We start from the raw sequence: 115,343 nt of genomic DNA on the forward strand, positions 1-115,343 counted from the left end.
CGGCGAAATCAAACGCCGCACCGAGGTCGTCGGCATCTTTCCGAACGACGAAGCCATCGTCCGCCTCGTCGGTGCACTGTTGCTCGAACAGAATGACGAATGGGCCGTCCAACGCGCCCGGTACATGACCCTTGAGACCATGGCCCAAATGAGCGATGATCCGCAAATCAGTCTGCCCGCTGTGGCACGCTGATGTCCCCTCCGACCCGACGTCGGAAAGCACGGCAACCAGCCGTCAGCTACACCACTCCAATGGACACGATCGACGGCACCTTCTTGAACCTTGCGACGTGGCCAAATTTTTACGAATGCTGTCCACAGTAGCAGGCTCGGCATAGCCTGGGGTCTCCATCGCAATTTACGCGAAACGGGAAGTTCGATCATACGGTCTGGTCGCAAACACCTTTTAGAGCGCGGCCGCGGATGCAGCCTCGGATCATCGGCAAGAAATGAGACAAAACCGATCAATGGCAGTCGCTGGCCAACTTTTGCGCGAGGCGCGCCGAAAGTGCGGCGATCGTTAGAGTCGGGTTACTTTGGCCGGATGTTGGGAAAACTGCTGAGCTCGCGATATAGAGGTTGGAACAGTCGAAACTTGAGAGGTCCTTGTCCACCACACCATTGTGACGGTTTGTCCCCATTCGAGCGGTGCCTATCTGATGTGTTCCATGCGATGCATTAGCTAAAATAGCCTCACTCGACTCTGCAAAGGGCTGCCTGTATTCAATTCGGCCAATATCGGTATCTAACAGCCATTGGTGTAATCTTTCGTGGGCTCGCAGCAGCGCATCAGCGTCATTGCGAGAGAACTTAATGTCGATAACAAGTTTGGGCATAGCGTACCGGTCAGTCTTGTCCGAAAGCCAAACGCGACTCTCGGGGTGTGGACTGTGTTCGCTGTGATAGGACAGACCATAGCGTTTACCAGAATTCTGGATAAAAAATCCGGGAAGACGCATCTTCGAAAAGTAACGATGATAGAAAAACCACGGAATATACGAGGCAGTTTGCGGAAATCCCCGCAAAACATTACCGATGTGGCCTCGCCAATCAATTGATTCGGGAATGTGCCGTTTACGAATGGCCTCGGCTACCAACAGGCGACCGAGCGGCGGAAACCCAAGCGCTAAGCATACTGCCGACAAGGTCGCACTGCCGTGCCGTGGATCCGCGACAGGCGGAACGACGGGCCAGAATGACACGTTCAATAGGCGGTGGGCAACCTGCGTTTCCTCAGCAGGGATCAAGCGTCGCCTTGCATAGGATCCATTACCGTCGAGGAAGAAGTCGAATTTCTTGGGCATTTCCGCGTTGTTGAACACAACGTCCGAGATTTCGCCAATTATATGACCCATGTAATATTTTCCGAGCGGCCCACTTGGGCCACCGAAAAGGTCTGGACGATTTCTTTGTAAGATAAGTAGCTGTCGCGTGCTCTCCAGCCCACCGCTAGCTATAACAAGGCGTCTCACCGGCACCGTTGTGTCGCTTCCGCTTGGATCTCTAACAGTAACATCTGCAATGAGACCTTGGCGCAAATTCATCGATGTAACGGTCGAGTTTAACCGTATGTCAACAAGCTGTGACGATATCAGTTGCTTCCAGAAGGCCTTTTGAATTGCCGGCGCATTTGAGAACCGCTCGAGACGTACGTTGAAGGGCGAGGGCTGCGGCGAGGTCTCTGCATGTTCCTCGAAAACAGGACGGCCCGCAGACAAATAGCGACAGGCAATCGGATAAAACGGTTCCAATTCAGTGAGCGAAAACGGCCATTGCGCATCCACGCCGGATCTGATGCGAAAATCAATCGGGTCATAGGGCTGGCACCGTCCACCCCAGAGATTTGACGTGCCGCCGAGTTGCCGTGAAACCGCGATCGCCATATCATCGTGTTTGGATGGATCAATTATCTCCGCATCCGAAGCCGAAGCTTGTCGTCGGTCCGGTTTAAGATCGCCGGATTCCAGGACCAGGGTTCTTTTCCCTAGTCGGGCCATTTCTAGGGCAAATATGATCCCAGCGGGCCCCGACCCAACTACGCAAGCGTCATATTCATTCAAAGGTGCAGAAGCAATTGTTGAGTATATCAAGTGCAGTGGACCCCAGACCTGTGGAGATGGACTAAAATGCGATGTCAAAGCTCTGCCAAGGCATTTTAAGCCTCGGGAGAATCTCGAAGCGATGAATAGTCATGACGACGCCTCGCGATGATTTGCTCGCGGGACCATCGCTGACCCTTACGCGCATAGGTCGGAGCATCGCGTGTGGCGACACCATCGGCGGTAACCTCCAGTATCCAGGCGCCGCTTCCTAGCAAGAAGACGAACCAGACATAAATCGCAGCCCAGAAATGGACCGTGCAACCGACAAGCATGAATACGATCAGAGAGATAAGATACCCGGTTCGATAGTCTTGAATTTCGTCCGGGAGCTTGCCTGCGAGGGTTGTCTGGCCAATCACCGCAATACAGGTGCTAAAGATCAGAAGGACCGCTGGGATGCCGTAACGCATGGCGATCAATAGCCAAAAATTGTCGACGCTACTTCCCATTCCGGGCAATCGTACCCAGTCCCCCATCCCAATGCCAAACAGAGGATGTTTGGCGACAGAGTCTGAGCCGCACTGCCAAATGAGAAGGCGATACCAGCCGGTCTGTGCGTCAAAAGTGAAATGGGAAATGTAGAACTGAACGGGGGTCTGGTTGGAGCCAACCGCTACAAAAATGTAGCCAAGGAAGGCAATTGCCCAGAGTATTTTCCATCGCCAATTAAAACTTCGGAAAAGTGAATGCCAGAGCATTAGACCAATTAGCAGAGCAATACCTGCAATCGGAGCCGATGACATTGAGACAAAGGCGGTAAAGGCAACAACAGCTGGCTGTACGAATCGAGCGATGCCGGCTTTCCCATACCCCAGAACGAGATATGCCAAAGCAACGAGACTGCCGCAAAAGAGGCCATAAACGATCGAATGCTCGAATGGCCCTTGCACCCGCCAAAACCCCCACCGGGGGTCCATCATTGTGACATCTACCGTTGGAAAAACGTATCCGAAAAGCACGAGAAGCGGCTTCTGCCCGCTGACCCATTCATACAACGCGAATGGAAGAAGCATCATGATTAGCCCGCAGACAAGTTGGACCATGCTCCGGAAATTTTCTGCAGTTCTGATGTAGCAACGCGCTAAGAAGTAGGCGCCTAACGTCTCGATGTTACCTATCCCGATCGCTTCGATGGAATGTTGAACTCCGTGAACTACAGCGAGGCTGACGGAAGTCCACAGGCTGAATAGCAAAATCGTGATGTCTGCGATGCGGATTCGTCCCGCTCTTCCGCGAACCCACATGACGAGACACGGCACCAACGTCATCAGCAAAACAATTCGATATACGGACAGATTTAGAGGGCCAAGTGGTATTATCCATGGCAAGAACAAACCAACCAGAAAGGCTGTAACCGACCAATGCAAACCAGGCCTCTTGCTTTGACCTGTCAGCGGTTGCTGCCTAGTGGAACGTCTTCCCCTCTCTGTTGCCGCGTCGTTCTTGTCCGTGCGACTGATGCGCCCCAGCTTGGCGGCAGGGCGAGACCCACGCGATTGAGGAACACGGCTAGTCACCACTGTCATGGCTACTATCCGTATGCTTGATGCTCAGGGCACCAATTGGCGTCATGGCCACGGTTACTAACGATAACCGTGATCGAACAAGATGAGACCGTGTCGAAAAAAGACGGTTGTAGTACCGGCTGAAGATGCGGGGAGAAAAGAGGGTTTCTAAAGCACATGCTCAATCCAAACGATAGTGCAAGATAATACAGCATCTTTGAATTTACTTGCCGCGCCCCGGATATTCAGCCTGTTCAATGGTCGATGTAGCTCAGCCATTCGGCTGTTGCCGCACTGATTTTCCCGGGAGGATCCGCGACCTGGTGTTCGCTATAGGAGCCCGGCCAGGCGATCATATTCTCTTCCAGTTTTTCATGTGCCTGCCATTGCAGCGAGGAGACGGACGATAGGGCCTGTGCTTCGAACCCGACGAGGCAATGCGGGCGCTGGCCCTCTCCCCTGTGACGCGAGTTAATCAAAAGGATGAACATGACGACTTGGATGAATGCGAGGATATACTATTGAAGAACTATCTTGCACTTGGCTATCCAGCGATGATTGGAGTGCAGTAGTATTGCATCAGTTGAGCGTTGGGTGCGAGTTTATGACCGGTACAGACATTCAATTCTACCTGGCGATCATCCTTCGCCGGATGCCTTATGTCGTGGGCATACTGCTAACGACTATCGCTTTGTCGATCGTCGTCGCTCTAATCATGCCGCGCGTTTATCGATCAACCGCTAAGATCCTGGTCGAGGCTCCACGGATTCCCGTGGACATGGTGAAGCCGACCGTTCCCGCTAGCTCGCTCGACCAGCTCCTGATAGCGCAGCAGCAGATTACAACCCGCACCAATTTGATTGAGGTTGCCAAGGTGCTCGAACTGTACCGAGGCGAAAAGGTCTTGCCCCCGAGCGACGACATTGTGAAGGACATGCGCTCGCGCCTAGTATTTGATCAGCAACCACTTGGGCTTGGGGCTGCCGCGATCTTTAGTGTGGCATTCGACGCAGAGACGCCGGAATTGGCCGCAAGGGGCGCAAACAAGCTTGCCTCGCTTATTCTACTCACAAACCAGCGCCAGCGTACGGGGCGTGCCAGCGACACTTTAGAGTTCTTCGATGCGGACGTGACCAGGCTTAACAGCGAACTCAACACCGCAGAAGCCGAACTGCTGAAGTTCAAAACGGAGATGAGGAGTTCGTTGCCAGAGAGCCTTGATTTCCGCCGTCAACAGCAAACCAGCCTGCAGCTTCGGCTAACATCGCTAGAACGGGAAGCGGCTGATTTACTTACAAGGCGAAGCGTATTGGTCGACACATTCACGGCGACCGGCCAAACCACTGTTGGTGCGATTGCACCCAAGCAACAGGTGCTCGCCGACTTGAATAAAGCACTCGCAGACCAGCTGGCGATTTTTTCCGAGACAAGTCCAAACATCGTTGCACTACGTACTCGCATCACATCTCTCCAAGGCGAGGCTTCGCCAAGCACCGATCCCAAATCGAACCGCATGGCAAACATAGGTCCGCGGTCCGGCATCGAATTGCAGTTGGCCGACATTGATAAGCGTCTTCAAAGTATTGAGACTGAACGGACTAAAATCACAAACGAAATTGAACTCATCACGCGATCGATCGATGCGACGCCCGCTACAGAAACCAGCCTCAATTCACTTGAGCGAAACAAGGCAAACATTCAAACACAATACAACGCGGCCATGGCGCGACGGGCCGAAGCCTCCCTCGGTGAGCAAGTCGAAACGCATTCCGACGGGGGGCGCTTCACCCTTCTTGAGGAAGCGACACCACCGGAGAGCCCTTTGAAACCAAAACGTCGGTTAATCGTGGCATTTGGCGCGGCCGCAGGTTTCGGCCTAAGCGTAGCCCTTGTGGCGCTGCTGGAATTCTTCAACCGTACAATTCGCCGCCCGAAAGAACTTGCATACTTGCTTCAGAGCCAGCCACTGGCCGTGATCCCTTATATCTCAGGGCCACAAGACCTACGAGGCGGGCGCTTTAGGAGAGGCGTCGAATCAGTGGTCTCGGCATTGCCGTTCCGCTGATACGCCCGGGTGCCTCGGTTTTGACGGCCATATATAGTTCCTATGGAAGAAGGGTCTGACGTACACCATGGATGTCATTGCTCAGGAAAGCACAGAGCACTTCGCGAGTGGCCGCCTGCCTAAAGTTGGCGGGCTAGAAATGAGGGGACCGGTGCAAATTGATTGGCACAGCCTGTCCGAGCTACCTATCGAACGTGGATTGTTCGCTCGCAATCGAATCGTGGCTGCTGATCGAAAAGTGCCTGCACATTCCGCTTTTGACATGCTGCGGACAAAATTGATGCAACGGTTGCGTCAGAACAACTGGAAATCCGTCGCAATCACGTCCCCTACGCCGGGCTGCGGCAAGACTTTCGTCTCGCTAAATCTTGCTTTCAGTTTTGCCCACCAAAACGATTGCCGGACGCTTCTGATCGACCTCGATCTTCGTCGCCCCCAGGTCGGGAAAGCCTTAGGCATGAAGGATGCGGCGTCTATGGAGGCGTTTCTAAAGGGAAAGAGCAGCGTAACCGACGCGTTCGTACGGCACGGCTATAACTTGGCAATTGCTGCGAATAAGCAGCCGGTTGAATTCGCCGCCGAGCTTCTGCAAAGCAGTGAGGCAAAGGACCAACTGCAACGAATTCAGCAAGTCATGGCACCGGACGTTATCCTCTTTGATCTGCCGCCGATGCTTTCGAATGATGATGTCCTGGCGTTTTTGCCAAATGTGGATTGCGTCATTCTGGTCGCAGCAGCCGAACATACCACACTCTCAGAGGTGGACTTGTGCGAACAGGAACTCGCGGCGAATACGAACGTTGTCGGAGTTGTGCTGAACAAATGCCGGTACACTATTGATAAATACGGGTACTAGGGCGCGGAAGTTCGCACTCAATGAATGTTCGATAACGTTTATCGTATGAATAGGCGTGGGCATGCTGCGAATAACTTCTAGGTATATTTATCAAATATAGGTATTGCAGCCGCGAAAGTTTCCCATTCCATATTCAATAGCAAAAGTATACTTATTATCGTGTAAATTCCACGTTATGGCGAGTTTTGCCGAGCGCAGCAATGTTCCGCGTATGGAGGGTGTGTCATTGGGTATCAAGACATCGGTGACTTCTTTTCCGTCGCCCTGCAACATTCTAGGGGTAATGTTGATTTGCTCGCCACTAGCCCTTTTCCAGGCGGGGGCCGCGAAGGCGGAGCAGCTCCTTCCACAGACAAGGCTCAAGGTGTCGATAGTGCAGTGGGTCCCCACAAAAGGCATCTATGAGTCTTGGGCCGCGATCAGTGGTGAATACACGATCTCCGATATGGGAACAGTTTCCCTTCCGGTGTTGGGAACGGTTGCGGTCGGCAATCAGGATAATGCGGGATTGGCCGCCGATCTTGCGGAGCGCCTGCGCACGAAGCTTGGTCTGGTCTCGGCACCTGAAGCAACGGTGGAGATCATTAGCTATCCTCCGATTTATGTCGTAGGTGACGTCACCAAACCAGGAGAGTACCCATACCGCACAGGTCTAACTGTCATTCAAGCCTTTGCAACCAGTGGAGGAGAGGTTAGGTCCGACACTTCGAGGAGTTCGCTTGAAGTCACGCGACTTCTGGGAGAAATCAAGGCAAGCGATGACGCTATCCTTCGTAGTACTGCTAGAAGCGCCAGGCTTCAGGCGGAGATGTCGGATGAGGTCGAGCTTCACTTCTCCCAGACCGTCGATGAGAATAACCAATTTGCTGCAGCAATCTTCGACCAAGAGAAGATGATCTTCGTTGCGCGAAGAAGGGCGATGGAACAACAGGCGAAATCCCTTACCGAGCTTCGTGATTTTCTTGAAAAGGAGATCAGCTCGCTGGAAGAAAAACTCACAAACGTTGAGGCCAATATCAAGTCGAGCGAGGCTGAACTAGCCTCTGTGGCACAACTTGTGGCGCGCGGAATCGCAACTGCAACGCGGCAGATGGACACCGAACGCGATTTGCGAACTGACCAAGGTCAGCGACTCGACCTTGAGACCGCTATTATGCGGGCGCGACAGGAGTTCAGTCGAGCGAGCAGGGATCTTCAAGCTTTATATGACGACCGTCGGTCGGAGGCGGCCGTTGAACTACAAAAGGAGCGCGCTTCGATGGCCCAGGAGCGGTTAAAGCGCGAGACGAATCAAAAACTCTTAGTGGAGACACTGTCGGCCAATCCATCCGTCGGCCGCGCTGATAATGCACCAGCTGTCTCGTTTCGAATCATGCGACGCGACCACGGGAAGCTCAATGATTTTCCCGCCTCCGATACAACTATCTTGATGCCGGGCGATGTCGTGAAGGTGGCACAGAGCCTTCCGCAAGGTGAGCTTGTCGTAACTAGCGGGGATGCTGTCAAGGGCGAGGTCGCGTCCCCAGCGCCGTCCCCAACCCAAGCGAGCCAATGAAGCTGCCAGAATGCTCGTTGGTTGCATACTGGCGATGTTGGCTGCACACGCCCAGAGGGCCGTCCAATCGCCGAGGAGGCAGTTTGCATAATGAGTGCACCGAAAAACACTAACGACAGTCAAAGCTATCGCCAGATCCTCAAGTCGACGACGCTTGTCGGCGGTTCCTCGATGATCAATGTAGGGTTTTCGATCGTCCGCAACAAAGCGATGGCCCTGCTCCTCGGTCCAGAGGGCATCGGGATAATGGCGCTTTACAGCTCGATTGTCGACATCTCTCAGACCGTCGCCGGGCTCGGAATCAGCGCGAGCGGTGTCCGGCAGATTGCCGCCGCTGGAGGAGGAAATGAACACGAAATCTTGCGGGTCGTGACGGCACTACGTTGGGCCTCGCTATTTCTCGGCATAGCCGGTGGGCTTCTGTTCCTTGCATTTTCTGTGCAGATCGCCGGGTTCACCTTTGGCAACGATGAACATGCATCGGGGGTAATGATCCTTTCACTGGCAGTCTTCTTGCAGGTGGTTGCCGGAGGACGCGCTGCCGTAATACAGGGCACGCGCGATATCTCAAGTCTTGCCCGAATGAGCGTGCTCGCAGGTTTCTTTAGCTTGGTGATTGGCCTCCCGCTGATCTACTTCTTTGGAGCGCGGGGCATTGCTCCCGCCTTGGTTGCTGCGGCGTTTTCCAGCTTTGCGACATCGTGGTGGTTCAGTCGCCAGATCAAGGTTTCGCTCGGTTCGATGTCAGCAGCTAAAGTGGTTCAGGAAATCGGTGCCCTCTTCAAACTTGGCGTTGTGTTCATGATGAGCGGCTTTCTGACCATGGGAAGTGCCTATGCCATTCGCCTCATCATTTCTTCCGAAAGCGGAATACACGCTGCGGGTCTCTATCAAGCCGCTTGGGCACTTGGGGGCTTGTATGCGAGCTTCATTTTGCAGGCAATGGGCACCGATTTTTATCCTCGGCTTACTGCTGTTGCGTTTGATAGTGTCGAATGCAATCGCCTGGTCAACGAGCAGGCCGAAATCAGCATGCTATTGGCCGGCCCCGGATTGATTGGAACGCTCACCCTAGCACCTCTGGTCATCACACTCTTTTATTCAGCTGATTTTCGAGCGGCCGTCGACGTTTTAAGATGGATCTGCCTGGGTATGATGCTTCGTATCGTGGCCTGGCCGATAGGGTTCATCGTACTGGCCAGAGGCGCCAAAGCAATCTTCTTTTGGACGGAAATTGCCGCCACCGCAATCCATGTTGGACTTGCGTGGCTGTTGGTCCAGATGTTCGGTGTCGCCGGAGCGGGCTTCGCGTTCTTCGGCCTCTATGTCTGGCACAGCATACTCGTCTACTGGATAGCTCGTCGCCTTACGGATTTCCGCTGGTCGGCTCAGAACCTCAGGCTGATCTTGGTTTATCTCCCGGTCTCTGCTCTCGTGTTCGGCGCTTTCGAGATTTTGCCACTATGGCAAGCGACAATTTTTGGTCTGGCCATGGCGACATTGGCAGGACTTTATTCTCTCCGAGTCCTCGCTGGCCTTCTTCCTCAAGACATGTTTCCAGCTGCAATTCGGCCGCTGATCCAAAGCATTCGGAGCGCCTAGCATTGACAGCCGTCTGGCTACCGTTCGGCGCTTTATCCCTCAGCGAATGGAGATCCGCTCCCTTCCCTTCTAGGCATAGACTAAACGACCTAATCCGGATCCTTGTCGCGGCTAGCTTGATGGCAGCGGGAAGGTTACGTGGGTCGTTGTCATACCTGGTTTTGAGGCCGCGGAACTGTTTGAGTTTGTTGAAGAATCTCTCGATTAGATTGCGTTGGCGATAGACCTATGCGCTGAAGGGGAAGCTGGCCTTGCGGTTCGGTTTTGATGGAATATTTGCCCAGGCCCGCTTTTCGTCGGCCAAGTCTCGCAAGGCATTGGTATCGTAGGCGCGGTCTGCAAGAAGGAACGCACCTTCGCGCATGTCCTGCAGCATCGGTTCTGCCATCCGATTGGTGAGCTTGCCCGGCGGCCAGATCAAGGCTGATCGGTCTGCCGTCGGCGTCCGATCCACCACTGTCCGGGTTTTAGGGAATCCAGTGCCCGGCATTTACCGGAATCGATGTCCCGTTACTACGAAATCTGCAAGTGACAGAAAGCGCGCACAGGTGCTCTTTTTCATCGCTTCGATTCGGGTCGAAAGGATCCGGACTGCGTCTCGGCGAGGCATGGACACAGGTTTTCAGCCAACCCGTTCGATACGCGGTCGAGAAACCGGGACCGTTGCTTTCACGGCGTCGGCGACCCAAGTCAACTCGCTGTCTCTCATCTGAACGAACAGGGGCAATATGATAGCGTGCTGTTGGGCTGCGAGGCTTCGTTCAAGGCTGCCTGGAATGCGATGTGATGCGCCGTCCGCATATGCTTTTTCGACATGGATGTTCATGATCCCGCGTCTCGTAGATATGCCTCGATCCAGCAATTCCTGCATGACCTTACGCTGGTCGAGATGGGGGAGCAGCCCAACGCAAAAGCTTTGCCAGTTGCTGCGCGCCCATTTGGGTTCGAACGGCAGCGCAATATCTGCTGCCGCATCAAGTTGCTCTGCGTATTGTCCGGCAAGTTCGCGTCGACGTGCGACAATCGCTGGAAGGCGCTTGAGTTGTTCGCGGCCGACGGCCGCCTGCATATCGGTCATTCGATAGTTGTACCCAAGCTCGGGGTAGGATTCAAAGATGACCTGGCTGGAACCGTGGCGCACGGCATCCGTAACGCTCATGCCGTGTTGCCGCCACAAGCGGAACTTTCGATCGTATTCCGGATCGGCCGTCGTCAGCATACCGCCGTCGCCTGTCGTAACAACCTTGCGCGGATGAAAGGAGAAGCAGGCGATATCGCCGTGAGGCTTGCCGATCTTTTCCCATCGACCCTTCCAGAGAATTTCGCTGCCCGTTGCGCAGGCGGCATCTTCGATCACCGGGATGGAATGGCGGGCGGCGACCGTAACGACGCGGCGCAGGTCGCAGGGCATTCCAAGCTGATGGACGCAAATGATGGCCTTCGTTCGGGGCGTGATGGCCGCCTCGATCAAGTCGGGATCGATATTGTAGCCATCTTTCTCGATATCGACGAAAACAGGCACAGCACCACAGTAGCGGATCGCATTTGCGGTTGCGATGAACGTGTGGCTAACCGTGATGACTTCATCGCCAGCTTCTACGCCGACCGCCTTCAGGGCGAGGTGGAGCGCAGTCGTGCAATTGGATACGGCACATGCGTGCCGGGCTCCGACAAAATCGGCGAACTCTTCCTCGAACGCAGCCACCTCGGGCCCTTGCGTAACCCAGCCGGACAGAATGACGCGTCGGACCGCCTCGACCTCCTGCTCGTCGAGAACAGGCTTGGCAACCGGGATCTGGCTCATGCTGCCTCTCCTGCGTTCAGGCTCTTTTCCTGGCGCCACCACTCTACGAGATCGCGCAGGCCTTCTTCCATTGTCACCTTTGCGCTGAAGCCTAGAAGCTTCTCTGCCTTGGCTGTTGAGGCGAGACGCCGCGGCACGGCGTTGACCTTGCGCGCCGGCCCGAATTGCGGTTCCAGCGACGAGCCCATGACCTTGGTCAGGAGGGCCGCAAGTTCGCGGAGGCTCGTCTCGCTACCGCTTGCGACGTTGAAAACCTCATCGGTGACATCGGATTTTGCGGCTAGCAGGTTGGCCCGCGCGATGTCGTGCACATGCACGAAATCCATCGTTTGCATGCCATCGCCGAGGATAATCGGCGGCAGGCCGCTGGCAATTCGCTCCATCCAGCGGATCAGAACTTCCGTATAGGCGCCGTAGACATCCATGCGCGGACCGTAGACGTTGAAGTAGCGAAGCGCGACGTAGCGAAGGCCGTACATCTCCGCAAAGCTGCGCAGCAGGCCTTCGTTGAAGGCTTTGGCAGCACCGTAAATGGTCCGATTGTTATAAGAGTGATGTTCCTCGGTGGTCGGGAAGGTGTCCGCCAGCCCCAGGACCGAGGCGGAGGACGCAGCCACAACTTTGGAGACCCCAGCCTGCACGGCCGCTTCGAGAACGTCGAACGTTCCACCGGCCAGAACATCAAAAGCAAGCCGCGGCTCCTCGGCGCATTGCGTGATGCGAATGGCCGCCTGGTGGTAGACAACATCAATGCCCTGGCTGACGTCCTTGAGAAGCGCACGGTCCCTGATATCGCCCTCGACAATCGTGACCGGAGCCCGATCGATGGCGTCAACAAGGTTCTCACGCCTGCCTCGGACGAAATTGTCCAGGACCACGATTTCCTTGGGTTCCTCGCGGGCGACGAGATCCGCAATATGCGAACCGATGAGACCGGCGCCGCCGGTGATCAAAATCCGCTTGTTCTTCATACTCTATCACTCCGAAATTGGTCCGCTTGGATCCTGATCTGTTCGCCAACGAAGGAATTTTGCAGGAACGCCGGCAACGACAGCAAAAGGCGCAACATCGTCAACGACAACGGCACCCGCGCCGACAATTGCGCCTTTGCCGACAGTCACGCCGGGGAGAATGGTGGCATTGGTGCCTATGTCTGCCCATGCGCCGATGCGGACCGGTTTGATTTCCAGGTCGGTGCGGATGATCGGCATGTCGACCGGCATTGCAGTATGGCTTGAACCGAGGACCTTTGCGCCCGGACCCCATCCGACATGATCCTCAAGGACGAGATCACGTGCATCAAAATAGGCCTGCGGGCCGATCCAGACGTTGTTTCCGATCCGACAAGTGCCGTCGAATCTGCCCTGAATGTAGGCTTGGGCGCCGATAAACACCCCGTTGCCGAGTTCGAAGGTTTCCGGGTGCTTGAAACCGGCTCCGCTACCGACTTGCAAGCCGTCGCCACAAGCGCGCGCCAGGCTTTTCCAGATTGTCTTGCGCATGAAACTGTCGATGAAACCGTCGCCCGTTGCAAAGCGCGCGTAAAGCTCGACGAGGCCCGCTGTACCGTAGGAGCGTGTCAGTTCCTCGGCGAGATGAACGACATAATCAGGATCCATGGAGGTTTGCTGACGTCCATGCACGGCCAGGACAAGACGCACACCGGTGACGGGGTCAGCTGGCATAGGCTTCCTGCTCCACAGCAGCTGCAATCTGATCGACTTGCGTCAATGTCAGCTCCGGATAGATCGGAAGCGAGAGCACCTCACGCGCTGCGGCCTCCGACATCGGGAAATCTCCGGGACGATAGCCAAGATCAGCATGCGCCTTTTGAAGGTGGATCGGAATCGGATAATGGAGGCCGGTATGGATGCCTGCCGACCGCAACGAGTGCTGGAGATGCTCACGGTCGCGCGAGCGCACGGCGTAGACATGGTACACATGGCGCCGATCCATCATCGCAACGGGGGCGCTGACCGAGCGCGAGCTGGCCAGAAGGCCGGAGTAGCGGTTGGCACGAACCCGGCGTGCTTCGGTCCAGGCCTCGAGGTGCCGGAGCTTGATGCGCAAGATCGCGCCCTGGATCTCATCCATGCGATAGTTGTAGCCCTTCAGCGCATGGTGATAGCGCTGCTCCTGGCCCCAGTCCCGCAGCATTCTGATCGTCTTGGCGTGCTCGTCATCGTTGGTGACGACGACGCCTCCCTCGCCACAGGCACCGAGGTTCTTGCCGGGGTAGAAGCTGAAGCAGCCCGACACGCCGATGCTTCCCGCACGGCGTTGCCTGTATTCTGCGCCGTGGGCCTGGCAGGCGTCTTCGATGACAGGAATTCCGTGCTTGTCAGCAATGGCCTTGATGGCGTCCATGTCGGCCATCTGCCCATAGAGATGGACAGGCATTATGGCCTTGGTCCGAGGCGTGATTGCTGCCTCAAGCAAGGCCGGATCCATTGTGAGCGTTACCGGTTCGACATCAACAAAGACCGGGCGGGCGCCAGTATAGCAGACGGCGGATGCGGTTGCGACGAAGCTGAAGGAAACGGTAATGACCTCGTCGCCCGGGCCGACGCCGGCAGCAAGCAACGCAAGATGCAAAGCGCTTGTGCCGGTGTTGACGGCGATCGCATGCTTGGCATCGCAATAGACCGCGAACTCCTCTTCGAAGCGAGCGACTTCTTCACCAAGCACATAGTGACCCGACGCGAGCACGCGAAGCACTGCGGGCTCAACCTCGCTCCTGATAGAGGCGTACTGAGCCTTTAGATCGAGAAGAGGGATCATGCAATCAGCCTCGCGGGTTCGAGCTCGACGACACGTCCGCGCTGGGCAAGCGACTGGGTGGCCGCCTCGAGAATGCGAACGACGCGAAGCCCCGCATGGCCATCGGCGATCGGCTGGCCATTTGTCATGACACAATCGACAAACTGCTTGAGCTCACGGCCAAGCGCTTCCGTCATATCGAGTTGTGGCGCGTACATATCGCCGGTGCGGTAGCCGACGCGCATGTCGTAAACTTTCTCGCCGTCCATCTGCGGATTGCCGTTGAGCGTGATGCCCTTGTCATAGACTTTGATCTTCTCGCTCGGCTCCAGATCGTCATAGACGATCATCTTGCTGCTGCCGCCGATCAGAGTACGGCGCACCTTGACCGGTGCTAGCCAGTTGACGTGGATGTGGGCGATCAACTTGCTCTCGAAGAAGAGCGTCAGATAGGCGATATTCTCGGGCTCGCCGGCAACATGGCCCATTCCCGTTGCCGAGACTGCCACTGGTCTTTCCGGCAGAACGAAATCCATGATCGACAGATCGTGGACGGCGAGATCCCAGATGACGCTGACATCATGCTGGAAGAGGCCGAGATTCACCCGCACGGAATCGTAGTAATAGATGTCTCCAAGACCATTCTCGATAATTTCCCGCATTTTGCGGACCGCACCTGTATGAATGAAGGTGTGGTCAACCGCGAGAATGAGCCGGCGACGCGCGGCCTCTTCAACCATCCGGCGAGCTTCTTCGGAAGTCGAGGCCATCGGCTTTTCAACAAACACGTGCTTGCCGGCCATAAGCGCTTTCATCGCCAGCATGTAATGCGCGGACACCGGGGTTGCGATGGCGACGGCGTCAACACGGGGATCGCGCAGCACCTCGTCGAAGTCGTCCGTAATCTGGACCGTGGGGTAGCGCAGCTGGACACCGGCCAGTCGATCCTTCTTGAGATCGCATACCCAAACAAGCTTTGCACCCGGCGTTTCTGCAAGGTTCCGGACCAGGTTCGGCCCCCAATACCCGTAACCGACAACGGCAACCCCGATCATCTTGCTCTCCCGGATGAAATGACTTCAACTGGCGCATCCTTTGCGCGGCCGATGATTCTTGCCGGCACGCCGGCAACAATTGCGTAGGCAGGCACGTCCTTGGTGACGACCGCGCCCGCACCAATCTGAGCGCCTTCACCAATCGTTATGCCGGCGACGATCGTCGCGTTGCTGCCGATCGAGGCGTAGCGCTTGACGAGTGTCGGCACGACCGACCAGTCCGCGTCGGACTGCAGGGAACCATCAAGGTTGACGGCGCGTGGGTGCAGATCGTTGGTGAACATCACTCCGTGACCCACGAAAACACCATCTTCGATGGTCACACCCTCGCATATGAAACTGTGACTGGAGATTTTGCAGTTTTCAGCGATCGAAGCGTTCTTCTGGATCTCGACGAAAGTTCCAACGCGCGTGCCTGCGCCGATCGAGCAACCGTATAAATTTACAAGATCTGGATGGTGAATAACGACGCCGTCACCCAACGTAACGCTTGGTGCAATCATGTCGTAACGTTCCCTTTCCTCTAACTCAGTACACAGGGAGAACCAGCCACTTCGAACGGTAGTCGGTAACATCGGCCCCTCTTGAGGCAGAAAACAACTTTATAGATCCTCAGTAAACGAGACAAAAATCGGTAACAGAGCTACCAAAAAGTCGTAGTGATGTTCTAGATTATAGTAAGTATATTTTGCATGTGGAATGATAATACGCCAACGAGATATACGTTAATCTCAAGTTGTTGTTTTCGATGTGGTGGCGTTGATCAGTATGACGGCTTTGTTACATGCCATAAGCAAGCACTCGTCTGATTTTTCGGGTGATATGAGGACCGCTCTGCGAAACGTCGTGAGGCTTGCGCGAACTCATCGAAGAGTCCCGCGGGTCAAGACTTCCGACGAGCAGTCTACATGCGCCTCGATCTATTTTTTAACCCCGGACTATCCGAAGCCAGCCGGCGGAGTTCGTGTGATCTATCGACATGTCGATATTCTGAATGAGGCCGGTCTCAACGCATTGGTGCTGCACCAAAAACCAAAGTTTCGATGCGATTGGTTCGAGAATGAAACGCGAATTGCGGCGGTTTCCAACGTAACGGTGCGGCGGGGCGATCTGTTGGTCGTCCCCGAATTGGACGTTGCGGTGCTTTCTCGTCTGCCCAAGGGGGTTCGGTACGCAATATTCAATCAAAATGCACATTTGACGTGGCAACGGCCTTCCAATTCCGACAGCTATGCAGCGACGAATCCCGATTTTGCGGGTGTGATAACAGTTTCGGAGCACAACTTCGAAATGCTTGGCTACGCCTATCCTGGATGTCGGATTGAGAGGGTTCACCTCAGTATTGACTCTGACATATTTTACCCAGGAGACGCGAGCCGTCCTCGGCAGATTGCTTACATGCCACGCCGTGGCCGCGACGATGCCACTCAAGTTTTGGAGATGCTTCGCGCACGTGGGATCTTGGAAGGCTGGCATATTGCCGCTTTGGATAACTTGTCGCACCGGCAGGTTGCCGACGAACTTCGCCGATCCCGGATTTTCTTAGCCTTCACTCATCAGGAGGGGTTTGGACTACCCGCTGCGGAAGCAATGGCTTGTGGGTGCTACGTTATTGGCAACCATGGCTTCGGCGGAGGCGAATTCTTTCGACCCGAGTTCAGTACACCCGTGAACGTGGGTGATGTGCTGCATTTCGCTCAAGCTGTCGAGAAGATCATTGCCGTTGAGAACAGGACAGAAGGATGGTGCACTGAAAAGGGAGATCTAGCGTCTAAGTCAATTACGCAGACCTATTCGCAGACAAGGGAGCGAGACGATGTTTTACGGTTGTTTTGCGACTTCATGCAGGCGAATGGTGGAGTTTCCACGTGAACATACTTGTCTATCCCCACGAACTTGCCATGGGCGGGAGCCAGATCAATGCAATCGAACTGGCAGCTGCGATGCGCAGAAGGGGACACAATGTTACCATCGCGGCGCCCGACGGCGTGCTTTCGTCCATGATTCGGCAACTGGGGCTCGACTATGTGCCAATTCCCAGGTCGCCCTACTTTCCGTCCGTCGCCACCGCATTCGAGCTATTGGCGCTCGCTCGCCGCATTGATGCAGATTTGGTACATACGTACGAGTGGCGGCCCGCGATCGAGTGTGTTTTGGGGCCACATCTTTTTGCCGGGACACGTATGCTCGCGACCGTTTTATCAATGGATATTTCGCATCTGTTCCCGCGACACGTGCCACTCATCGTAGGAACCCAACAACTCGCGGAAAGCCGGCCGACCCAGAAGATTTGGGTGCTTGAACCGCCGATTGATCCCGTACAAAACAAGGTTCGGGACGTGGCTGCTGCACGTTCGCGTTGGGGATTTGATGATGACGAAATAGTCATATCGTTCGTTTGTCGTCTAACAACAGATCTTGGGAAAGTGCAGGGCGTGCTGGAAGCAATTGAGGTCGTTGGTCAGATGGCGAGCAGTCTCAAGTTGCGCTTGATCATCGCAGGGGACGGTGTGTGCAAAGCTGAGGTCGATGCGGCGGCAGCTTTCACTAACCGGCGCTGTGGGCGCGAAATCGTTACGCTGACAGGTGAGCTCCTTGAACCCGATACAGTCTACGAGGCATCTGACATTGTCCTAGGAATGGGAAGCTCAGCGTTGAAAGGGATGGCCTTTTCGAAGCCTCTGGTCGTGCAGGGAACTGATGGTTTTTGGAAACTGTTTGATGAAACGTCTGCCGGCTTGTTCTTGTACCAGGGTTTTTTTGGCCAAGGCGGCGGAGGCGGTCCCGAGCTAAGGTTGATACTCGAGAAGCTGGTTGCAGATAAGGAAAAAAGGACAGCGCTTGGTATTTTCGGACGGTCGGTGATAGTCGACCGCTTCAGCCTTGAATCGATGGCCGATCGGCTGGTTGAAATTTACCAGCAAACAGTTTCTCAGGACCAGCCACTGGGCAAAAGGTTGCGTTCGATGGGGCGTACCCTGTTTGAAGTGGCAAAGTTTCGGGCAAAGATGGAATGGCTCGCGTTGGGATTTGCCGGCACGGACAAATCAGCATGAATAGCTTTTTACGCTTGCCTATGGATAACACGCTGTCGATGCGGCCGGGTTCAGAACAGGACGCGACCGTGCTGCGGGTGAAGGCCTCGAGTGCAGATCATCCGCGGCCGACTGTTACCGTGGTTATTCCATGCTTTAATTATGCGCGGTATTTACCAGCGGCCGTCGAAAGTGTCTTGTCCCAAGAAGGCGTCGATGTCGATGTTGTTGTGGTGGATGATGGGTCAACTGATGAAAGTATGCAGGTTGCGCTGCGGTTTGCTTTCAACGACCCCCGTGTGCGAGTTATCGCTCATGACAAAAATGCCGGACCGGTCCAAACTTTCAACGACGGGCTGGCGGTTGCTGAAGGAGAATTTTTGGTTCGACTTGACGCGGACGATATTCTAACGCCCGGCGCTCTGCAGCGCGCAACCGATGTTATGCACAGCTTTCCCTCGGTTGGCCTGGTCTACGGCCATCCAATTCATTTTAGCGGTGACAACTTGCCCTCGCCGCGAACCACGGCCACACGCTGGACAATATGGCCCGGTCGGAAATGGCTCGCTGCTCGTTGCCAGAATGGATGTAACGTTATTACTTCCCCCGAGGTGGTGATGCGCCGCAGCGTTGTCGATCAGGTCGGAGGGCAACGAGAATTGGCCCACACTCACGACATGGAGATGTGGTTGAGACTGTCTGCTTTCGCAGATGTTGCCTATATCCACGGAGCGGATCAGGCATGGCATCGCGAACATAGTAAGAGTCTTTCCGCCAGCGTAGACGATCTGAGAGATTTCCACGAGCGCCGCGCTGCATTTGATGTCCTTTTTGGAGGTGTTGTCGGCGCAATTCCGGAAGCCGAAACGCTGCGCAAATGCGCGAACTTTGCTCTGGCACGACATTGCTTGGAGGTGGCAATTCGATTGTATGATCATCGGCATGTCGACATGCAACGAGTTAAGCTCATGGCCTGCCTCGCGCGTGAAGTCATGCCGAATGTTGAGGAGGTTCCAGGCTGGCGGGCGCTGGAGCGGCGCATGGCGGTTGGTCCCGGGAAAGCAGCTCGCCACCCGATATTTGTGCTTGAGCGGATTTATCGAGGCTTGCGCGGCCGGTGGCACAAACTGCGCTGGCATCGCGCTGGCTACTAACCGAGGATTCGCAGCAACGAAACGCGTTGAGCAGTCACCTGTCGAGGCTCTGTTAGCGTTGGGACGAAGCACTGGCCTGCTAGGAGTGGGCGTTGCTGTTGCCCAATCCAAGCAAGCCGGTATAGTTCTATCGACGATCGATCGAGCGTCGCTCGTTCAACTTGCTTCGGTTTACTGGAACATATCGTTGAGCTTGTAAGCAACTTCCGTTCGGTTCGTTGCCTTCAGCTTCTTCATGATGTTCCGGATGTGAACTTTGACCGTGCTCTCGCGCAGATTGAGTTCATAGGCGATGATCTTGTTCGCCTTTCCCTTTCGAAGCGCTTGTACGACCTCGGCTTGCCTCAGCGTAAAGATGCGCGTCAGCTCGTTTGGCCGCTGCGGCTTCTGGCTCATGTCGATCGAGGCAGTTTCTGCTGCAGACGGAGAAAAGCTGTTACCCGCGAGGATGAAGGTGCCGCCTGCAACCGCAAGAGCAAGCGCCTCGACGCATACCTCAATTCCGACGGACGTCGGTATGAAACCGCGCGCGCCGCATTGGAGCATCTTCAAGGTCTGGTTGAGGTCATCGCCATCGGCCAGGATAACGACCGGAGCCGGCGCAAGCTCTGAGGTGATCGTCGCGATTTCTTCGGACAGGGCCGCATCGTCGGCCTTCCGGCCGGCAATGTTGAGAAGGACCGCGCCGACGGGTCGGTTCGTATCCTTCTTGCGCTGCCACTCTGCAATCGAGCCGACGGCAATAGCACCCATGCTGAGGCCGTTCGCTTTCAAGGTCGTCGCAAGGCATTCGCGCTCGAGCGTTCTGGCGTCGATAATCAGCAGGCACTGATCATCGCCTTGCTCCCTTTCACTATGCTCGAGTTCCGTGCTTGCCTTGGAGAGTGTCGGTACAGGCCGGAGCCTGTTCAATGCGATTCTGCCACTTTCAAATTCCGAAGGTACGTAATTCATACTAGCCCTCATACCCTTTAGTGCTGGGGGACGGTACGCATCAAGTATACGCAATACTTTGCGACGGTCCCCTGAACGCTGTGATGATCCCCTTTAGTATGCATAAAGTAGAGATCCAACTTGCGCCCAACAACTATTTTGTGGATGTCGAATTTCTACTTTATCAAGAAGCTACATACATACATACTAATAAGCAATACAAAAATATTTCCAAAGGTTAACGCACGAAAGGCGCATATACAAATTTATACCTGTCTTTGTTAAATCTTGAAATTCAGTTTCACCAAAGGAAAAACGCAGTATTAAAAGCCCATCTCCTCTGAATGGCGTTAGAATAAAAATCCTGAATTATGTGACAGGCTGGATCGTTATTAACCAAAAATACGCCCGAAAATCGCATTTTATATATTCTTAAAGTCATTGGTTGTGCCTAAGTAACGGTTTAGTTTTCCAGTAATCGACGAATATACAGAGGGTGCTCTACTATTCTTATATGACGTTCGGTGCGCGCTCCCGACCGATATTGTTCCTGTGCTGCCGTGGTTGCCTCGCCATGAGGGGCATCTCTCATGGCTGGTCTATTTTCTGTCACGAATGAAAGGGCCTCGGGGCTCGCAGTGGATGGATCAGGGAGCCGATTGGGATAGAGAGTTGCCTAACACCTGGGTTTAGGAGGAGACCAAGTATGCCGCTCATTCGTTTTGCCCTCAACCATATGACGGCGCCATCATTGGCGATTGAAGATCTCTTTGCGTTGGCGACGTCGCTTGGCATTGATGCGGTTGAGATCCGCAACGATCTTGCGGGCAATGCGATCATCGATGGGACGTTGCCGGAGACTGTTGCCCAGGCCGCAGAGCACCACGGTCTGACCATCCTCTCGATCAATGCGCTGCAGCGCTTCAACGAGTGGAACGCCACCCGTGCGGGCGAAGCCCGAGAACTGATCGACTATGCCAAGGCTTGCGGCGCGCGTGCACTTGTCCTTGTCCCGAAAAACGATGGCACTGGTCGTGCCGATGGCGAGCGGCAGGAAAATCTCCGCCAGTCGCTGGCTGCATTGAAGCCGATGCTCGATGCAGCCGGGATCATGGGACTTGTCGAACCACTCGGCTTTGCGATCTGTTCGCTCCGGTCAAAGGCGGAGGCTGTTGAGGCAATCGACGCGGTGGCTGGACGATCGACATTCAAGCTCGTGCATGACACCTTCCATCACCACCTTGCCGGCGAAGAACAACTCTTCGCTGACTTGACCGGGCTGGTTCATATTTCCGGTGTCAGCGATCCTGCCGTCTCGATCGCGGAGATGCGCGATCCCCACCGTGTTCTGGTGGCGGCAGATGATCGCCTGAACAATGCCGGGCAAATGCGTGCCCTTATAGGGGCGGGCTACGCCGGACCGTTTTCCTTCGAACCGTTCGCGGCTACGGTACATGACCTCAAAGATCCGGCAAAGGCGCTGCGGGCGAGCATGGATTACCTTTCGGCTGAGGTCTGAGGCGCGCAGTCCCCTCCCCTATTTCCGGCCGCGAAAGCGTCGCTGGTAGGACGCATCATAGAGCGAGCTCTCGCGAAAGCCGCTGGCAGCAAGCGTCTGGCCGACGAAGATGATCGCCGTTCGCTCGATGGGCGCGGCGGCCAGCTTTTCCTCGATGTCACCAAGCGTCCCCCGGACGATCCTCTCATCCGGGCAGGACGCCTTGGCGACGATCGCAACCGGGCAGTCAGCGCCGTAGAGCGGTGTCAGTTCGGCAACAACCTGCTCCAGGGCATGAATGGCAAGGTGGATGGCGAGCGTGGAGCCGGTCGCTCCGAATCTCGCCAGAGTTTCCTCGTTCGGCATTGGGGATGCACGGCCGGAGACACGCGTGAGCACAAGGCTTTGCGCTACGGCTGGAATGGTCAGTTCCCTGCCAAGGCTTGCCGCTGCCGCTGCAAAGGCAGGCACGCCAGGCGTCATAGTATAGCCAATGTCGTGCTTTTCGAGCCGGCGGATCTGTTCGGCAACGGCACTCCAGACGGAAAGGTCGCCCGAATGCAATCGTGCAACGTCCTCCCCGGCTGCGGCGGCCCGCAGGTACTCGGCCTCGATTTCATCAAGCGACATCGGTGCCGTATCGATGATGCGTGCGCCGGGCGGGCAATATTGCAATAATTCCGGCGAGACGATCGAACCCGCGTAGAGACAAACGGGGCATTTGGCGATGAGGTCACGGCCGCGCACCGTAATCAGGTCCGCTGCCCCCGGCCCCGCGCCGATGAAATGCACTGTCGTCATTTGCTTTCTCTCACTTCTTTATAGAGCGCCATTGCGTGATGGGCATCGCCGGACGCCAACCGGTCATATCGCCAAGGGGCGCCGCGCGCGCTATTTCGATACGTGTCAATGTGCCGCCATGCTGCCGCTGCAACGAAAACAGCAGGGATTCCATTTCAAGGGTAACGGCATTGGCAACGAGACGCCCTCCCCTCTTCAACGCGTGAAGTGCTGCCTCGAGTACACCTTCCTCGCTGCCGCCGCCGCCAACGAAGACCGCGTCGGGCTCGGGCAGGTTCGCAAGCGCCTCCGGGGCGGTTGCCTCCACGATCGCAAGCCCGGGAACGCCAAAGGCAACCGCATTTCTTGCGATGCGCGCGGCTCGCTCACTCGATTGCTCGATGGCGACTGTGCGCAGTGACGGGTCGGCGAGCATCCATTCGATGCCGATCGAGCCGGATCCGGCGCCAATGTCCCAAAGCAGTTCACCATGGCGCGGACCCAAGGCTGCAAGCGTGATTGCACGGATCTCCTGTTTGGTGATCTGGCCGTCATGTTCAAAAAGCGCGTCGTCCAGCCCCGGTGTGAAGGCGATCGCTCGCGCCCCCTCCCCTGCCACGATTTCGATTGCGCAAACGTTCAGCGGGTCAATCTCTCCGAGGTCGAAGCGATCGGCACGCGCTGAGCGCTGCCGTTCGCGATCCCCGCCAAGCGCCTCAAGGACGTGCAGGCGGGATTCGCCGAAGCCCGTGACTCGAAGCAGCTCCGCAAGTTGCGCCGGCGTCTCGCCGTCTGACGTCAGTGCGATGATCCGCCTGCCGTGGTGCAGGTGTGGCCGGATCAAATCCAGCGGTCGGCCATGCAGCGAAACGGTCGCCGTCTCTTGCAGTGGCCAGCCAAGGCGCGAGGCAGCCAGGCTAAAGGAGGAAGGCGCCGGGATGACACGCATTTCCTCGGCACCTATGCGGCGCGACAGCGTCGCGCCAATACCATATAGAAATGGATCGCCGGAGCCGAGGACGACGACCGGTGAGCCCCGGAGTGCCACGACCGCGTCAATGGACGTCTCGAAAGGGCTTTCCCAGGCGAGCCTCTTGCCGGTGATGAGCCCGGCCGCTAGCGCATGATGCCGCTTGCCTCCGAAGACGACGGGCGCGGCAGCGATCAGCCGCTTCGCCTCGTCACCCAGTCCGGCTGGACCATCTTCGCCGATGCCGATAATAGTCAGCCAGCGTTGGCCGGGAGCGGAAGGCATTTCAGACATGGGCAAAATCCGCATCCTGATGCTCGGAGGCACTGGCGAAGCGCGCGCTCTCGCTGAAGCGCTTGAGGGCAGTGGCCGGTACGAGACCTTGCTCTCGCTTGCTGGTCGAACGGAGAAACCCTCCGATCAGCCAGTTCCGCTGCGCATAGGTGGTTTTGGTGGTGCCGAAGGTCTGGCCGCCTTTCTGCGGGATGGTGGTTTCGACCTTCTGATCGATGCAACGCATCCGTTCGCGGCTCGCATCTCCAGAAGTGCCAGTGAGGCCGCCGCTGCCACAGGCATACCCGCATTCGCCTTGCGCAGGCCAGAATGGATGGCTGAGCCGGGTGATCGGTGGACGCCGGTTGCGACCATCGCGGAAGCGATAGAGCGGCTTGGCCCCTCCCCTCGCCGGGTCTTCCTGGCAATCGGGCGCCAGGAAGCCCATCGCGCCGAAGCCGCCCCCCAACACTCTTACCTCGTTCGAAGTGTCGATCCTGTCGAGCCGCCGCTCGTTCTTCCCGACATCCAGCTCGTTCTCGATCGCGGCCCCTACTGTGTTGAAAGCGAAGTTTCGCTGCTCCGTACCCATCGCATCGATGCCCTTGTCACCAAGAACAGCGGCGGTTCGGCGACTTATGCGAAGATCCAGGCTGCACGCCAGCTCGGCATCGAAGTGTTCATGGTCGCGCGGGCGCCTGCCGCCACTATGGAGACGGTTGCCACTGTTGAAGCGATGCTGGCGGCGATCGATCACCTGTTTTCCCCTGCGATGAACCGCGGAGTGTAGACGAGGTCCGGCTTTCCGTCTCGAGTGATCACCTTTGTCTCGGGCGAACCGATGATGACACAGGTTGCCATATCAGCCGTCGTCGCGTCGGCTTCGGCAAGCGGCTGGACGGTGATGCGTTCGTCGGGGCGTCCTGCAGCTCTACCGAAAATCACTGGTGTCGTTGCCGGCAGGTCCGAGCGCAGCAAGTCAAACGCCTTGCCCAATTGCCAGGGCCGTGCCTTGCTGATCGGATTGTAGAGCGCAATGACGAAGCCCGCCTTTGCCGCCATCGCAAGACGGTTTTCTATTATATTCCAAGGCTTTAGGTTGTCAGACAGCGAAATGGCGCAGAAGTCGTGGCCAAGTGGCGCACCAATTCGAGCGGCGACCGCAAGCATGGCGGTAATCCCCGGCAGCACCGCGAGGTCGATCGTGCGCCATTCTTTCGGACCGTTGTCTATGGCCTCGCATACTGCGGCCGCCATCGCAAAGACTCCCGGATCTCCGCCGGACACGACACAAACGGTAGCGCCGGTTGCTGCCGCTCGCAGCGCGGCCGATGCCCGATCCAGCTCTTCCCGGTTATCGGAGGCCTGTCGCCGCTGATCGGATCTGAGGTTCAGCCGGTCGAGATAGGGTCCGTATCCATAGAACTCGGTTGCCTTAGAAACCGCCGCAGCCGCCTCCGGTGTCATTTGATCCGGATTGCCGGGACCGGTCCCGATCACGAAGAGCCTGCCGGTCATCGGCGAGACTCCCAGCCGGGCACGAGCACCAATGAAAAGTAGGGTGCGTCGCCGTCGGGCCGGTCTGCGAGTTTCGTCATCGCCGCATTGACCATGGTGCCTCGCTCGACATAGACGGCCTCGGCAAGGCGGCCGGATGCCTCCAGCGCGCGGCGGATCTTGGGAAGGTTGCGTCCGACCTTCATGATCACCGCGGCCTGTGTGTCTGACAGTCGGCGCTGTAGCTCGGCCTCCGCCATCGTACCAGGCAGTACGGAAAGCACGTCGTCTCCCTGAACGATCGGGAGGCCGGCGAGCGACCAGCATCCTGACATCGCACTGATCCCCGGGATCACCTCGGTTGGATAACGGTTCGCCAGGCGTACATGCAGATGCATGTAGGAACCATAGAACAGCGGGTCACCCTCGCTCAAGACGGCAACGGTGCGGCCCTCCTCCAGGTGAGCCGACACGGCGGCGGCCGCTTGATCGTAGAAGGCGGTAATCTGGTTTCGATAGGCCTCGTCCGTCTTTTCGACCTCGGTCGTCACCGGATAGTAGAGCGGCAGCAGCGTCTTTTCCGCGGTCAGGAGATGCTCGACGATCGCCTTGCCGTTGCCGCCCCTGCCCCGCTTGGCAAAATAGCCAACCACGTCCGCTGCCTCGATCGCCTTGACGGCCTTGACCGTCAGGAGTTCCGGGTCGCCGGGACCGGTGCCGACGCCAATGAGACGGCCAGGATTCGTCATAGCCCGGCCCTCGAAAGGGCATTTAGGGCGGCGGCCGTCATGGCGCTGCCGCCGAGACGGCCACGCACGATCGCGAACGGTACGCCATAGGAGTTTTCAGCCAGCGCATCCTTCGATTCGGCCGCACCAACGAAGCCGACCGGCATGCCGATGATCGCAGCCGGTTTCGGTGCGCCATCTCGAAGCAATTCAAGCAGATGGAAGAGGGCTGTCGGAGCATTCCCGATCGCAACGACGCTGCCTTTCAGCCGGTCCAGCCAAAGATGGAGCGCCGCTGCCGAGCGGGTATTGCCGTTCTGTTTCGCAAGCTCCGCGGTGCGCGGATCGTGCAGGGTGCAGAGCACGTCGTTTTGGGCGGGCAAGCGTGTCCGGGTGACACCGTGCGCCACCATTTCCGCATCGCAGAAGATCGGTGCGCCATCATGCAAGGCGGCGCGTGCGGCGCTGACGAAGCCTGGCGAGAACACGAAATGCTCTGCCGCCTCAACGAGCCCGCATGCGTGAATCATGCGCACGGCAATATCGGCTTCCTCGACAGAAAACCGTGAAAGGTCGGCTTCGCTGCGGATGATCGCAAAGGATCGCTCGTAGATGGCGTCCCCGCTGTGAATGTAGTCGTAGTCAGGCATTCCTATTCCTGTCGCAGCGCCTTTATGGCGTCGTGTTTGCCGATCCGTCTAAGGCAGGCGGCAGCCGATTCGCCAGCTTGTCTCTCGTTTTTGATGAGGCGAGCGAGTTTCTCTATAGCGGAATCGATATCGCCGCCAGCAATCTGTGCATCGGGAATGTCCCATGCCACGCCGTCCAACATGAGATGATAACCATCATCCGCGCCGACAACGCAAAGAGCGGGTCGCGGATGGGCGCAGCCCTTGGCGCAGCCGGAGAGGTGAACAGTCATCGAGCCGTCCAGCAGTTCCGGTGCTTTGGCGACCAATCTCTCGGCGCAGGCCTTGGTGTGAAAGCGGCCGGAAGCACAGGCGCCGGCGCCGGCACAAGTGGCGATATGCATCGACGGATCGTCGCCGTCGACTGACAGTCCGTATCCGGGCGCCATCTCCGCAACGGTTGCGGCCGACCGGCCGTCGAGCCCCACCAGGAAGAAAATGCGCCCAGGGCCAGGCCGGACTTGTGTTGCGCCCAGCGCTTCGGCTTGTTCAAGGAATGAAACAAGCTCGCTGGCATGCATCTGGCCGAAGCGCGGCCTGAGACCCAGGATTGCCGAACCGTCAGGCAAGGCGAGGGTGCCGAGCAGAGGATCTTTGCGCTTGGGCGCTCTTGCGGGCGTCATCGCTTCCATCGAAGGAAAGGCTACCAGTAGAGATTCACGCTCGATATCCCGGCACCGTTTGTGCCGGCCGAGCAAAACAAGCTGGCGAAGAAGCTCACCGACCGCCCGAACCGCTTCAGCCGCATTCCCCGCCAGCAACGGCAGCGCGGTTCGTTCGTCGCCGTTGATCGCAACCTGCCAGACACCAACAGAAACCGCGCTCACGCGAATGTCGCCGGTAACAGCAGCAAGGCCACCGCTGCCGCCGCCATCGAGCACGATCGACAGCTTCGGGGCCAGTAGCGGCGAAAGGAGCTCGGCAGCAAGTCCTTCGCGAAGCCTGGCTTCGATCTCGGCCGGATTCCCGATCTCGTCGGGTGCGATACCATGCAGCGGCGAGAGCTCGATGGCTGGGCCGGCGGGAACCGAGATAGCTGATGCCGCGAGATCGGCTGCGAGCGGCTGGACCGAGCCTGATCGAAGGCCGCGGATCTGCAGGCTGCCGCGTGCCGTGATCTCGACGATCCCGTTTCCGTGTTTTTCCGCGGCCTCGGCCAACCCAATGAATTGCCGGACAGTCAGAATGCCGCCGCTGGGGCGCAGCCGCGCCAGGAGGCCGTCGCCGGTTTGCATCGGTTCCAGCAGCGTCGGGCAGGCGCCACGGCGCTGCCAGGTCGAGGGGACCTCTTCCCGGCCGCTATGCGCCGTCTGTTTGCCCAATGTCATCACTGCCAGTCCCTTCGATTACGTCCCTATATAGCCGGCGTGATCATCGCAAAACCTGATCCGTGTCAAAGATCGTCGAAATCATGTCCCTTGCGAAGCAGATAGATATCCATGATCCAGCCGTGACGCGCCCGTGCTTCAGCCCGGAGCCTGACGATCTCCTCTGCAACGTCAACCAATCGGCCGGCCCTGGTAATCTCGTCCGGAGTTCCGAGATAAGCGCCCCAGAAGATTTCCGCGTCGGGGTCTTCGATTTTCGAGAAGGCGGTTTCGCCATCGAGCATCACGACTGTGCTCTCGGCCCGACTGCCTTGTTCGAGGAGACGTCGGCCCGTGGTGATTTCAAGCGGTTTTCCAACAATGTTGATCGGTATGCGGTGGCTTGCGGCGAGTGCCTGGACGCTCGTAATGCCCGGAATGACACTGAACTCGAAGGCGAGGGTGCCGGCTTGTCGGGCGCGCTCGAGGATGCGGATAGTGCTGTCATAGAGACTGGGGTCGCCCCAGACGAGGAACGCACCCTCGCCGGCTTCCGGCAGCTCTCCGATGAGGCGCACATAGGTCTCGGCAATGGCGGCATGCCATTCATCCACGCTCTCAAGATAAGTCCGGTCGGTGGTGGCGCGTTTCGGTACGGCAAATTCAATGATGGCGGTGCGGCTGTTTGTAACATATCGGCTGCAGATCTCCCGGCGCACGGCCGCAAGTCCTTCCTTTTCAGCGCCTTTCGTCGGAATGAAGATCGCATCGACGGCATTCATCGCGTTGATCGCCTGGACGGTCAGATGCTCGGGATTTCCTGTCCCGATGCCGATGATGTGGATATGACGCACGCCTTTTCCTCTTTGGTTCTATCCGTTTCTGGCGCAGCCAGCCTGTCTCCGCAAGGGGCAAGGCGAGAAGTTGGCCGCGGCCAACTTGGCAAAGGCCAGGATGGCGGTTGTTGTCGCGATTCGCGAATCATGGCATCTTCGATACGCTTTTTAGCGCGATGTTGATAGAAAAGCGCATTGATAGGGATCGGGTGTTTTGGACAACATTAGCGTATCGACGACGGACGTCCGCATCGAGCGGCACGCCAATCAACTTTCTCGCCAGCTGAAGCTCCTCCGCGAAAAGCTCTTCCCGCCATTGTCGCAAAAGACGTTGCGGACATTCACTTCAGGGGAAGCAGCGCAGATGATCGGCGTATCGGACGGATACCTGCGGCAGCTCTCACTCGACGGCAAGGGGCCGCAGCCGGAGCTCTCCGGAAACGGTCGGCGTTCCTATACGCTCGGCCAGATCAGCGAGTTGCGACAGCATATGGCCAGGATCAAGCCGAAGGACGCGTTGTCCTATCTGCCGTGGCGTCGGCCGGGTGAAAAGCTTCAGACGGTCGCGGTGACGAATTTCAAGGGCGGTTCAGCGAAAACCACGACAACGCTTTACCTCGCCCAGTATCTGGCGCTGAACGGCTATCGCGTGCTGGCAATCGACCTCGATCCACAGGCATCGCTATCGTCGATGCTTGGCGTCCAGCCGGAATTCGATCTCGCTGAGGGCGATACGCTATATGGTGCGATCCGTTATGACGGGAGCCGCCGCTCGCTGAAGGACGTGGTGCGCAAGACCTATTTCGACGGTCTGGATCTGGTGCCCGGAAATCTCGAATTGATGGAGTTCGAGCACGAGACGCCGCGCGCGCTCGGTGATCGCCAGCGGACCGGCGAGGTGTTCTTCCGGCGCGTCGGCGTTGCCATTTCTGAGGTTGAGGCCAACTACGATGTCGTCGTCATCGATTGCCCGCCACAGCTCGGCTATCTGACACTCGGTGCCGTCTGTGCGGCAACGTCGCTTCTCATCACCATCCACCCGCAGATGGTCGATGTGGCTTCGATGTCGCAATTCCTGCTCATGACCTCCGATTTGCTGTCGGTCGTACGCAAGGCAGGCGGCGATTTGCAGCATGACTTCATCAAGTACGTGGTCACGCGCCATGAGCCCTTCGATGCGCCGCAATCGCAGATCGTTGCGCTACTCCGCAACCTGTTTGGCGACGATGTCCTGACGGCGACCATCCTCAAGTCCACGGCGATCGCCGATGCCGGGCTGACGAAGCAGTCGCTCTATGAGATCGAGAGGGGCCAGGTCCGGCGTTCTACCTACGACAGAGCGCTGGAGTCGGTGAACGCCGCCAATGGTGAGGTGCTTGCCGGAATTCACAAGGCATGGGGCCGGACATGAGCAGACGAGATCGACTGAAGGGGCTGTTCGACGATACCGCACAGGAGTTGGCCGCGGCCAACCCGGAAGATGAAGCGCCCATGCGCGGTCCGGCCGGTCCGGTTCGCTCGATGGCGCTGACGCTCGGACGCATGGAAGAAGAGAGCAGGGCGATGCAGGAGGCGCTGCTGTCAGGCGAGCGCGTCGTCGAGCTCGATCCTGAACTCGTGGACATGTCCTTCGTCAGGGATCGTCTTGCCGACCTGCCGCAGGATCTCGCCGATGAGCTGGTGCGCTCGATCGAGGAAAATGGGCAGGAGGTCCCTATTCTCGTTCGCCAACATCCTGACGACGATGCGCGTTACCAGGTGGTCTACGGCCATCGGCGTCTCCAGGCGCTGCGACTGCTTGGGCGCAAGGTACAGGCGATCATCAGGACGCTCGACGATGTTGATGTCGTCATTGCACAAGGTATCGAGAACTCTGCGAGGCGCAACCTGTCCTATGTCGAGCGGGCCGTCTTTGCCTTCAATCTCGAGAGCAAGGGCTTCGAGCGATCCGTCATCATGAAGGCGCTTTCAACCGACAAGACGGAATTGTCGAAATTGATCTCGGTCGCCAGGACGATCCCGATGGAGGTGATCAGAGCGATCGGTGCGGCGCCGGCTGCCGGACGGCGCAAATGGATTGCCCTTGCGCAAGGTTGGACGAATGCGACGACCTCGCGCCTGCGCAAGCTCCTTGGCTCCACTGAGTTCGCCGATCAGGACAGCGATCGACGCTTCGAGCTCGTTGTCGCCGAACTGGCAAGGAAGCCGGAGCGGCAAGCGGTGAGCGAGTATGAATGGGCTCCGAAGCAGCCGGGCAAGATCAAGGGCCGTATCAAGAGCGCCGGTGATTCGTTCACCATCACGCTGAAGACGGGCGATGCAGCAGACTTTGGCGACTATATTTCGCGCCACCTCGACGATCTCTACGACGCGTTCAGGGGCGGAAAATAACCTTCCGAGGCCGACGACAGCACTGAACCTGCCAATAAGCTCTGGATCCTCAGTATCAGGCGAGAATTTAGTCGTCCGGCGATTTGAATGTGCTCTCCACTCATGTCATACATGACGGAAGTTAACGGTCATTTGGGTTCCGTTGCGGGGAAATCGAAATAGCTAACAATGCGCTATGAAATCGACAGTCCTTTGCTGGTCAGTCTGTTGCCGACGATTGTAGAGGCCGAAGATGGCCTGGCGAGGCTCGATGAGCGTGCGGCACGCGCAGCGATCGCTGAAGGCTTTGCCGAGCGCCGGAATTTTTTTGATGCGGTCGGTGCTCTGTGGGTCGCAGGCGAGCTGGTTCACGTCGAGGACCTTGTCCTGCATGACGCACATATGGACACACGAACGCCAAGCCACGAGTTGACGATTGCCCATTCGATCCTGCGCGCACGACGGCGCATCTGGACGGCAGCGCCGGATTGGGCCTTGAGCGGTTCAGGATTGTCGATCCTCGGCGGCGACACTCAAGGGGAGGGGGCTGCTCCAGAAACCAGGAGCGCAAAGGCGTTGGTCGAAGACGACGATGCCGAACATGAAGCAGATGCGCTTCTCTCTGCTGAACTGGCCGAGATTGATGCGATCCTGGAGAGATCGCAGCGGCTATTGGACAGCCATGGCAGTCCTGGTGCGCCGGAGGCGCCTGACCGCGTTCGCGAGAAGCGGAGCGACGACCCTCTCGGTCTCTTCGACGATGAAGAATGGGATGAGGCGGCGCGCCTTCGCGCGTGGCGCAAGACCATTTCGATCGCCGACAGCCTGCCCCCAGCGCTTGGTGCGGCCTTACTGTTTGATGCGTGGGAACGGATGGAGCCACTTCGTCGTCAGCATTGGCTTGGTGGGCTTCTTGTTGCGAGCTATCTGCGCGCCCGCGGCAAAGTCACATCGCACCTTTTCGCCTTCTATGCCGGCCTCAAGACGGTACGCTATGAGCGACGACGTTCGCGCGATCGCTTGACGCGACTTCAGGCCTTCCTTGAAGCGATGGCGGAAAGCGCGGCTGCGGGCTTGAAGGAAATGGACCGGCTTTCGCTGGCGCGCACACAGATGGAAATCCGCTTCAGGGATCGTCGCTCGAACAGCAGCCTGCCGCAGCTTGCGGATTTTGTCCTGTCGCGGCCGATGGTTTCCTCGGCAATGGTGGCCCGCGAGTTGCGAATAACGAGCCGTGGCGCGCTCAATCTGCTGAATGATATCGGCATCCGGGAAATCACCGGGCGAGGGCGCTACCGCGCCTGGGGCATCATCTGATCTTCGAAGAAACGAAAGCGGCCGGGCGTGGAGACCCGGCCGCTGTCGTTAGTGAGCACCCGATCCGCGCATCCTGTCACAGAGTGCGAACCGGGTGCCTAGCGCTTCCATTGCCCCCAGAAGCGCTTAGCCCTATTCCCGCTCGCCCGTGAAATTGAGCAGCAGCTGGAAGATGTTGACGAAGTTCAGGTAAAGCGACAGCGCGCCGAAGACGGCAAGCTTCTGGTTCGATTCCTGATCATAATTCTCGGAATACTGTTCCTTGATGTTCTGCGTGTCGTAGGCGGTCAGGCCGACGAAGACGAGGATACCGATCACCGAGATGGCGAACTGCAGGGCGCTCGAGCCAAGGAAGATGTTGACGATGCTCGCGATGACGACGCCGATCAGGCCCATCATCAGGAACGAGCCGAAGCGTGAGAGATCCTGCTTGGTCACATAGCCGTAAAGGCTGGTCGCGCCGAACATGGTCGCGGCGATGAAGAAGGTGCGTGCGATGCTCGTGCCTGTAAACACAAGGAAGACAGATGCGAGCGACAGGCCCATGACTGCGCAGAAGGCCCAGAAGGTCATCTGGGCCGCACTGGCCGACATCGTCTGAAGCTTGAACGAGAAGAAGAAGACGAAGGCAAGCGGCGCAAACATCACGACCCACTTCAGCGGGGACTGGAAGATCGGCACGTAGAGCGCCGGTGTGCTGCCGACGATGAATGCGACGATGCCCGTGATGACGAGGCCGAGGCCCATGTAGTTGTAGACGCGCAGCATATGCCGGCGCAGGCCCTCGTCGAACAGCGCCTGAGAGCCGGCGGCCGAGCCGTAGCCAAAACGCGGATTGGTGGGGTTCATGCTGATCTCCTCGGTTGAACGAACTAGTAGAGGGTGCGGGCAAGCCGATCGGCTTCCGCATCGAGATTTATGTCGCGATCGCCGGTCACCAGCGCATAAGCCACTTCGCCGATCTGCCAGTAGGCTGCTTCGGCCTTGTCGAGGGCGACATGCTTTACGGACTGCACGGCAAATGCACCCGGCCGGACGGCAAAAAGCGAGATCTGCTTGTCCTCAGGCGTCTTGATCGCCATTTCGACGCTCGGACCGAATTCGGACGGGAAGATCTGTACGTCGGAGATCTTCCAGTTCTCGGGCAACTGCGGCATGACGATCGCAGTTGCTGCGCGAATGTCCTCGGCCTTGTAGCTCGCGACGGGCTGAGACGGCACGGACTGGCGAAGCAGCGCCGTCTGATAGGCGCGCACCGCATCTTCGACATAGGCAGGCGCTGGCACAGAGGCGGCTACTTCGGTCGCAGTAAACGCGCCGAAGGAAGTGTGCGCGACCCAGCCCGCGGCGATGAGAACGGCGACAGCCGCAATCCGCTGCATCGAATGGAAGATCCGACCATAGGTGAGGCCGCGCTCCAGGCGTCGAGCAGCATCGCGCGTTTCCGGGCGGCCGAAGGCGTTTTCGCTGGCAAGCGCAAGGCGCAATTCGCCCCTCATGCTGAGGTCAGCCATGACCTTGGCGGCAATCGCCGGGTTCTCTGACAGGAAGGATTCCACCTGAATGCGGCGCGCCACATCGAGTTCGCCGTCGACATAAGCATCGAGATCAGCGTCGACGATAGGATCAATTGCCTTCATTGCCGTTCCCTCCGATTAGTCTCAGGTGTACTGCGCGCGGTGTCTTCTCCTCGAATTCGCGAAGCTTGGCGCGCGCGCGCGATATGCGCGACATCAATGTGCCGATCGGTATGCCGAGGGCCGCTGCCGCCTCCTGGTAAGAAAGGTCCTCGATCGCAACGAGGTGCAGTGCCTCTCGCTGCTCTTCCGGGAGATGGAAGAACGCGTCCCGCACCTGCTGGAGGCGAACGGCGTGTTCCTGGCCGGCCTGCAAAGACTGTTCGGTCTCCAGCGCTGCCTCGTCGTGCCGGCGTGCCAGGGAGCGGTCCTGGCGGATGCGGTCGATATGAGCATTGTGCATGATCGACAGCAGCCACGTACGCAGGTTGCCGCCACGACGGAAACTCTGCTTTTTCTCATAGGCGCGCATCAGCGCGTCGTGAACGAGGTCTTCCGCATCATCCGAATTGCGCACGAGCGAGCGCGCGTAGCGCCGAAGCGCGGCAAGCTGGCTTATGACATCGAATGGGCGTTCTTTCCGTTCCATGACTGAGTATACGGATGCGAGTGAAGAGTTATTCCAGCCGCCGCCAAAAAATTCTGGTTTTCCGCGGATCGGTAGGAAGCCGGAGGGCTGACGTCGCGATGACGCTGAGGCAAAGACATGAAGGAGCTGCGGGACCTTATTCAGGCCGAGCGTCCGACAGCTCCTCAAGGATGGGGCAATCAGGCCGGTCATTGCCGTGGCATGCGTGGACCAGATGCTCCAATGTCCGGCGCAGTTCGGTAAGTTCCCTGATCTTCCGATCGATCTCCGTCAGCTTCGCCTGCGTCAGTTCCTTTACATCCGAACTCGCCCGGCTCTTGTCTTCGTAGAGTGCCAGCAACTGGCGACATTCCTCGACGGAAAAGCCGAGGCCGCGCGACCTTTGAAGGAAGCGCAGCTTGTGAACATCGGCCTCGACATAGTCGCGATAGCCATTTCCGCCCCGGTCGGGGCGGATCAGGCCAATGTCCTCGTAATAGCGGATCGTCTTCGGAGCCAGTCCGGAGTGTTCCGATGCTTGCCCAATGTTCATGGCAATCTCCTATAGTTTGGCGAGCCGCAGTCTAAGCGCGTTGGTGATGACCGAAACGGACGACAGGCTCATGGCGGCCGCGGCAATCATCGGCGACAGCAGCAATCCAAACACCGGATAGAGCACGCCAGCGGCGAGCGGCACGCCGAGTGCGTTATAACCGAAGGCAAAGCCGAGGTTCTGGCGGATGTTGCGCATGGTGGCCATGGCAAGGCGTCTGGCGCGCACGATCCCCGTCAGATCGCCCTTGACCAGGGTCAGGCCGGCGCTCTCCATGGCAACATCGGCACCGGTGCCCATCGCGATACCCACATCGGCTGCCGCGAGCGCAGGTGCATCGTTGACGCCATCGCCTGCCATTGCGACCACGGCACCCTTGCCGCGCAATTCGTCGACCAGAGCCTTCTTGCCTTCGGGCAGGATATCGGCACGAACCTCGTCGATGCCGAGGCTCTTTCCAACGGCGCGCGCAGTACGCTCGTTGTCGCCGGTGGCCATGATGATTTTCAGGCCGTGCTCGTGCAACGCCTTTATCGCAGCCGCCGTGGTTGGCTTGATCCTGTCGGCAACGGCCACGAAACCGGCGAGACCTTGATCGATGGCGACGAACATTACCGTCTTACCCTCGTCGCGCAGTAACCGAACCTGCTCGGCGAACGGCGTGATGTCCATATCGAGATCATCCATCATTGCGGCGTTGCCGAGCGCAACGACTATCCCGCCGGTCCTGCCCACGACACCCTTGCCCGTTCGTGCTTCAAAGTCGGTGACATCGCTGAGCTCAATGCCACGCTCCTCGGCACCCGATACGATCGCCTCGGCCAGCGGATGTTCGGATCCACGCTCCAGGCTGGCGGCCAGCTGCAGCAGGCGAACCTCTCCTATGCCGCCAAGCGCGACGACATCCGTAAGCCTCGGCTTTCCTTCTGTCAGCGTGCCCGTCTTGTCGACGATCAGAGTGTCGACGCGCGCGAAGCGCTCAAGCGCTTCTGCATCCTTGATGAGAACGCCTTCCTGAGCGCCGCGCCCGGTCGCGATCATGATCGACATGGGGGTCGCAAGACCGAGTGCACATGGGCAAGCGATAATGAGCACGGCAACGGCGGCGAGCAGCGCATGCGCCATGCGCGGTTCGGGGCCAACAAGGCTCCAGACAACGAAGGCAGCGACAGCCGCGGCAACGACGGCGGGCACGAAGACTGCAGAAACGCGGTCAACCGCGCCCTGGATCGGGGCGCGCGAACGCTGTGCCTTTGCGACCAGGTCGACGATGCGCGACAGGGTCGTGTCGGCGCCAACTTTTTCTGCGAACATCACCAGGGTGCCATTCTTGTTGATGGTACCGCCGGTAACCGCGTCGCCTTTCTGTTTTTCGACCGGGATGGGTTCTCCGGTTATCATCGACTCGTCGACCGTCGACTGCCCTTCACTGACGGATCCGTCGATCGGGATGCGCTCGCCCGGGCGCACTCGAAGATGATCGCCAACCCTGATATCATCGACCGGTACGTCGGTTTCAGAACCGTCTTCGTTGATGCGGCGCGCGGTCTTCGGCGCAAGATCAAGCAATGCACGGATGGCCGAACCGGTTTTCTCGCGGGCCTTCAGTTCCAGAACCTGGCCCACAAACACCAGAGCGACAATAACGGCGGCGGCCTCGAAATAGACAGGAACCGTCTCGCCATGGCCGCGGAAAGTGTGGGGGAAAATGCCGGGCAGGATCGCCGCCACGACACTATAAAGATACGCCGTCCCGACACCGAGGCCGATCAGGGTCCACATGTTCGGGCTGCGGTTGACAAGCGAAGCCCAGGCGCGGCGGAAGAAGGGCAGGGCGGCCCAAAGGACGACAGGTGTCGCAAGAACGAGTTCGATCCACGTCGCCTGCGGCTCTCCAATCCAGTCACGCAGCGGCAGGCCGATCATCGGCCCCATGCTGATTGCAAGCAGCGGGATCGAGAGCAGACCGCTCACCCAGAGCCGGCGGGTGAAATCCACGAGTTCCGGGTTGGGACCTTCATCGACGGGTGGAATTCCCATCGGTTCCAGGGCCATGCCGCATTTCGGGCAGTCGCCCGGATGATCGCTGACGACCTCTGGGTGCATTGGGCAGGTATAGAGCGTTCCTTTCGGCATCGGCTTTGCGGCGGGGCGGTTTCCGTCGCGGTAGGCGGCTGGATCGGCTTCGAACTTCGTTTTGCAGCCGGCCGAGCAGAAATAGAACCTTTCGCCCTCGTGCTTCAGGAAATGCCGGGCGTTCGCCCGATTGACGGTCATGCCGCAGACCGGATCCTTGGCTGTCAGGTAGTCTTGCGGCGCAGCCTCGAATTTTCGCCGGCAGCCCTCCGAGCAGAAATGATAGTCGTGCCCGTCATATCGGAGCGAGGGCTTGCCTGCCGCGGGATCGACCGTCATGCCGCACACAGGATCGCGTACAACGTCGTCGGTAGTGGCCGCGACGTGCTCATGCTCATGACCATGATGCGCGTGATTGTGATTGTCGTGCGTTCGATCCATACCATTCTCCCTTGCCCTGATGCGGCATTGGACAACCTTATGAACCTTCCAGCAACTGGAAGGTCAAGGGAAAAGTTGGCCAGAGACGAATGAGGATAGAAATAGCGCATTCGGACCTGCGGCCGCACGTCGACGTGCTTCTGACACGCCTGTCGTCAGGTTGCCCGGGCGAGACGGAAAACATGGTGCGGGTAACAGGCGTCTCAAGGCAAAGACAGCGGTTGCGAAAATTGAGGCTGCGGCCGGGGCCCCCCTGATCATCGACTCAAGAAACGGCGTCGTGAAACAAAAAGGCCTGCCGCGAGGCAGGCCTTCCATGAGATAATGGCCGATATTGAAATATGACTCGTAACAAATTCCGCATCCTGCGAGATATAACACCACACCCGGCTAAGGGTCGCACCTCAGGAAAAAGCAGTATCGAGGCCCGTCATTTGGTCAGGAGGTCAGTTCTTGCGAGGCTGCTCCTGATCGTCCGCTGGGCCCTCATCAGCCTGAAGAATTAGCAGGGTTCCGAGCGCTCTGGCTGACTCTCGTGGCAGGGCGTAGTGCAGCCATCCATAGCGAGGATCGCGAATGTGCAGAAGCGGTTCTCCAAGCAATGCGTCGGGCTCTGTGTACCAGCGTGGATCAAGCACGGCGTCGACCATTTGCCCACCTTCCCAGGTCTCGTCGTGAGGCGGCGGCATCTCCGCCCTGATCTGGCCGGCGCCTTCAATGAGCTTTGATACGGCCTCGGTGTCAAGCACGAAAGCGACGGGTGGATCTGTCGGAAACGTAATCATTAACGTCTTGAACTCGTCGTCGAGCTCCCACTGAGGTTCTTTGCTGTTGTTCATGTTCACGTCCCTGTTGATCGCACTGCGGGATGCAGACTTGGCTTGCCGACGACGCAAACAAGGAAAAGCCGACGAAGAGTGATGGGGTATCCAAGACAACCGATCGTTCTGGTATGATCCAATAGTGTCGCAACTTCCCTTTGATGGCACGTACTCCGTTGGATGTAGCCATAGGCAAGTACATTCCGTGGCCCTGCGCGCTCGTATCGCCACGCTCTGCGCCAACCAGCATCGGCCGGTCAAAGCTGATGGGTCGCATCTCTAGGCTGGCGCACTGATACCAAAGGGTCCGAGTGGGAAGAGACTTCGTAGGTCGTATGTTTCGGGCTTTATTTTACGACTGTTTCATTACTTACGAAAACGGCAGCTTCCTTCGCGCGATCTGACGATCCATCGACGTTTCTGTCGATTGGTTCACCGACTTCATCTCGTGCTCGTCTGCATTTCTGCTTGCAACTGCCGCAGCGCGCTCAGTCGCCTCTGAAGGGTCTCAACATGCCAAAATCTGCGTTGATTTGAGGACTTGCCGCGGTTTGGCCCGCATTGGCGCGTTTCTTGTTCGCGAATGATGCCGCTCTTTTTGATGCTGTCCGCACGCGATCAATGCCCCTGAGAATGGCCAACATATGCTTTGCTTCCTCGGCCTCCATCGCGGACAGTGGGATGCCGTCCAGGCGCGCTGGCTCGTGCGTCGCCCGATCGATGATAGACCAGCCTGCGTCTTCAGTGCGGAGACTATATTCCTCGGCCATCGACAATCCCCATTTGTAGACACCTGCAATTCTGAACGTGTTGGGTTGAGTGCGCTACTTCCCAAATTGGCCGATTTTATCGCTCAAAAGTTGTACATTCAGATGTAGTAATATTGCAACAAAGAGCACGTCTCCCTGTGGTCCAGCCATGCTCGAAGTCGGAATACCCAATCCAGTTGTCAAAAACACCTGGTGCAATGAAATGCGTGATTTAGCCGACCATCCCGACTGGATACAGCCGGAGCACTTCGCTATCCTGAGTACATGCTTTTCGACCGACTCCTGAAGATCGCCGCTTGGTTGTCGCTTGCCGCCATCCTGTTCGTGACTGTTTCGCCGATAGGTCTGCGACCGCACGATGTCATGTCCGTGCGCGATGACCGAGCGCTTGCCTTCACGACAATGGCTTTCCTGTTCGTCGTAGCCTATCCCCGCCGTTTTTGGGTTTGCGCTGTCCTGGTCATATTCGGAGCGGCCGCAATAGAGTTCCTTCAGTATCTTTCACCAACCCGGCATGCGCGTCTTGAGGACGCTGCTGTAAAGGCTGTCGGTGCAGCGATTGGTGTGGGCCTGGGGTTTGCGGCAAACTGGGTCCTCCGGCCGCGCGCGGACTAGTCTCACGAATCGCGATGGTCACCAGATTGTCGGCGAACCACGCTGGAGCCGGTCAATGCGCTCTGGATCCGGCATCCCTAGAGAAAATATGACTGATCGCTGCAGACGATCAATCGATGAAGACGCCGACGCTTGCGGCCCGGCCCATGGCGTCAATCACCGTGAGCTTTGAGTAGCCGCCGCCGTCCGGCATCCACTGATTGGTGCGGCGCCGGGAAATATCGGGCAATGGCTTGCCGTTGGCCAGCCAGCGATAAGGAGGCCTCCCACCTTGTAGCTTCAGCATCAACGGTGAGAGATCGCCGCTCTTCGCCCCAAGGTCGACATGTGCGCCCTCCGGCGGATAGACGATCTGTGGCGCCGGTTCACGGCCCGTGGTCGCCAAAAGGCCGCTTGGATTGATTGCAAAGCGACGCTGGCTGATCGGCAGTTCGGCCTGGGCGATCCGTATTGCTCCCAAGGGCGGGCGCGGGAGGGGCGTCGTCGCGATCCCTGACTTTGCGAAACCTTCAAAGAGGATCGGCGCGGCAGTGCCGTAACCGGTCAATCCCGGGACAGCGCTGTTGTCGGGGCGCCCGACCCAGACGCCGAGCACGTAGCGCCCGTCGTAACCGACGGACCAGGCATCGCGATAGCCGTAGCTGGTGCCGGTCTTGTAGGCGATCCCGCGTTTCGGAGCGCCGGCTGGTGGAATGACGCCCGATAGGATGTCGGCGATATTCCAGACGGCCACCGGATCAAGCATTCCCTCGCCATCGATCTTGCCGGGGCGGTCGTTGACGCCATCGCCGATGCGGACAGGCTGGCCGCGATTGGCAAGCGCCGTGTAAAGCTGGACCAGATCCTTCAACGTGATGCCAAGGCCGCCGAGCCCGATTGCCAGCCCGGGCGTTTCGTTCGGCGGCAGGAGGGGACGCACCTCAGCACGGCGAAAGCGGATCAGCAGCTTGACCGGGTTGACGGCATCGAGCAGCTTCACCGCCGGGACGTTCAGCGACAACTGCAGCGCCTCGCGCACCGTGACGTCGCCCTGATAGCTCATATCGAAATTCCGCGGCCGGTAGCCGAAGAAATCGGCGGGGCGGTCCTCGATGATCGTCTCCTGGCTGACAAGGCCTTCTTCGAATGCGAGGCCATAGATGAATGGCTTCAGCGTCGAGCCTGGCGAACGGTTGGCGCGCGCCATGTCGATCCAGCCCGAACGGCTGGCATCGAAATAGTCGGCCGAGCCGACCTCGCCGACAATGTCGCCCGTTTGTGCATCGGCCATGACCATGGCAATTGAGAGCTTCGGACCCAGTTTCAAGGCGGAGGCACGGGCAACGGCCTCCAATCCTGCCTGCACCTGCTTCTTCAGGGTCGTCTCGTATTGCCTTGCTTTCGGATCCTTGCGTCGTGCTGCTTCGGCAACATGGGCTGCAAGGGCCGGAAGCTGCATGCGTTGAGACGGCACCGGGACGATTTCGGCACGCGCCGCTTCACCCTCGCCGACAGCCTCGGCGACAGCGACACGCTCGAGCACCCGTTTGCGCGCCACCTCGGCTGTTGCGAGGTTGCGGTCCGGCCGACGCTTTTCAGGCAGCTGTGGCAGCGCGACGAGGAGAGCGGCTTCCGCGACCGTCAGCCGCCGCGGCTCCTTGCCGAAATAGGCGAGGCTCGCGGCCCGCACACCCTCGAGATTGCCGCCATAGGGTGCATGCGTCAGATAGAGATCGAGGATCTGCGCCTTGGATAGCCGCCGCTCGATCTGGATGGCGCGTGCCATCTGCAGGAGCTTCGCCGACAGCGAGCGGCCTTGGCGTGGCTCGATCAGCCGGGCGACCTGCATCGACAGCGTCGATGCACCGGAGACGATGCGACCATTGGTAAGGAGCTGCAGGGCGGCACGTGCTATTGCCTGAAGATCGACACCGGCATGGCTGTAAAAACGCCGGTCCTCGTAGGCGACCAGCATTTTGAGGAATTGTGGATCGACATCGGCGGCTGTGGTTTTCAGACGCCAGAGGCCTTCAGGCGTTGCAAAGGCACGCAGCAACTGACCATCCGCATCGACCACTTCCGCAGAGACCGTTTCCGCCTTGTCGAGCGGCGGCGGATAGGCCCGGTCGGCGATGTCAAGCAAGACCAACCCGGTGCCGGCAAGGATGATCCCGGCAGCGCTTCCGATCGCGAGCTTCCTTGCAAGTCTCATTTCGACGCTGCGGTAACCTCCATCTTGCCAGTCGCGGTGCGTGCGGAGAGCTGCGGCCGATACATGTCCTCGACGACGGCGGCCGGATGATCGTAGATGCCGGGTGTCACGGCGCGCACGACATAGGCGACATTGATTTCGCGATTGTCGTCCGCCGACCGATTGAACGCGGCCACGAAGCGGTCATTGCGGAATTCGGTGTGGGCCGCCGTCACCTCGCCGATCCAGTCGAAGTTCGTCAGTTGGGCGCTGTCGACCAGGTTCGGATTGTCGATCTGGAAGCCGGCCGGAAGCAGGTCCGTCACGACGATCCGCGACGGCCAGTTGTTGCTTTCCGTGACGTGCAGCACGACGACATAGCGCTCGTTCTGCTTGGCTTCGGTCACATTCGCCTGCTCGCCATCCATCGTGTAGTAGGTGCGCTCGATGGCAAAGCCGTCACCGCCCGCGGGCGGCGGTACGACAGGGGCAGCAATTGTCGTCACCACCGCCGAGACAGGCTCGCCGGTCCGGTTGGTGAGCGTGAGCGCATTGCCCATCAAGGCATCCCCGGTCATCTTCGCCATGTAGGCGCCATTGTGCAGCGCGCCGTTGACGTCGATCTTGATAGAGTCATCACCGCCCTGAATTGCGCGCGCGGCAAGCAGCATCCAGGCTTGTTCCTGGGTGCTCGTGTATTTGCTGCGGTTCCATTCCTTGGCGACCGCTTTGGCCAATTCCGGAACCACCGGCGGGACCGGACGGCTTTCTGCGGCAAGAGCAAGGATTGCGGCACCATCGCGCAGGATCGAGCCATAGTCCGTTCTTGAAAGATTGACGCGCGTCACCATGGACTGTTCCGACATCTGCAATGCGTCGACGAAGATGTTTTTCGATCGCGTCGCATCGCCATAAAGCGCCAGTGCTGCCGCGATATGAGCCTTGGCGAGCGGCGTCGGAAAGTCGTTGATCATCGTATCGGCATAATAGCGAAGGTCGCTGATCGCGGCCTTCTTGTTGCGGGCGAGAACGTAGAGCGCATAGGCAATCTGGTCGCCCTGATCCTTGACATTGACGTCATAGCTCAGCGCGTTCTGAAGGTTCTCCAGAGCTTGCGCGAATGCACGATCCGGGACGTTGTATTTCTGCTCGCGTGCGCGGGTCAGGAAATCGGTGACATAGGAATCGAGCCAGAGGTCGCCGCTGTCAGGTCCCCAAAGGCCGAAGCTTCCGGCGGACGCCTGATAGGAAAGCACGCGGTAGATTGCGTCCTGAACGCGCTTCTTGACGTCGGCGTCATCCTCCAGACCGGCCTCATGCGCAAGCTCGCTCAGATAGAGCAGCGGCAGAGCGCGGCTGGTNGTCTGCTCGGCGCAGCCGAATGGGTAACGGTCGAGCGACATCAGCAGAGCCGGAATGTCGAAGGCGGCCGAACGCGTGACGCTGACGCTGACGGAGGCGCCTTGTAGAACGCTGTCTGCCAGCAATGCCTTGTCGACGGTCAGCCTGGTTGCCGGATTGAGCGCCAGGACGCGGCGTTCGGTCATCGGGAGAACTGCTGGTCGAACAGGGACGTCAACCGTCTGATCCAGCGACAGACCGGCCGCGTCAGCGAGATTGATCGAAACGCTGCCATGGCCCGGTTGCGTGCCGGTAACAGCGAGCGTCACGGCTGATCTGGCGCCGGCCTCGAGATGAACAGTCTGTGACGCCTTGCCAATGCGCACGGCATCGTTGCCGGCAACGGTCAGCTTGAAGTCGCCCGCCGGCGCGTCCGTATTGGCGATATCGAGCCGAAGCTCGGAGGTATCTCCGGGGGCGAGGAAGCCCGGCAGGCTCGCCGTCACCACCACAGGGTCACGAATGATGACGTCCTTCGTCGCATGGCCAAGGCCGGCTTTCGACCAGGCGACTGCCATCACGCGGGCAGTGCCGTTAAACTGGGGAATGTCGAAGCTGACATTCGCCTTGCCTTGGGCATCCAGCTTCACCGGACCAGAGAAGAAGGCAACCAGCTTTTGCGTGGGCGGGCTTCCCTGAAGTGCCACAGCGCCTCCGTCGCCGCCGGTTCTCAGCTTGCCGGTCGCGCCGAGCGAACCGTCGATAAGCCGTCCGTAAAGGTCTCGAATTTCGAGGCCGAGCTGGCGCTGTCCGAAATACCAGTTTTCTGGGTTTGGTGGCTCGTAGCGGGTCAGATTGAGAATGCCGACATCAACAGCCGCAACCGTCACATAGGCGTCCTCGTTGGCGCCCGCGCCGGCAACGGCAAGGGTGATCGGCAGCGGTGCGCGCGGCAACATCTTCTCCGGCGCATCGATCGCTACCTGCAATGCTCGCTCCGCCGGATCGACCTTCAGCCATTTCACGCCGATCGCGCGCATCGGCATGTGGCTGTCCTGAGCGTCGCCGGGGCGGAACAATGTCGCGGTGACATAGGCGCCAGCCCCCCAATTTGAAGTGACAGGAATATCGACTTCGCCACCGTTCTCGCCAATGGATGCGTTCTGGATGGCCACGAGGGTTTCCGTACCGGCCGCGATCATCAATTCGCCTGCGTAGCGCGATGAGACCTTCAGCTTCGCCGTCTCGCCGATCCTGTAGCTCTCCTTGTCGAGCGCGATCTCAAGCCCGTCAGGCGTCTCCGTCGACGTTGCCTGGACGAACCATCCCGCATCGAATTCCACGCTCGAAGCAGGGCCGTCGGTCTGCGTGCTTTCGACCTCGAGGCGGTAGCGCCCCCAGGCGACGGGAGACGATATCTTCGCTCCGTCCTGGGACGCATCGAGATTGCCGTTGGCGACCTGCTCGGCGGTATAGATCGGCTCGTATTTCCAGGCGGTACCGTCGCGATACCATTGATAATCGCGGTTCAGCTTGTAGAGTTTCCAGCGCAGGCCGCTCATCGCCTGCTTCACCCCGTCTTCATCAACGCCGATAACGGTGAAGTTGGCGATCGAATTCTCGCCAAGGTCGCCGGAGAATTCCGGCTTGATGCCGATCATCGGGCTTTGATTCTTGACTGGGAGCACGAGCGAACGCTCGATGGCGCGGCCTCCGGCTTCCTGCATGCGGATATAGACCGTGGCGTTCAGAAGCTGCGTCGTCGCCGGCAGATCGCCGACAGTCAGGTCGGTGATACCTTGGCCATCTTCGTCGAGGTCGGGCAGGCCTTCTATGGTCTGGCGCGTCTCTTCGCTGGCTTCCTCGTCGGCAAGGCCAAAGAAGTAGCCGGGGAAGGCGGCCGCCTCGCGGGTCGGCTTGATCACGACATCGCCTTCGAGCGACAGCCCTGCCGCAGGTGCGCCGTAGAGATACTTGCCTGATATATTGATCGTCGCTGACGTCTCCGGACCGATAACCTTCGCCTCGGTCTTGATCTCCATGTCGGTGCGATCCGGCACGAAGTCATCGACCAGGAAGGTTTTTGTCGCGATCGGCGAGCCTTTTGGGTCGGTGTGAATGTTCATCGTCCAGGTGCCGCGCATGGCATTTTCCTGAACGGGGAGGTCGATCGCATAGCCGCCGACATTGCTGGTCTGGCTGACGACGCGGCGGTCCTCGACACCATCGGGGCGCAGAAAGATGAAGGTCAGCGGCAGGTTCTCGATTGCCTTGCCATCGGTATCGCGGGCAAGGGCGGCAGCGTGCACCGTTTCCCCGGCCCGGTAGATGCCGCGCTCCGTCCAGCTCAAGACATCGATGGCGCCGGGAGAAGCACGCCCGGTGACGCCACGATCGGAGAGATCAAAGCCCGCGCGCGTCATGTCGAGGAAGACATAGTCGGCGCCCCCTTTCCTGGCGGTGATGACAGCGGGTGTCAGGGCAGCCGTCGCACGCATCAGACCGGCGGTGAATGTCGCCCGACCGTTCTCATCGGTCGTTGCAGTGCCGAGTACTTCATTGTTCTTCGCCAGAAGCTGGAGCTCAACGCCAGCGATCGGCTTTGCCGAGGCGAGCGAGCGGGTAAAGACGTTGAGGCCATCGGTACCCGCGTATGTCGTGATGCCGATATCGGAAACCACGAACCATTGCGTCGCCTGGGCATTCCAATCCTGATCCGGGGCGTTCGGCGCCGTTGCCGTCAGAACATAGACGCCAGGCTTGCGCTCGGGGAGCGCCTCATCCACCGGGAAGCTGGTGACGACATCCTTGTTGAGGTCGTTGGTCATCTCGATCGAGCCTTGCCAGACCAGTTCGCCGTTCTCGTCTTCGATGCGCTGTGCGCTGTATCCGTCGAGCTGGGTCAGGAATTGCGAGCTCGTCAAAAGCGGAGCGATGCCGCGATCGCCGATACGATAGAGCTTCAGATTGGCGGAAGGCATGTTGACGGAAACGATCGGTATCCCGCGACGTGCCGTCGACGGCAGGACGAAGCTGTCGCCAGTGAAGCGTACGCTGGCTGTGCGGTCCTTGACGTAGATATCGAGGCTGACCGGAGCCTCAAGCACCTCGTCGACCGAAGAGGGCAGGCCGGTACGGAACGTGATCTTGTAATTTTCGCCGTGGGTCAGCCCCTCGATGCAGACCTGCTTGTCCTTGGTCTCGAGCGCCTTGGGGGCTGCACCGTTCAGCGTCACGAAGGGCGTATAGTCCTGCGTCTTGACCAGGGTTTCGGAGAATGTCGCGCAGATACGGGGATTTGCACTATCGGCATCGACAGTATGCTCGGTGATGCGAAATCCTTGCGTCGATTTCAGCTGCAGGAAGGCCGCCTGGACCTCCTTCGAGTTCACCAGCGCCAGGCTTGCCTTGTAGGCATTGAGTGCGGCGCGATAGTTGGTGTTCTTGTCGAGCGCGGCGGCAAGCACGGAGAGCGCCTCGGCACGGGCCGAGGCTGTTCGTGTCAATTCATAGCCATTGACCGCGTCGAGCACAGCCTGTCCGTAGATCTCGCTGCCATCGTTGTCGTCGGTCTTGGTAAAGCTGTCACCGGCGCGCGCCGTTTCCAGCCAAAGATCGGCATTGTCGGGGGAAAGTGCGAGCGCGCTTCGGAAGGATTTCACGGCATCAATGACATTGCCTGCTGTCAGGTCGAGACGGCCGTTGGCGATCAGGCCGTCGCCGCTCTGGCCCTGCTGGTCGTCTGCCACTTCGAGATTGGCCTTGTTATCGCGCGCCTGCTGGATCACATCTCCGGAGAGAAAGCCGAGCCGGGGGGCGGCCCCGATATCCGGCTCCGGCTTTGCGGCGGCAGTCTCGACGATCTTGCCGGCGATAGCGCCCGGGAAGGCGTTCATCGTCTTGAAGTCCGACTTCAGGAAGCACCACTTCACCTTCGGATTATAGGTGAAGGCCTTGCAGGACTTGTCGCCGATGCAGGATGTCTTGCATTGATCCAGCGTAAGGTTCTGTTCGGTCCGCAGATCGAAGCCGAAGTAATCGGCGTCCTGGATTGTCTGGATTTCACGTTTTGCGTCGGCCGCAAATGCTGGAAGGCTTGGCGTGATTGAGGCGAGAGCAACTGCGGCTATGGCGAAAAACGCGCGTACAGACATAGGTCCCCCCAAGGTGACTGGCGCTGGTCCAGAGTGCACTCTCCGCACTCCACAACCCATTGTCAACTTGGCCGGAGCGTTGTTTCGGAATGAACCAACAGTGGGCGAGGACAGTTGGGGGCGCTGCTATACATGGTTGCCATCCGAGTGGCCCATGAATTCCCAATCGGCCACTTCTGCTCGCTCCTCACATTTGTCGTTAACGGTTTGTTACCGTTAACAGCGATCTATTGGCGAGCGAATTCGCCTCCGCGCGGAACATATTGTCCTCAATGCCGTTATCCGCTCGCCAACATGCTGTTGAGCGTAATCAGTGTTGCAAAATAAGCAGAAACAAGGGGCAATCATGGACAGCGATGTCGAAGCACAACGGCGGACAGGTGGCGCCATCTGTGAAAGCGTCTTGATCGTTGAAGATGACTATCTCGTCGCGCTGGATCTTGAAACAACAGTCAGGGAAATGGGGCTCGATGTCGTCGGTGTCGCAACCGACAGAAGGCAGGCTTTCTCACTAGCCGCACAGGCCGACATCGCCTTTGTCGACGTCAACTTGGCTGACGGCGCGACTGGCCCAGAGATTGGTCAACGGCTCGTCGATGAATTTGGCGTAACGGTCGTCTTCATGACCAGCAACCCCGCGGCGGTCGTTGGCCGTGTTCACGGAGCACTGGGTGTGGTCAGCAAGCCGGCAACGCCATCGATCGTGCAGAACTCTCTGCGTCATGCGCTCGATGCGCGCCGCAGTGCGTGAGGACGCTGTAAGTCTGAAAATCCGCGATATCCGCCAGCTATCCGTGTCGCCATGCGGCCTGAGCTATATCGTCTGAACGTCCAACTCATCCACCGCTGCAATCACGCCTCGGAGCTCCGCCAGGCCCTTCAGCCGGCCGATGCAGGAATAGCCTGGATTGACCTTCTTGGTCTGGTCGTCGATCAGAAGATGGCCATGGTCGGGGCGCATCGGAATAACGCTGTCTGCCCTTCCGGACGCGGCCCGGCGGCGCTCCTCCCGACGTAGCACCGAGATCAGCAAGACCATGTTGACGTCACCGCCGAGGTGCTCGGACTCGATGAATGAGCCGTCCGCTTCCTTGCTGACATTTCGCAGGTGAGCGAAATGAATGCGCTCGGCAAAGCGGCTTGCCATGCCGACGACGTCGTTGCCGTGGCGCGAGCCATAAGAACCGGCACAAAGGGTTATCCCGTTGGCAGTGTGATTGACCGCTGCAAGGATGGTCTCGATGTCTTCCGACTTGGATACGACACGCGGCAATCCGAACAGCGAGAAGGGCGGGTCGTCCGGGTGAATTGCAAGACGTACATTGTTCTCGACGGCTACCGGCACGACCTCTTTTAGAAACTCGACGAGATTGCTGCGCATGTCGTCGTCCGAGAGTTCGTCGAATGCCGCAATATGCCCCCGGATGGTTTCCCGCGTGTGGCTGTCCTCGCCGCCGGGAAGGCCGGCAATAATGTTCCTTTCAAGGGTTTCCACGTCTTCCGAGCTCAGCCCCGCCAATCGCACCCGTGCCGCTTCAACGAGCGGAGCGTTGTAGCTCTCTTCGGCCGCAGTACGCTTCAAGACAAAGACGTCGTAGGCGATGAAATCGATCATGTCGAAGCGAAGCGCCAAACCGCCTGCTGGCGTCGGGTAGAGCAGGTTGGTGCGCGTCCAGTCCACGACAGGCATGAAATTGTAGCAGACCACAGGTACGCCACCTTTGCCGAGATTGGCCAGGCTCTGCTTCCACGCATCGACATAACGACGCCAGTTTGCGTTTCGCAGTTTGATCGCCGAATTGACCGGGATGGACTCGCAGACCGACCAGACCATGCCGGCATTTCTTACCAGGGCCATGCGTTCGGCAACGTCGTCCGGCGTCCAGACCCGGCCGTCATAGATATGGTGAAGCGCGGTTACGATGCCGTGCGCGCCGGCCTGACGAGCATGGGACAAAGTGACAGGATCCTGCGGTCCGAACCAGCGCCAGCTTTCCAGCATGACAACGCCTCCCTAAAATGTTGGACAATTAAGCTCGTTTTTTCTGCCTATCGCAAGAAGAAAGCGGCAGTTGTCAAGATAAGGCCAACATATTAGGCTTTCTCGAAAACGGAGGTACGCACTGTGGAGTCAGTCAATCGTGCTTCGGCGGTCGATGACGTCGTCCGGCAGATCCGGCGTCTGATCCGCGAGCGAGGGCTCGGTGTGGGCGATGTCCTGCCGAGCGAAGTCGAGCTCGCCGCGATGTTCGATTCCAGCCGAAATACGGTGCGTGAAGCCTTCCGCACCTTAAAGGCCTATGGGGTCGCCGAATCCAGACAAAAAGTCGGCGCCGTCCTGACAGACCAGCATCAGAACGCCATGCGCGATCTCTTTTCCTTTGCCATGGAGATTTCCGTCGATGCCTTCCGCGACATCCAGGGCTATCGGCGACTGACGGAAATGAACCTGTTCGATCTGCTTGCCGAGCGTCTGACGGGTGAGGCTCTTGCCGAGATGGAAGCAGTCAACGCAGCCATCCTGATGGCGGAGGACGCCGAGCGTGCCTCCGAGCTCGATTTCCAGTTTCACCGGCTGCTGGTGGAAGCGGCCGGCAATCGCACATTGTCGGAAACCTATGGAATGCTGAAGCCTGTGATACAGCGATTGATGCTCGCCGGAAAATCGCATCGACTGACTTTGGAGGCGGTTGTGGCCGAGCACGGCGATATTCTGGAGGCTCTGCGCTGTCGCGACCGGATTGCTTTTGTCTATCACATGGATCGGCACCTCAGCGCCGGTCTTGAGTTCATTGTTGAATGAGTATGCCGAACAGTGGGAGAGGCTGATGGGAGAATATGCCGGCAAGATCGCAATCGTTACTGGGACAACCGGAATCGGACGCGCGATCGCATTGCATCTGGCGCGAGATGGCGCAGCCGTTGCCTGTCTAGGCATCGATGAAAAGGCGAACACCAGGCTTGCGGAGATCGGCGTGGAGGACGGTCTGGCCCTGCGCGTTATCCGAACGGATGTTTCCGCCCCCGCAAGCGTGGCTGACGCCTTTGCTGAAGCCGTCGCAGCCTTTGGTGGCGTGGATATCATCGTCAATTCGGCGGCGGTGCACCCTTACGGCAATGCCACCGATACGCCCTTCGAGACGTTCATGCGCTGCATGGCAGTGAACGTCGGCTCGATCCATCTGACAGCCGAGCATGGCGTGCCCGAGATGCGCAAGCGCGGCGGTGGCGTGATCGTCAATATTTCAAGTGTGCAAGGCTTTGCGTGCCAGCCTGGTGTTTCTGCCTACGTCGCTTCGAAAGGGGCGATCCACGCATTGACGCGAGCGATGGCGATCGACTTTGCGGGAGACAATATACGCGTGGTGTCGATCAGCCCCGGTTCGGTGCGCACACCTATCCTGGAGCTGGCGGCACGCACATTCGAAGGAGAGGATGCCGATATCGATGCGGTGTTTCGGCGTTTCGGAAAGGCGCATCCGATTGGCCGCATTGCCGAACCCGAAGAGGTGGCCGCACTTGCGGCCTTCCTGGCGTCGGACAAGGCCGCGTTCATTACCGGATCGGATCACCGTATCGACGGCGGTCTGACGGCCGGTATCGGGGTGCGCTGAGGGCGTGCCCCTCTTGGCCGGGCAGCCGATTTGCTAGATGAGGCCGGTAAACAGCCCGATGCCGGCGAGTGCCGCCGTGCCGCCAGCCGAGCGCATGACGATTGAACCCTGCCGTTCGCTCATTTTGGCGAGCAGATAGCCGAGGGCTATGCCGGCAATGTGCAGTGTCGCCGTTGCCAGCATGAAGCCTGCCGCATAGGCAACGCCACCTGCAGCCGCGGGCATTTCGGAGCCGTGCGCATGTCCATGAAAGACAGCAAAAAGGCCGACGACACCGGCTGCGATGGCGAGCGGAGCGCGGATGTCCAGCGCGACGACGGCACCAAGGACGATCACGGAAAAAGCAATGCCGGCTTCGACAAATGGAACGGAAATTCCCATCATGCCGAGTGCGCCGCCGATCGCCATGACCGAGACAAAGGTGGTCGGCACGAGCCACAGTGCACGGCCGCCGAGCTGACAGGCAAGAACGCCGACGAGGATCATCGCGAGAACGTGATCGAGCCCGGAGACCGGATGCGTGAAGCCGTGGGCGAACCCAATTGTCTGGCCAGTGCCGGTGTGGGCGAAGGCGAGCGATGGAGCAAGGACGCAAACCGCGAGCGCGGCGCTAAATCTGGAAATCTTTGAAAACATGGGAGGCCCCTACGTTGTGCACGTTGTCCCGAAAATGGCACGCGGGATCAGGGGGATAAAGCGAAAAGATCAGCGACACCGTCATTTGACGTAGTTGTTTCACATCGAGCCGCTCAGGTCGGCTGCAGCATGCCAAACACGGCGACAAGGCCAAGCACTGTAAGACCCAGGGCTATTTCGGCGCCAGTCGCCCACTTGAGGGGCTCGAGCGACGGGTTGCGAGCAAGCCTCGGAACAAGAAGGTAGCGATTGCCGATCGCAAGCGCAATCAAGGCTAACACAATCAGGATCTTGGTGCTGAGCAGAAGCTGATACTCGAGCTGCCAGTCCAGCGGAGCAGATCCGACAATCAGTGCTGTATTGATGATGCCGGTCGTGATGACGAGTGCCACCGCAACATGGCCGGCACTCGAAAACCGCATCAAAGCCGTCCGTGCGTCCTTCTGCCATCGGGTATCTCTCAATAACGGCAGGGTGACGACGATCGGGACCAAAGCGCCGAGCCAGGCGCCACCCGACAGGAGATGAACACCGTCGTTGAGACGATGCATCATGCGTAACCAGCCGCTGTGCATCGCGGCATGGCCGCTGAGCGTGAGGCTGACGAGCAGCAAGGCGGCGCTCACCGCGCGGGCTCCGTGTCTGAAACGTCCCGTTACCAGGCAAGACACGATCAACAGTCCGGCGGCACCAGCCTGGGCAATCCAGGCCTGCCCGACATTGGTCCCTGTAAGGACGGAAGATAACACTTGCGGCGCGAACGCGTCGGCCCAGCCCTCGCCGATCGCAGCCGCTCGCAGCGGGAGCAGGAACGCGGTCGTGCCGACGATCAGAAGCGTTGAGAGGCCATAGCAATGACGGAGCCGTCGGCTAACCTGCGCCGCAAGATCTGCCGGCGCAATCCAGCAGAGATAAGCTGATGCGCCCCACAAAAATATGGCGGAACCATAGAAAAGGAAGCGGCACAGGACGAGTGCGGCGTCAGGTGTCACGGCTTGACCGTGAAGCCGTACGTGCCCGTGGTCTTATGGCCGTCCGTCGAAAGGACGTGCCATTCCACTTTATAGGCGCCGGGGCTGAGCTTTTCCGAAAGCGGAACCATCAAGGTCTTTCCGTCATCCATCAGCATGGCGTCACCGGTCTTCACTGAGGCCTTGTCCGGGCCGATGATCTTCGCGCCGGAGAACTTGAGATCCAGCTCTTCGGAAAAGTGCAGGTCGAGCTCGTCGGGAGAGACTGCGACCGTTGCCTCGTCGGCGGGCACGGCCTTGGTCAGATGAGCATGTGCAAAGGCCTGCCCGGCAAAGACGACGAGTGCAATCGCCGACAGTGCGGCAAAGCGTGAATGTTTGGACATGTTTCTATCTCATATTCTGGTCACGGTTCTGATGCGGTAGCGCATGCGAGCCTGCTGGTCGCCGCCTCTACTGTGGCTTGGACATATCCATGCCGCCCATATCCGAGTGGCCATCCTTTGCGGACGCATTCGTCCCGCCAGCGCTGCCGACGGTAAACTCGACATCGACCGGTCCCGCCTTCTCGAAGGTCAGGGTGGCCTTGATCGTTTCCCCTTGCTTGAATGGCTGCGCAACATCCATGAACATGATGTGGAAGCCACCTGGCTTCAGCTCAACTGTTTGGCCGGCGGGAATGACGAGGCCGCCGGCGACGGGGCGCATGGTCATGACGCCGTTGTTGACGCTCATCTGATGCACTTCAGTTTTTGCCGCCCGATCGGACGTGATGCTGACGAGCCTGTCATCGGCCGAACCGGTGTTGGTCAGGTTCATGTAGCCACCGCCGACCTTGGCGCCCGGCACCATGGCTCGAGTGCGGGGGTGGGCGATATCGATGGCGCCCACCTTCACGTCATTGGCGGTAGCGATTGCAGCAAAAAAACCGGCAAAGATCAGGCCCGTCATGAGGATGATTAGTTTTTTCATAATGGCTATTCTCGATTTGGCCGTCGCGTTGAGGCTGACGATGATCGTGCGCCCATCCTGCGATGTGCCTGGATATAAGAAGAATGCAAGTTGCCCGTGACCTCGGTCGACCTCTTGGGGGGCGACTGACAATGGCACTAGCGCTACGGTGTCGACCGCGACGCGGCCTATCCAAAAGCAGGAGGTTGGGGTGGCGCTCTTGGCCCTTTGTTGGGCGGGCGCGGCTCTTCGCGCCTTCCCTCAACCATTGTCGGCGGAGTGGTGCGGGTACCGATGCGAAGGACTGCGATCTTGATCGCGTCGGGCAAAGGCAGAAGGATCGACGGCCCGATCCGACACGCCTCGCAGCCAGGGACATGCGACTTATCATGTTGATCGGCCGCGTGTTTGCTGCCGTCGGCGCAGATTACCGGCAGAGTGCCGTCTGGCAGAACGTATTCGGCGAACTCCGCGGCGGCCAAGGCGCTACTCGTGATGCCCGTTTCTTGATAGGCGAAGCCAGCAAACAAAAGTGCGATCGCGCAGATCACCCGCACGAGCCACTCTGTCAATCTCGAACCGACGACACTCACCTGCGCCTTTGCTCCTCCCGTTGGCAAGAAGCTCTACGGCAGTTTCCCGCAAACCTCAATGCGGCAATTGGACGGCAGGTGTTGTCGGGAGGACCCCAAATTGCCTGGCTGGCGCCGTTGGATGCTGTCATCGTTGGTGAGCTACGAAGGATGCTTCCGCGCGCGGATGACGAGTTCCTTCACGAAGAGCTGGGTGAGCGGCGCCACCGCAAACGCGTATCGCCGCCAAAGCCTCTTGGGGTCGGACGCCAGCCGGTGCGCCCATTCCATCCCCGCGCGGCGCATCCATAGAGGCGCACGCTTTTGTGCTCCAACGAGAAATTCCAATGAGGCTCCTATGCACAATCCAACTCCACAAGCGTCTGGTCGCTGAGCCAGGGCGTAAGCGATTTTTTCCGATTGCGGGGACCCAATCGCGATGAACACGAAGCGTGCCTTCTCTGCCGCAACGAAGTCGACGCATGCCTGCAGCGCATGGGGATGATGCAAGACACCTGATGGAGGCACCATGCTTCTAAAGCGAATTCCAGGATAAGCGCTTTCCAGGTCGCGCACGATTTGAGGGTTGGCAGCGATCAGGGTTATCAGGTCGCCGTCCTTGATCACTGTCTTGAATAGTCGTGCGGTTAGGTCCGAGCCTGTAACAAGAGGCAGGCCGAGCGAAACGGCGTGTGATAAGGTCGAAATCGGCTTGCTGTCGCAAAGCGACATCCAGGCTTCGTCGTAGTACGGAGCGAGCTGGCGGTTTCCGCTGAGGCGGACCACGTGATCAACGTTGGGTGTGACGATGTAGCGGAATTTAGTCGAACCGTCGCTATCCGTGACAAGTCTGACGGCCGCATCCTGACCGATGTTATCGAACGGTGCGCCAAGAAAATAATGACGATGCCCTCGACTGACGGGCACATTTCGAGCGAGAGAATAGTCCAATATCGCCATGATCTCCCCGTGCAGATTGAGTTGCCGGACGAGCGCTTTTCCGGCTGCGGTAGCGCGCAAGCCAAGCATTTGATTTTGTGCTCGATTTACAGACTACGAGATCGCCGCAATGGCGCAATTATCCCGCGTTCAGCAATTGGGCGTATCCGCGAGGAGACGGCGGATCGGATGTCACCAGAAAGAATTACGCAGAAAGAACTACGTCGTGATTGTGGGATGAATGGAGTGATACGTGATATTATTGGAGAACAGAATGACGAGCAAAGAGGAATACTTTGTTGTATATGGCAATACTGTTCGCTTCCGCGATCTTGTCCTTCCTACTTGCTGTTCCGATCATGGTGTTTGCGATCGAATGCTTGGCCGGAAGCTTGCTTGCAGGCAAAGCCCCGACAACGGCCATAGCGATCCGACCCGCGGTAGCGGTTCTTGTCCCGGCACATGACGAAAGTTCCGGCATCGCCGAGACAGTTCGCAATATCAGGCGGGAGATGAGGCAGGGCGATCGGCTCGTTGTCGTTGCCGATAACTGCAGTGATGATACGGCTGACATCGCCCGCGCCGAGGGAGCAGAGGTTGTCGAGCGCCAAAACCGGCTTGAGCGGGGAAAGGGGTACGCACTGGATGCGGGCATTCGATATTTGAGCCAAACACCACCGAAAATAGTCGTCGTCATCGACGCCGATTGCCGCATTGGCAGTGGAGCGCTGGATCATCTGGTGAGCACTGTCGCGACAAATAGACGTCCAGCACAGGCTCTCAACCTTCAAATTGCCCCTCCGGGTTCAGGTCACAAACTCGCGGCCGCGGAATTCGCCTATCTGGTCAAGAACCATGTTCGTCCTCTCGGACTCTTGCGACTTGGTTTGCCCTGTCCACTCATGGGAACCGGCATGGCACTCCCGTGGTCGCTGCTCGAGGATGCGAGGCTGGCAAGCAGCCATCAGGTTGAAGACGTGAAGTTCAGCCTCGACCTGGCACGACAGGGGCATACCGCACGGTTCTGCCCGCAGGCGCTGGTAACGAGTTACTTCCCTCACTCAAAAGAAGGCACGGAGACGCAGCGCAGGCGGTGGGAGAGTGGCCATCTTTCGATGATATTTCATGCGAGCAAAGCTGTCATACAGCCCGCAAACTGGACGAAGTTCGGCTATATGGTCCTGCTCTTCGATATTCTTGTGCCACCCCTCACGCTTCTCGGTGCTGCGACGTTTGCAATGACGTTGATCTCAGGCTTGCTGGCCTTGATCGGTGGTCCAACGCTACCCTTTGCGGTTGCGCTAATAAATTCGATGATACTCTTGTGTTCGGCTGGCCTTGCGTGGGCCGTACACGGCCGTTCCGTTCTTCCGTTGCGAAACCTGGCGCAGGTGCCACTCTATGCCATGTCAAAGATCAGGCTCTACCCCAATATCGCGGCCAGAAACGACGTCTGGGTGAGGACCGACCGGGAAAGACGGGACCATACAGGCTGACCATCGTTATCGCACATCGTCTTATAGACTGACGGCACTACGCGCAGCTTGATCGTACTGACCGGAAAGGAGCCGCATCAGCGCCGCGAACTGGCTGACAGCGTCTTCATCGAGTGCCAACGACGTCACTGCGGAGACTAGAAGTGCTTCGCGCACTTCATGGTAACGCCGGCAGATCCTTTCGCCCTCGTCGGTGACCCGTATCGTCTTTTCCTTGCCGCGGCGGCCGCTTTCGACCAGGCCAAGGGATTGCAGCTTCTTGACCGCGTAGGTCACGACATGCGTGTCTTCTATGTTGAACATGACGGCGATGTCGGCGAGGGTTTTTTCGCGGCTGCGATGATTGGCGGCATGCAGGATGAGGACGTCGGTGGACTGAAGACCCGGCGCGCCTGCTGCGGCCATGCATCTGATGATCCATCGTTGAAAGGCATTCCCGGCAACGGTCAGTGCAAATTCCATCTCTGACAGCGCCGGCATCGCCCCCTCTGCAAGATGAGACGCCGACACGACTGGCCCGATGGAATGCTTGCCACTTTTCATATTTGCGTCACTCACGATTTATCGATATTTTATCGGCAAATTATAGCAAATTGGATTGTTTAGAAAGAGCTGTAAAGGTGGTGGCAATGAGTGAAGGAGCCTGGGATTTCTGGATCGATCGTGGCGGCACCTTTACGGACGTAATCGGGCGCGCTGACGATGGCAGTCTCCACGCCCGCAAGCTGCTGTCGGAAAACCCGGAAGCTTATCGCGACGCGGCGATTCAAGGCATTCGCGATCTTTTGGGCATCCGGAAGGAAGAAGCAATCCCGTTCCAGCGCATTGGCGATATTCGAATGGGTACGACAGTTGCCACGAACGCCCTTCTTGAACGCAAGGGGGACAGGGTTCTCCTTCTCATCACCAAAGGGTTTCGCGATGCCCTGCAGATCGCCTATCAGGCGCGACCCGATATTTTCGCAAAGGAGATCATTCTTCCTGAGCAGCTCTATGAACGGGTCATTGAGGTTGACGAGCGAGTTCGCGCGGACGGCTCCATCGAGGCTGAACTCGACCTCGCGACAGTGAAGGACAAGATCGAAAGGGCCAAATCCGACGGGATCGATGCGGTCGCTATCGTCTTCATGCACTCCTGGAGGTATCCGCGGCACGAGGAAGCGATTGCCGACCTCTGCAAAGCAATTGGATTTCGACAAATCTCCGTCAGTCATCAGGTCTCTCCCCTGGTCAAGCTCGTTGGACGAGGGGATACGACCGTCGTTGACGCCTATCTCTCTCCGATTCTGTCGCGCTACGTACAGCAGGTCGCTGCCGAACTCGGCATCGACAAGTCAAACGACAGCGCGCCGCGACTAAAGTTCATGATGTCATCCGGCGGATTAACCGCGGCTGATCTGTTTCAGGGCAAGGACGCGCTTCTGTCAGGGCCGGCGGGTGGCGTGGTCGGAATGGTGGAAACCGCCAAACTGGCAGGCTTCGACAAGGTCATCGGTTTCGACATGGGCGGTACGTCAACCGATGTTGCTCACTACGACGGCGAGTATGAGCGTGCGTTTGACACCGAAGTTGCGGGCGTGCGTGTCCGTGCGCCGATGATGCGAATCCATACCGTCGCTGCAGGTGGTGGCTCGATCCTTCACTTTGAGGCCGGTCGCTTTCGCGTCGGCCCGGATTCTGCGGGTGCCAATCCTGGCCCGGCCTGCTATCGCCGGGGTGGTGATCTGGCGGTGACCGACGCAAACGTCATGTTGGGAAAGTTGCAGCCGGACCTGTTCCCGGCGATTTTCGGCCAGAACCAGGACGAGCCGCTCGATGTAGCAGTTGTCCGCGAGAAATTCGAGATCCTTGCCGCCGAGGCGGGCAGCGAGCTTACCCCTGAAAGCGTGGCTGAAGGGTTCGTCAAGATCGCCGTCGAGAACATGGCGAATGCGATCAAGAAGATTTCGGTCCAGCGTGGCTATGACGTCACTGGCTACCTGTTGAACTGCTTCGGTGGCGCCGGCGGCCAACATGCCTGTCTTGTGGCCGATGCGCTTGGCATGTCGGCCGTCCTCATCCACCCGTATTCGGGCCTCTTGTCGGCATACGGTATGGGGCTTTCGACCGTGTTTGCCTCCCGCCAGCAAGCATTCCTGCAGCCACTGTCCGAACAAGTCAGAGCCGAGATTGACGAGTTGATCGCTTCCCTTAGCGGTGAGGTCTCTGGGGAACTGATGGCTCAAGGGGTTGCAGAAAACGCGATCGATTTCAGGTCCGTCTTGCACATACGCTATGACGGAACCGATACGACGCTGCCTGTGAACTTCGAAGAAGGATCGGTTGACCGCGCAAAGAGCGATTTTGAACGAGCTCACAAGGCGCAGTTCGGTTTCATCTATGACGCAAAGAATATCGTCGTCGAGTCAGTGGGCGTTGAAGGTACCGATAGAAGCAATGCCACGTATGGCGAAAGTGACCGTGCAGTGGATCGCCGGGTTGCCGCTCCGCGCGAAAGCCGGAATGTCTTCGTTGAGGGGTCATGGCAGGATGCTGGTGTTTTCCGACGAGCCGATCTGACGCCAGGGTCCCTGATCACCGGCCCAGGACTGATCATTGAAGCCAATCAGACGATTGTCGTGGAGCCAGGCTGGCAAGCGCAGATCACGTCCAAGGATCATGTGCTGTTGCGAAGGACCGAGAAGAAGCAAAACGCCGCGGCATTGGGAACCGATGCGGATCCGATCATGCTGGAGATCTTCAACAATCTCTTCATGTCGATTGCAGAGCAGATGGGCGTGACGCTGCAGAACACCGCTTACTCGGTGAACATAAAGGAGCGGCTCGATTTCTCTTGTGCGGTTTTTGACCGTACCGGGGCGCTCGTCGCCAACGCTCCCCATATGCCAGTGCATCTCGGGTCAATGGACCGTTCGGTCGAGACCATCATTCATTTGAACCGGGGCAAGATCCGTCCCGGCGACGTTTTCGCATTGAATGCACCTTACAATGGTGGCACTCACCTGCCTGACATAACGGTCGTCACGCCTGTTTTCGATGAGATCGGACAGGACATTCTGTTCTATGTCGCGTCTCGGGGGCACCATGCCGACATCGGGGGAACCGCGCCAGGGTCCATGACGCCGCTTGCTACAACGGTGGACGAAGAGGGAATTCTCTTCGATAACTTCAAACTCGTCGATCGGGGTGAGTTTCGCGAGACAGAACTCTACGATCTTCTGACCCGACACCCTTATCCTGCCCGCAATCCGCAACAGAACATCGGTGATATCAAGGCGCAGATAGCATCGAACGAAAAGGGTGTGGTAGAGTTGCGCAAGATGGTTGTGCATTTCGGGCTGTCCGTCGTCGAGGCATATATGGGGCATGTCCAGGACAACGCCGCCGAGAGCGTGCGCCGGGTCCTGGAACGTCTGCCCGATGCCTCCGAGTATGAATATCCCACTGACACCGGTCAGATCATCAGGGTCAAGATTACCATTGACCGGACCAAGCGTGAGGCGACGGTCGATTTTACCGGAACGTCAAAAGTTCAGAAGAACAATTTCAATGCCCCTGAACCTGTAACACGAGCCGCCGTGCTCTATGCCTTTCGCGTGATGGTCGAGGACAATATCCCAATGAATGCCGGCTGCCTGAGGCCGATCAGAATCGTCATTCCAGACGGCTGTATGTTGAAGCCCGCTTATCCTGCCGCTGTCGTGGCCGGCAACGTCGAGACCTCGCAGCATGTGACGAATGCGCTTTTCGGGGCCATGGGAGCAATGGCCAACGCTCAGGGGACCATGAACAATCTGACCTTCGGCAATGAGCGCTATCAGTATTACGAAACGATCTGCTCGGGGTCGCCGGCGGGCCAGATGAACAATGGGCGCGCATTTGCTGGCACGTCCGGTGTTCATACCCACATGACCAATTCCCGGCTGACGGATCCCGAAATACTTGAACTCCGTTTTCCGGTCCTGCTTGAAGACTTTCATATCAGGCAAGGGTCGGGAGGTAGGGGAAAATGGAAAGCTGGAGACGGCACGAAACGGACGATCCGCTTTCTCGAACGCATGGAATGCGCAATCCTGTCGTCTCATCGCAACCGGCCGCCAAAGGGTGGCAATGGTGGCTGCGAAGGGGAGGTTGGATCCACAACAGTTCGACGTCTTGATGGGCGTGTTGACACGCTGAAGGCTAGCGATCAGACGGTCTTGGACGTGGGCGAGGCTGTGACGGTTACGACCCCCACTGCAGGTGGTTTCGGCATGCCCTAGCCGATAGGCTACCGATTGCAAGCATTGCCTGCCTGGCGCTTTCGCCCATGCGTTAAGGCAGCCGGAACCGGTACCTCCTTAGGCGGTCAGCCGGAAAGCTTACGCTTCGTTTCAAGAGACGCACTTCTCAATGGTTCCTGCCTGCTCCATCCTGCCGCTGGCAAGACGCAGTCTTGGGGCTGGTGGACAAAGGTCGACTGGGGGAAAGATCGATGCACATGAAACGATCTTGGAACAAGCTTCGCCGGCGGGATGCTCTCAAGCTTGCGGCATTGGCTTCGGTGGCGATGGGAGCGCTGGCATTCAGTAGAACGAGGCGGACAAGTGCAAATGACCGCCCACTCTTCCCTGGACCTCCTTTTTTTGTAAAGGGTGTCTACCAGCAGCCCATTGAGAAGATGGCGGAATGGCGTGACCGTGGCGTAAACACCATCTTCACGGTAAACGGCGGCGGGAACTATATCACATGGACGAACGAGGCAATGAAGCAGGGCCTTTATATCGTTCGTGCTCCAGCCGGTGTCGACGATAAATACCGAGTCATTGACCGGGCGGCATTCGAGCAGGATGTCCGCAATCCCTTTCTTCTGGCAATTGCCCTCGTTGACGAGCCCTCAAATCTGAAGCCTGGCGGTGCAGGCATTACCTATTATGACGTGATGGTGCCACCTGCGGAGGTTGATGTCGCTGCCCAGGAGTTGTCTGGTGGTGGAAAACCCCTCTGGATCAACCATATCGGAGCCCACATCAACAATGTTTACCTCGAAAAAATCATGAGCGATTACGCCGACAGTCCTTATATAGATTGGCTCGCGCAGGATAGTTATCCTGTCGCATCCGGCTGGGATCTGGTCCTCGATCTTGACGATTACACTTCCACACCGCAGGGTCACTCGATCGATCGGTTGCTGCGATGGAGCGGTGGGCGGCCGCAATTCTCTTTCTTGGGCGTCACCAAGTATAACGCCGACGTGGGCCGAGACACGACGCCGGAGGAGTTTCGCCTGCAGGCCTGGTCATCGATCATTCACGGTGCGACGGGCCTCATCTACTTCTCCTTCATGTTCTCGCCGCAGTTTTCCTATGACGCGACGCCGGAAAACCTCGTTGCCGAAATCAAGATGCTTCACGCGCAGATCGACGAGATCGAACCCATCCTGATGGACAAAGACAAGGGCGGTCGTCGTCCCTGGGTTCTCCTGAAGTCGGTGCACGGCGAGGCCAATGACCCAACGTCTTTGCCGTATCCCTTCGAGGCCTGCTCGATCAAGACCGATCGCGGCGAGTACAAGATCATCCTGAACCTCGCGAACGAGCCGGCTGAACTGACCTATGAGCCCTGGGGTCTCGCCAAGGTCTCGTTTTCTCCCTATCAATGCAAACGAGGATATTCCGCCAAGGAAATCATGTAGATGTGGACACGAACTGACCACCTTCAGCGCATCTGCGCAGGAGATCAGACGGCGTTTCGGCAAGGCCCTCTGCGGCGAGTCCCTCGAGTCTTGCGGCGATTTCGGCAAGTCCGCGCCCTTTTGCATAATGCATCAAACCGCCGCGCCAGCGCGGGAAGCCATATCCGTGGATTTCCACGAGGTCGATGTCCTCAGCTCTTAACGCCACCTTCTCGTCGAGGATCTTAGTGGCCTCGTTGACCATCGGCAGGACGATGCAGTCGATGATGCTGGCTTCGTCCCACGCTCGCTGCGGCGTTTCCCGGGCTTCCCCGGCAATGATGTCGGCGACGATTTCCGAGTGTCCGGGCGTGCGATCGCCCTTCGCGTAGTCGTACCAGCCGCCACCGCTTTTCTGGCCAAAGCGTTCCAATGCGCAAAGCCGTTCCGCGATTGGAGCGAAGGGGGTCTCGCCACGGGCACGCGCCGCCTTGCGTTGGAAAGCGGCAATGTCGAGGCCGCCAAGGTCCTGTGCCTCGAAGGGCCCCATGGGCAATCCGAAGCTGCGCATCGCTGTATCGACCGCCTGTGGCGTCGCGCCAGCCAGCAACAGCCGTTCGGCCTGGGCGCGCGTAACTTTCAGGATCCGGTTGCCGATAAAGCCATCGCAGATGCCGGCGCGCACAGGGATCTTGTTCAGCATCCTCGCAAGTGCAAAGCCCGTTGCGAGGGTCGCGGGTGCGGTATGAGCAGTCGGTACGATTTCCAGCAGCTTCATGACATGTGCCGGGCTGAAGAAGTGCAACCCGAGGAAGCGCTCCGGGTGCCTGATGCCTGCCGCGATCTGATCGGGATTAAGGTAGGACGTATTGGTGGCAAGCACCGCATCGGCGCGGCAGACCGTCGAAAGCCTGCTGAAGACCTCGCGCTTCACGTCGAGATCCTCAAACACTGCTTCGATGACGAGGTCGGTTGCGGAAAGCTGGCTGTAGTCGGTCGTTCCTGTTACGCCGGCCAGGCGGGCTGCCGCAACGTCTGGACTGATCTTGCCGCGCTTGACCGAGCCTTCGAAGATCGAACGCAGGTTGGAAAGGCCGCGCTCGACCGCAGCCTCGTCCCGCTCCACCAGCGTCACCGGCAGGCCCGCATCACGAAGGGCGGCCGCAATACCTGCGCCCATCGTGCCGCCGCCGATGACGGCGGCAGAACGGATCTTTCGGGGCTCCACGCCTGCAAGCTCAGGCGGCCGGGGCGCTGCCCGTTCTGCGAAGAAGACGTGGCGCAGGGCTGCGGCCTGGGGTGAGCCGCGCAATTCGAGAAATGTCTGGCGCTCGAAGGCCATCGCGGTGTCGAAATCGGCCTCCGCCGCCTTCCTTACGCAGGCGAGCGCGCGAAGCGGCGCGTCCTCGCGTTTGGCGCGGCTGGCGACCGCCCTTGAGGTCGTTTCCCAGAACGTCGCGTCGACGGCCGGCACGCCGCGCTGGCGGAGTGGAAGCGGCAGGGACTGATCGATGGCAGAACGCGCAAAGTCGATCGCCCCCTTTTCCAGATCACCCTCGACAACAGCATCGATCAGCCCCTGAGACCGCGCCTTCGGCGCCGCCACGGGCGTACCTGTCGTGACCATCTCGGTTGCAAGCGCCGGTCCGATCAGCCGTGGCAGGCGCACGGTACCCCCGGCACCCGGAACAATGCCGAGGCGGACTTCGGGCAACCCGACGCTTGCCGACGGCACGGCTATGCGAAAGCGGCAGCCGAGCGCCACTTCGAAGCCACCACCAAGCGCGCTGCCATGAATTGCGGCAACCCACGGCTTGGCTGCCGTCTCGATACGAGCGACGAGGTCGGGAAGGTGAGGGGGCATCGGCGGCTTGCCGAATTCGTTGACATCGGCGCCGGCAATGAACGTCCGTCCGTCGCAGATCAGCACCACTGCGCGCACCGAAGGATCGGCGTCCAGCGTCTCGGCCGCATTCCACAGGTCCTGCCGCACTGCCTGCGACAAGGCGTTCACGGGCGGGTTGTCGATGGTGACGATGGCGATGTCGCCGTTTCGTTCGATGGTCACGGTCATGATGTCAAATTCCCAGGTAGGCTTCGCGAATTCGTTCGTCGGCAATCAGGTCCTGAGCTGGTCCCGACATTGTAATACGGCCGGTCTCCATCACATAGCCGCGGTCGGCAATCGACAGTGCGCCAAAGGCGTTCTGTTCGACGAGCAGCACGGTGACGTTGAGTGCACGCAGGCCCTTCACCACCTCGAAGATCTGGGCGACGAGGATCGGCGCCAGTCCCATGCTTGGCTCGTCGAGCAGCAGGCAGGAGGGGCGGGCCATCAGGGCACGCGCAATCGCAAGCATCTGCTGCTGGCCGCCGGACAGGCCCCCGGCCGCCAGATTGCGTTTTTCGCGCAGCACCGGGAACATGACGAATGCCTCCTGCATGTCCCGTTCAACCTTGTCGTCCGAGAACAGGAAGGCGCCGAGGCGCAGATTTTCCTCGACGGAGAGGTTCGTGAAGATCTGCCGTCCCTCGGGCGATTGTGCAAGACCGCGCGCCGGGCGGCGATAGGCTGGAACACTGTTCAGGCTCTCGCCGCGAAACACTATGGAACCTGATGACACCGGCTGTATGCCGGAAAGGCAACGCAGAAGCGTCGTCTTGCCAGCGCCGTTCGCCCCAACCACGGTGACGATTTCGCCGGAGCCGACCTCAAGATCAATGCCGTGCAGAACCTCGATGCGGCCATAGCGGGAGCGCAATCCTTCAACCGTCAACATCAGCCGCCTCCACCGCTTGCGCGCCAAGATAGGCTTCGATGACCCGCGGGTTGCGGGCGACCGCTGCCGGTTCTCCTTCTGCGATCTTCTCGCCGTGATCGAGCACCACGATATGGTTCGAAATGCGCATCACCATCTTCATGTCGTGCTCCACAAGCAGAATGGAAACGCCCTCAGCCGCGACCTCGCCGATCAGGTGATCGATCTCCTCCGTCTCGACAGCGTTGCAGCCGGCAGCCGGCTCGTCGAGAAGCAGCACGCGTGGTTGCAAGGCAAGCGCGCGGGCGATCTCCAGCCGTTTCAGCGCGCCGTAGGACAAGGAGCCCGCAGTTCTCTCGGCTGCCTGGGCAAGGCCCACACGCTTAAGCAGTTCGCGGGCTCCGGCTTCCGAGGCCTGGCTTCTCAGGCGCGAGCCCGGGAGCCCGAGGAGATCGGCGAGAATGGATCCCCGTTCGTGCAGGTGATGACCGACGGTGACATTCTCCAGCACCGTCATTGTCTGGAATATCTGCAGGTTCTGGAACGTGCGGGAGAGACCGCGTTCGGCGAGCAGATGCGGCCCGAGGCCAGTGACATCCTCCCCTGCGAGCAGGATACGCCCGCGGCCTGGCAGGTAGACGCCCGAAATCATGTTGAAGAGGGTCGTCTTGCCGGCGCCGTTCGGTCCGATCACCGAGACGATTTCGCCCGCCTTCAGGGAAAAGCTCACATCATTGACGGCACGCAGGCCGCCAAAGTCGATCCCGAGGCCTTCGACTTGAAGCAGGCTCATTCTCCCCTCCCTCTGATCAGGCGCGCAAGGCTCGGAAGCAGGCCGTCGCGCATGAAGATCATCACGAGCATCATGATGAGGCCGAGCACGAGCTGCTCATATTCCTGAAAGACGGTCAGGACCTGAGGCAGCGTCGTCAGGATGGCGGCCCCGAGGATCGCCCCGACGACAGAACCCGCACCACCGAGAACCGCCATGGTGACGAGCTCGATCGAATGCATGTAGCCGGCAACATCCGGGGTGATGAACTTGTTCTGCAGCGCCAGCAGGGAACCGGCAACCGACGCATAGACGGCGGAGATCACGAAGGCCCTCAGCTTGTATTTCGCGACATCGACGCCGACGGTGCGGGCAGCGACCTCCGAGCCATGAAGGGCGCGCAGCGCACGCCCGGTCGGGCTGTGAAAGAGGTTGAGTGCGAGCCAGGCGCCGATCAGCATGATGAGACCGGTAAAGGCATACCAGAAGACCGGGTTCGACATGTCGAGACCGAGTGACTTCAGGAGCGGCCTCAATCCGAGGTCGGCAACAGCAATGCCGTCAGGACCACCGGTCAATCCCGCTTCATTGGCAAGCACCATGGCAACCAGGGCACCAAGTCCGAGACTTGCGACGGCCAGGTAGTACCCCTTCAGCCGCAGGATAGGCCGTCCGACCAGCCAGGCGACAAGGGCGGAAAGCACGGCGCCAAGGATGACGGCCAAGGCTGGATGCAGACCGATGTGGAGAGGCGCAAGCGCACAGCTGTAGCCGCCGATCCCGACGAAGCCGGCATGGCCGAGGCTGATCTGGCCGGCATATCCGGTGAGGATGACAAGACCCGTCACCGCAAGTCCGTTGACGAAGATCAGCGAGCCGACGCGGAAATAGTAGGAGGAGGGAAACAGGAATGGCAGGGCGACGACGACGAGCGTCAGCACAAGCAGCGCGGTGGTTTTCGAGGACAGCTTCATCGTCATACCCGATCCGTGACTTTGCGGCCAAAGATGCCCTGCGGCAAGGCGAAGAGGACGGCAAGGATGACGATGAAGGCAGCCGCGTCCTTATATTGTGAGCTTATGTAGCCGGCGGTCATTGCCTCGAGGACGCCGAGAAGCAGGCCTCCCACGAGAGCTCCCTTCGGGTTGCCCATCCCGCCCAGCATGGCGGCGGCAAAGCCCTTGAGCGCCAGCGAGATGCCGACATCATAGCTGGTCAGCGTGATCGGCGTGACGAGCACACCTGCCAGGGCGCCGATCGCGGCCGAAAGCGCGAAGCTCAGCGTCATGATGTAGCGCGTGTTGATGCCGACCAGTTGCGCGGCAATGCGGTTATTGGCTGTCGCCAGCACCGCGCGGCCGGTGAGCGTCTTGGTGAAGAACAGCCAGAGGCCAATGAAGACCATGAGCGCGCCGGCAACGACCCACAGGCTCTGCGGCAGGATCGTCGCGCCGCCGATTGCGATCGGCGTATCGCCCGAGAAGGCGGGGAAGCGATGCAATTGCTTGTCGAAGGCGATCTGCGTCAGGCCGCGGATGAAGATCGAGGCGCCAATCGTGATGATGATCAGGGACACCACGGGGGCACCGCGCGCGGGCTCGATGGCGAGCTTGTTGAGCGCGACCCCGATCGCCGCCGTCACGAGGATGGCAAGGATCGCCGCCAGCGGCAGTGGAATGCCCGCCTGATAGGAAAAGACGGTGATCATGCCGCCGAGCATGACGAATTCGCCCTGGGCGAAGTTCACGACATCGGATGCGTTGTAGATGATGGTGAAGCCGAGGGCCACCAGCGCGTAGACCGCACCGACCGTCACCCCGGACAGCAGAAATTGCATGAACTCGGCCATGGCTGCCTCCCTTTGCACCGCGCCTGATCGGGAGCGTCACACGCTCCCGAAAGCACGGTTCAGCACTTAGTCGACGATCTTCCAGCTACCGTCACGGATCTCCAGCATGCGGAAGGCCGTGAGATCGAGTCCGAGGTGATCGTCCGCCGTCATGGTGACGGTTCCGGTCGTTCCGACGAGGCCCTTCGTCTGCTCAATGGCTTCGCGAATGGCTGCGGGATCGGCTTTGCCCGCACGGTTGATCGCGTCGACGAGGATGCGCAGCGCGTCATGCGCATAGCCACCGAAGGTCGATACCGGCTTGCCCGTCGCTGTTTCGAAGCTCTTCTTGTAGGCGGCAACGACCGCGCGCTGCGGATCGCTTTCCGGCAGGAGGTCGGCCACCAGCAGGGCGGTACCCGGCAGGCGAATGCCTTCGGCCGCACTTGCGCCAGCCAGATCGATGAAGCCGTTGGAGGCGACACCATGCGACTGATAGAGCGGCAGACCGACGGCAAGCTGAGCGTAGTTGCGGGTGACGATTGCCGGACCCTGGCCGAAGCCCGGGTTGAGGATTGCCTGCACGCCTGACGTGTTCTTGATGTTGGTGAGCTGCGGGGTCATGTCCGCATCGCTCGGCCCATAGGTTTCGTCTGCAACGACCTCAATGCCATAGTCGCCAACGATGGCCAGGCACTGCTTGTGCATGGAGGCGCCGAAGCCGTCGGACCCGGAGATCATGCCGATCTTCGTGAAGCCCTTCTTCTTCATGTCGTCGAAGATCTTTGCGCAGGCCATACGATCGGTATGCGGCGTCTTGAAGGTATAGGGCTTTACCGGGTCGACGATTTCGATGGCGCCAGCAAGCGAAATGAAGGGGATCTCGGCATCTTCGGCAACCGGGATGATTGCCATCGAGGTGCCGGTGGTGGTGCCGCCAATGACCGCGGTGACTTCGTCGTCCTCGACCAGACGCGTTGCGAAGGTGCGTGCCTTGTTCGGATCGCCGCCATCGTCGTAGATGACGAGCTCGAGCTTCTCACCGAGAACGCCGCCAGCCGCATTGATCTCGTCGACCAAGAGCTTCAGCGTCTTGGCTTCAGGGTCGCCAAGGAACGAGGCGGGTCCTGTTTCCGAGACAGTCGCTCCGATGCGGATGTCGGCAAGGGCTTCGCCGGCAAAGCCAAGCGCAAGCGCAAGCGTACCCGCGAGCGCGGTGGTCATCGCAAATTTCATGTCAGTCTCCTCCCAAGAGAACAAAGGTTAGGTCAAAGTCGTCACGCCGCCTTCGGACGGCGCCACATGACGGTTCGGAAGCGGTTGGCCACGAAGGCCGCGTCTGTCAGGCTGGCATTGCCGGCCGGGTTGGCGCCGGTGACGTGGAAATCACTGAACGCAGCACTCTGATTGACGAAGATGCCGCCGGTCAGATTGATCGAGAGATTGACGCCCGCCCTGGCGAAGGCGTCGACAGCAGCGTCGATGCGGCTGCTGTCGGTGTCATAAAGTGCCGCGGTGATCGCACCTTTCCGGCGGGCGAGGCTTGTCGCCTTTTCGATGCCCCCGGCAACATCCGCAACGGCGACGATGAAGGCGATCGGACCGAAGCGCTCTTCCTCATGCGCATCCGTCTTGTCGGTATCGACGGCAAGGACGAGGGGCGTTGCCGTGCGGGCGTCGCCTGTCGTGAGCGAGGCAGAATCGCGAACCAGGGTTCCGAGGCTACGGGCGGTCTCGATGCGCTTAAGCGTCGCCGGGTTGGCTATCGCGCCGCAGACGCCGGCCGCGCGTGTGGGATCGGCAAGAAGGTCGTCGATCGCAGCGGCAATTGCCTTTGCTACGTCGTCGAAGCTCTTGTGGCCCTCATCGGTCTTAATGCCGCTCCTTGGAACGAAGATGTTCTGCGGGGCGGTGCACATCTGGCCGCTGTAGAGCGAGAGAGAAAAGGCGATGTTGGCGCACATGCCGGCAAAGTCATCGGTGCCGGCGACGACAATCGAATTGACACCAGCCTCTTCGGTGTAGACCTGAGCGTCTCCGGCATGCTTGCGCACCCAATCGCCGAAGCTGTTCGAGCCGGTGTAGTCGATGAGCTGCACCGCATTGTTCTCAACGAGATCGCGGGTGATTTCGGCGCCCGGCGCATCGGCTGCCAGGAGCGCGATATTGGCGTCAAATCCCTCTTCGGCAAGCACCTGGCGAATGACCGAAACCGTGATCGCCAATGGCAGGATTGCGCCCGGATGCGGCTTGACGATGACGGTGTTGCCGGTCGCGAGGCTGGCAAACAGGCCTGGATAGCTGTTCCAGGTCGGAAATGTCTGGCAGCCGATCACCAGCGAGATCCCGCGCGGCACGATCCGCCAGTGTTTTTCCAGAACGATCGGCTCGGCCTTGCCCTGCGGTTTGGTCCAGATGGCCTGAGCCGGCGTGCGGGTCATCTCTGCGAAGGCATAGGCAACGGCTTCGAGGCCGCGGTCTTGTGCATGGGGTCCGCCAGCCTGGAATGCCATGGCAAAGGCCTGTCCCGTTGTGTGCATGACGGCATTGGCGATTTCGAAGCTGATGCGATTGAGGCGGGCCAGAACTTCGAGGCAGATGCCGACGCGGGTCTTGACCGCCGCATCCGCCCATGCGGGTGCCGCAGCCTGCGAGGCGGCGATCAGCGTGTCTGCATCTGCAGCCGGGTAGGTGATGCCGAGCGTCGGGCCAAATGGCGAGACTTCCGCGCCGACCTTCGTCGTCTCGGGATGGCCGGGCAAGGCAAAAGGCTTGCCGAGCCGGGCATTGTAGGATGCCAGGCCATCGTCCTTGGCGGTTTCGCCATAGATCTTGCCGCTTGGGATTTCAGGATAGGCCGACCAATAACCGCGTTCCTGCGCAGCCTTCAGGGCTGCGGCAAGGGTTGGCTGGTGGCGGTCGAAAAGGGCATCCATTCACATGTTCCTCTCATGCTGTGGATTTATAATTGACCGGCCGGTCGGTTTATGCAAGAGTTTTTTCATGAGCCGCCCGATCCTGGCGGAACTGGAGGAAACATGTCCGAATCCGACACCGTCCAATCGGCATTTGCCGATGGCGTCCTTACGTTGACGCTCAACCGTCCAGACAAGCTCAACGCCTTCAATGAAGAAATGCACCTGGCGCTCAGGGCAGGCTTCGAACGTGCGCATCAGGATGCATCCGTTCGGGCTGTGCTTCTGACCGGCGCCGGTCGCGGCTTCTGCGCGGGGCAGGACCTCGGCGACCGCGATCCGCGCAAGGGTGGGGCGGCCCCCGACCTTGGACGCACGATCGAGCTTTTCTACAACCCGCTGATCCGGCTGATCAGGACACTGGAAAAGCCCGTCGTCTGTGCCGTCAACGGCGTTGCCGCGGGTGCGGGCGCCAATATCGCGCTTGCATGCGATATCACTCTGGCGGCGCGCTCGGCGCGTTTCATTCAGGCCTTTGCCAAGATCGGCCTCGTACCCGATTCCGGCGGCACCTGGAGCCTGCCGCGGCTGCTTGGCGAAGCGCGCGCCAAGGCGCTGGCACTGACCGCCGAGCCGCTCGACGCGGAAACGGCGGCAAGCTGGGGGCTGATCTGGAAGGCGGTCGACGATGCGGCACTCCTCGATGAAGCCAGGACCCTTGCCACCAAACTTGCTGCCGGACCGACAAAGGGTCTCGGCATGACCAAGCGCGCGATCCAGGCAGCGGCAACCAATTCGCTCGATGAGCAGCTTGAGCTTGAACGCGATCTGCAGCGCGAAGCTGGACGCAGTGCCGACTATGCCGAGGGCGTCGCCGCCTTCCTGGAAAAGCGCAAGCCGGAGTTCAAGGGACAATGACCGACAGGATCATTCTCACGGCCGAGGAGCTTGCGAACGCCTGCGCAGACGCCATGTGGCGCGACGACAATGCCTCCCGTCACCTTGGCATGGCGATGGAACGTGTGGCACCCGGCATGGCGGTCATTTCGATGGTCGTCAAGCCGGCGATGACCAACGGCCATGGGACCTGCCACGGCGGATACATCTTCACGCTGGCCGATTCCGCCTTCGCCTTTGCCTGCAATACCTACAATCAGCGGGCCGTCGCGCAGCATTGCTCGGTTACCTACATTGCACCGGCCTTTGCCGGCGATCGCTTGACGGCAACCGCGCGGGAGGTTTCACGGCGCGGGCGTGGCGGCATTTACGATATCAACGTGACCAATCAGAACGGCGAGCACATTGCCGAGTTCCGTGGCCATTCGCGCACCGTCAAGGGCACCCTTTTGCCGGAAGAGGCGTAAAGCCGCCGGTCATTCATCTCGGAGGAGAGACAGACATGGAAGACCTTTCACCCCGCCCTGGCGACCTCGACGCGATAGAAACAGCATCGCGTGACGAGATCGCCGCACTTCAGCTTGCCAGGATGAAGTGGTCACTGAGCCATTCCTATGAGAATTCGCCCTTCTACAGGGCGCGTTTCGACGAAGCGGGCGTCCATCCGTCGGATCTGAAGTCGCTGGCCGATCTCGCAAAGTTCCCCTTCACGACCAAGAAGGATCTTCGCGATACCTATCCCTTTGGCATGTTTGCCGTGCCGCGCGAGAAGCTGACGCGCATCCATGGATCTTCGGGAACCACAGGCAAGCCGACGGTCGTCGGCTATACGCAGAAGGACATCGACGTCTGGGCGGATATGGTGGCGCGCTCGATCCGTGCTGCCGGTGGCCGGCCTGGGGACATGGTCCACGTCGCCTACGGCTACGGGCTCTTCACGGGCGGCCTTGGCGCCCACTACGGCGCCGAACGGCTTGGCTGTACCGTCGTGCCGATGTCGGGCGGCATGACAGAACGTCAGGTCACGTTGATACAGGATTTCCGGCCGCGCATCATCATGGTGACGCCGTCCTATATGCTCTCCATCCTCGACGAGTTCCACAGACAGGGCATCGACCCGCGCGAGAGCTCGCTGGCGGTCGGCATCTTCGGCGCCGAACCCTGGACGAACGCGATGCGCCAGGAAATCGAGCAGTCGTTCGACATGCATGCGGTCGATATCTATGGCCTTTCCGAAGTCATGGGTCCCGGCGTTGCCAGTGAGTGCGTCGAGACCAAGGACGGGCTGCACATCTGGGAAGACCATTTCTATCCTGAAATCATCGACCCGGCGACGGGCGAGGTCCTTCCCGATGGCGAAATGGGCGAGCTCGTCTTCACGACTTTGACCAAGGAAGGCCTGCCGATCATCCGCTATCGCACGCGCGACCTGACGCGGCTGCTGCCGGGCACGGCCCGCTCCATGCGCCGCATCGAAAAGATCACCGGCCGCTCCGACGACATGATGATCCTTCGCGGCGTCAACGTCTTCCCGACCCAGATCGAGGAGCAGATTCTGAAGTGTCAGGGGCTTGCTCCGCACTTCCAGATCGAGCTCAGCCGCGCCGGTCGCATGGATCAGATGACGGTTCATGTCGAGTGCACGCCCGAGGCTGCGGACGAAATTGCACGCGCCTCCTCGGCAAAATCCCTTGCCCACTACATCAAGAGCGTCGTTGGTGTTACCACGAAGATCGAGATTCGCGACCCGGGTGGAGTCGCACGATCCGAGGGCAAGGCAAAGCGGGTCGTCGACAACAGGCCAAAGGAATAAGGCTACTGCTTCCCGGCGTGACGATCATTCCGGGAAGCTGAAAATCACGAGCCCTTCGGCTCATCGCGTGGGGGCGCGGAGGAAGAACAGGAACGCAGGATAATATGGCACGAACGCGCGCGATCGACTTTGAAGAGAAACAACGCAGCCTCTTGAGCAGCGCCGCTGCCGTCTTTGCTGAAATGGGAATGGAGAAAGCTTCCATGGCCCACATTGCCTCGCGCAGCAACGTGTCCAAAGCCCTGCTCTATCACTATTACCCGAGCAAGGACGCGTTGATTTTCGATATCATTCGCAACCATCTCGAGGAACTGGAAGCTGCCGTTGCTGCCGCAGACGAACCCAGTGTGACGCCTCAGGAGCGACTTCGGCTGCTGGTCCGGCAAGTCCTGGAGAATTATCGCGATGCGGACAACGAGCACAAGGTGCAGCTGAACGGCACGAGTGCGCTGTCGCAAGAACAGCTGGACGAGTTGCGCGCCATCGAGCGCCGGATCGTCAAGCGCTTCTCCAATACCATCATCGAGATCAACCCCGACCTCAACGCCAGCAAGCCTCTGCTGATGCCAGTGACGATGTCGCTCTTCGGCATGATGAACTGGGTCTACATGTGGTTTCGCCCAGGCGGCCAGGTCAGCCGTGACGAGTATGCCGACATCGCCACGACCCTGATCCTCGAGGGCGTCAAGGCGGTCCGCTAGGGCCCGCGGCGTTTCGCCTATTGCGCTTCGATCGCGCATAAGGCCCCTTGAGATGATCATGACCGGCGGGCCGAGCCTGAAGCTTGATCATTTCGGCTTGGGAGCCATGAGATTGCCGAACTCCATCGGAAAGGGGAACAGGATCGTCGAGCTCTTCTCGCTTGCTATGACGTTCAAGGTGTTCAGATAGCGAAGCTGCATGGCCTCTGGCTGCCTGGCAAGCACTTGGGCCGCTTCGAGGAGCTTTGCAGCCGCCTGCTGTTCACCCTCGGCATTGATGACTTTTGCGCGGCGCTCGCGCTCGGCTTCCGCCTGGCGGGCAATCGCGCGGATCATCGATTCGTTGATGTCGACATGCTTGATCTCGACAGTGGCGACCTTGATGCCCCAGGCATCCGTCTGGGCGTCAAGGATTTCCTGAATGTCCAGGTTGAGCCGGTCACGTTCCGCCAGCATCTCGTCGAGATCATGCTTGCCGAGGACCGAGCGCAATGTCGTCTGGGCAAGCTGGCTTGTCGCCATCATGAAGTCCTCGACCTGTATCGTCGACTTTCCGGGATCAATGACCCTGAAGTAGATCACCGCGCTGACACGGACCGAGACATTGTCATGAGAAATGACGTCCTGGCTCGGCACATCGAGTACCCGCGTGCGCAAGTCGACCCGGATCATTTGCTGGACGTAGGGGATCAGGAGTATCAGGCCGGGTCCCTTGACGCCTGTGAAGCGGCCAAGCGTGAAAACGACGCCGCGTTCGTATTCCCGCAGGATCTTGATCGCCGATGCAATGACCACGAGCAAGATAAGGATCGCCACAAGATAAAAGGCAAGATCTGCAAACATAGCCATGACGTTCTCCTGCTCTCTTCAGGCCGCTAGCTCTTGTCGGGGCGCCTCTCGACCTCCAGCGTCAGACCGTTGCGGGCGATCACCTCGACAGCGTCCCCGGCGGCGAGCACCTCGGTGGAAATTGCCTTCCAGCGCTCGCCATGCGTGATGACATAGCCTGTAGGCCCGGCCCAACTCTCGACCTGGCCCGAAATACCGATCATCTGCTCAGCGCCCGTCGCGACTTTGCGCCACCGCGAGGCAAATGCCAGGCGTGCAACCAGGAGGCTGAAAACGAGGCTGGCAAGAGCGATTGCGCCAAGTACAGGGCGCGAAACCTGAAGGCCCGGCATATCCGTATCAAACAGAATGGTTGCGCCGAGGATCATGGCTACCCCGCCGCCGATGCCCAGAGCGCCGAAGCTTGGCGAGTGCATCTCGGCCACCGTCAATCCGACGCCGAGGATAATGAGCCCGATGCCGGCAAAACTCACCGGAAGCAATGCCAGGGCATAGAGACCCAGAAGGAGCGAGATGCCGCCGATCGTTCCGGGAAACATCGTCCCGGGCGCAAGAAACTCGAAGATAAGGCCATAAATACCAACCATCATCAGGATGATTGCGATGTTTGGATCGGTAATCACCGAAAGCAGGCGTGTTCGCCAGTCCGGCTCGAATTCCTGTACCGTCAAACCGGCGGTATCAATTCGCATGTCTGTCTGACCGACCCGCACCACGCGCGCCTGTGCTTGCGCGAGGAGATCGTTGACATCCACCGCCGTGAAATCGATGACATGTTCGCGCACCGCTGCGGTCGATGAAAGGCTCGCGCCTTCCCGCACGGCCCGCTCTGCCCAGTCGGCGTTGCGATTGCGCAATTCCGCAAGCCCGCGAATATACGCCACCGCGTCATTGATGATCTTCTTTTCGCTGGCACTGGCTGGAGGCTCGACTTGCTTGTCATTTTGCTTGTCCGGTTCTTTCCCGGGTTTTGCATCGCCGCCAAAAGGGTTCACCCCGAGCGCGATCGGTGTCGCTGCTCCGAGGTTCGTGCCTGGCGCCATCGCCGCAATGTGGCTTGCATAGAGAATATAGGTGCCGGCGCTGGCAGCCCTTGCGCCGCTCGGTGCGACGAAGCCGGCGACTGGGACGGGCGAGGCAAGGATGGCGCGAATGATGTCCCGCATGGACGTGTCGAGGCCACCGGGTGTGTCCATCTCAAGGATAATCAGGCTGGCATGTCCGCCGGCACGCTGAAGGCCCCGTATGACATAATCTGCCGTTGCAGGTCCGATGGCGCCGTTCACCTTGAGGACGACCGCAGCGCGATTGGATTGCGCCGACGCCGACAGCGTGAAGATGCCTGGAGCTAAGAGCAGCAAGAACAACGAGATCAGGATTGGCGGCACCCACCGCCAACGCTTCAAGCTCAGCGCTACCACATGCGGAACGCTCATGATTTTCCAGTATATCCCAGAAATCACAAAGAGCCAGAAATCACAAAGAGAAAGAAAAGCGTCGCAGTCCGGGGCGAACAGCTTGAATGTCTTCGAGGGTATCGAGGATCGTTTTGCTCTCGATTTTCAAGGGTATCCGGATGTGAAAAACTTCCCGATCGGGGTGATTTTTATGCCGTCGGACACACGCTTCCCGATCGGTAAGGATTGCGTTGATCTACGGAAATCTTCCTGTACGGTAAGCCACCTCAGGAGATGCTCGATGTTCAGGTCCGCACGCGATTTCGGCGCCGCCATCCGGGAAAATCGGAAGGCGCTTGGCTGGACACAGACCGAGCTTGCCGCCCGGTCCGGCACCGGCGAGCGCTTCATCGTCGAGCTCGAATCCGGCAAGCCAAGCTGCCAGCTTGAAAAGTCGTTGATCGTGGCGCGCACTGTCGGCATCGAGATCGGCGATCTCAGGACGGCCCAAGCCGCCCCGGCCTCGCCTGACGATGACCTGGACTTCCTGCCGACCTTCGGTGACGGTCGATGACGACGATCTTCTACGAAGCCCTCCCCGTCGCCCACCTGACCTTCGAATCAAAGGATAGGTCCAGGAGGAAGCCAAGGACCATCCCGGCACTCTCGTCTTGGACTTCGTGGTGCGCTTAAGGTAACGTCCGCGCTACACAAATCATCATAGACCCATGGCAGCCAAGACGACACTTAATGCGAAGAACCTTGAAGCTCTCGGCGTGCAACGCCTCGCCGAGCTTCTTATGGAAATCAGCACCGGCAGCGCTGCGCACAAGCGTCGGCTTCGTATGGAGCTGGCCGGCAACCATAGCAGCGCCGAAGTTGCCAGGGAGGTTCGCAAGAGGCTTTCCAGCATTGCACGCGCCAAGACCTTCGTTGATTGGCGAAAGGTGAAGGCGACCAGGACCGACCTGGAGACCCAGCGCAAGTCGATCGTCGAAACCGTCGCGCCCGACGATCCCGCAGGAGCGTTTGAGCTAATCTGGCAGTTTTTAGCGGTTGCGGATCCTCTATTTCAGCGATCGGACGATGGCAGCGGCTCGTTGATCCAGAGCTTCCATCAAGCCTGCACCGACGCCGGCGCGATCGCCAAGGCGGCGAATATCGATGCCGATGTGCTGGCCGAGAAGATATTCAAGGCAGTTCAAAGCAATGCTTACGGCCAGTTCGACCGGCTGATTACTGCAATGGTGGCGGCGCTGGCGAATGAAGGATTGGAGCGTCTCAAGGCTCTCTTTGTCGGCTGGTCGAACGAGCCCAAGGAGAAGCCGGCCAAGAAAGATCAGAAGGTCATCGGCTGGAGCAGCGCTGGCCCGATCTACGAGGACGAGGTTTACGGCAATCACCAGGATCTGACCATTCGTATCGCGCTGCAGGAAATAGCCGACGCCCAGGGTGATGTGGATGCCTATATTGCGCAGCAGCCGGAAAGGACACATGGAGCGCCGATGGTCGCGGCTGACATCGCCAACCGTCTGGTCTCGGCGGGACGGGCTGAGGAAGCACTGAAAGCCCTCGAGAAGGTTGATGCGAAAGGCCGGGCGGATGTCCCCTTCGAATGGCAGCTTGCCCGCGTCGAGGCACTCGAAGCTCTGGGGCGCAACGACGAAGCCCAGGCGTTTCGCTGGGAGTGCTTCGAGCAGTCCCTGAACGTCGACCACCTGCGCGCCTATGCGCGCCGCCTGCCGGACTTCGACGATCTGGAAGCGGAGGAGAGGGCGTTCGCATACGCCCAAGCGTTCCCGGACGTTCATCGCGCTCTCTACTTCTTCCTGCGCTGGCCTTCATTGGCGGAAGCGTCAAAGCTCGTTACGAAGCGGGCGGCGGAACTGGATGGCGACCTCTATGAGTTGATGACGCCGGCTGCGGAAGCGCTTGCGACGAAACAACCACTGGCCGCGACGATCGTGCTGCGATCAATGATCGACTTTACTTTGGAGAGCGGCCGATCGAGCCGTTACAAGCATGCGGCACGACACCTTGCAGAATGCCGGTCCCTGGCGAGTCAGATCGAGGATTTCGGCAGCCTTCGGCCACATGAGGTGTATATGGTGGACATCAAGCGCGACTACGGAAGGAAGTCGGGATTTTGGAGCCTGGTGTCGTGAGTATTGCGCTCATGTCGGCCAATGTCTTCTGAGCTTCCTCATGGTGGCGATCCAACGGATGTTGTCGATCACGCGCAGGACGCATCTGGAAGGGTGCCAAGGATTATCCAGGCGCAGTAAGCGAAATCAATGTCTTGCCCGCTGCCAAAGACAATCCTAAAAACTTCTGACACTCGAGTATCCGTCGCCCTTTTTGGGTGAAGCGTGCTTTGGCTCAATCGCGGAATTTCAGCCGTTCCAGGATCAATGGATCATATTCGGGTGCCTGGATCCGTCGCCGGTCTTCCTCCGGCTCGCTGAGTGGTTCGGCCGGTTGAAGCTTGTCTCTGGCCTCCAAGGCGAGGCGTTGGTAAACGCCGGTGCCCTGGCGCTTCCAGGCGATTTCCTTTTCACTGAGCTCGCGGATGACCCTGGCCGGCGATCCGACCGCCAGGCTGTTTGCCGGGATGTCGGCCCCTGCCTTGACGAAGGCCATGGCGGCAACGATCGAATTTTCGCCGATGACAGCCTCGTCCATGACGACCGCATTCATCCCCACCATGGCATTGCGACCGATCCGGCAGCCGTGCAGCACGGCGCCGTGCCCGATGTGGCCTTCCTCGCCGATCACCACCTCGACATTGGGGAAACTGTGTACGACGCAGGTCTCCTGGACGTTCGAACCGCGTTCCATGACAATGCGCCCGAAATCCCCGCGCAGCACGGCGCAAGGCCCGACATAGCAGGCTGGTCCGATGATGACGTCGCCGATCACCACCGCGGCCGGATGGACGAAGGCCGCCGGATGGATCACAGGCACGACGCTATCATAGGAATAGACCATAGCCATCGGATCAGTCCCTTGTCTTAGACCCTTGTCTTAGTCTCTTGTCTTAGTCTCTTGTCTTGGCGACCATCGTCAAGACATCGTATTGGGCGACCGTCGCACCGTTCTGATTGGTCACATTGCAGTCCCAGCGCACCTCGCCGTGCTCGGCGCCGATGCGCGGATTGATCTCCTTGCAGGTCAATTTCACCTGCAACGTATCGCCCGGATTGACCGGCGTGAGGAAGCGCAGGTTGTCGACGCCGTAATTGGCGAGAACCGGGCCGGGGGCCGGGTCGACGAAGAGGCCGGCAGCAAAAGAGACGATCAGGTAGCCATGGGCAACGCGACCATCGAAGAACGGATTGGCGCGGGCGGCTTCCTCGTCCATATGGGCGTAGAAGGTGTCGCCGGTGAAATTGGCGAAGTGCTCGATATCCTCAAGCGTGACGGTGCGCGTTCCGGTGACGAGCTGGTCGCCGATCCGGAGTTCGGCGAGAGACTTGCGGAAGGGATGTTCGCCATCCTTGCGCACCTCGGCATCCGCAACCCAGCGGCCGGTGACCGCGGAAAGAAGCGTTGGCGAGCCCTGGACCGCGGTGCGCTGCATGTAATGCTTGACCCCACGAAGTCCGCCCAGCTCCTCGCCACCGCCGGCGCGTCCCGGGCCGCCGTGCACGAGACCCGGCAGCGGTGAGCCATGGCCGGTCGAGGTCTTGGCGCTGACCCGGTTGCCGATCAGCACGCGGCCGTGGAAGGGCGCCATGCCGAGAACAACCTCTTCGGCAAAACCCGGATCATTGGTGAAGACCGAGGATACCAGGCTTCCCTTGCCGCGGCGGGCAAGGTCGACAGCCTCCTCGGCGCTTTCATAGGGCATGACCGTGCTGACCGGGCCGAAGGCTTCGACGTCGTGAACAGCCCGGGCGTCCCAGGGTTTGTCGCAGTATAGCAGCACTGGGTTGAGGAAGGCTCCGGCCTCCGCGTCTCCGGAGACAACGCGGGGATTGTCCGGATCACCGGCAACGATCTCGGCATCGGCAAGAAGATCGCGGATGCGGGCGCGGACCTCGTCGCGCTGGGCAAGGCTTGCGAGCGGGCCCATGCGGACGTTTTCATCGGCCGCATTGCCGAGCGCCGTCTTGCCAAGACGATCGCCGAGAGCGGCGACAAGAGCGTCGCAATAGGCGCGGGGTGCGATGACGCGGCGGATCGCCGTGCACTTCTGGCCGGCCTTCGCCGTCATCTCGCGGGAGACTTCCTTGACGAAAAGGTCGAACTCCTCGGTGCCAGGGGCCGCGTCAAGACCGAGGACAGAGGCATTGAGACTGTCGGCCTCCATGGTGAACCGGACCGAATTCTCGATGATCGCCGGATGCGTCTTCAGCTTGCGGCCGGTCCAGGCCGAACCGGTAAAGGTGACGGCATCCTGGCCGTCGACATGATCAAGAAGATCTCCGACGGAGCCGCAGACAAGTTGCACGGCACCTTCGGGAAGCAGGCCCGTCTCGACCATGCGGCGCACGACCAGTTCGGTCAGATAGGCCGTCTGGCTCGCCGGCTTGACGATAGCCGGCATGCCGGCAAGCAGGGTCGGCGCCAGCTTTTCCAGCATGCCCCAGACCGGAAAGTTGAAGGCATTGATGTGAATGGCGACGCCCTGCAGCGGCGACAGAATGTGCCGGGCGGCAAACGTGCCGTCGCGCGACAGGTTTTCCACGTCGCCGTCAACGAGCACGCGCGTATTCGGCAACTCGCGCCGTCCCTTTGAGGCATAGGACAAGAGAGTGCCAATGCCGCCATCGATATCGATCCAGCTGTCTGCCTTGGTCGCACCGGTGGCCGAGGAAAGGGCGTAGAATTCTTCCTTCCTCTCCATCAGCGCCTGGCCAAGTGCCTTCAGCATGGCGGCACGCTCATGAAACGACATGCGACGCAGGGCCGGGCCAGCCTTCTTGCGGCCGTAGGCCAGAGATGCGGCAAAGTCGACGCCGGTGGAATCGATCAATGCAACCGGTACGCCTGTCGAAGCGTCGAGCAGTAAGGCGCCATCCTTCGTGCCGGGAACCCAGCGGCCATAAACATAGCTCTCGAGGCGGCGCGGCGGGTTTACCAGGACGTTCATCGTCTTATCCTTCCGGTCAGTTCAGATTGCGCGCAGCAAGCTGCGCATCAACGGCCGCCTGCCATTCGGATAGCAGCGTCTCGTTGGGTGTGTGGCGAAGGCCGAAGCGAGCCAGCGTTTCGTAGCGCGCCGAGCCGGAGAGCCCGAAGCTTGCCGCAACGCGCGGGCGCCAATAGGCGATTGCCTTGCGCGCTGCCGTTGCTCCGTCTTCCGTCTCGGCAATTTTCTTCAGTCCCTCGATGCCGAGTTCGGTGTGATGCGCCTCGCTGGGTAGAATGGCGCGGAACACTTCGGCAAGTGGCTGGTAGGAAACGCGGGCAAGCTCGCGCAGCTGGATGGTGCTTGCGGTACCCATCAGCACGTTCATGACAACCGCGTCGATCCAGCCATGCAGGGGATAGTGGAAGACCGAAAGGCGCATGTCGCCGCCCTGACGCGCCGCACCGATATCGGCGTCGCGCTCCAGCCGGGCGTCCCAGGGGTGATGGACGGCGTAACGGCCGGTGTCGGCGCCAAAGCTGCCCATGATCTCGAGGACCCGACCGGCATGGTCGGTTTTTTCGAGCACGATCTTGGCAGAGGCGATGCGCTCCTTGATTCCTGGCGCATCGTTGATCGTGTCGGCAAAGCCGGCTGCACCCGCAAGCTCGCTATCGACGAAACTTGCCATCAGGCGCAAAAGCTCGCCGCGATAGCGTGGGGTCACATTGTCAGGCGACGTCAGCACGCCACCTTTCAGCAGGTATTCCTCGATCGGCATCGTATCGGACATTGGCTATTCCTCCCTCGCTTTCGCGCCTTATTGGTCGTAGCTGACCACGACCCGGTCGCTCAGCGGATAACATTGGCAGGTCAGAACATAGCCCTGGCGCACTTCGTAATCCTCGAGCGCATGGTTGACCTCCATCTCGGTCTCGCCTTCGATCACCTTGGCCCGACACGTGGAACAGACACCTGCCTTGCAGGCGTAGGGCGCGTCCATGTTGTTCTCGAGCGCGGCTTCGAGCAGGGTTTGCCCCTGCTTCGGCATCTTGAAGACACGGGTTGCACCGTCGAGGGTGACGGTTGCCTCGCATGCCGCGTGGCGATCCGCAGAGGCAGCGCTTTCGCTCTTGCGCCGAGCCCGGCCCGGCTGCGATGACGCAAAGAGCTCAAACTTGATCTGCTCTTCGCGCATCCCGTGGTCGCGAAGGGCAGCGGCGATCGTCAACATCATCGGTTCCGGACCGCAGATGAATGCGGTGTCGACGGATTTCAGATCGATCCAGTGCCTGAACAATGCTGCGCACTTTTCGGTATCAATACGACCCGTGAAGAGGTCGATATCCTGGGCTTCGCTTTCCAGCACGTGCAGGATGGACAGGCGACCGAGATAGCTATTCTTCAGATCGTCCAGCTCCTCGCGGAACATGATCGAGCTGATCTGCCGGTTTGCGTAGACGAGCGTGAAGCGCGAATGGGGCTCACGCGCCAAGGTGGTCTTGATGATGGAGAGCACCGGCGTGATGCCGCTGCCGGCTGCAAAGCCGATGTAGCTCTTGGAAACTTCGGGCTCGATCGCCGTGAAGAACGCGCCCATCGGCGGCATCGCTTCCATCGTGTCGCCAATCTTGAGCTCTTCATTGGCCCAGGTCGAAAAGCAGCCACCGTCGACCCGCTTGATGCCGACCCTCAAGATACCTTCGTCACGTCCGGCACAGATCGAGTAGGAGCGGCGGAGTTCCTCGCCATCGAACTTGCGGCGGAACGTCAGATACTGGCCCTGCGTGAAATCGAACGCACCGCGGTCCTCGTCCAGCGGAGCAAGGGTGACGACCACGGCATCGCGCGTCTCGCGCTTGACGTCGGTGACCTGAAGGGAATGGAAACGTGCCATATTGCGGACCTCACTAGGCAAAGGGTCAGATGCACTTGAAATAATCGAATGGTTCCAGGCAGTCGGTGCAGCGATAGCTCGCCTTGCAGGGCGTCGAGCCGAACTGGCTGATCTTTTCGGTGTTTGCCGATCCGCAGCGCGGACAGGCGATCGTCAGATTGGAGCGGCCAGAGAGCCGGTCGACGCGCTGGCGCAGGATCCCGTCGATCGCGGTGCCATCGACAGGCGGCGCAATGCCATAGGCCTTGAGCTTTTCGCGACCTTCGGCGCTGATCCAGTCCGTCGTCCAGGCCGGCGAAAGCTGGCGTTCCAGCCGCAGCTTTTCGATGCCCTTCTCATGCAGCGCCCGCTCGATATCGAGATTGATGATCGCGGTTGCCGGACAGCCCGAATAGGTCGGCGTTACCGTCACAACCAGCGTGTCGTCATCGAAGGCGACATCCCTGATAATGCCGAGATCGACCAGGGAGATCACCGGAATCTCGGGATCCGGAACCTCCGCAAGCCACTGCCAGACGTCTGATGTCGAAGGCAAAGTTACGGCCGTCATGACCGCCTCCTTCCGTTACCAGGTCGCGCCCGGATAAGCGCGCTGCAGGAATTGCAGATCGGCCAGGATGAAGCCCATATGTTCGGTATGAAGGCCGCGCTTGCCGCCCTTGTGCATGAAGCCGTCGGAAGGCTTCTTGAGCGTTGCCTCGGACAGGGCCTCCCCGACTAGCTCGTCCCAGGCGGGCTTCAGGCTTTCCGGCTCCGGTGCAATGCCGGCAGCGACGAGCTCCGCGTCCAACGCGTCGCCGATGAAGAGTTCGCCGGTATAGGCCCAGAGATCGTCAAGCGCTTCCTGCATGCGACGATGGCTTTCGGCGGTACCGTCGCCAAGGCGGATGATCAGATCGCGGCTGCGATCGAGGTGATAGGCAACTTCCTTCGTGGCCTTTTCCGCAATCTCGGCAATACGCTTGTCGGTCGAGCCGCAAAGCGCCTTCAGCATCAGGAAATGCCAGGCGTCGAACAGAAACTGACGCATCAGCGTCTTGCCAAAATCGCCATTCGGACGCTCGACCAGCAGGACGTTGCGGAAGTCGCGGGCATCACGCAGATAAGCGAGATTGTCGGCACTGCGGCCCCGGCCTTCGACTTCGCCAGCAAGACCGAGCCAGAGTTGTGTCTGGCCGATCAGATCGAGCGCGGTGTTGGAAAGCGCAATATCTTCCTCGAGCGCCGGCGAATGCCCGCACCACTCGGAAACGCGATGACCGAGAATCAGCGCATTGTCGCCCATGCGTGTCAGAAACTCGAAAAGTGCCGACTGGCTGACGGCCGTGTTGGAGGCAGCGCTCATCACATATGCCCCACTTCTTCGGGAACGTCGAAGAACGTCGGATGGCGATAGACCTTCGAATTCGAAGGATCAAAGAGTGGTCCCTTGTCGGACGGCGCGCTGGCGGTGATGTCGCTCGAGCGTACCACCCAGATGCTCACGCCTTCGTTCCGGCGGGTGTAGACATCACGTGCGTTGTTGACGGCCATTTCGGCATCGGGCGCATGCAGGCTGCCGACATGCCGGTGATTGAGGCCGTGCTGGCCGCGGATAAAGACTTCCCAAAGAGGCCATTCGCTGGACATGGACATTTCTCCCGTCTTGCGTTTCTCACGGGCCACGGCCCGGAAATCGCGTATTGTTAAGACTTGCGACTGCTTGGAGCGGACGCCGAGGCGTCCGGACGCATCATTCGGCTGCGGTGCGCTGAGCAGCGCGACGCGACGTCATCTTCTCGGCGTGGGCAACGAGACCATCCCGGAACCAGGCGCCATCGTTCCATGCCTTCTGCCGGGCGCCGAGGCGTTCGGCGTTGCACGGGCCGTTGCCGGCGATGACGGCGAAGAACTCGGTCCAGTCGGGCTCACCGAAATCGTAGCCGCCCTTTTCCTCGTTCCACTTCAGATCCGGGTCCGGAACCGTCAGGCCGAGATATTCCGCCTGCGGCACGGTCTGGTCGACGAACTTCTGGCGCAGCTCGTCGTTCGAATTCTGCTTGATCTTCCAGGACATGGACTGGGCCGAATGCACGGATGCGTCGTCGGACGGGCCAAACATCATCAGCGATGGCCACCACCAGCGGTTCAAGGCGTCCTGGACCATTTCCTTCTGGGCGGGCGTGCCCTTGACCATCTTCATCAGGATGTCGAAGCCCTGGCGCTGATGGAAGCTTTCTTCCTTGCAGATGCGGACCATGGCGCGGGCGTAAGGCCCGTAGGAACAGCGTTGCAGCGGTACCTGGTTCATGATCGCCGCGCCATCGACCAGCCAGCCGATGGCGCCGATGTCGGCCCAGCTCAGCGTCGGGTAGTTGAAGATCGAGGAGTATTTCGCCTTGCCACTGTGCAGCTGCTCGTACATCTCGTCCCGGCTGATGCCGAGCGTTTCGGCCGCGCAGTAGAGGTAAAGCCCATGGCCGGCCTCGTCCTGAACCTTGGCGAGCAGGATCGCCTTGCGCTCGAGCGTCGGGGCACGGGTGATCCAGTTGCCTTCGGGCAGCTGGCCGACGATTTCGGAATGCGCATGCTGGCTGATCTGGCGCATCAGTGTCTTGCGATAGCCTTCCGGCATCCATTCCTTCGGCTCGATCTTCTGGCCGGCGTCGATGCGCTCCTGGAAGGCGCGTTCGACCGGATCCATTTCATCGAGCGTCTTGACGCGGGCGCTGTCGGTCTTGACCATCTGTGCGTACATGGTTCGTCTCCTTTGCCTTGGCGCGTCAGACGCGCTCGAGAATGATCGCGATGCCCTGGCCGACGCCGATGCACATGGTGCAAAGCGCGTAACGACCGCCCTGGCGATGCAATTGGTAGGTTGCCGTCGTGACCAGCCGGGCACCGCTCATGCCGAGCGGATGGCCCATCGCGATGGCGCCGCCATTCGGATTGACATGGGGCGCATCATCGGGGAGGTCCAGATCGCGCAACACGGCGAGCGCCTGGGCGGCAAAAGCCTCATTCAACTCGATCACATCCATCTGGCCGATCGAAAGGCCGGCACGCTCGAGCACCCGCCGCGCGGCCGGTGCCGGGCCGACGCCCATGATGCGCGGTTCGACGCCGGCTGCTGCCATTGCCACGATACGCGCCTTCGGCGTCAGGCCTTGTGCCTTCGCGGCCACTTCGCTTGCAACGACAAGGGCGGCTGCACCGTCATTGACGCCCGATGCATTGCCGGCCGTAACGCTGAGATCAGGGCCATTGACGCCCTTCAGTCTGGAAAGCTGGTCGATCGTCGTGCCCGGACGCGGGTGCTCGTCGCGATCGACAATGATGGGGTCGCCCTTCTTTTGCGCGACCTTGACGGCGACCAGTTCGTCCGCGAAGAGGCCGGCCTCCTGAGCAGCCGCCCAACGGGCCTGGCTGCGGGCCGCGAAAGCGTCCTGGTCGGTGCGGCTGACGCCAAAATCGGCTGCCACATTGTCGGCCGTCTGAGGCATCGAATCGACGCCAAAGCCTGCCTTCATCTTCGGATTGACGAAGCGCCAGCCGATCGTCGTGTCGTAGATGGCGTTGGCGCGGGAAAAGGCGCTGTCTGCCTTCGGCATGACGAAAGGCGCCCGGCTCATGCTTTCAACGCCACCGGCAATCACGAGATCACAGTCGCCGGCGCGGATTGCTCTTGCTGCCATGCCGACGGCATCCATGCCGGAGCCGCACAGGCGGTTGACGGTTGTTGCGGGGACACTGATCGGCATGCCCGACAACAGCACGGCCATGCGGCCGACATTGCGATTGTCTTCGCCCGCCTGATTGGCGCAGCCGTAGATCAGGTCATCGACCTTGCTCCAGTCGACGTCAGGATTGCGTTCCATCAGCGCAGTGAGGGGGAGGGCGGCCAGATCGTCTGCGCGAACCGTTGCCAGCGCGCCGCCATAGCGACCGATGGGTGTGCGAACGGCATCACAGATGAATGCTTCCGACATGCGCGATTTCCTCCTGCTCTCGCAAAGCCGACCAATTCAGTATTGATTAACCGACCGATCGGTCATGTTATTAGCATGCGATATGTCACAGAGCAATGCAATTTTGTGGAAAGTTTGTGATATTTAATATTCTGCAGGAAAAACCTTAGCACGAAAGCCGCGCCGGCGGCCGAAAAGCTGATCGCGAGTTTGCTAGAAAGCCTCGTGTGCCAGCATCTCCAGCCGTAGCTCCGTCGCTGCGGTTGCGGCGGGCAACGGACCGGAGGCCGTGACGAAGGTGCGGGCCACGTGGGCATCAGCGGCCGGGGAAAGTTGCCTGTAAGCCCGCGCAAACAGCCGCCGCGCTGCCTTTCCCGGCCAATCGTCGGGGAGTGCGCCTGAGGGCAATCTTGGATCATGCAGATGAACGGCGCGGAAGCGATGCACGAGCAGGAGGCGGATGGTCAGCGCCATGGAAGGCGAAAAACTGACGGAGGCAGCCGGGCTGAGCAGAGCGCCGAACTGAGCCAGAAAAACCTCGTACGCTTCCGCATGCACTGTCAGATCCCAGTACTCGGAGGCGAATGCTTGCAGGGCTTTTGGATCTTGTGGCGGTTCTGCGCGGAAAACCAGGGCAGGCACTGTCGCGGGCACCGCCCTTGCAGGACCGACCGCCAGGCCGTCGTTGAGACGCGCGTGGCCAGCCCGCTTCAGCGCCTGCATGGCGTCTTCGACCGCTGGCCCCGTCACATGAACGAACTGCCATCCGCTATCCTCGGGAGCAGAAAACAGCACGCGGGCCGCCGCCGCGAACTCGCTACCGGCCGACCGTGACAGCCGGTAATAGCTGCGCCGTCCTTCTCTTTCGCCCGCAAGCTGGCCTGCGGCGACGAGGCGTGAGACGGCAGTACGCACCAGCGTCTCGCTGATGCCAACGTCCGCGCAGGTCTCGATCAGGTTGCCGATCCAGGCAATGCCGCCGCGCGGCTCGACGACGTCACCGTAGATGGTCACGATGAAGCTCGCTGCCTTCAGCGGGCTTTCATCCAGAATGCGTCGTATCAACTCGCTTGCCCGAGCATCTGCCGGATTGGTCGCTACCGTCACCGATTCCTCCCTGGATGATGACAGTGCGACTAGCATATTGTCGAGGCCGCTGCATCCCCGCTGGACGCAAGGCGCTGAGGCGGAGCCATCACGCATCCGCCTCCCACGACCGCTCCCCAGCAGACCGCTGTCGTATCAGGGTTCTCTGATTGCGCTGTCGAGCCCTCGCAAGATGGGATAGAGGAAGTAGGAGATGACGGTGCGACGCCCCACCATGATCTCTGCTGAAACGGTCATGCCGGGAAGCAGTCGCACGGGCTCGTCCGAACCTTTCAGCCTTGGATCTGCAAGCGGTATGCGTGCCTTGAAGTAAGGCGCTGGCGTCTGGGTCGCTGCCTCCTGCTGCGACGGCGTGAATGCATCGCGGCTCACCGTCCTGACCGTTCCGGATGCGGTGCCGAACTTCTGGAACGGATAGGCGTCGAACTTGATCCGTGCATCCTTGCCCGCCGTGATACGTCCGATGTCACGCGTATTGACGTTGACCTCTGCCTCAAGCGGGACGTTGAGCGGAACAAGCGTCAAGATCGGCTCTGCCTCCCGAACGACGGAGCCGACGGAGCGCGCCGCAAGGTCAAGCACGACGGCATCAGCCGGTGCCGACAGGACCACCATGTCGCGGCGAAGCTCCATCTTCTTCAGTTCCTCGGCCGCAGTGTCGCGTTGGCTGCGCAGGTCGACAAGCTGCTCCATGGCTGCGCGCCTGAAGTCTTCGATAAATGCCTGTCGGTCTGCCTTGAGCTTGGCGAAGGTATGCTCGGCCTCATCGGCCCTGCCCTGGACGGCCGAAAGACTGGTCTCAACGTCAAGGCGGGCGTCACGCGACCCCAGAAGCGTTATCAGGGATCCGCTCTCGCGATTATAAAGCCGCTCCCTGGCGCCCTCGATCTGGGACAGCGTTTCGCGTCGATTGGTGAGGACTGCCTCCTGGTTTCGGCTGGAAGCAATCGTCGCTGCCTGGGCCGCGATCTGCTGATCGTAGTTCTGCAACTGTGCCATGAAATAGGCGCGGCGCTGCCCGAACAGCTGCATCTGAAGCAGTTCGTCGCGCGATCCGCCCGCCGTCTGGGTGTAGTCCGCACCGGCAAGCTCTGCTTCCAGACGCTTCACCTGGGCGTCGAGTGCAACAAATTTTGCCCGCTGCTGATCGGCGTCAGCCTGGCTGAACGTCGCGTCAAGCGTGGCAAGCACCTGGCCCTTCTGCACGATCGCGCCGGCCGCCACATTGATCGTTCGGATGATTGATGTTTCGAGCGGCTGCACGACGATGGTCGGCTCAGTCGTGATCAGTTTGCCGGGGGCAACGACGACCTCGTCGATCGATGAAACCGACGCCCAGACGATGGCCGCTGAAATCAGCGCGGTGATGCCGTAGAGCGTCATGCGGGCAACCCTTGGCGGAGCGCGCTCTTCCAGTTCCACGGCATCCGACTGGAACTCCGCAATCGCTGATGGCAGCGAGCGCCTGAGCGCCGGCTGCGTGACCGGGGCGGTCGTTGGAACAGGCAGGTTCTCTCCTGGCTTTTGAGCGCGCGCGTTCATGCTACCTGCCTCATCTGCTGTGACCAAAGGTGACGATATGTCATGCAGCGTGTGACCAGCTGATCGTGCCTGCCGATATCGGCGATCTTGCCGCGTTCGACGACGAGAATGGCATCGGCGTCGACGAGCGTGGAGAGCCGGTGAGACACGATGACCACCGTTCTTCCTGCCGCAATCTGGCTGAGGTTCTGACGAATGATCGTCTCGCTGTCAGGGTCGAGCGCGCTGGTGGCCTCGTCGAGAATCAAAAGTTTCGGGTCGGTGATGAGCGCTCTGGCGATTGCCAGACGCTGCTTCTGACCGCCAGACAGGTTCGAGGCGTTTTCTTCCAGCATCGTGTCGAAACCACGCGGAAGCCTTTCGATGAACTCCTCGGCTCCCGCAATGCGTGCCGCCTCCATGATTTCCTCGATGCTTGCATCGGGCTTTGCTGCCGCGATGTTTTCGCGAACGGTGCCGCGGAAGAGAAAGTTGTCCTGCAGCACGACGCCCGTACTCGTTCTCAGATGCACGAGGTCGATCTCGCGGCTGTCATAGCCATCCATCCGCACGATGCCCTGCTGGTTCTGATAGAGACCCTGGATCAGCCTGGTGATCGTCGTCTTGCCGGAACCGCTCTTGCCAACGACACCGAAGACGGAGCCGGCGGGAATGCTGAAGGAGACGTTGTCGAGCGCCGGCGGGCCGTCCGGCCCGTAGCGGAACGTCACCTTGTCGAATTCGATGTTGCCTCGAAGGTGCGGGCGGATACCACGACCGCGACCGGCCTGTTCCGGGCGCTGGTTCATGATCTCGCCGAGCATGCGCACCGAAAGTGCAACTTCCTGGTACTCGTGCACCATCGTCACGATCTGGACAAGCGGGCCAGAGACGCGACCAGCCAGCATGTTGAATGCGACCAGTGCGCCGATCGTCATGGCACCGTTGAAGACATCGAGCGCGCCAAGCCCGATGATGGCAACACTCATCAGCTTTTCGAGCAGCCCGGTCATTGATTGAGCGGCCGTCGAGATCTTCTCGACCCGGAACCGGACAGAGATCGATTGCGCCGAATAGTCGTCCCAGGCGCGACGCTGGCGGGGTTCAAGCGCCAGCGACTTGACGGTTCGCATGCCGTGGACGGTTTCAACGAGCAAGGCCTGTCGGTCGCCTTCGGCCTTGTAGAGTGCCTGAAGACGGCGCTGGAAGGGGCCGACAAGCAGCATGACGACGAGGCCGACAAGGGCTGCAAAGCCGATGACGACGAGCGTCAGCTTGACGCTGTAGAGAAGCAGGATCGGAATGAAGACCAGCAGCGAGACGCCGTCGAGAAGTGTCAGAAACAGGCGACCGGTCAGAAACTCGCGGATCCTGCCGGTCTGCTGCATATGCTTGACGAGGACGCCTGCCGATGCCTGCTCGAACAAGGCAATGGGAAGATTGAGCAGATGGCCGAAGGTGCGCGTCGCAATGCGGATATCGATCCTGTTCGTGGCATAGAGCAACAGGTAGCGGCGCAGGAAGCTGAAAGCCGCATCGAAGACAAGCGCAATGGCGATGCCGATCGTCAGGACCGTCAGCGTTGCGTAGCTTTGATGGACCAGCACCTTGTCGATGACGAGCTGGAAGAAGATCGGCGTCATCAGGCCAAGGCCGTAAAGAACGATGGCGGCAAGGGCGACATCGCGGAAGAAACTGCGCTGCTTGATGATCTCAGGAATGAACCAGCGGAAGCCGAAGGGCTGGTCGGCATCATTGATGCCGAAGTTCCGCTTCATCATCACCACAGATCCACACCAGGACCTGATGAACTGCTCCTGGTTCAGGAGAATGAAGTCAGGGCGCTCGGCGAGCGGGTCGAGAACCCTGATCTTTGCCTCTTCCTCACCCATGGCGGGGCCGGCAATGACGACCCAGTTGCCGTTATCGAGTTCCGCCAGAACCGGGAAGGCTTCGCCCAACTGCAGCAGCGATGTCCAGGAGAGCTTGATCTGCCTTGCGCGCAGTCCGGCATCCTTGGCCATGCGCAGCAACTGCCGGGTTTCGACCGGGCGTTCGTCGACTGCATAGTCGTGCTGCAGGCGCTCGGGCGACAGATCGACGCCGTGATGGCGTGCAACGAGAGCAAGGCAGTGTAGATTGGTGTGCAAAAACGTACTCATGGCCCACCCGGGTGTCTGGGTTGAAGAAGTGGCGTTGGTCAGTTGAAGTTCGGCGATGCGTTTGCCGAGCTGCCCGACGGCTGGATGATTTCAGCCTTCGGGCTTGATGGCAGATCGTTGATCCGGCGCACCGCACCGGCTTCGACCAATCCAACAAGGGCCTTCTGCATCAGATCGACTGCATTCGCGAAAGCGTCGACCGGCATGATGATGCGCTGACGGAAGACCGGCTTCGGGTTGTTGTTCTGATCGCGCTCTGTGGCCGACAGCGACATCAGATCGATGCGCACGATGGTGCCGGTGACAGTGATTTCGCCAATTCCGTCTGCATAGAGTTCATTGCTCATTGTCGTCTCCTCGTTTTGATGAGTGGTCATGGATGGTGATGCTGTGCATGTTGCCAGGCCGGGAACGGGTCCGTCAGATGTCTGCCGAGATCCGGGTCGAAGCTTGCCTCGTCTCCGATCAGGCAGTCGTCGAGTGCTGTTCTGATCGCCTTTTGATCAAAGCCCGCGCCGATGAACACGAGTTCCTGGCGGCGGTCGCCCCACACGGCATCCCAATACCGGTCGAGCAACTGGCGGAATTGCGGGTAACGCGGCCAATGCGCCCTGGATACGCTCGCCCACCAGAAGCCCTTGGTGTCCATCCGCCGCTGTGTGCCGGCAATCGAAAGCAGTCCGATTTCGTTTGGCCGTGTTGCCAGCCAGAAGTGCCCCTTGGCGCGAATGAGGCCCGGCCATTGCTGCGCGAGAAAGCGGTCGAGCGCAGCAGGATCAAAGGGGCGGCGTGCGCGATAGACGAAGCTCGAAATGCCGTATTCTTCGGTTTCCGGAACATGGTCACCCCAGCCGTAAAGCTCCTTGTGCCAGTACGGGTGCCGGGCGGACTTCGCCTCGCTGAAAAGACCGGTATCGAGAATGGTGGAAAGGGGCAGGTGACCGAAATCCGTCTCGACGACGCACGCATCGGGATTGAGTGCCGCAACGATCTGGCGCACCGTCGCGCGTGTTTCCCGACTGACCTCCGAAACCTTGTTGATCACGACGACATCGGCAAATTCGATCTGCTCTACAAGCAGATCAACGAGTGTCCGTTCGTCGTCGGTGTCCCGGGTTTCTCCACGATCGCTGAGGAAATCTGTGCTCGAATAATCGGCAAGGAGGTTGGCCGCATCGACGACGGAAACCATCGTATCCAGCCGCGCAACATCGCAAAGCGCGCTGCCGTTTTCGTCGCGGAAGGAGAATGTGGCGGCAATCGGCAAAGGTTCGGCAATCCCGGTACCCTCGATCAGCAGGTAGTCGAAGCGATCGTCGGCAGCAAGCCGGCGCACTTCGCTCAGGAGGTCGTCACGCAACGTGCAGCAGATGCAGCCGTTCGTGAGTTCCACCAGCGTCTCATCGGTGCGCGACAGGTTGGCGCCGCCATCACGAACGAGCTCGGCATCGATGTTGATCTCGCTCATGTCGTTGACGATGACGGCAACCCGGCGTCCTTCCCGGTTACGCAATACATGGTTGAGGATGGTTGTCTTTCCCGCGCCGAGGAAACCCGCCAAAACCGTTACTGGGAGGCGCTTGTCGCCACCTGTCATTGATACTCCCCCACTCGCTGTTACGCTGCGAGCTGCTGCCTGAATGCTACGTCCACGTAGTAGTTGGTGCTGTTGTATGTGCTCGTCGGGAACAACCCGCTGGAGCCATATGCATAGAGGCCGTTGCCACCGCTCAGCGCCGACGACATGGCCTGCAGGTTGCCGTTGGTCGTGGTGTCGCTGAAGTAGTCGCCCGTTGCCGAATAATTGCCGTTCGTGCTGTAGGAGACGACGTATGTCGTGCCTGCATCGATTGCGACCTGCTGCGAAAGATTGACAGACTGCCAACCGCTTGCGCTCTCGTTGGTGAAGGTCGCGCTCGCCAGCAACGTGCCGCTTGCCGTCCAGAGATAGCCCGTATGGGGTCCGGTATTTTCCTCACCCTTGTAGAAACGAATACCGGTGATCCAGCCAGCTGCGTCCGACTGGAACTTCATGCCGAGATTGACTGGGCTGTTGTCATTAACCGACGCGATGGCAGGCGTTGTGCCGGCGGCAAAGACATTCTGCTCGCTGCCTTCGTTGATCACGTTGAGCGAGACATTGGCGGTCGACAAAGCGCCTTGAGTATCCTTGATCGTGTAGTCAAAGCTCGCAGCACCGGTATAGCCGGCCAGAGGCGTGAATGTGATCGCTCCGGATTGGCTGTCAAAAGCCACCGTACCATTGATCGCGTTGCCGACGCTCGCAACCGAAATCTGATCGCCATCGGGGTCGTTGTCGTTGGCAAGCAGGGTGGATGCCTGGATGACGACCGGGGCTCCGACACCCGTCGAAATTCCACTGTCGTTCGCCGCAACCGGCACACCATTTTGCGACGACTGTTGATAAAGGACGTCGACCCAGTAATTGGCCGAACTGTAGGAGGCTGATGGAAACAGGCTTCCGGTACCGTAGGCATAGACACCATTTCCGCCGCTCGTCGAACTGGAGGGCGCTGTCAGAACACCGTTGCTATGGTCCGTCGTGAAGTAGTCTGGCGTTGCTACATAGAAGCCGTTGGAATGATAGCTTGCGACATAAGTCACGCCCGCAGAAATGGTGACCGGCTGCGAGAAGGTCACCGTTTGCCAACCGCTCGCCGTTTCGTTGGTGAACGTCGCCGTTGCGAGAAGTTGGCCGGTGCTGCTCCATAGCGAGCCGACATGGGTGCCAACGTCCTGAGCGCTCTTGTAGTACCGCAAGCCCGTGATTTCGCCGCGCGCAGACGCTACAAACTTGACGCCCAATTCCACTGAGGAGGAATCATTCCCGGCGGGAACACTTGGCGTGTCCGATGTGGCGAACAGACCGGCACCAGTGGGTTGGGCTCCGACATTGAGAGAGACTGAGGCAGTTGATGTTCCGCCGCGACCGTCGGAAATGGAGTAGCTGAAGCTTGCCGCACCTACATAACCTGTTGTTGGTGTGAAGATGACGGAGTTCGTTTGGCTGTCAAACGTCACCGTGCCATTCGTTGCACCATTTGCCCCTGTGATCGTCAGGCCATCGCCGTCAGGATCGGTATCATTGGCAAGCAGGCTTGCTGCTGCGATTGACAGGGCTGTGTTCGAAAAGGTGGTAAACCCGTTGTCATTGGCGGCAACCGGCGCGTTGTTGACCGTCGATTGGTTGAAGACGACGTCCACCCAGTAGTTCGCTGCCTGGTAGCTGGAGGTTGGGAACGTCGTGTTCGCCCCATATGAAAAGACGCCGTTGCCGCCGCTGGCTGCGCTCGACAAGCCGGTCAGCGCACCACTGGTATGAGCAGTCGAGAAATAGTTGGCGGTCGCGACATAGCTACCCGTCGTATGATAGGAAGCGATGTAGGTCGTTCCAGCAGTAATCTGGATTGGTGAGGAGAATTTGGCTGTCTGCCAACCGCTCGCGGACTCACCTGTAAACGTGACCGTGGCGATCAGCGTCCCGTTCGAAGCCCATATTGAACCGGTATGGGCGCCAGTATCGCCTGCCGCCTTATAGAAGCGAATGCCGGTGAGGGTGCCGCTCGTCGAGGCGGTAAACTTCATGCCCAGCTCGATTGGAGTATTATCGGTGAAGCTGGTATTGCCCGGGCCGTCGCTGGCCTCGAACAGCGATTGGCCGACTGGTCCGTCCTCGACGGTCAGGCTGACATCGCCCTGATCAGTGCCCCCGCGGCCGTCGGACAGTGTGTAACTGAAGCTTGCCGGTCCGGCGTAGTTCGCATTGGGAGTGAAGATGACCGTGCCGTTCTGGCTGTTCAGGGAAACCGTTCCGTTCAAGGCATTGCCAACGGCCGAGATGGTAAGCGCGTCACCGTTCGGATCGACATCGTTGGCGACGAGGGAAGCAATGGAAATCGTCAGTGTGCCATTGCGTGAGATCGAAAAACCGCTGTCGTCGGTGGCAACGGGCACGCTGTTCGGCCCAGCGTCGAAGACGACATCGACCCAGTAATTTGTCCCCCCGGGATTGTTGCCGGGAAAAGTGCTGGTCGAGCCGTAGGCATAGACACCGCCACCATCGACTGCCTTCAGCGCACCATTGGCGTATGTCGAACCGAAATAGTTCTCGGTGACGGAATAGAAACCGTTGCTATGGTAGGAGGCGATATAGGTTGTTCCCGCAGAGATATGGATCGGCGAGGAAAACATGACGGTTTGCCAGCCCGAGAGAGATTCGCCTGTCGATACACCGGTTGCAAGCAGCGTGCCATTCGCATCCCATAGGCTGACCGTGTGCTCTCCAACGTTATAAAAGCCCTTGTAGAAACGAATTCCCTCGATGGAGCCGCCCGTCGTGGACTGAAAGCGGACTCCGAGTTCGACACCGTCGCGGTCAATCGCAGTCTCGAGCGCAGGCTTGGAAGCCAGCGTCCAGAGGCTATTGGTGTCGGGCAGGATGATGCTGACCTGCTTGCCAGCCGACGGTGTTTCCAGGTTGACACTGTCGTCCACGGCACGTGACATGATCGTATATGTGCCGCTGGCCTGGACGACCCAGTTGTAGCTCCAGTTCTCGCGGCCGGTTGCCTTGAACCAATGCTGTCCGCCATCGGTCGAAACCTCGATGCCGGCGATGATGCCCCCGCCAAAGTCCTGGGCAGTGCCGGTGACGGTGACATGCTGTCCTTCGACGAAACTGGCACCGACGATTGGCGACGTAATCGTCGATGTTGGTTTGATGATATCAGTGGATTGCGTGGCGAGGATCAGGCTTGCATCCAGTGTCGTCGGCTGGATCCCCATGTCCGCGAACATGTTGACCATCGCCTGCTGGACATTGGGATCAGTCGGGGTTTCAGTGCCTTCGTGCTGGTCGTTCAGTCCCCACGACCAGAAGACCGTGCCTGCGCCGAACACCAGAGCTCCACTTTCGGCTCTGTACATCGTCAGGCTATGGGTTGCGACGGCATCGCCGATGGTTGTGCCGTAGTCCCGGAGGTAGGTGTTAACCGCGACCGAGGAAAGCGACAGATTGATCAGGCCATCCGGTCGGAACCCATTTTCGACATCGGAATCCCATTCGTAGCCGAGCAGATTCTGTACGAGATTGTATGTTTCTCCGGGCTGCAGATTGGCAACATCAGTGTTTCGCCAGAAGCGAAGGTTCGAATAATCGTAAGGTATCGTAATGGTATCTGCGCGATAGCTGTCGACCGTGAACATGGTTCCGGTGAGCGAATTTTCTGGCTCCTGTCCGGGGTCGGCGTAGCGGGGATCGCGCCATGTCCCTGTGCCGGTATTGCTTGGATCCGTGCTGGTTCCCCAGGTTTCCTTATAGCACACCATCGTCCGGTATGCCTGGCCGTTGCCGTCGATGCTGCTCTCCCAACGGACCTTCCAGTAGCACTCGTTGCCACTCCAGAAGGCAAGGTTGACGCCGCTATCGCGCGCAGCCTCGACGTTGGTGCGCTGTTCAGCAGACCAATACTCATCATGACCGACCGAGAGATAGGCCTGGTGGTTAAGCAGCAGGTTGCCATTCCTGCTGGCGTCGACACCCGAGATGTAGGATACGTCGTAGCCGTTCTGCTCCAGCCACTGGATTGCTGAATGCTCGGCACCGAAAATGTAGTCCCAGGCTCCGCCAGCCGGGCTGGTAGTGGTGATGATCGGTCGGTTGTAGCTGATTGCCGATGCACGCCCAATTGCAGTGAGACCGCAACTGCAGTTCGGAGGCAGGTAGCCGATCATGTTTGCCGGATCGACTGGTACCTCTCCGTAGTAGAGGCTCGCCCCACCCCAGGCATTGTAGGCCTGCCAGGTCGTATCGGATGTCTGGAAGACGATGTCGCTCGTTGAGGCGTCGTCACGCACGACAAACGGAATGATGCTTGCATCCTCGACGCCGTCTTCGCGTACGAGCTTGGCAATATAGACACCGGAAACGGCATCCGCCGGGATCTCCCAGCTCGCCGAAACCGACCAGTTCCCGCAGTCGATCAGGCCAAGAGACATGTCGACGATCGGATGCGGCTGGATTTGTGCTGTCGTCAGTGACTTGTCGATCGACGCGACCTTGCGCGCACCATCTCCGCCGTAATAGCCGAGGCGATAGATATCGATGCGGTAGTGGGTCGAGTCAGTCGCTATCTTGAAGTCGACGGTCTGGCCGATATTGGTACTGATTTCGGTTGCGAAGCCCTGGATGGTCCCGCCGCCGTCGCCGTCGAGACCCCATTCGCTTCTGGGGTTGCCCTGTTTCAGGTTTTCGAGGGCGATGATGTTCAAGGTAGGAGCCGCGGCTACTGGCGCTGTGACGGCCACAACCGTCGTCGTCGAAGCTGTTGCGGCGAGGGTTGCCGGTGCATCCGAAGTCGCCGCTGCTGACGCAGATGACGTATCCTCAGCCGTTCCCACACTTGCGACCGAGAACCTCAGAACCGGAACACTCGACGTATCGCTCGCGTCCGCGACCGGCAGCACAACCTCGGGAGCAGCTGACAGAGCCGGCTCCAGCGAGGTCGTGGTGATTGAAGTGGAAGGATCTGGTGGCAGCACGGTGCGTGGTTTTGTCGTCGTCTGCGGGTCGGACGTCGAAGAGCTTGTCGTCGTGGCGGTGGTGAGCGCCAAGCTCGCGCCGCCGGTCTGGTCGCCTGTGGAGGTGGCGCCTGAAGCCGGTGACGTTTGCGCCGCGGCTGGATCATTGGTCAAAGGAGACGCAGTGGTCGTCCCCGTGAGCGAGGTCACAGATCCGACCGCACTCAAATCGGCAATTGCACTATCGCTGGCTGAAGAACCCACTGTTGCGGTCACGAAAAGAGCGCTGCCGGTGGCTGCTGCGCTATAAACATTCAACGAGCCGCCGTATCCGCTCAAATAGTCGCGGTCCTTGATGTTGATCCTCAGCATGACAGACGCCCTCACTTAAACTGCGGCACACGTTCAGGTAACTATCCTGTCATGTTTGCGGCGAGAGAGAACGACAGTAATCTGCGGTATGATGCATCGCGGGGCATACCCCGATAGGATTATCGATAAGCTATTGAACGGCTTTTATTTAAGTTGTCTCCGTTCCGCTGAAAGTAATACTTAAAGCAGAGCTGGTCGGAGTGTCGTTCGCAGGGAAGATGGCGGCGTGGCCACGTATCTTTGAGGCGACGATGTGCGGAGAGCCGAGGAGCCGCCTCGATGACAAAGACATTCACGACTTCTACGCGAACACCTTGCTCTAAATTCGACGATAGCGCCTGATCATTGATGGCTGGAAATTGTAACCGGCAGCTCGATCAAATGAAGTCTCGAGCCGCTCTTTTGAGGAAGTCAGCATAGGTCGCGCGCAGCCCATCGCGCAGTGTTGTTCGCGCGCTCCACCCCAGGTTGCGCAGCCGATCAACATTCAACAGCTTTCGAGGTGTACCATCTGGTTTGGAAGAATCGAATACGATCGCGCCCTTGAACTCGACGATATCCATCACAGTCTCGGCCAATTCCCGAATGGTGATATCTTCGCCAGTTCCAACGTTAAATAGGCTTGGTTGGATCCCTTCCTGCTCCATCAAGAAGACGCAGGCGTCTGCCATGTCATCGACATACAAAAATTCACGCATTGGGCGCCCGGAACCCCATACCTCGTAGCTGCGATCACCACGGAGTTTCGCCTCGTGCGCCTTACGAATCAACGCGGGAAGCACGTGACTGTTGTTCAGGTCATAATTGTCATCGATGCCATAAAGGTTCGTCGGCATCACAGACATATATTGGGTTCCGAATTGCCGGTTGTAGCTTTCGCAAAGCTTTACGCCGGCGATCTTGGCAATAGCATACGGCTCGTTGGTCTGTTCAAGCGCGCCGGTCAGCAGGTATTCCTCTTTTATCGGCTGAGGGCAGTCCCGCGGATAGATACAGCTAGAACCAAGGAAGAGCATGCGCGCGACCCCAGCTTGCCAAGCGGCATGGATCACATTCGCCTCTATCATCAGGTTCTGGTAGAGGAATTCCGCACGGTAGACATTGTTGGCATGAATACCGCCTACCTTTGCGGCGGCCAGGAAAACATAGTCCGGTCGCTCCGTGGTCAGGAACTCGGTGACCTTTGACTGTTGCGTCAAATCGAGATCGGCATGAGTGCGCGTCAGTATATTCGAATAGCCTGCAGATTTAAGTCGGCGCACAATGGCCGATCCCACCATGCCACGATGACCGGCCACATAAATTTTGGCGCTCTTATCCATGAAGCTATTCGTGATGCTGGAAGGTATGGAATCCATGCTTTCGAACCACCTCGTCACGCTCGGCGGCCTTGAGATCCTCACGCATCATTTCCGATACGAGCTCTTCAAACGTTATCTTGGCTGCCCATCCCAATTTCTGCTTCGCTTTGGACGCATCCCCCAGAAGGGTCTCCACTTCCGCTGGACGGAAGTAACGTGGATCAACCGCGACAACGCAATTGCCTCTTGCATCGAACCCCTTCTCGTCGACACCCGTTCCAGACCAGCGGATGGTCATGCCGATTTCCCGAGCGGCAGCTTCTACAAACTCGCGCACGCTGTATTGGATGCCGGTGGCAATAACGAAATCTTCTGGTTGTTCCTGCTGCAGCATTAGCCACTGCATTTCAACATAGTCTTTCGCGTGCCCCCAATCGCGTTTGGAATCCATGTTACCTAGATACAGGCAGTCCTGAAGGCCGAGCTTAATGCGCGCCAAGGCACGTGTAATCTTGCGGGTGACAAAGGTTTCACCTCGCACTGGGCTCTCATGATTGAAGAGAATGCCGTTGCAAGCATACATTCCGTAGGATTCACGATAATTGACGGTGATCCAGTAAGCATAGAGTTTCGCAACAGCGTAGGGGCTGCGCGGATAAAATGGCGTCGTTTCCCTTTGGGGCGTTTCCTGGACAAGTCCATACAGTTCGGACGTGCTTGCCTGATAAAAGCGCGTCGTTTTTTCCATTCCAAGAATACGGATGGCCTCAAGAATTCTCAGAGCGCCGAGCGCATCCGAGTTCGCAGTATACTCCGGTTCCTCGAACGAAACGGCAACATGGGATTGTGCTGCCAGGTTGTAAATCTCATCCGGCTGCACTTGTTGAACGATGCGGATCAGGCTGGTGGCATCCGTCAGATCACCGTGATGCAGTATGAATTTGCGATCCTCGACATGGGGATCCACGTACAGGTGGTCGATCCGATCTGTATTGAAGAGAGACGTACGCCGTTTGATTCCGTGAACCTCATATCCTTTGCTAAGCAAAAGTTCGGCAAGGTAGGAACCATCTTGTCCGGTTATACCTGTAATGAGTGCTCTTTTGACGGCTCTTCCTCTGCCTGTACGCGTTGCAAGCGATTTATCTTGGCGCGAGCCATCCATCGTACCCACTCCTCTTATACTAGCTAGGCGCCCACCCGATACTTTCTTGGGTTCAGATAGGGTGGCGGCCGTGTTTCCTGGTTCTGACGGTCGCACTAGCACGGCATCGTTGAGTACACATTTTTCCCCCGTCCCCGCCAACGCCCTATTTCGGGCATCATCCTAATGGCGTGGCGTGTGTCCCGCCTCAGCCTGAGGTTCTGGCGGGCCTAAGCCTATCACCGGTTTGAAACGCTCGATATCTTTCGCTAATCTATCGGCACTCGCGGATGACGACCGACGCAGACAGCAAGTCGGTGAATGTTAGGAAGTTTCATGAAATTCGGCACCAGCGGTCTTCGTGGCCTCGTAACCGACCTTCAGGGCCATGCATCGGGTCTTTACGCAACCGCTTTTGCAAGACACCTACTGGATGCCCGATTGGCAAAGGCGGGAGACCGCATTTTTGTAGCTGGAGACTATCGTCCCTCAAGCCCCGATATTGCTGCCACCTGCATCGGAGCACTGGCACGAGCCGGCCTGCAGCCGATCGATTGCGGCGCGATCCCGACGCCGGCGCTGGCGCTTTATGCCATGTCGAAGGGCTGCGCCTCGCTGATGGTCACCGGCTCGCATATCCCGGCGGATCGCAACGGCATCAAGTTCTATCGACCGGATGGCGAGATCGACAAGGCGGATGAGCTCGCAATCACCCGTATCGCGGCCGATATCGGCGACACGATCGTTGACCTGACCCCTGGCACCGCTCAGAACGAAGAACGCCAGGCCAGTGAGCTTTTCCTGTCGCGCAACCGCGCGCTGCTGCCAGCCGGCGCCCTTTCCGGCCTGAAAATCGGCGTATACCAGCACAGCACCGTTGCCCGCGATGGCCTGATTGACGTGATCGCCGGTTATGGTGCGCAAGTCGTGGCGCTCGGACGATCCGATCATTTCATCCCGGTCGATACAGAGGCCGTGTCGGGGCAGACGATCGAATTGCTCCGCGGCTGGGCTGGGGAGCATGGTCTCGACGCCATCGTTTCCGCCGATGGCGACGGCGACCGGCCGCTCGTCACCGACGAGGCGGGTACACCGCTGCGCGGTGACCTCCTCGGGCTCATCGTTGCGCGCTTCCTTGAAGCAAAGGTCATTGTCACCCCGGTGACCTCCAATTCCGGGATAGAGGCGGCCGGCAGCTACCGCGTCACCCGCACCAAAGTCGGGTCCCCCTTTGTCATCGAAGGCATGAACAAGGCGACCGCCGCGGGCGAAACGTCGGTGATGGGTTTCGAGGCCAATGGTGGCGTGCTGACGCAGTCGGATTTTGCCGTGGCAAATGGAGCGCTGACCGCTCTTCCGACGCGCGACAGCTTTTTGCCGGTCCTGGCGACGTTGTTTCTCGCCAAGCAACAGGACAAGCCGCTTTCCGCGAGCGTCGCAGATTTCCACCTGCCGGTGGCGGCCGCCGACCGGCTCGAGAATTTTGCAGTCGAGAGGAGCGCTGCGATAATGGCGCATCTGCGTGCTTCGCCTGCAAACCTTGCGGCCTTTGTTAAGCCGCTTGGCGCCGTTGGCTCGGTCAGCGATATCGATGGCCTGCGCGTTACGCTGGCCGATCGCACTATCATCCACTTTCGCCCTTCCGGGAATGCGCCGGAAATGCGTTGCTATGTTGAAGCCGAGGATGAGGCAGCTGCTTCGTCGTTGCTTGAGAAAGGCCTTTCCCTCGTCCGCGACTGGACAAACACATTGACCCGATTGCCTATTGAAGGTTGAACTTCATAAACACGGTCCGTCCGTACCCGGAGATTTCTTATGACCAAGAAGATCATTCCAGTCATCATGGCCGGCGGCAAGGGCACCCGCCTGTGGCCATTGTCACGATCGAACGCGCCGAAGCAGTTCATCCAGCTCGTCGATGAAAAGACGTTGTTCCAGCAAACCCTCGAGCGCGTTTCCGACGCCGCCGTCTACGAGGCGCCTGTCGTCATCACCAATCAGGATTTTCGATTCACGGTGGCCGAGCAAGCCCGCGAAGTCGATGTTGATCTGTCCGCCATCATCCTCGAGCCGGTGGCTCGCAATACGGCCGCCGCCATCGCCGCCGCTGCTTTCCACTTGAAGAAGAAGTTCGGTGAGGAGGCGATCCTCCAGCTTCTGGCCTCCGACCACGTGATCGATGCAGGCAGGGATTGGAGCGAGGCGATCGCGACTGCGCGCCAGACCGCCGCATCAGGCAAGATCGTCACATTCGGCATCAAGCCGACCGAGCCTGCAACCGGTTACGGCTATATCGAACAGGGCGAGCCGCTTTCGTCCGGCGCGCACAAGGTAAAGCGCTTTGTCGAGAAGCCGCAACTTGCTGCCGCAGAAGAGATGCTGACCGCTGGCGGCTTTTTCTGGAATTCCGGCATTTTCATGTGCCGGGCCGACCTGCTCCTGAATGAGCTCAGAATATATGCGCCTGCGGTGTACGAGGCTGCGGAAGCTGCCGTCGCCAAGGCTACAATCGATCTTGATTTTGTCCGTCTCGATGGGGCCAGTTTTCAGACAAGCCCCGATATTTCTATCGATTATGCGGTGATGGAAAAGACCGCCAATGCCGCCGTGGTCACTTCAGCTTTTGCATGGTCAGACCTCGGTAGCTGGGATGCCATCCGAAAGCTCGTCGAAAAGGACGAGAACGGCAATGTCGTTATCGGCAATGCCACCGTCATGAACACCGAAAATTCGCTGGTCCTGTCGCGTGCCTCGCATCTCGCGGTTCAAGGACTGAAAAATGTGGCTGTCATCGCCAGCGAGGATGCCGTCTACGTTGGTCGCCTCGACGAAGCCCAGGAAGTCGGCAAGCTGGTGAAACTCCTTGCCAAGGCCAAGGAAACATCAAGCCTGACGGAAACCCACCCGACCTGCTATCGCCCTTGGGGCGGTTATACATCGCTTTTCAACGGCGATCGTTTCCAGGTGAAGCGCCTGTTCGTGTCGCCGGGCAAAAAGTTGTCGCTACAGAGGCATTTCCACCGTTCTGAACACTGGGTATGCGTCAAAGGCACGGCTGAAGTAACGGTCGGCGACCAGGTGACATTCTTGCGTGAAAACGAGTCGGTCTATATTCCGCAGGGCGAGTTGCACCGGCTCTATAATCCCGGCCGGATTGTGCTGGAGATGATCGAAGTTCAGACCGGCTCCTATCTCGGCGAGGACGATATCGTCCGTGTCTCCGACGAGTTCGGGCGGGGATAAGCTCCCCGCGCGGATCGGCCCGGCGCCTGGGCATCAGCCGACGCGCTGATCGCCCTGATGCTGAAACGGAAGCTTCCTTGTGCTGTTGCCAGTGGCTAAGGGTTAGCTCCGCATTTCACACGCCTGGGGCACGGGACGCGTGCTTCCGCGAAATCGCCTTTCCGCTTGCTGTCTGCCTCGCCTGGTCGAAACGCGAACGCGGCGTTGCGGTCGGTTGGCGCAATTGATCGGTCCGCTGACGCACGTCTAAAGGGGTGTCTCAAGTGCTCACCAAGCTTGCGGCGCGGTCGTCTCAAGCCTCCTCGACGAGGATGCCGTGCCACCCTATACCCACAGAGGGCAATCTTCCCCGCTGGGTCAGTATGGCTTCGTCGAGCAGTTGGCGAGGACGTATCGCGTGCGAACCCTCCCGCCGCTCAGCGCGGATTTATGGGCGACGTGTTGGCCGCTCGTGCGATGCCTCGATAACGATCGGCACATCACCGTCGTGCATAGACATGTCTCTGGCTGCCCGCAGATCGTCGGTGTCGTGGCCCTCGTCGAACTCATCAAGGACTAGCCGAAGGATCATTGTGGCTTCCTTTTTCTTTCCGAGGTCCGCTTCGAGTGCAGCGAGATCGCACGAGGCGCGCAGTTCCCAACTGCGTGCGCACATCTTTCGACTGGCGGCGATGGCGCCTGCAATGCAATGGCGTGCCTCATCCGACGCGGAAATCGATCCCAAAAGGTTCCCCTTTATTCGCAGAAGTTCCGGGCCGTAGCAGAAGTCCCCTTTGGTTTCGACCGATTGGATGGCTTTCTCGACCCGCTCCAACCCTTCGTCGATTTTGCCGAGCGCCAACAACCCTTTTATCAGCGAGATTTCAAGCATGGTGGTGAAGACCTCATAGGTGGAGGCATGCAGCCGCTCAATGCATCGGCGGAGGCTGTCGATGCCTGCGCTGGGATCTCCCCGGCGGATAGCGATTTCCGCCTCGAAGCCTCTCGCTACTGACACGTATGGCGACAGGGAGTGCAGCCCGGCACGCGAAATCAGCCAATCAATGTGCTCTTGTGCACTCTCCAGGTCGCCGCGCCAGAGGAAAACGGCGATGCCACCGAGCAGCGCGATGCAAAGTGTCAACGAATGATCCGCCTCCGCCGCTTCCTTGATCGCTTGCCGCGCCCGGACGGCCGCCTGGTCAGGGAAGCCTTGAAGCCAGAGATTCCTGGCAAGGATTCCGCCGGCGAGCCCGCGTCCCTGGAAACCGACATAGCTTCCCGGCGCGCGGCTGGGAAGCGGATCGCTCGCTAACGCAGCCTCCAGTTCGAGCCTGGCACGGCCAAGTTCGCCGCCGAAGTGCAATGAATTGCCCAGAAAGAAGTGCCCAAGCGAAATCGCGGACGGTTCTTCGGTCGCCTCAGCGACGGAAGAACAGCGATAGGCACACTGGAGTGCCGATTTGAAATCTCCCGTTCGCAGATGAAACATGTTCAATGGGCCGAGGATCTTGAGCTGATCGACCGCATTCCCTCGACCTTCGGCAATCTCCAGACCCCTCGTGAGCGCGGGGAGCGCGTCACGGCCGCCGTGGAGATACATCCGGGAGATTCCAAGGCCAGCCTGAAGATGCATCTCCTCACGGCTTTCCCGGTAATGGTCGCCCATGGCAGAAAGCGCGCGTTCGGACCAGCGCTGGCATTCCGGAAAGAGCGACATCGCCTGAAATACCGGAACAGCCGCGGCAGCCAAGCCGATACCGACATCGACATTGCCGCTGTCGCCAAACGCCCATTCCAGGGCCGCCCGGACGTTATTGATGCCAAGGAAATAAGGCAGCCGTTCGGGTCCGCTCGAGAGCGTTGGCCAATCCGGGCCAAACTGCTCCAGCCAACGTCGGTAGTACGAGGCGTGGCTCGCAGCCAGATCGGCAAGCTCATCTTCGATCTGGCTATTGAGTGCGTAGGCGCGCGTTGTATCGAGCAACCGATAGCGCATCATCGCGCCGAACGAGTTCGCGCTCAGCAGCGACTTCGCAACAAGACTGTCGATGGCACCAAAGAGTGCAGGTCGGTCAAGTGACGGTGTTGCGATCACCTCCCAGGCGGCATCAAGCGTGAAATCGCCAACGAAGATGGCCAGTCTCCGAAGAACAGTGCGATCGAGGTCGGACAGCAGCCCGAAACTCCAGTCGAGCGTCGCCTGCAGGGTCTTCTGACGTGGCGGCGCGTTGCGCGATCCCACCCATGCCAGGGCAAGATGCTGATCGAGCAGGGCAGCCGTCTGGGAGAGGCCATAGGCCTCGACCCGCCTCGCGGCCAGTTCCAGCGCAAGCGCCATGCCATCGAGTTTTCTGCAAATCGACGCAATGATGCGAGCATCGTCGTCGGTGAGGGACAACGGCACTCCGCTCGCGGCGATGCGCTCGGCGAACATCTGGGAAGCCGGATAGGAGAGAATTTTCTCGGCAGTCATTTCCGGATCGACCGGAGCGCAGGAGAGCGTGTCGAGCTTGTAGATACTTTCGCCTTCAATCCTGAGGGCTTCGCGGCTCGTGACCAGGATGCGGACGTGTGGCGCGGCATCGACTATGCTTGACGCCAGGTCTGCTACGGTATCGACCAGATGCTCACAGGTATCGAACACAAGAAGGATACGCTTATCTCTGAGGTAGGCGAGCAAACTGGGGCGCACGTCATCGGAACCGACGGGTATTCCGAGCATGGACGCAAGCGCGGGTGAAACGAGCGATGGATCGCTTAGCGTCCCGAAATCAGCAAGCACCGCAGCGCCATCAAACGTTCCCGCCAGTTGATTGGCCAATGCTATTGCGACGGTCGTCTTGCCGACGCCTCCACCTCCCACGATGGAAACGACAGGAAATCTCGACAACCTCTCGGAAAGGTCAAGGATATCACTCTCGCGTCCGACCATACGTTCCAGGCGGTTGGGAAGATTGGCATGCCTGAATTTCACCGCGTCATCACCGGGGACCAGCGCAGCGGACGAGCCTGAGATCGGGGCAACGAAGCAGTAGCCGCGGCCGGGGATCGTGGTGATGTAGCGTGCACCGTCCCGCCCATCGCCAAGGGCTTTACGCAGCCCGGTCATGTGAAAGCGCAGGTTACCTTCTTCAACGACAACGTCCGGCCAAATCTGCGACATGAGATCATGCTTGCTCAGAAGAGTGTTCGGAGCGGATACGAGCGCGATCAAAAGGTCCAGGGCGCGTGCGCCAAGCTCGACAGGAATCCCATCCTTCGCAAGGAGGCGCTGACCCACATTCAGACAAAAGGGGCCGAAGGACAGGTCACCTGCAGCATCGCCTGTCGCCCGCGTCATTTCATCCCCCCTGACCAACTCCACCGTTCTGTTTATACTCCAACCTCTTTTTCGGAGCCACGGTGGCTCAACATCCGGTTTGCGCACTTCGGGACTTAGACGAGATTGTAGAAGGCATGGATGTTGCCGTGTGTTGCCCGGCAGTATGGGCATTCAAGTCGAGCAGCTTCAACCAAAGCAGATGCAATTTCCCGATCCAGGCCGGGCAGGTAGATATCCAGGCGAACGCCGACGACGTATCCCTGGTCGTCGGAGGATAACTCCACATTGGCGTATATCCTGACATCCGCGTGGAGCTTGATCCGCCTGATGTCGGCGACATGTTTCAATGAACTTGCGAAACTCGCCGACCATGCAATTGCGACAAGCTGCTCCGGGTTCGTGCCTAGCCGATTGCCGGCAGGGTTTGAAAGCCTGATATCGAGAGCCCCGTCCGAGCTGCGTGCGAAGCCGTTCTCTCGGCTGCCAATCGTCTCGGTCCTGGCAGTATGCACATGTTGCATGATCGTACCCCGGGTGAAGGAGGGAGGCGCGCGCATATGCGCGCGCCTGAAAGGTCAGCCAGACTTCCGCAGACCACGGAACCCGGCCCGCACTTCATCGACGAACAGTTTGGGTTGTTCCCAGGCGGCGAAGTGACCGCCCTTTGCCACCTTGTTGTAGTGGACGAGGTTGGGGTAGGCGGCTTCGGCCCACTTGCGCGGCGTCTGGTAAAGCTCATCCGGGAAGACACTCACCGCGACTGGCACCTTGACGCCCTTGGGCGCAAAGAAAGCGAGCTTGTTTTCCCAATAGAGGCGGGCGGCTGATACGCCTGTGTTGGTGAGCCAGAAGAGCGTGACGTTGTCGAGCACGTCGTCCGGGCTGAGACCTTCCTTCTGGCCGTCGAAGGAGCGGGCGATCAGTTCAAGGCTTCGGGCGTCGTGGTCGAGCATGTAGGTCGCAAGCGCAATCGGCGAGTCGGCCAATCCGGTCAGCGTCTGCGGCCGCGTTCCCATCAGGAAGGCGTAATAGACGTGCTTGTAGAAGAAGACGAGCTGGTCGTAGGACCTCCGCTCCTCGTCCGACAAGCCTTCCGGAGCAGGAGCGCCGGCAAAGGATGCGTTGTTGATCTCCACAGGAATTGCTCCTGGCATGTTCGTATGGATGCCGAGCAGTTCGGGCGGCGCTTGCACGCCGATCATGTCGGTGACCACCGCACCCCAGTCGCCGCCCTGGGCGACAAAGTTCTTGTATCCCAGCCGCCGCATCAGGGTTGTCCATGCGGCGGCAATGCGTTCCGGCCCCCAGCCGGTGGCGTCGGGCTTTCCGGAAAAGCCATAGCCGGGCATGGACGGGATGACGACGTGGAACGCGTCAGAGGCATCGCCCCCATGGGCAGTCGGGTCGGTGAGTGGGCCAGTGATCTTCAGTTGCTCGACGATCGAGCCCGGCCAACCATGCGTCACGATCAGCGGCAGCGCGTTTTCATGCTTTGAACGAACGTGGATGAAGTGGATATCCAGGCCGTCGATCTGCGTAATGAAGTTCGGATAGCTGTTGATCCGGGCCTCGACCTTGCGCCAGTCGTAGCCTGTCTGCCAGTGGCGCAGTACCTGCTTGATGGTCTTGAGCGGTACGCCTTGCGAGAAATCGCTTACCGTTTCTTTCTCCGGCAAGCGGGTATGTGCAAGCCGGTAACGGAGATCATCAAGGTCGGCTTCCGGAACGTTGACCCGGAACGGGCGGATTGCTTCGGGATCGGTCGACGCGATTGAACGCCCAGGCAACACGTTTGCGATACCGAGCGCGGCGATGCCGGTTGCGGCGGCACCCAAAAGGCGGCGTCGATCGAGGTCGATAACTTCGGTTTTGGTGGTGGTCATGGTCTCTCTCCTTGAGAATGGCGGTTGAGAGTCTGCACCGTTGTGCTGCCCGAAAAGCTACGCCGCGGAGCTGTGAAGCTCACGTTAGGCGTTGTTAATCCTTGTTTGTTGGAGGGCTGCGGCAATCAACGTCTAACAACGCCTAACGTGCGATTTCGGTCGTGCGGCAGTACTTCTGTTGGCAGCACAACGGTGCAGACACTCAACCAACACAGAGGAGTTTCGCCATGACACACAAGGTTCTGTTCACGGGTAGGACGCACAACACAAACGGCCGCGATGGCGGCGCACGCAGCAGCGATGGTCACCTGGACATCAAGATGAAGCAGCCACATCCGGCAGCGGAAAACCTGTTCGGCGCTGCCTGGTCGGCCTGCTACATGGGTGCTATCGAATATGCTGCCTCGCAGAAGCAGATCAAGCTTCCGGCGGGAGTTGCCGTCGATGCCGAGATCGATCTGAACCTGGAGGAGGGCTCGTACTTCCTCAGCGCTCGCCTCAACGTCAGCGTTCCTGGAATCGACCCCGCAGTGGCAACCGAACTGCTGCACGACGCCCACAACATTTGCCCGTACTCGAAGGCAACGCACGGCAACGTTGATGTTGTGACAACCCTCATCTAACGGAAGCCCCCTGGCCTGGCCTGCCACGATGGCAGGTCAGGCAAGCAAATCTTTGATGCAGGAGGCTTCAATGAACAAGGCATTCCGACAACTCGACGCCAGCAGCGATTTCGGCGAACTGCTGGTCACGACAAGCTACGCGCCGTTGCCCGACGACTGGCTGATTGGCATCACCGACGTCGTCGATTCAACCTCGGCTATTGCCCGCGGGCGGTTCAAGGATGTCAATTACGCGGGCGCTTCGGCGATCGCGGCGCTGGGCAATGCTATCGGCAGTTTCGACTTTCCGTTCGTGTTTCGCGGCGACGGCGCGGCTTTTGCCTTCGATCCCGATGCAAAAGAAGCTGCGATCGGAGTCCTGCGGCGTGTCGCCGGTTACGCTCGAGATCAACTGCAGCTTAACCTCAGGATCGGCCTGGTGGCCGTCAAGGAAATACGTGCCGCCGGGAGCGACGTGAAAGTCGCGCGTTACGCCGCGTCGGAGACGGCAACATATGCCATGTTCGCCGGCGGCGGGCTGAACTGGGCTGACCGGGAGATCAAAGCGGGAAATCACGCGCTCCTGCCGTGCCAGGAATACGCAACGCCCGATCTCGAAGGGCTGACCTGCGAGTGGGCACCGATCCCCAGTCGGCGTGGCGATATCCTCTCCCTTCTCGTGGAGCCACAGGACAACATCAGCCCCGAGGCCTTCACCTTGCTGACTAGGCGATTGCTTGCCTTACTCGGTGTAGAGGATGGCTCATCACGTCCCGTTCCCGAGGATGTCGTGATCACCAACTCCGTTGCGGATTACCTGGGCGGCGAGGGGTGGACAGACGTCGTTCTGAATTCCGACTACAGGAGATACGACGATGTCCTTCGCCTGACCCTGGACTGTATGCCGGAGCAGATCAAGGACGTCGAAGCGCTCTTGACGTCGGCCTACGATCGGGGCGAAGTCTACTTCGGCATGCATCGCCAATCTCATGCGCTGATGACCTGCCTCGTCCCAGTCGGTGCTCGCGGGTCCCATCTGCATTTCCTGGATGGGATGGGCGGCGGCTATACCGCCGCGGCCTCATTGCTGGAGGCACAGAGGCACGCTCATCATGCGCGCTGAAGTGAGCGTCAAAACGTCGGCCTGAATCCGAAAATCACAATATTTACAATTGCTAAGCTCTCGAACATTAGAGATATTTCATGACCCTCGACCGTTTCGCTCCCGGTATTTTTGTATTTCTCTGGTCAACTGGTTGGATCATTGCGAAGTACGCGGCTCATCACTCCGAGCCATTCTCGTTCCTCACGGTCCGTTACGTGCTCTCGGCGGTTGCCTTCTGCGCTATCTCCCTTGCCATCAGGGCGAAATGGCCCAAGGGCGCTTTGGCGTGGCGGGCGGTCTATTCGGGTGTTTTCCTGCACGGCTTCTATCTTGGGGGTGTCTGGTGGGCGGTGGCGCGCGGGGTGCCGGCCGGCATTTCCGGCATCGTTGCAGCCATGCAGCCTCTACTCACGGCACTGGCGGCCAACGCCCTCATCGGCGAACGTCTGCGCTCCTCACAGACGGCGGGCCTGGCACTCGGCTTCGTCGGCATCGCTGTCGCCATTTCACCGAAGCTCATGCAACCCGATGCGTCCGATCTCCTTCATGCCGGCATTCCGCTCGCCGTTAATCTGGTGGCTATGTTCGCCGTCACCTATGGGACGATTTATCAGAAGAAGCACCTTCAAGATGGTGACCTGACCGCAATTGCGACGTTGCAATATCTCGGTGCGTTGGCCTTGACCGCTCCCTTCGCGCTCGCCTTCGAGACGTTCCGCTTCGATGGCAGGCTCGAGACCTACGCCGCTCTTGCGTGGTCGGTACTCGGGATATCGGTGGGGGGCATTGCGCTGCTTCTCTTTTTGATCCGCCGAGGTCAGGTCTCGCGCGCTGCGTCCCTGATCTATCTCTGCCCTCCTACGGTAGCGGTTCAGGCTCTCATCGCGTTCGGCGAGCCACTTACCCCTCCACTGATCGTTGGCACGGTGATTGTCGCCGCTGGGGTTTACCTTGCCAATCGGAAGGCACCCCGAGCCGCGAAGGCATGAGGTATTCCATCTGCTCGCGGTGGCGATGGGCCGCTGCGAGCAGAGAATATTTTCAGCCAGCTTTCCGCAGGCTTCGAAAACCTGTCCGAACCCCCATCGACCTCAGTGGCTGTCATCGCCAGCGAGGATGCCGTCTACGTTGGTCGCCTCGACGAAGTCTGATCCCGTCAGGCGTAAAGGTGTTTCTGGCGAGCCATCCGATCGACTTCCGCAATTATGTGAAGCGTGCGGTTATGGGAAGTCCGTCGCGGCTCAAGCTGCTTCCTCGTTTTTTGTCCAATAGCTTAGATCGGTCATGAGCCTTCCCCGCTCGGCATAATTGTTGTCGTCTCGAGACGGTCTTTTTGTCATTGAGAGGAGCCGACGGTTTGCCCTGCAGAGGCGCGCTTTGACGACGCGGACGGGAGCGAGGCCGTCGGCACAGGGATGGACTTAATACGCTTGGACGGGCATCATCGCTGAAACGAGACGGGTACGGTTACGCAAGACTGGCTTGGAACGGACGTTGGCAATTTCATGCTTCAAGAGCATTCGAGACCGTCACCCTGTCTTCCGGTCAGGAGAGGTTGATCGACCTAAAGTCATGGCAAAGTCGCCCGGCACAACTGGTAGCGATGCGAAACACTGCCAATGCCGGCGGTAAATACACTGCAACTGTCGGGAAGCATCGTGAAGCCTGCCTGTGCAACAATCTGCGCAGCCCGGTCGCGACGCGCGCGCTCCGAGGCGTCGACGTCAATTTTCCTGGATTGCGGCACGTCGATACGGCAAGTTGCGTCGCTGGCCTCCGAGGAGACAACGTCAGCTCGCAGGTGTAGCCGGGTGATCATAGTCCGGAGAAAGTCGCAGCCCTTCTGGCTCGATGTTAACTGAGCCCGGCCTGCCAAGTTGTCGTAAAAGGCCATATTGGAGGCACGTGTGTTGTCTTCGCCGTCAGTAATGACCAAGATCGGGCCACCGCGCCCGCGTGCTATCCCCTGCGCTTTCTGAATATACGCCGGCGCAGCCGGAAAGTTCACCAAACCGATAAAAGCGAGTTCAGGGGGGAACAGGGTTGCCAACCAAGCCAGTGATTTTTCGGTGCCGGGGCTGGCCAGCAGCACAGTCGCTCGTTTGGGATCAGGCAGCGATGGGGCTTCCATGTGGTAGAGAGGATTGGCCCATCCCTCATGGCCCCACGTGCGAGCTCCGCCCACCAGAACGACGGCGGCAGCGGCGACCAGCAGCCAAGCTGTCATGCGGCGTGCTTGTGCATACGGACGCAGCTGTGTCAGTAGAATAAAGAGCGCGAGCGGCAGAAGAACTTCGAACGACACAATGTATCTGGAGATGCTAAAGAGCTTCATCCACAGGAGATATGCTGCTCCGATGAAGAACAGCACGAACGATGCCTCAGGCCTGAGGGTCGGTATCGTGCGGCTGCGCCATCGTGTCCAGAGTGTTTTTACCGCCCAAATCCAGAACGTCACATAGACGACGGGCCACATGATGTGCCTCAGGGGTAGCTCACCCACCCTGCGAGGGTTTGCCGAAAAAACGAAAGGCCAAAGAAAAGTCTCGAAGAAGCCTTGCGGCCCCCAACGACCATCAGCGATCGCAAGTGGTGTGACCATTGGATGGGGGAAAACCGCACTGAACTGCGGGAACACCGGATTGCCGAATTCCTGCCCCATCCGTATCATCCAGTAGCCGCCAGTGATGACGAAACCAACAATCGCCGCTAGGCCGAAAACGATGGGGAGCCTCAATCGCCGACTTAGCGTGCCGTGATAGCAAAACAATAAGGCCAGACAGATGGAAAAGGCCGGTACCACATTGGTCAGCTTTAGGCCCATGCTAAGGCCGGCAATCAAACCAGCGATCGACAGGAGCCCTATCGCCCTGGCGTTATAGTACCCGAGGGCCGACCAGCGCGAAACGATGATATAGATGGCGCCTAGAATGAAGAGCGCGGTTGTGTTGTCTCCCATGGAGTTGCCGATCTCCGACAGGAAAACGGCCGTGAGGCATCCCGAGAGCGCCAATAGGATCGGCAGGCGATATCGATCCTCAACGGGCCTTTCGGGAAGGACCACAGCGGCAATACCCATGACAAGAATAAAGACCGCGCCATGAAGCATACCTTGCAGGAAGCCGAATAGTGCCGGCGGCAGTGCTCGGTTGAGGATATAAATCGGCAGGTCAAGTATCGGGTTGAAATATGATTGGAAACCGGCCGGTGCCAAGTCAATTAACAGCTTGTCGTGTATCAACGCGAATGGATTGTAAAGATGGTAGTTGTAAAGGTCCCAGTTCGCATCCGCGCCGAGGATCAGAGAATAGAAGCCGAACAGTAGCGGTACGATGACAGCTGCGACCGCGGGCGCCTGCGGTCTGCTTAGCAATCCCAGTCGCGTAGTCTGGCGAACCTTCAAAACCCGCGTTTCGGCAACCGCATTAAGACGAGGTTTGAACACCCACAATTTTGCACCTATGAAATTGAGACTCATGCCGGCGAGAGAGCCGGCACCCACGGCAAAGGCCGGCAGCAACCACAGCATTGGCAGTGTCAAGACGACCAAGCAGTAGACCAGGTAGTTGAAGAGCCCGCCCAATGACATGGTGGCAAAATA

Annotated in this window: 94 protein-coding genes and 1 pseudogene (1 of these 95 running past the window's edge); 32 read left to right on the forward strand and 63 right to left on the reverse strand. The window is 59.2% G+C overall.

The annotated features are described in order from the left end of the window. Positions 1-193, forward strand: a 193-nt coding sequence (locus RHIBUN_RS0117250) for a transposase (RefSeq protein ID WP_025660470.1), incomplete at its 5' end; no start/stop codon positions are given. Positions 194-464: 271 nt separating this feature from the next. Here the strand turns inward: RHIBUN_RS0117250 and RHIBUN_RS35420 are convergent. Both RHIBUN_RS35420 and RHIBUN_RS33550 read right to left on the reverse strand, forming a co-directional pair. Next, positions 465-2,090, reverse strand: a complete 1,626-nt coding sequence (locus tag RHIBUN_RS35420; RefSeq protein WP_156932715.1) for a GMC family oxidoreductase — start codon at positions 2,088-2,090, stop codon at positions 465-467. Between the two features lie 65 nt (positions 2,091-2,155). Beyond that, positions 2,156-3,628: an O-antigen ligase family protein gene (locus RHIBUN_RS33550; RefSeq protein ID WP_025660472.1), complete on the reverse strand. Its 1,473-nt coding sequence runs from the start codon at positions 3,626-3,628 to the stop codon at positions 2,156-2,158. A gap of 583 nt (positions 3,629-4,211) precedes the next feature. On the opposite strand from RHIBUN_RS33550, the gene RHIBUN_RS0117270 reads away from it, so the two are divergent. The 4 genes from RHIBUN_RS0117270 (at position 4,212) to RHIBUN_RS0117285 (ending at position 9,685) form a co-directional block, all read left to right on the forward strand. After that, a complete protein-coding gene (locus tag RHIBUN_RS0117270) occupies positions 4,212-5,672 on the forward strand; it encodes an LPS biosynthesis protein (protein WP_025660473.1) in 1,461 nt (486 codons plus the stop codon). A 67-nt stretch (positions 5,673-5,739) separates the two neighbouring features. Beyond that, positions 5,740-6,528, forward strand: coding sequence for a CpsD/CapB family tyrosine-protein kinase (locus tag RHIBUN_RS0117275; RefSeq protein WP_025660474.1), 789 nt, complete (start codon positions 5,740-5,742; stop codon positions 6,526-6,528). 226 nt (positions 6,529-6,754) lie between these two features. Beyond that, positions 6,755-8,083, forward strand: coding sequence for a polysaccharide biosynthesis/export family protein (locus RHIBUN_RS0117280; protein ID WP_198021158.1), 1,329 nt, complete (start codon positions 6,755-6,757; stop codon positions 8,081-8,083). Positions 8,084-8,173: 90 nt separating this feature from the next. After that, positions 8,174-9,685, forward strand: a complete 1,512-nt coding sequence (locus RHIBUN_RS0117285; protein WP_025660476.1) for an O-antigen translocase — start codon at positions 8,174-8,176, stop codon at positions 9,683-9,685. Between the two features lie 97 nt (positions 9,686-9,782). On the opposite strand, the pseudogene RHIBUN_RS36425 reads toward RHIBUN_RS0117285, so the two are convergent. From RHIBUN_RS36425 to RHIBUN_RS0117320, 7 genes and pseudogenes are all read right to left on the reverse strand, one after another. After that, positions 9,783-10,131: pseudogene (locus RHIBUN_RS36425) on the reverse strand (transposase); the annotation flags it as partial. Between the two features lie 176 nt (positions 10,132-10,307). Further along, positions 10,308-11,489: a DegT/DnrJ/EryC1/StrS family aminotransferase gene (locus RHIBUN_RS0117295; RefSeq protein WP_025660477.1), complete on the reverse strand. Its 1,182-nt coding sequence runs from the start codon at positions 11,487-11,489 to the stop codon at positions 10,308-10,310. Further along, positions 11,486-12,460, reverse strand: a complete 975-nt coding sequence (locus tag RHIBUN_RS0117300) for an NAD-dependent epimerase/dehydratase family protein (RefSeq protein ID WP_025660478.1) — start codon at positions 12,458-12,460, stop codon at positions 11,486-11,488. The genes RHIBUN_RS0117295 and RHIBUN_RS0117300 overlap by 4 nt, the downstream gene beginning before the upstream one ends. Positions 12,461-12,466: 6 nt before the next feature. After that, on the reverse strand, positions 12,467-13,174 hold the full coding sequence (locus RHIBUN_RS0117305) for an acyltransferase (RefSeq protein WP_025660479.1): 708 nt from the start codon (positions 13,172-13,174) through the stop codon (positions 12,467-12,469). Next, positions 13,164-14,270 carry a DegT/DnrJ/EryC1/StrS family aminotransferase gene (locus tag RHIBUN_RS0117310; RefSeq protein WP_025660480.1) on the reverse strand — a complete coding sequence of 369 codons (1,107 nt, stop codon included), beginning with the start codon at positions 14,268-14,270 and terminating at the stop codon, positions 13,164-13,166. Before RHIBUN_RS0117310 ends, RHIBUN_RS0117305 begins: the two co-directional genes overlap by 11 nt. Beyond that, a complete protein-coding gene (locus RHIBUN_RS0117315) occupies positions 14,267-15,304 on the reverse strand; it encodes a Gfo/Idh/MocA family oxidoreductase (RefSeq protein WP_025660481.1) in 1,038 nt (345 codons plus the stop codon). The genes RHIBUN_RS0117310 and RHIBUN_RS0117315 overlap by 4 nt, the downstream gene beginning before the upstream one ends. Next, positions 15,301-15,807: an acyltransferase gene (locus tag RHIBUN_RS0117320; RefSeq protein WP_025660482.1), complete on the reverse strand. Its 507-nt coding sequence runs from the start codon at positions 15,805-15,807 to the stop codon at positions 15,301-15,303. The genes RHIBUN_RS0117315 and RHIBUN_RS0117320 overlap by 4 nt, the downstream gene beginning before the upstream one ends. A 463-nt stretch (positions 15,808-16,270) precedes the next feature. Here RHIBUN_RS0117320 and RHIBUN_RS0117325 point away from each other — a divergent pair, with 463 nt between their 5' ends. Genes RHIBUN_RS0117325 through RHIBUN_RS0117335 form a run of 3 tightly spaced genes read left to right on the forward strand, consistent with a single transcriptional unit; the run spans position 16,271 to position 19,493 of the window. Then, positions 16,271-17,176 (forward strand): glycosyltransferase, encoded by a 906-nt coding sequence (locus tag RHIBUN_RS0117325; RefSeq protein WP_245271677.1) that lies wholly within the window; start codon positions 16,271-16,273, stop codon positions 17,174-17,176. After that, entirely contained in the window at positions 17,173-18,360 is a 1,188-nt protein-coding gene (locus tag RHIBUN_RS0117330; RefSeq protein WP_025660484.1) for a glycosyltransferase family 4 protein, read from the forward strand. The genes RHIBUN_RS0117325 and RHIBUN_RS0117330 overlap by 4 nt, the downstream gene beginning before the upstream one ends. Further along, positions 18,357-19,493, forward strand: a complete 1,137-nt coding sequence (locus RHIBUN_RS0117335) for a glycosyltransferase family 2 protein (protein ID WP_025660485.1) — start codon at positions 18,357-18,359, stop codon at positions 19,491-19,493. Before RHIBUN_RS0117330 ends, RHIBUN_RS0117335 begins: the two co-directional genes overlap by 4 nt. A gap of 171 nt (positions 19,494-19,664) precedes the next feature. On the opposite strand, the gene RHIBUN_RS0117340 is transcribed toward RHIBUN_RS0117335, so the two are convergent. Further along, the gene (locus RHIBUN_RS0117340) at positions 19,665-20,447 is read right to left on the reverse strand and encodes a response regulator transcription factor (protein ID WP_025660486.1); all 783 of its coding nucleotides are present in this window, start codon (positions 20,445-20,447) and stop codon (positions 19,665-19,667) included. 685 nt (positions 20,448-21,132) lie between these two features. Here RHIBUN_RS0117340 and RHIBUN_RS0117345 point away from each other — a divergent pair. Next, positions 21,133-21,945 carry a TIM barrel protein gene (locus RHIBUN_RS0117345; RefSeq protein ID WP_025660487.1) on the forward strand — a complete coding sequence of 271 codons (813 nt, stop codon included), beginning with the start codon at positions 21,133-21,135 and terminating at the stop codon, positions 21,943-21,945. Positions 21,946-21,963: 18 nt separating this feature from the next. Here the strand turns inward: RHIBUN_RS0117345 and cobM are convergent, their stop codons facing one another. Both cobM and RHIBUN_RS0117355 read right to left on the reverse strand, forming a co-directional pair. Further along, a complete protein-coding gene (cobM, locus tag RHIBUN_RS0117350; RefSeq protein WP_025660488.1) occupies positions 21,964-22,725 on the reverse strand; it encodes a precorrin-4 C(11)-methyltransferase in 762 nt (253 codons plus the stop codon). A gap of 10 nt (positions 22,726-22,735) precedes the next feature. After that, positions 22,736-23,968: a bifunctional cobalt-precorrin-7 (C(5))-methyltransferase/cobalt-precorrin-6B (C(15))-methyltransferase gene (locus tag RHIBUN_RS0117355; protein WP_025660489.1), complete on the reverse strand. Its 1,233-nt coding sequence runs from the start codon at positions 23,966-23,968 to the stop codon at positions 22,736-22,738. Here RHIBUN_RS0117355 and RHIBUN_RS0117360 point away from each other — a divergent pair. After that, positions 23,967-24,737 carry a cobalt-precorrin-6A reductase gene (locus RHIBUN_RS0117360; protein ID WP_025660490.1) on the forward strand — a complete coding sequence of 257 codons (771 nt, stop codon included), beginning with the start codon at positions 23,967-23,969 and terminating at the stop codon, positions 24,735-24,737. The two genes, RHIBUN_RS0117355 and RHIBUN_RS0117360, sit on opposite strands and share 2 nt — an antisense overlap. Here RHIBUN_RS0117360 and RHIBUN_RS0117365 read toward each other — a convergent pair. The 5 genes from RHIBUN_RS0117365 to cobF form a co-directional block, all read right to left on the reverse strand. After that, on the reverse strand, positions 24,701-25,465 hold the full coding sequence (locus tag RHIBUN_RS0117365) for a precorrin-3B C(17)-methyltransferase (RefSeq protein ID WP_025660491.1): 765 nt from the start codon (positions 25,463-25,465) through the stop codon (positions 24,701-24,703). The two genes, RHIBUN_RS0117360 and RHIBUN_RS0117365, sit on opposite strands and share 37 nt — an antisense overlap. Beyond that, a complete protein-coding gene (locus RHIBUN_RS0117370) occupies positions 25,462-26,193 on the reverse strand; it encodes a precorrin-2 C(20)-methyltransferase (RefSeq protein ID WP_025660492.1) in 732 nt (243 codons plus the stop codon). The genes RHIBUN_RS0117365 and RHIBUN_RS0117370 overlap by 4 nt, the downstream gene beginning before the upstream one ends. Continuing rightward, positions 26,190-26,822, reverse strand: coding sequence for a precorrin-8X methylmutase (locus RHIBUN_RS0117375; protein WP_025660493.1), 633 nt, complete (start codon positions 26,820-26,822; stop codon positions 26,190-26,192). Before RHIBUN_RS0117375 ends, RHIBUN_RS0117370 begins: the two co-directional genes overlap by 4 nt. A gap of 2 nt (positions 26,823-26,824) precedes the next feature. After that, entirely contained in the window at positions 26,825-28,189 is a 1,365-nt protein-coding gene (gene cobG / locus RHIBUN_RS0117380) for a precorrin-3B synthase (RefSeq protein WP_025660494.1), read from the reverse strand. Positions 28,190-28,254: 65 nt separating this feature from the next. Next, complete coding sequence (cobF, locus tag RHIBUN_RS0117385; RefSeq protein WP_025660495.1) at positions 28,255-29,022, reverse strand: precorrin-6A synthase (deacetylating); 768 nt, start codon at positions 29,020-29,022, stop codon at positions 28,255-28,257. A gap of 196 nt (positions 29,023-29,218) precedes the next feature. Between cobF and repA the strand changes: the two genes are divergently transcribed. The 3 genes from repA to RHIBUN_RS0117400 all read left to right on the forward strand — a co-directional run bounded on the left by repA (position 29,219) and on the right by RHIBUN_RS0117400 (position 32,691). Next, positions 29,219-30,415 (forward strand): plasmid partitioning protein RepA, encoded by a 1,197-nt coding sequence (gene repA / locus RHIBUN_RS0117390; RefSeq protein WP_025660496.1) that lies wholly within the window; start codon positions 29,219-29,221, stop codon positions 30,413-30,415. Beyond that, positions 30,412-31,395: a plasmid partitioning protein RepB gene (repB, locus tag RHIBUN_RS0117395; protein ID WP_025660497.1), complete on the forward strand. Its 984-nt coding sequence runs from the start codon at positions 30,412-30,414 to the stop codon at positions 31,393-31,395. Before repA ends, repB begins: the two co-directional genes overlap by 4 nt. A 168-nt stretch (positions 31,396-31,563) precedes the next feature. Next, positions 31,564-32,691 (forward strand): RHE_PE00001 family protein, encoded by a 1,128-nt coding sequence (locus tag RHIBUN_RS0117400; RefSeq protein WP_025660498.1) that lies wholly within the window; start codon positions 31,564-31,566, stop codon positions 32,689-32,691. A gap of 132 nt (positions 32,692-32,823) precedes the next feature. Here RHIBUN_RS0117400 and RHIBUN_RS0117405 read toward each other — a convergent pair whose 3' ends face one another. The 7 genes from RHIBUN_RS0117405 to RHIBUN_RS0117435 all read right to left on the reverse strand — a co-directional run bounded on the left by RHIBUN_RS0117405 (position 32,824) and on the right by RHIBUN_RS0117435 (position 39,497). Next, positions 32,824-33,540 carry a Bax inhibitor-1/YccA family protein gene (locus tag RHIBUN_RS0117405; protein WP_025660499.1) on the reverse strand — a complete coding sequence of 239 codons (717 nt, stop codon included), beginning with the start codon at positions 33,538-33,540 and terminating at the stop codon, positions 32,824-32,826. A gap of 23 nt (positions 33,541-33,563) precedes the next feature. Next, positions 33,564-34,331 (reverse strand): anti-sigma factor, encoded by a 768-nt coding sequence (locus RHIBUN_RS0117410; RefSeq protein WP_025660500.1) that lies wholly within the window; start codon positions 34,329-34,331, stop codon positions 33,564-33,566. After that, positions 34,318-34,857 (reverse strand): sigma-70 family RNA polymerase sigma factor, encoded by a 540-nt coding sequence (locus tag RHIBUN_RS0117415; protein WP_025660501.1) that lies wholly within the window; start codon positions 34,855-34,857, stop codon positions 34,318-34,320. The genes RHIBUN_RS0117410 and RHIBUN_RS0117415 overlap by 14 nt, the downstream gene beginning before the upstream one ends. Before the next feature lie 136 nt (positions 34,858-34,993). Further along, positions 34,994-35,389 (reverse strand): Cu(I)-responsive transcriptional regulator, encoded by a 396-nt coding sequence (cueR, locus tag RHIBUN_RS0117420; RefSeq protein ID WP_025660502.1) that lies wholly within the window; start codon positions 35,387-35,389, stop codon positions 34,994-34,996. 9 nt (positions 35,390-35,398) lie between these two features. Then, positions 35,399-37,906 (reverse strand): heavy metal translocating P-type ATPase, encoded by a 2,508-nt coding sequence (locus RHIBUN_RS0117425; RefSeq protein WP_025660503.1) that lies wholly within the window; start codon positions 37,904-37,906, stop codon positions 35,399-35,401. Positions 37,907-38,352: 446 nt separating this feature from the next. Next, positions 38,353-38,745: a hypothetical protein gene (locus tag RHIBUN_RS0117430; RefSeq protein WP_025660504.1), complete on the reverse strand. Its 393-nt coding sequence runs from the start codon at positions 38,743-38,745 to the stop codon at positions 38,353-38,355. A 470-nt stretch (positions 38,746-39,215) separates the two neighbouring features. Further along, complete coding sequence (locus RHIBUN_RS0117435) at positions 39,216-39,497, reverse strand: hypothetical protein (protein WP_025660505.1); 282 nt, start codon at positions 39,495-39,497, stop codon at positions 39,216-39,218. 264 nt (positions 39,498-39,761) lie between these two features. On the opposite strand from RHIBUN_RS0117435, the gene RHIBUN_RS0117440 reads away from it, so the two are divergent. After that, the gene (locus tag RHIBUN_RS0117440) at positions 39,762-40,112 is read left to right on the forward strand and encodes a VanZ family protein (protein WP_025660506.1); all 351 of its coding nucleotides are present in this window, start codon (positions 39,762-39,764) and stop codon (positions 40,110-40,112) included. Between the two features lie 109 nt (positions 40,113-40,221). On the opposite strand, the gene pbpC is transcribed toward RHIBUN_RS0117440, so the two are convergent. Then, entirely contained in the window at positions 40,222-42,303 is a 2,082-nt protein-coding gene (gene pbpC, locus RHIBUN_RS0117445) for a penicillin-binding protein 1C (RefSeq protein WP_025660507.1), read from the reverse strand. After that, a complete protein-coding gene (locus tag RHIBUN_RS0117450) occupies positions 42,300-47,777 on the reverse strand; it encodes an alpha-2-macroglobulin family protein (RefSeq protein WP_025660508.1) in 5,478 nt (1,825 codons plus the stop codon). The genes pbpC and RHIBUN_RS0117450 overlap by 4 nt, the downstream gene beginning before the upstream one ends. 346 nt (positions 47,778-48,123) lie before the next feature. Between RHIBUN_RS0117450 and RHIBUN_RS0117455 the strand changes: the two genes are divergently transcribed. Next, positions 48,124-48,528 (forward strand): response regulator, encoded by a 405-nt coding sequence (locus RHIBUN_RS0117455; RefSeq protein WP_025660509.1) that lies wholly within the window; start codon positions 48,124-48,126, stop codon positions 48,526-48,528. 63 nt (positions 48,529-48,591) lie between these two features. On the opposite strand, the gene uxuA is transcribed toward RHIBUN_RS0117455, so the two are convergent. Continuing rightward, a complete protein-coding gene (gene uxuA / locus RHIBUN_RS0117460; protein ID WP_025660510.1) occupies positions 48,592-49,779 on the reverse strand; it encodes a mannonate dehydratase in 1,188 nt (395 codons plus the stop codon). 123 nt (positions 49,780-49,902) lie between these two features. On the opposite strand from uxuA, the gene RHIBUN_RS0117465 reads away from it, so the two are divergent. Continuing rightward, positions 49,903-50,580: an FCD domain-containing protein gene (locus RHIBUN_RS0117465; RefSeq protein ID WP_025660511.1), complete on the forward strand. Its 678-nt coding sequence runs from the start codon at positions 49,903-49,905 to the stop codon at positions 50,578-50,580. 25 nt (positions 50,581-50,605) lie between these two features. Beyond that, on the forward strand, positions 50,606-51,391 hold the full coding sequence (locus tag RHIBUN_RS0117470) for an SDR family oxidoreductase (RefSeq protein WP_025660512.1): 786 nt from the start codon (positions 50,606-50,608) through the stop codon (positions 51,389-51,391). Between the two features lie 33 nt (positions 51,392-51,424). Here RHIBUN_RS0117470 and RHIBUN_RS0117475 read toward each other — a convergent pair whose 3' ends face one another. From RHIBUN_RS0117475 to RHIBUN_RS0117500, 5 genes are all read right to left on the reverse strand, one after another. Further along, on the reverse strand, positions 51,425-52,027 hold the full coding sequence (locus RHIBUN_RS0117475; RefSeq protein WP_025660513.1) for a HupE/UreJ family protein: 603 nt from the start codon (positions 52,025-52,027) through the stop codon (positions 51,425-51,427). A gap of 113 nt (positions 52,028-52,140) precedes the next feature. Then, complete coding sequence (gene copD / locus RHIBUN_RS0117480) at positions 52,141-53,019, reverse strand: copper homeostasis membrane protein CopD (RefSeq protein WP_025660514.1); 879 nt, start codon at positions 53,017-53,019, stop codon at positions 52,141-52,143. Continuing rightward, the gene (gene copC / locus RHIBUN_RS0117485; RefSeq protein WP_025660515.1) at positions 53,016-53,384 is read right to left on the reverse strand and encodes a copper homeostasis periplasmic binding protein CopC; all 369 of its coding nucleotides are present in this window, start codon (positions 53,382-53,384) and stop codon (positions 53,016-53,018) included. Before copC ends, copD begins: the two co-directional genes overlap by 4 nt. 67 nt (positions 53,385-53,451) lie before the next feature. Then, complete coding sequence (locus tag RHIBUN_RS0117490) at positions 53,452-53,970, reverse strand: copper chaperone PCu(A)C (protein ID WP_025660516.1); 519 nt, start codon at positions 53,968-53,970, stop codon at positions 53,452-53,454. Between the two features lie 713 nt (positions 53,971-54,683). Continuing rightward, on the reverse strand, positions 54,684-55,550 hold the full coding sequence (locus RHIBUN_RS0117500; RefSeq protein ID WP_245271678.1) for a WecB/TagA/CpsF family glycosyltransferase: 867 nt from the start codon (positions 55,548-55,550) through the stop codon (positions 54,684-54,686). 269 nt (positions 55,551-55,819) lie between these two features. Here RHIBUN_RS0117500 and RHIBUN_RS0117505 point away from each other — a divergent pair, with 269 nt between their 5' ends. After that, positions 55,820-56,956, forward strand: a complete 1,137-nt coding sequence (locus RHIBUN_RS0117505; RefSeq protein WP_245271683.1) for a glycosyltransferase family 2 protein — start codon at positions 55,820-55,822, stop codon at positions 56,954-56,956. A gap of 21 nt (positions 56,957-56,977) precedes the next feature. Here the strand turns inward: RHIBUN_RS0117505 and RHIBUN_RS0117510 are convergent, their stop codons facing one another. Continuing rightward, complete coding sequence (locus RHIBUN_RS0117510) at positions 56,978-57,436, reverse strand: winged helix DNA-binding protein (protein WP_245271679.1); 459 nt, start codon at positions 57,434-57,436, stop codon at positions 56,978-56,980. 149 nt (positions 57,437-57,585) lie between these two features. Here RHIBUN_RS0117510 and RHIBUN_RS0117515 point away from each other — a divergent pair, with 149 nt between their 5' ends. Continuing rightward, on the forward strand, positions 57,586-61,218 hold the full coding sequence (locus RHIBUN_RS0117515) for a hydantoinase B/oxoprolinase family protein (RefSeq protein WP_025660521.1): 3,633 nt from the start codon (positions 57,586-57,588) through the stop codon (positions 61,216-61,218). 398 nt (positions 61,219-61,616) lie between these two features. Next, positions 61,617-62,630, forward strand: coding sequence for a hypothetical protein (locus RHIBUN_RS0117520; protein WP_245271680.1), 1,014 nt, complete (start codon positions 61,617-61,619; stop codon positions 62,628-62,630). On the opposite strand, the gene RHIBUN_RS0117525 is transcribed toward RHIBUN_RS0117520, so the two are convergent. The 7 genes from RHIBUN_RS0117525 to paaN form a co-directional block, all read right to left on the reverse strand. Beyond that, complete coding sequence (locus RHIBUN_RS0117525; protein WP_025660523.1) at positions 62,623-64,683, reverse strand: 3-hydroxyacyl-CoA dehydrogenase NAD-binding domain-containing protein; 2,061 nt, start codon at positions 64,681-64,683, stop codon at positions 62,623-62,625. The two genes, RHIBUN_RS0117520 and RHIBUN_RS0117525, sit on opposite strands and share 8 nt — an antisense overlap. Positions 64,684-64,687: 4 nt before the next feature. After that, positions 64,688-65,389, reverse strand: coding sequence for an ABC transporter ATP-binding protein (locus RHIBUN_RS0117530; protein ID WP_025660524.1), 702 nt, complete (start codon positions 65,387-65,389; stop codon positions 64,688-64,690). Further along, the gene (locus tag RHIBUN_RS0117535; RefSeq protein ID WP_025660525.1) at positions 65,376-66,161 is read right to left on the reverse strand and encodes an ABC transporter ATP-binding protein; all 786 of its coding nucleotides are present in this window, start codon (positions 66,159-66,161) and stop codon (positions 65,376-65,378) included. The genes RHIBUN_RS0117530 and RHIBUN_RS0117535 overlap by 14 nt, the downstream gene beginning before the upstream one ends. After that, positions 66,158-67,120, reverse strand: coding sequence for a branched-chain amino acid ABC transporter permease (locus RHIBUN_RS0117540; RefSeq protein ID WP_037217037.1), 963 nt, complete (start codon positions 67,118-67,120; stop codon positions 66,158-66,160). Before RHIBUN_RS0117540 ends, RHIBUN_RS0117535 begins: the two co-directional genes overlap by 4 nt. Continuing rightward, positions 67,117-67,989: a branched-chain amino acid ABC transporter permease gene (locus RHIBUN_RS0117545; RefSeq protein ID WP_025660527.1), complete on the reverse strand. Its 873-nt coding sequence runs from the start codon at positions 67,987-67,989 to the stop codon at positions 67,117-67,119. Before RHIBUN_RS0117545 ends, RHIBUN_RS0117540 begins: the two co-directional genes overlap by 4 nt. Positions 67,990-68,055: 66 nt before the next feature. Continuing rightward, positions 68,056-69,204 (reverse strand): ABC transporter substrate-binding protein, encoded by a 1,149-nt coding sequence (locus RHIBUN_RS0117550; protein ID WP_025660528.1) that lies wholly within the window; start codon positions 69,202-69,204, stop codon positions 68,056-68,058. A 41-nt stretch (positions 69,205-69,245) separates the two neighbouring features. Then, positions 69,246-70,904, reverse strand: coding sequence for a phenylacetic acid degradation protein PaaN (gene paaN / locus RHIBUN_RS0117555; RefSeq protein WP_025660529.1), 1,659 nt, complete (start codon positions 70,902-70,904; stop codon positions 69,246-69,248). A gap of 102 nt (positions 70,905-71,006) precedes the next feature. Here paaN and paaG point away from each other — a divergent pair, with 102 nt between their 5' ends. The 4 genes from paaG to RHIBUN_RS0117575 all read left to right on the forward strand — a co-directional run bounded on the left by paaG (position 71,007) and on the right by RHIBUN_RS0117575 (position 74,294). Continuing rightward, positions 71,007-71,801: a 2-(1,2-epoxy-1,2-dihydrophenyl)acetyl-CoA isomerase PaaG gene (gene paaG / locus RHIBUN_RS0117560; protein ID WP_025660530.1), complete on the forward strand. Its 795-nt coding sequence runs from the start codon at positions 71,007-71,009 to the stop codon at positions 71,799-71,801. Beyond that, positions 71,798-72,247, forward strand: a complete 450-nt coding sequence (gene paaI, locus RHIBUN_RS0117565; RefSeq protein WP_025660531.1) for a hydroxyphenylacetyl-CoA thioesterase PaaI — start codon at positions 71,798-71,800, stop codon at positions 72,245-72,247. Before paaG ends, paaI begins: the two co-directional genes overlap by 4 nt. A gap of 35 nt (positions 72,248-72,282) precedes the next feature. Beyond that, complete coding sequence (paaK, locus tag RHIBUN_RS0117570) at positions 72,283-73,593, forward strand: phenylacetate--CoA ligase PaaK (protein WP_025660532.1); 1,311 nt, start codon at positions 72,283-72,285, stop codon at positions 73,591-73,593. 104 nt (positions 73,594-73,697) lie between these two features. Beyond that, the gene (locus RHIBUN_RS0117575; RefSeq protein ID WP_025660533.1) at positions 73,698-74,294 is read left to right on the forward strand and encodes a TetR/AcrR family transcriptional regulator; all 597 of its coding nucleotides are present in this window, start codon (positions 73,698-73,700) and stop codon (positions 74,292-74,294) included. Positions 74,295-74,381: 87 nt separating this feature from the next. On the opposite strand, the gene RHIBUN_RS0117580 is transcribed toward RHIBUN_RS0117575, so the two are convergent. Both RHIBUN_RS0117580 and RHIBUN_RS0117585 read right to left on the reverse strand, forming a co-directional pair. After that, entirely contained in the window at positions 74,382-75,143 is a 762-nt protein-coding gene (locus RHIBUN_RS0117580; protein ID WP_025660534.1) for a slipin family protein, read from the reverse strand. 26 nt (positions 75,144-75,169) lie between these two features. Further along, on the reverse strand, positions 75,170-76,579 hold the full coding sequence (locus tag RHIBUN_RS0117585; RefSeq protein ID WP_025660535.1) for a nodulation protein NfeD: 1,410 nt from the start codon (positions 76,577-76,579) through the stop codon (positions 75,170-75,172). Between the two features lie 262 nt (positions 76,580-76,841). On the opposite strand from RHIBUN_RS0117585, the gene RHIBUN_RS0117590 reads away from it, so the two are divergent. Together RHIBUN_RS0117590 and RHIBUN_RS0117595 are read left to right on the forward strand one after the other, a co-directional pair. Further along, positions 76,842-77,114: a helix-turn-helix transcriptional regulator gene (locus tag RHIBUN_RS0117590; RefSeq protein ID WP_018856771.1), complete on the forward strand. Its 273-nt coding sequence runs from the start codon at positions 76,842-76,844 to the stop codon at positions 77,112-77,114. Between the two features lie 154 nt (positions 77,115-77,268). After that, positions 77,269-78,705, forward strand: a complete 1,437-nt coding sequence (locus RHIBUN_RS0117595; RefSeq protein WP_025660536.1) for a DUF6880 family protein — start codon at positions 77,269-77,271, stop codon at positions 78,703-78,705. 214 nt (positions 78,706-78,919) lie between these two features. Here the strand turns inward: RHIBUN_RS0117595 and RHIBUN_RS0117600 are convergent, their stop codons facing one another. The 15 genes from RHIBUN_RS0117600 to RHIBUN_RS0117670 all read right to left on the reverse strand — a co-directional run bounded on the left by RHIBUN_RS0117600 (position 78,920) and on the right by RHIBUN_RS0117670 (position 98,539). Further along, positions 78,920-79,534: a transferase hexapeptide repeat family protein gene (locus tag RHIBUN_RS0117600; protein WP_025660537.1), complete on the reverse strand. Its 615-nt coding sequence runs from the start codon at positions 79,532-79,534 to the stop codon at positions 78,920-78,922. 43 nt (positions 79,535-79,577) lie between these two features. Beyond that, positions 79,578-81,635: a phenylacetic acid degradation bifunctional protein PaaZ gene (paaZ, locus tag RHIBUN_RS0117605; RefSeq protein WP_025660538.1), complete on the reverse strand. Its 2,058-nt coding sequence runs from the start codon at positions 81,633-81,635 to the stop codon at positions 79,578-79,580. A 16-nt stretch (positions 81,636-81,651) separates the two neighbouring features. Then, entirely contained in the window at positions 81,652-82,407 is a 756-nt protein-coding gene (locus RHIBUN_RS0117610; RefSeq protein ID WP_025660539.1) for a Phenylacetic acid catabolic protein, read from the reverse strand. 27 nt (positions 82,408-82,434) lie between these two features. Continuing rightward, positions 82,435-83,511 carry a 1,2-phenylacetyl-CoA epoxidase subunit PaaE gene (paaE, locus tag RHIBUN_RS0117615; RefSeq protein ID WP_025660540.1) on the reverse strand — a complete coding sequence of 359 codons (1,077 nt, stop codon included), beginning with the start codon at positions 83,509-83,511 and terminating at the stop codon, positions 82,435-82,437. Positions 83,512-83,536: 25 nt separating this feature from the next. Next, complete coding sequence (gene paaD, locus RHIBUN_RS0117620) at positions 83,537-84,061, reverse strand: 1,2-phenylacetyl-CoA epoxidase subunit PaaD (RefSeq protein ID WP_025660541.1); 525 nt, start codon at positions 84,059-84,061, stop codon at positions 83,537-83,539. 15 nt (positions 84,062-84,076) lie between these two features. After that, positions 84,077-84,856, reverse strand: coding sequence for a 1,2-phenylacetyl-CoA epoxidase subunit PaaC (gene paaC / locus RHIBUN_RS0117625; protein WP_025660542.1), 780 nt, complete (start codon positions 84,854-84,856; stop codon positions 84,077-84,079). Continuing rightward, on the reverse strand, positions 84,856-85,140 hold the full coding sequence (paaB, locus tag RHIBUN_RS0117630; protein WP_018856780.1) for a 1,2-phenylacetyl-CoA epoxidase subunit PaaB: 285 nt from the start codon (positions 85,138-85,140) through the stop codon (positions 84,856-84,858). The genes paaC and paaB overlap by 1 nt, the downstream gene beginning before the upstream one ends. Before the next feature lie 103 nt (positions 85,141-85,243). Then, positions 85,244-86,248 (reverse strand): 1,2-phenylacetyl-CoA epoxidase subunit PaaA, encoded by a 1,005-nt coding sequence (gene paaA / locus RHIBUN_RS0117635; RefSeq protein WP_025660543.1) that lies wholly within the window; start codon positions 86,246-86,248, stop codon positions 85,244-85,246. A 25-nt stretch (positions 86,249-86,273) separates the two neighbouring features. Then, positions 86,274-87,479, reverse strand: coding sequence for a 3-oxoadipyl-CoA thiolase (gene pcaF / locus RHIBUN_RS0117640; protein WP_025660544.1), 1,206 nt, complete (start codon positions 87,477-87,479; stop codon positions 86,274-86,276). Positions 87,480-87,671: 192 nt separating this feature from the next. Then, positions 87,672-88,565 carry a phenylacetic acid degradation operon negative regulatory protein PaaX gene (paaX, locus tag RHIBUN_RS0117645; protein WP_025660545.1) on the reverse strand — a complete coding sequence of 298 codons (894 nt, stop codon included), beginning with the start codon at positions 88,563-88,565 and terminating at the stop codon, positions 87,672-87,674. A 135-nt stretch (positions 88,566-88,700) separates the two neighbouring features. Further along, positions 88,701-90,107: an HlyD family type I secretion periplasmic adaptor subunit gene (locus RHIBUN_RS0117650; RefSeq protein WP_025660546.1), complete on the reverse strand. Its 1,407-nt coding sequence runs from the start codon at positions 90,105-90,107 to the stop codon at positions 88,701-88,703. Continuing rightward, positions 90,104-92,248 carry a peptidase domain-containing ABC transporter gene (locus RHIBUN_RS0117655; protein ID WP_025660547.1) on the reverse strand — a complete coding sequence of 715 codons (2,145 nt, stop codon included), beginning with the start codon at positions 92,246-92,248 and terminating at the stop codon, positions 90,104-90,106. The genes RHIBUN_RS0117650 and RHIBUN_RS0117655 overlap by 4 nt, the downstream gene beginning before the upstream one ends. A 38-nt stretch (positions 92,249-92,286) precedes the next feature. Beyond that, on the reverse strand, positions 92,287-92,595 hold the full coding sequence (locus RHIBUN_RS0117660; RefSeq protein WP_025660548.1) for a hypothetical protein: 309 nt from the start codon (positions 92,593-92,595) through the stop codon (positions 92,287-92,289). A gap of 26 nt (positions 92,596-92,621) precedes the next feature. Beyond that, complete coding sequence (locus tag RHIBUN_RS0117665; protein ID WP_025660549.1) at positions 92,622-93,845, reverse strand: GTP-binding protein; 1,224 nt, start codon at positions 93,843-93,845, stop codon at positions 92,622-92,624. Between the two features lie 20 nt (positions 93,846-93,865). Next, positions 93,866-98,539 carry a DUF4082 domain-containing protein gene (locus RHIBUN_RS0117670; RefSeq protein ID WP_348625985.1) on the reverse strand — a complete coding sequence of 1,558 codons (4,674 nt, stop codon included), beginning with the start codon at positions 98,537-98,539 and terminating at the stop codon, positions 93,866-93,868. On the opposite strand from RHIBUN_RS0117670, the gene RHIBUN_RS37365 reads away from it, so the two are divergent. Then, positions 98,532-99,098 (forward strand): hypothetical protein, encoded by a 567-nt coding sequence (locus RHIBUN_RS37365; RefSeq protein WP_245271681.1) that lies wholly within the window; start codon positions 98,532-98,534, stop codon positions 99,096-99,098. The two genes, RHIBUN_RS0117670 and RHIBUN_RS37365, sit on opposite strands and share 8 nt — an antisense overlap. Positions 99,099-99,537: 439 nt before the next feature. Here RHIBUN_RS37365 and RHIBUN_RS0117685 read toward each other — a convergent pair whose 3' ends face one another. Beyond that, complete coding sequence (locus RHIBUN_RS0117685) at positions 99,538-100,482, reverse strand: GDP-L-fucose synthase (protein WP_025660552.1); 945 nt, start codon at positions 100,480-100,482, stop codon at positions 99,538-99,540. Positions 100,483-100,486: 4 nt separating this feature from the next. Then, complete coding sequence (gene gmd / locus RHIBUN_RS0117690; RefSeq protein ID WP_025660553.1) at positions 100,487-101,626, reverse strand: GDP-mannose 4,6-dehydratase; 1,140 nt, start codon at positions 101,624-101,626, stop codon at positions 100,487-100,489. 315 nt (positions 101,627-101,941) lie between these two features. Here gmd and RHIBUN_RS0117695 point away from each other — a divergent pair, with 315 nt between their 5' ends. Beyond that, a complete protein-coding gene (locus RHIBUN_RS0117695; RefSeq protein ID WP_025660554.1) occupies positions 101,942-103,381 on the forward strand; it encodes a phosphomannomutase in 1,440 nt (479 codons plus the stop codon). 39 nt (positions 103,382-103,420) lie between these two features. Further along, on the forward strand, positions 103,421-104,848 hold the full coding sequence (locus tag RHIBUN_RS0117700; RefSeq protein ID WP_025660555.1) for a mannose-1-phosphate guanylyltransferase/mannose-6-phosphate isomerase: 1,428 nt from the start codon (positions 103,421-103,423) through the stop codon (positions 104,846-104,848). Between the two features lie 427 nt (positions 104,849-105,275). Here RHIBUN_RS0117700 and RHIBUN_RS0117705 read toward each other — a convergent pair whose 3' ends face one another. From RHIBUN_RS0117705 to RHIBUN_RS0117715, 3 genes are all read right to left on the reverse strand, one after another. Beyond that, positions 105,276-108,170, reverse strand: a complete 2,895-nt coding sequence (locus RHIBUN_RS0117705) for a winged helix-turn-helix domain-containing protein (protein ID WP_025660556.1) — start codon at positions 108,168-108,170, stop codon at positions 105,276-105,278. A 95-nt stretch (positions 108,171-108,265) separates the two neighbouring features. Beyond that, positions 108,266-108,673, reverse strand: a complete 408-nt coding sequence (locus RHIBUN_RS0117710; RefSeq protein WP_025660557.1) for an Ohr family peroxiredoxin — start codon at positions 108,671-108,673, stop codon at positions 108,266-108,268. 54 nt (positions 108,674-108,727) lie between these two features. Further along, entirely contained in the window at positions 108,728-110,035 is a 1,308-nt protein-coding gene (locus RHIBUN_RS0117715) for an epoxide hydrolase family protein (RefSeq protein ID WP_025660558.1), read from the reverse strand. Between the two features lie 227 nt (positions 110,036-110,262). On the opposite strand from RHIBUN_RS0117715, the gene RHIBUN_RS0117720 reads away from it, so the two are divergent. From RHIBUN_RS0117720 to RHIBUN_RS0117730, 3 genes are all read left to right on the forward strand, one after another. After that, entirely contained in the window at positions 110,263-110,658 is a 396-nt protein-coding gene (locus RHIBUN_RS0117720; protein WP_025660559.1) for an Ohr family peroxiredoxin, read from the forward strand. A gap of 70 nt (positions 110,659-110,728) precedes the next feature. Continuing rightward, positions 110,729-111,760: a DUF3095 family protein gene (locus RHIBUN_RS0117725; RefSeq protein WP_025660560.1), complete on the forward strand. Its 1,032-nt coding sequence runs from the start codon at positions 110,729-110,731 to the stop codon at positions 111,758-111,760. 80 nt (positions 111,761-111,840) lie between these two features. Continuing rightward, complete coding sequence (locus tag RHIBUN_RS0117730; RefSeq protein WP_025660561.1) at positions 111,841-112,731, forward strand: DMT family transporter; 891 nt, start codon at positions 111,841-111,843, stop codon at positions 112,729-112,731. Positions 112,732-113,312: 581 nt separating this feature from the next. On the opposite strand, the gene RHIBUN_RS33560 is transcribed toward RHIBUN_RS0117730, so the two are convergent. Further along, positions 113,313-115,343, reverse strand: the 3' portion of a protein-coding gene (locus tag RHIBUN_RS33560; RefSeq protein ID WP_245271682.1) for a GtrA family protein. 222 nt of this gene lie beyond the right edge of the window; 2,031 of the gene's 2,253 nt are visible here — the last part of the coding sequence; the start codon falls outside the window, past its right edge; it ends in the stop codon at positions 113,313-113,315.

Origin of the sequence: Rhizobium sp. IBUN (assembly GCF_000510625.1) — a bacterium.
GTDB lineage: Bacteria > Pseudomonadota > Alphaproteobacteria > Rhizobiales > Rhizobiaceae > Rhizobium > Rhizobium altiplani.

What these genes read in the sequence shown, in the direction of transcription:
- repB (WP_025660497.1), top strand. Translation starts at nt 30,412, where the DNA reads ATGAGCAGACGAGATCGACTGAAGGGGCTGTTCGACGATACCGCACAG.
- RHIBUN_RS0117335 (WP_025660485.1), top strand. Translation starts at nt 18,357, where the DNA reads ATGAATAGCTTTTTACGCTTGCCTATGGATAACACGCTGTCGATGCGG.
- RHIBUN_RS0117585 (WP_025660535.1), bottom strand. Translation starts at nt 76,579, where the DNA reads ATGAGCGTTCCGCATGTGGTAGCGCTGAGCTTGAAGCGTTGGCGGTGG.
- RHIBUN_RS0117695 (WP_025660554.1), top strand. Translation starts at nt 101,942, where the DNA reads ATGAAATTCGGCACCAGCGGTCTTCGTGGCCTCGTAACCGACCTTCAG.
- RHIBUN_RS0117355 (WP_025660489.1), bottom strand. Translation starts at nt 23,968, where the DNA reads ATGTCTGAAATGCCTTCCGCTCCCGGCCAACGCTGGCTGACTATTATC.
- RHIBUN_RS0117580 (WP_025660534.1), bottom strand. Translation starts at nt 75,143, where the DNA reads ATGGCTATGTTTGCAGATCTTGCCTTTTATCTTGTGGCGATCCTTATC.
- RHIBUN_RS0117340 (WP_025660486.1), bottom strand. Translation starts at nt 20,447, where the DNA reads ATGAATTACGTACCTTCGGAATTTGAAAGTGGCAGAATCGCATTGAAC.
- RHIBUN_RS0117600 (WP_025660537.1), bottom strand. Translation starts at nt 79,534, where the DNA reads ATGGCTATGGTCTATTCCTATGATAGCGTCGTGCCTGTGATCCATCCG.
- paaC (WP_025660542.1), bottom strand. Translation starts at nt 84,856, where the DNA reads ATGAGCGCTGCCTCCAACACGGCCGTCAGCCAGTCGGCACTTTTCGAG.
- RHIBUN_RS0117515 (WP_025660521.1), top strand. Translation starts at nt 57,586, where the DNA reads ATGAGTGAAGGAGCCTGGGATTTCTGGATCGATCGTGGCGGCACCTTT.
- paaE (WP_025660540.1), bottom strand. Translation starts at nt 83,511, where the DNA reads ATGGCACGTTTCCATTCCCTTCAGGTCACCGACGTCAAGCGCGAGACG.
- RHIBUN_RS37365 (WP_245271681.1), top strand. Translation starts at nt 98,532, where the DNA reads ATGTTCAAGGTAGGAGCCGCGGCTACTGGCGCTGTGACGGCCACAACC.
- RHIBUN_RS0117470 (WP_025660512.1), top strand. Translation starts at nt 50,606, where the DNA reads ATGGGAGAATATGCCGGCAAGATCGCAATCGTTACTGGGACAACCGGA.
- RHIBUN_RS0117365 (WP_025660491.1), bottom strand. Translation starts at nt 25,465, where the DNA reads ATGACCGGCAGGCTCTTCGTGATCGGGACCGGTCCCGGCAATCCGGAT.
- RHIBUN_RS0117510 (WP_245271679.1), bottom strand. Translation starts at nt 57,436, where the DNA reads ATGCCGGCGCTGTCAGAGATGGAATTTGCACTGACCGTTGCCGGGAAT.
- RHIBUN_RS0117655 (WP_025660547.1), bottom strand. Translation starts at nt 92,248, where the DNA reads ATGAGTACGTTTTTGCACACCAATCTACACTGCCTTGCTCTCGTTGCA.
- RHIBUN_RS0117275 (WP_025660474.1), top strand. Translation starts at nt 5,740, where the DNA reads ATGGATGTCATTGCTCAGGAAAGCACAGAGCACTTCGCGAGTGGCCGC.
- RHIBUN_RS0117710 (WP_025660557.1), bottom strand. Translation starts at nt 108,673, where the DNA reads ATGCAACATGTGCATACTGCCAGGACCGAGACGATTGGCAGCCGAGAG.
- RHIBUN_RS0117500 (WP_245271678.1), bottom strand. Translation starts at nt 55,550, where the DNA reads ATGCTTGGCTTGCGCGCTACCGCAGCCGGAAAAGCGCTCGTCCGGCAA.
- RHIBUN_RS0117375 (WP_025660493.1), bottom strand. Translation starts at nt 26,822, where the DNA reads ATGCCTGACTACGACTACATTCACAGCGGGGACGCCATCTACGAGCGA.
- paaA (WP_025660543.1), bottom strand. Translation starts at nt 86,248, where the DNA reads ATGTACGCACAGATGGTCAAGACCGACAGCGCCCGCGTCAAGACGCTC.
- RHIBUN_RS0117590 (WP_018856771.1), top strand. Translation starts at nt 76,842, where the DNA reads ATGTTCAGGTCCGCACGCGATTTCGGCGCCGCCATCCGGGAAAATCGG.
- RHIBUN_RS0117440 (WP_025660506.1), top strand. Translation starts at nt 39,762, where the DNA reads ATGCTTTTCGACCGACTCCTGAAGATCGCCGCTTGGTTGTCGCTTGCC.
- RHIBUN_RS0117400 (WP_025660498.1), top strand. Translation starts at nt 31,564, where the DNA reads ATGCGCTATGAAATCGACAGTCCTTTGCTGGTCAGTCTGTTGCCGACG.
- RHIBUN_RS0117310 (WP_025660480.1), bottom strand. Translation starts at nt 14,270, where the DNA reads ATGATCCCTCTTCTCGATCTAAAGGCTCAGTACGCCTCTATCAGGAGC.
- RHIBUN_RS0117425 (WP_025660503.1), bottom strand. Translation starts at nt 37,906, where the DNA reads ATGGATCGAACGCACGACAATCACAATCACGCGCATCATGGTCATGAG.
- paaB (WP_018856780.1), bottom strand. Translation starts at nt 85,140, where the DNA reads ATGTCCAGCGAATGGCCTCTTTGGGAAGTCTTTATCCGCGGCCAGCAC.
- RHIBUN_RS0117405 (WP_025660499.1), bottom strand. Translation starts at nt 33,540, where the DNA reads ATGAACCCCACCAATCCGCGTTTTGGCTACGGCTCGGCCGCCGGCTCT.
- RHIBUN_RS0117475 (WP_025660513.1), bottom strand. Translation starts at nt 52,027, where the DNA reads ATGTTTTCAAAGATTTCCAGATTTAGCGCCGCGCTCGCGGTTTGCGTC.
- RHIBUN_RS0117295 (WP_025660477.1), bottom strand. Translation starts at nt 11,489, where the DNA reads ATGAGCCAGATCCCGGTTGCCAAGCCTGTTCTCGACGAGCAGGAGGTC.
- RHIBUN_RS0117435 (WP_025660505.1), bottom strand. Translation starts at nt 39,497, where the DNA reads ATGGCCGAGGAATATAGTCTCCGCACTGAAGACGCAGGCTGGTCTATC.
- paaI (WP_025660531.1), top strand. Translation starts at nt 71,798, where the DNA reads ATGACCGACAGGATCATTCTCACGGCCGAGGAGCTTGCGAACGCCTGC.
- cueR (WP_025660502.1), bottom strand. Translation starts at nt 35,389, where the DNA reads ATGAACATTGGGCAAGCATCGGAACACTCCGGACTGGCTCCGAAGACG.
- RHIBUN_RS0117725 (WP_025660560.1), top strand. Translation starts at nt 110,729, where the DNA reads ATGAACAAGGCATTCCGACAACTCGACGCCAGCAGCGATTTCGGCGAA.
- paaZ (WP_025660538.1), bottom strand. Translation starts at nt 81,635, where the DNA reads ATGAACGTCCTGGTAAACCCGCCGCGCCGCCTCGAGAGCTATGTTTAT.
- RHIBUN_RS0117525 (WP_025660523.1), bottom strand. Translation starts at nt 64,683, where the DNA reads ATGACCGTGACCATCGAACGAAACGGCGACATCGCCATCGTCACCATC.
- RHIBUN_RS0117660 (WP_025660548.1), bottom strand. Translation starts at nt 92,595, where the DNA reads ATGAGCAATGAACTCTATGCAGACGGAATTGGCGAAATCACTGTCACC.
- RHIBUN_RS33550 (WP_025660472.1), bottom strand. Translation starts at nt 3,628, where the DNA reads ATGACAGTGGTGACTAGCCGTGTTCCTCAATCGCGTGGGTCTCGCCCT.
- RHIBUN_RS0117705 (WP_025660556.1), bottom strand. Translation starts at nt 108,170, where the DNA reads ATGACGCGGGCGACAGGCGATGCTGCAGGTGACCTGTCCTTCGGCCCC.
- RHIBUN_RS0117320 (WP_025660482.1), bottom strand. Translation starts at nt 15,807, where the DNA reads ATGATTGCACCAAGCGTTACGTTGGGTGACGGCGTCGTTATTCACCAT.
- paaG (WP_025660530.1), top strand. Translation starts at nt 71,007, where the DNA reads ATGTCCGAATCCGACACCGTCCAATCGGCATTTGCCGATGGCGTCCTT.
- RHIBUN_RS0117370 (WP_025660492.1), bottom strand. Translation starts at nt 26,193, where the DNA reads ATGACGAATCCTGGCCGTCTCATTGGCGTCGGCACCGGTCCCGGCGAC.
- RHIBUN_RS0117270 (WP_025660473.1), top strand. Translation starts at nt 4,212, where the DNA reads ATGACCGGTACAGACATTCAATTCTACCTGGCGATCATCCTTCGCCGG.
- RHIBUN_RS0117410 (WP_025660500.1), bottom strand. Translation starts at nt 34,331, where the DNA reads ATGAAGGCAATTGATCCTATCGTCGACGCTGATCTCGATGCTTATGTC.
- pbpC (WP_025660507.1), bottom strand. Translation starts at nt 42,303, where the DNA reads ATGAGACTTGCAAGGAAGCTCGCGATCGGAAGCGCTGCCGGGATCATC.
- RHIBUN_RS0117490 (WP_025660516.1), bottom strand. Translation starts at nt 53,970, where the DNA reads ATGAAAAAACTAATCATCCTCATGACGGGCCTGATCTTTGCCGGTTTT.
- paaD (WP_025660541.1), bottom strand. Translation starts at nt 84,061, where the DNA reads ATGACGGCCGTAACTTTGCCTTCGACATCAGACGTCTGGCAGTGGCTT.
- cobM (WP_025660488.1), bottom strand. Translation starts at nt 22,725, where the DNA reads ATGACGACAGTGCATTTCATCGGCGCGGGGCCGGGGGCAGCGGACCTG.
- RHIBUN_RS0117545 (WP_025660527.1), bottom strand. Translation starts at nt 67,989, where the DNA reads ATGGCCGAGTTCATGCAATTTCTGCTGTCCGGGGTGACGGTCGGTGCG.
- RHIBUN_RS0117285 (WP_025660476.1), top strand. Translation starts at nt 8,174, where the DNA reads ATGAGTGCACCGAAAAACACTAACGACAGTCAAAGCTATCGCCAGATC.
- RHIBUN_RS0117430 (WP_025660504.1), bottom strand. Translation starts at nt 38,745, where the DNA reads ATGAACAACAGCAAAGAACCTCAGTGGGAGCTCGACGACGAGTTCAAG.
- copC (WP_025660515.1), bottom strand. Translation starts at nt 53,384, where the DNA reads ATGTCCAAACATTCACGCTTTGCCGCACTGTCGGCGATTGCACTCGTC.
- RHIBUN_RS0117685 (WP_025660552.1), bottom strand. Translation starts at nt 100,482, where the DNA reads ATGGATAAGAGCGCCAAAATTTATGTGGCCGGTCATCGTGGCATGGTG.
- RHIBUN_RS0117300 (WP_025660478.1), bottom strand. Translation starts at nt 12,460, where the DNA reads ATGAAGAACAAGCGGATTTTGATCACCGGCGGCGCCGGTCTCATCGGT.
- pcaF (WP_025660544.1), bottom strand. Translation starts at nt 87,479, where the DNA reads ATGTCGGAAGCATTCATCTGTGATGCCGTTCGCACACCCATCGGTCGC.
- RHIBUN_RS0117730 (WP_025660561.1), top strand. Translation starts at nt 111,841, where the DNA reads ATGACCCTCGACCGTTTCGCTCCCGGTATTTTTGTATTTCTCTGGTCA.
- RHIBUN_RS0117595 (WP_025660536.1), top strand. Translation starts at nt 77,269, where the DNA reads ATGGCAGCCAAGACGACACTTAATGCGAAGAACCTTGAAGCTCTCGGC.
- RHIBUN_RS0117665 (WP_025660549.1), bottom strand. Translation starts at nt 93,845, where the DNA reads ATGACAGGTGGCGACAAGCGCCTCCCAGTAACGGTTTTGGCGGGTTTC.
- gmd (WP_025660553.1), bottom strand. Translation starts at nt 101,626, where the DNA reads ATGGATGGCTCGCGCCAAGATAAATCGCTTGCAACGCGTACAGGCAGA.
- RHIBUN_RS0117535 (WP_025660525.1), bottom strand. Translation starts at nt 66,161, where the DNA reads ATGAGCCTGCTTCAAGTCGAAGGCCTCGGGATCGACTTTGGCGGCCTG.
- RHIBUN_RS0117315 (WP_025660481.1), bottom strand. Translation starts at nt 15,304, where the DNA reads ATGATCGGGGTTGCCGTTGTCGGTTACGGGTATTGGGGGCCGAACCTG.
- RHIBUN_RS0117700 (WP_025660555.1), top strand. Translation starts at nt 103,421, where the DNA reads ATGACCAAGAAGATCATTCCAGTCATCATGGCCGGCGGCAAGGGCACC.
- RHIBUN_RS0117520 (WP_245271680.1), top strand. Translation starts at nt 61,617, where the DNA reads ATGGCGGAATGGCGTGACCGTGGCGTAAACACCATCTTCACGGTAAAC.
- RHIBUN_RS0117550 (WP_025660528.1), bottom strand. Translation starts at nt 69,204, where the DNA reads ATGAAATTTGCGATGACCACCGCGCTCGCGGGTACGCTTGCGCTTGCG.
- RHIBUN_RS0117540 (WP_037217037.1), bottom strand. Translation starts at nt 67,120, where the DNA reads ATGACGATGAAGCTGTCCTCGAAAACCACCGCGCTGCTTGTGCTGACG.
- RHIBUN_RS0117715 (WP_025660558.1), bottom strand. Translation starts at nt 110,035, where the DNA reads ATGACCACCACCAAAACCGAAGTTATCGACCTCGATCGACGCCGCCTT.
- RHIBUN_RS0117455 (WP_025660509.1), top strand. Translation starts at nt 48,124, where the DNA reads ATGGACAGCGATGTCGAAGCACAACGGCGGACAGGTGGCGCCATCTGT.
- RHIBUN_RS0117650 (WP_025660546.1), bottom strand. Translation starts at nt 90,107, where the DNA reads ATGAACGCGCGCGCTCAAAAGCCAGGAGAGAACCTGCCTGTTCCAACG.
- cobG (WP_025660494.1), bottom strand. Translation starts at nt 28,189, where the DNA reads ATGACATTGGGCAAACAGACGGCGCATAGCGGCCGGGAAGAGGTCCCC.
- RHIBUN_RS0117360 (WP_025660490.1), top strand. Translation starts at nt 23,967, where the DNA reads ATGGGCAAAATCCGCATCCTGATGCTCGGAGGCACTGGCGAAGCGCGC.
- RHIBUN_RS0117305 (WP_025660479.1), bottom strand. Translation starts at nt 13,174, where the DNA reads ATGCCAGCTGACCCCGTCACCGGTGTGCGTCTTGTCCTGGCCGTGCAT.
- RHIBUN_RS0117610 (WP_025660539.1), bottom strand. Translation starts at nt 82,407, where the DNA reads ATGTCCGATACGATGCCGATCGAGGAATACCTGCTGAAAGGTGGCGTG.
- RHIBUN_RS0117575 (WP_025660533.1), top strand. Translation starts at nt 73,698, where the DNA reads ATGGCACGAACGCGCGCGATCGACTTTGAAGAGAAACAACGCAGCCTC.
- paaN (WP_025660529.1), bottom strand. Translation starts at nt 70,904, where the DNA reads ATGGATGCCCTTTTCGACCGCCACCAGCCAACCCTTGCCGCAGCCCTG.
- uxuA (WP_025660510.1), bottom strand. Translation starts at nt 49,779, where the DNA reads ATGCTGGAAAGCTGGCGCTGGTTCGGACCGCAGGATCCTGTCACTTTG.
- RHIBUN_RS0117345 (WP_025660487.1), top strand. Translation starts at nt 21,133, where the DNA reads ATGCCGCTCATTCGTTTTGCCCTCAACCATATGACGGCGCCATCATTG.
- RHIBUN_RS0117415 (WP_025660501.1), bottom strand. Translation starts at nt 34,857, where the DNA reads ATGGAACGGAAAGAACGCCCATTCGATGTCATAAGCCAGCTTGCCGCG.
- RHIBUN_RS0117720 (WP_025660559.1), top strand. Translation starts at nt 110,263, where the DNA reads ATGACACACAAGGTTCTGTTCACGGGTAGGACGCACAACACAAACGGC.
- RHIBUN_RS0117530 (WP_025660524.1), bottom strand. Translation starts at nt 65,389, where the DNA reads ATGTTGACGGTTGAAGGATTGCGCTCCCGCTATGGCCGCATCGAGGTT.
- paaK (WP_025660532.1), top strand. Translation starts at nt 72,283, where the DNA reads ATGGAAGACCTTTCACCCCGCCCTGGCGACCTCGACGCGATAGAAACA.
- RHIBUN_RS0117505 (WP_245271683.1), top strand. Translation starts at nt 55,820, where the DNA reads ATGGTGTTTGCGATCGAATGCTTGGCCGGAAGCTTGCTTGCAGGCAAA.